Source organism: Streptomyces sp. NBC_01257 (assembly GCF_035917255.1).
Classification (GTDB): domain Bacteria; phylum Actinomycetota; class Actinomycetes; order Streptomycetales; family Streptomycetaceae; genus Streptomyces.
Map to the genome: position 1 here is coordinate 2,166,960 of NZ_CP108472.1, position 113,172 is coordinate 2,280,131.

The following is a 113,172-nucleotide window of genomic DNA, read 5'->3' on the forward strand; positions in this document are numbered from 1 at the left end:
GCGAGCCGTACGGGAGTGGCGGACCGGCTGCCGCCGAGCAGATACACGGCGACCGAGACGATCGCGGCTCCGGCGAAGGCGAACCAGACGTATCCGGTCAGCGAGGTGACGCCGAAGAAGCTGATGGCGGTGACGACCGCCGCGGACGCGCCCGCGTTGACGCCGAGCAGTCCGGGCTCGGCCAGCGGGTTACGGGTCAGGGCCTGCATCACCGCGCCGGCGAGCCCGAGCGCCGCACCGACGATCAGTCCGAGCACGGTCCGGGGGATGCGCACCTGCCGTACGAGGACGTCGTCGCCGCTCCCCCCGTAGTGGAACAGCCCGTGCCAGACGTCCGCGAGCGGCAGCGCCTTGGCGCCGATCGCGATACTCGCCAGGCACACCAGCACCAGTAGGGCCAGCGCCACCAGGAGGCCTGCGGCACGTACCGCGTGACGTCTGCGGGGCGCGGCCTTGGCAGGGGCGGCTATCGGGCCTGCGCTCGGGTTCGGGGGACTCTCAACCAACACGAGGTTAGGCTAGCCTACCCTCCTGTGAGCTCGGTCCGGCCGCCCACCTCGTCGGCCGCGAGCCCCGCTCCCCCGCGGAAACCGGAAGCCGAAGGCCGGCATCCGGAGCCGGGAAGCGGAAGCTCAGGGCCGGATCCGCCCGTCGCCCTACAGCCCCAGCCGGGCCACGGCCTTCTCCGCTTCCAGCCCGCACGCCCCGTCCCCGGCGTGCGACCACGCCGCTCCGCACAGGGCCCGCAGACCGTCGAGCGCGTCCCCGTCACCCTCCAGCAGCAGTGCGTCGCCCCGGACTGAGGCCGTCCAGCCACCGCAGGTGTGGGCCTCGTCCGTACGCGTCACCTCGGGCTGACCCGTCAGCAGACCGCGCAGGTCCGCGTCGACGTACGTCGGCCGGTGCTCGGGCACCGCGGCCACCAGCTGCGCCGCGTCGGTCACTCCGGTGAGCACCAGCAGGGAGTCCACTCCCCCGTTGAACGCCCCCTCGATGTCCGTGTCGAGCCGGTCCCCGACCACCAGCGGCCGCTTCGCCCCGGTCCGCAGCACCGTCTCCCGGTGCATCGGCGGCAGCGGCTTCCCGGCCACCTGAGGCTCGGCGCCGGTCGCGATCCGTACGACCTCCACGGCGGCCCCGTTGCCCGGAGCGATCCCCCGGGCGCTCGGAATGGTCAGGTCGGTGTTGGAGGCGAACCACGGCAGCCCGCTGTTGACCGCGTAGGACGCCTCGGCGAACCGGCCCCACGTCATGTCGGGCCCGCCGTATCCCTGCGCCACCGCGACCGGGTCGTCGTCCGCCGACTCCACCGGCACCAGACCGCGTTCTCGCAGCGCCACCCGCAGTCCCTCGCCGCCGATCACCAGCACCCGCGCCCCCGCGGGCAGCTGATCGGCGATCAGCCGCGCCACGGCCTGCGCCGAAGTGATCACGTCGGCGGACTCGGCCGGCACCCCGAGCTCGGTCAGATGCTCCGCCACCGCCGCCGGGGTCCGCAGCGCGTTGTTGGTCACGTACGCCAGGTGCATCCCGCCGTCCCGCGCGGTGCCGAGCGCCTCGACCGCATGGCCGATCGCCTGCCCGCCCGCGTACACCACCCCGTCAAGATCGAGCAGAGCCGTGTCGTACGCCTCGTTCAACGCGGTGCTGCTGCCGCTCGGCCTGGTCCTGCTCGCCTGACTCATATATCCCGCGCTCCTCATTGCCTGCGTATCCCCCGATCATCGCGCATCCGCGGAGCGCACATACGATGCAGAAATGAACACACGAGGCCCGGTGGACGAGGGACTGCGTCTGATTCCGTTCCGTGGACTGCGGTACGTCCCCGAACGGGTCGGCAGTCTCGCCGCGGTGACCTCGCCCCCGTACGACGTGGTCGTACGGCCCGACGGCCTGCTCCACCTGGAATCGGCTGATCCGCACAACATCGTGCGGCTGATCCTGCCGCAGGCCGACACCGCGTCCGCCCGCCACCAGCAGGCCGCGGCGACCCTGAACCGCTGGCTGGCGGAGGGAGTCCTCGCCCCCGATCCCGAGCCCGCGCTCTATGTGTACGAGCAGCGCAACGACGAGATCCTGCAACGCGGCGTCGTCGGCGCGCTGGCGCTCTCGGGCCCGGCGGACGGCGTCGTCCTCCCGCACGAGGACGTGATGGCCGATGTCGTCGAGGACCGCGCCGACCTGATGCGGACCACCGAGGCCCATCTCGAACCCCTGCTGCTGACCTACCGCAGCGACGCCGACGACAGTGCCGATAGGGGCGCAAACGGCGTCATCGAGCGGACGGTCTCCCGCCCGCCGCTGCTCGCGACCACCACCGAGGACGGCTTCAGCCACCGGCTGTGGGCGGTCACCGACCCGGCCGACCGCACGGAGATCGAGACGGATCTGGCCGGCCACCAGGCCCTGATCGCCGACGGCCACCACCGCTGGGCCACCTACCTCCGGCTCCAGCAGGAGCACGCCGAGCCCGGCCCGTGGGACTTCGGCCTGGTCCTCCTCGTCGACACGGCGCGCTACCCGCTGCGGGTCCGCTCCATCCACCGGCTGCTGCGCGGACTGCCCGTCGCCGACGCGCTCGCCGCGCTCACCGGTCTGTTCCGGGTCCGCACCGTCGAGGGTCCGCTCCCCCGGGCCCTGGACGCCCTGGCCGGCGCGGCGGCCGAGGGCAACGCCTTCCTGCTGGCCGGCGACGGCGGCTTCCACCTGATCGACCGCCCCGACGAGGCCCTGCTCACCCGTACCGTTCCGGCGGACCGCCCGGCCGCCTGGCGCACCCTCGACGCGACGGTCCTGCATTCGGCACTGCTCGACCATGTCTGGCGCATCCCCGACGACCCGGCGCACATCGCCTACATCCACGACACCGCGGCAGCCGTCGAACAGGCCGAGCGCCACAACGCCACGGCGGTGCTGATGCATCCGGTACGCGAAGAAGTCGTACGGGACCTGGCCCGCCAGGGCGTGACCATGCCGCGCAAGTCGACCTCCTTCGGCCCCAAACCCGCCACCGGCCTGGTCCTGCGCAGCCTGCCCCTCGACTGACGGCCCTGCCCCGAACGCAGAAGAGGGCGGCACCCCCGCGGGGTGCCGCCCTCTTCCTACGCGCTACGCCTTGACGGGACCATCGTCCTCATCGGCGTCGTCCTCTTCGTCCTCGTCCTCATCGGCGTCGTCGATGTCGTCGATGTCGTCCACCTCGACGACAACGACCGGCGCCTCGGCGGCGGGGGCGGGGGCGGGGGCTTCGTCATCGTCGTCACCGAGAGCATCGACGAACTCGACCCCGTCCAGCTCGGCAAGCCGGTCCGACGCGTCCGTGGAACCGTCCTTGTCGGCCTCAAGAGCCTTGCCGAACCACTCGCGCGCCTCGTCCTCACGCCCTGCGGCCAGCAGCGCGTCCGCGTACGCATAGCGCAGGCGGGGCGTCCAGGGGTGCACGGCGCTGGACGCGAGCTCGGAGCTCTGCAGCGTCACGATGGCGGCGTCGATCTGCCCCATGTCCCTGCGGGCCCCGGCAGCCACCAGACGCATCTCGACCTGACCGGCCTTGTCCAGCTTCTGCACCTCGGGCTCGCCGGCCATGGCCATCGCCCGCTCGGGCCGGCCCAGTCCGCGCTCGCAGTCGGCCATCACGGGCCACAGCTCCACGGAACCGGTCATCCGCCGGGACGCCCGGAACTCCGCCAGCGCCTCCGCGTACTTCTGCGTCGCGTACGCGGCGAATCCGGCCGCCTCCCGCACCGCGGCCACACGCGAGGCCAGCCGCAGGGCGATGCGCGAGTACGCGTACGCCTGCTCGGGGTCCTCGTCGATCAGCCGGGCCACCATGACGAGGTTCCTGGCCACGTCCTCGGCCAGGGTCTTCGGGAGACTCATCAGCTCCTGGCGGACGTCCTTGTCGATCTCGTGACCGGTGACGTCGTCAGGGATCGGAAGCCGCTTGATCGGCTCGCGGTCCCGGTCGTCCCGGCGCTCGTAACCACCGCGGTCGTCACGCCCGCGGTAGCCGCCGCTGCTGCCCCGGTCGTCACGCTGCCCACGGTAGCCACCACCTGAGGAGCCACCACGGCTGTCGTCACGCCGGAAGCCGCCACCACCGGAACCACGGCTGTCATCGCGGCGGAAGCCGCCACCACTGGAACCACCGCGGTCGTCGCGGCGGAAGCCGCCGCTGCGGTTGTCGTCGTCGCGACGCGGCCCACGCGGCCGGTCATCGCGCCGCTCGAACCCACCACTGGGACGCCCACCCCGGTCATCATCACGACGCGGAGCCCGGTCATCACGACGGAACCCACCACCGGAGGAAGGACCACCACGGCTGTCATCGCGCCGGAAGCCACCACCGGAGGAGGCACCACCACGGCTGTCGTCACGCCGGAAACCGCCGCCGGAGGAGCCACCGCCGCGGTTGTCGTCTCGCCGGAAGCCACCACCGGAGGAGGCACCGCCGCGGTTGTCGTCACGGCGGGGCGCACGGTCCCGGTCACGGTCGTCGCGGCGGAAGCCGCCGCTGCGGTTGTCGTCGTCGCGACGCGGCCCACGCGGCCGGTCGTCGCGCCGCTCGAACCCACCACTGGGACGCCCACCACGGTCATCATCACGACGCGGAGCCCGGTCATCACGACGGAACCCACCACCGGAGGAAGGACCACCACGGCTGTCATCGCGCCGGAAACCGCCGCCGGAGGAGGCACCACCACGGCTGTCGTCACGACGGAAGCCACCACCGGAGGAGCCACCGCCGCGGTTGTCGTCTCGCCGGAAGCCACCGCCGCTGGAGCCGCCGCGGTTGTCGTCACGGCGGGGCGCACGGTCCCGGTCACGGTCGTCGCGGCGGAAGCCGCCGCTGCGGTTGTCGTCGTCGCGACGCGGCCCACGCGGCCGGTCGTCACGCCGCTCGAACCCACCACTGGGACGCCCACCACGGTCATCATCACGACGCGGAGCCCGGTCATCACGACGGAACCCACCACCGGAGGAAGGACCACCACGGCTGTCGTCACGACGGAACCCACCGCCGGAGGAGGATCCACCGCGGCTGTCGTCACGCCGGGGCGCACGGTCATCGCGGCGGAAGCCGCCACCACCGCTGGTCGGCCGACTGTCGTCACGCCGGAACCCACCGCCGGAGGAGCCACCACCGCGGTTGTCATCACGACGGGGCGCACGGTCCCGATCACGGTCGTCACGGCGGAAGCCGCCACCACCACTGGTCGGCCGGCTGTCATCGCGACGGAAACCGCCACCGCTGGTGGGCCGGCTGTCGTCACGACGGTTGCCGCCGCGGTCGTTGTCCCGACGCTGGCCGCCCGACCGGTCGTCACGACCGCCGCTGAAGCCGCCCCGGTCACCGCCGTCCCGGCGACGCGGCTCGCGCTCCGAACGATCGTCGGGAGAGTTGGTGGACATCGGTGGGGCTCCTGTCATCGGGTACTACAGACATTCTTGCGCAGCCGGTCAACCGACGCGCTTCGGCAAAACAAAAAGGACCCTTGGTCCCAGCGTTGAACGCTGGGACCAAGGGTCCTTCAAAGATTGTTCGGCGGCGTCCTACTCTCCCACAGGGTCCCCCCTGCAGTACCATCGGCGCTGAAAGGCTTAGCTTCCGGGTTCGGAATGTAACCGGGCGTTTCCCTAACGCAATGACCACCGAAACCCTATCGGGTTCTAGCGAACAAGCACACTTTTCAATTAAGTAGTGAAGCTGTTCAACCGGTGCGATAACTGTTCGCAACCCGGGAACAACACAGTGGACGCGAGCAACTGAGGACAAGCCCTCGGCCTATTAGTACCAGTCAGCTCCACCCGTTACCGGGCTTCCACATCTGGCCTATCAACCCAGTCGTCTACTGGGAGCCTTAACCAATCAAGTTGGTGGGAATACTCATCTCGAAGCAGGCTTCCCGCTTAGATGCTTTCAGCGGTTATCCTTTCCGAACGTAGCCAACCAGCCATGCCCTTGGCAGGACAACTGGCACACCAGAGGTTCGTCCGTCCCGGTCCTCTCGTACTAGGGACAGCCCTTCTCAATATTCCTACGCGCACAGCGGATAGGGACCGAACTGTCTCACGACGTTCTAAACCCAGCTCGCGTACCGCTTTAATGGGCGAACAGCCCAACCCTTGGGACCGACTCCAGCCCCAGGATGCGACGAGCCGACATCGAGGTGCCAAACCATCCCGTCGATATGGACTCTTGGGGAAGATCAGCCTGTTATCCCCGGGGTACCTTTTATCCGTTGAGCGACAGCGCTTCCACAAGCCACTGCCGGATCACTAGTCCCGACTTTCGTCCCTGCTCGACCCGTCGGTCTCACAGTCAAGCTCCCTTGTGCACTTACACTCAACACCTGATTGCCAACCAGGCTGAGGGAACCTTTGGGCGCCTCCGTTACTCTTTAGGAGGCAACCGCCCCAGTTAAACTACCCATCAGACACTGTCCCTGATCCGGATCACGGACCCAGGTTAGACATCCAGCACGACCAGAGTGGTATTTCAACGACGACTCCACAACCACTGGCGTGGCCGCTTCAAAGTCTCCCACCTATCCTACACAAGCCGAACCGAACACCAATATCAAACTATAGTAAAGGTCCCGGGGTCTTTCCGTCCTGCTGCGCGAAACGAGCATCTTTACTCGTAGTGCAATTTCACCGGGCCTATGGTTGAGACAGTCGAGAAGTCGTTACGCCATTCGTGCAGGTCGGAACTTACCCGACAAGGAATTTCGCTACCTTAGGATGGTTATAGTTACCACCGCCGTTTACTGGCGCTTAAGTTCTCAGCTTCGCCGACCCGAAAGTCAGCTAACCGGTCCCCTTAACGTTCCAGCACCGGGCAGGCGTCAGTCCGTATACATCGCCTTACGGCTTCGCACGGACCTGTGTTTTTAGTAAACAGTCGCTTCTCGCTGGTCTCTGCGGCCACCCCCAGCTCAGGAAGCAAGTTCCCTCACCAGTGATGGCCCCCCTTCTCCCGAAGTTACGGGGGCATTTTGCCGAGTTCCTTAACCATAGTTCACCCGAACGCCTCGGTATTCTCTACCTGACTACCTGAGTCGGTTTAGGGTACGGGCCGCCATGAAACTCGCTAGAGGCTTTTCTCGACAGCATAGGATCATCCACTTCACCACAATCGGCTCGGCATCAGGTCTCAGCCTTAATGTGTGACGGATTTACCTACCACACGGCCTACACCCTTACCCCGGGACTACCACCGCCCGGGCTGGACTACCTTCCTGCGTCACCCCATCGCTTACCTAGTACAAGTCTGGTTCGTCGGCTCCACCACTACCCTCAACTCCGAAGAGATCGGGCCGGCTTCACGGACTTAGCATCGCCTGATTCAGTATTGGGCGTTTCAAAGCGGGTACCGGAATATCAACCGGTTGTCCATCGACTACGCCTGTCGGCCTCGCCTTAGGTCCCGACTTACCCTGGGCAGATCAGCTTGACCCAGGAACCCTTAGTCAATCGGCGCACACGTTTCTCACGTGTGTATCGCTACTCATGCCTGCATTCTCACTCGTGAACCGTCCACAACTCGCTTCCGCGGCTGCTTCACCCGGCACACGACGCTCCCCTACCCATCCATACTCCCGTTGGGGATATGTGTATGAATGACACGACTTCGGCGGTACGCTTGAGCCCCGCTACATTGTCGGCGCGGAATCACTTGACCAGTGAGCTATTACGCACTCTTTCAAGGGTGGCTGCTTCTAAGCCAACCTCCTGGTTGTCTCTGCGACTCCACATCCTTTCCCACTTAGCGTACGCTTAGGGGCCTTAGTCGATGCTCTGGGCTGTTTCCCTCTCGACCATGGAGCTTATCCCCCACAGTCTCACTGCCGTGCTCTCACTTACCGGCATTCGGAGTTTGGCTAAGGTCAGTAACCCGGTAGGGCCCATCGCCTATCCAGTGCTCTACCTCCGGCAAGAAACACACGACGCTGCACCTAAATGCATTTCGGGGAGAACCAGCTATCACGGAGTTTGATTGGCCTTTCACCCCTAACCACAGGTCATCCCCCAGGTTTTCAACCCTGGTGGGTTCGGTCCTCCACGAAGTCTTACCTCCGCTTCAACCTGCCCATGGCTAGATCACTCCGCTTCGGGTCTTGAGCGCGCTACTAAATCGCCCTATTCGGACTCGCTTTCGCTACGGCTTCCCCACACGGGTTAACCTCGCAACACACCGCAAACTCGCAGGCTCATTCTTCAAAAGGCACGCAGTCACGACTGCATGTGCAAGCACATACAGCGACGCTCCCACGGCTTGTAGGCACACGGTTTCAGGTACTATTTCACTCCGCTCCCGCGGTACTTTTCACCATTCCCTCACGGTACTATCCGCTATCGGTCACCAGGGAATATTTAGGCTTAACGGGTGGTCCCGCCAGATTCACACGGGATTTCTCGGGCCCCGTGCTACTTGGGTGTCTCTTAAACGAGCCGTTAATGTTTCAGCTACGGGGGTCTTACCCTCTACGCCGGACCTTTCGCATGTCCTTCGCCTACATCAACGGTTTCTGACTCGTCTCACAGCCGGCAGACTATGAAAAAGAGATCCCACAACCCCGCATGCGCAACCCCTGCCGGGTATCACACGCATACGGTTTGGCCTGATCCAGTTTCGCTCGCCACTACTCCCGGAATCACGGTTGTTTTCTCTTCCTGAGGGTACTGAGATGTTTCACTTCCCCTCGTTCCCTCCACACTGCCTATGTGTTCAGCAGCGGGTGACAGCCCATGACGACTGCCGGGTTTCCCCATTCGGACACCCCCGGATCAAAGCTTGGTTGACAGCTCCCCGGGGCCTATCGTGGCCTCCCACGTCCTTCATCGGTTCCTGGTGCCAAGGCATCCACCGTGCGCCCTTAAAAACTTGGCCACAGATGCTCGCGTCCACTGTGCAGTTCTCAAGCAACGACCAGCCACCCATCACCCCGCCCTTACAGGCGAGTTCACTGGGGCCGGCGTTTGAAGGCAGCCTTACGGCCATACCTTCAGACACCCAACAGCGCGCCCAGTACCCGGAATTCAATCGGTTCGTTTTCCACGCTCCGAGGAGCAGTACTTACGACCCGGTTGAACCACCAGGTACTGAATAGTCAACGTTCCACCCATGAGCAACCAGCACCGAACATTCGCCGGTGTACTGGCCTCTGACCGAACCGAAGTCCGGTAAGAAGTGCTCCTTAGAAAGGAGGTGATCCAGCCGCACCTTCCGGTACGGCTACCTTGTTACGACTTCGTCCCAATCGCCAGTCCCACCTTCGACAGCTCCCTCCCACAAGGGGTTGGGCCACCGGCTTCGGGTGTTACCGACTTTCGTGACGTGACGGGCGGTGTGTACAAGGCCCGGGAACGTATTCACCGCAGCAATGCTGATCTGCGATTACTAGCAACTCCGACTTCATGGGGTCGAGTTGCAGACCCCAATCCGAACTGAGACCGGCTTTTTGAGATTCGCTCCGCCTCGCGGCATCGCAGCTCATTGTACCGGCCATTGTAGCACGTGTGCAGCCCAAGACATAAGGGGCATGATGACTTGACGTCGTCCCCACCTTCCTCCGAGTTGACCCCGGCAGTCTCCTGTGAGTCCCCATCACCCCGAAGGGCATGCTGGCAACACAGAACAAGGGTTGCGCTCGTTGCGGGACTTAACCCAACATCTCACGACACGAGCTGACGACAGCCATGCACCACCTGTCACCCGACCACAAGGGGGGCCGTATCTCTACGGCTTTCCGGGCGATGTCAAGCCTTGGTAAGGTTCTTCGCGTTGCGTCGAATTAAGCCACATGCTCCGCTGCTTGTGCGGGCCCCCGTCAATTCCTTTGAGTTTTAGCCTTGCGGCCGTACTCCCCAGGCGGGGAACTTAATGCGTTAGCTGCGGCACCGACGACGTGGAATGTCGCCAACACCTAGTTCCCAACGTTTACGGCGTGGACTACCAGGGTATCTAATCCTGTTCGCTCCCCACGCTTTCGCTCCTCAGCGTCAGTAATGGCCCAGAGATCCGCCTTCGCCACCGGTGTTCCTCCTGATATCTGCGCATTTCACCGCTACACCAGGAATTCCGATCTCCCCTACCACACTCTAGCCTGCCCGTATCGACTGCAGACCCGGGGTTAAGCCCCGGGCTTTCACAACCGACGCAACAAGCCGCCTACGAGCTCTTTACGCCCAATAATTCCGGACAACGCTTGCGCCCTACGTATTACCGCGGCTGCTGGCACGTAGTTAGCCGGCGCTTCTTCTGCAGGTACCGTCACTTTCGCTTCTTCCCTGCTGAAAGAGGTTTACAACCCGAAGGCCGTCATCCCTCACGCGGCGTCGCTGCATCAGGCTTTCGCCCATTGTGCAATATTCCCCACTGCTGCCTCCCGTAGGAGTCTGGGCCGTGTCTCAGTCCCAGTGTGGCCGGTCGCCCTCTCAGGCCGGCTACCCGTCGTCGCCTTGGTAGGCCATTACCCCACCAACTAGCTGATAGGCCGCGGGCTCATCCTTCACCGCCGGAGCTTTTAACCTTCCCCCATGAGAGAGAAAGTATTATCCGGTATTAGACCCCGTTTCCAGGGCTTGTCCCAGAGTGAAGGGCAGATTGCCCACGTGTTACTCACCCGTTCGCCACTAATCCACCCCGAAGGGCTTCATCGTTCGACTTGCATGTGTTAAGCACGCCGCCAGCGTTCGTCCTGAGCCAGGATCAAACTCTCCGTGAATGTTTTCCCGTAATCGGGTAGACACACACGAGAGCGGAACGGTCAGGTCGGAATAAGACCGACCGTTCACTGTGTCCTCGCTGTGTTCATTGCCTACCAGGCCGGTAAAGGCCTGTTAGGACTTTCAAAGGAACCTCGAACCTGCCGAAGCAGGTCGGGGTATCAACATATCTGGCGTTGACTTTTGGCACGCTGTTGAGTTCTCAAGGAACGGACGCTTCCTTTGTACTCACCCTCTCGGGCTTTCCTCCGGGCGCTTCCCTTCGGTCTTGCGTTTCCGACTCTATCAGACTCTTTCGTGTCCGATTCCCGGTCGAAGCGGGCCTCGCATTTACCGCTTTCCAGGAATTCGCTTTCGCGCTTTCCCTTTCGGCGTGTTCACTACTTTAGCCGATTCCCCCGGTGACTCATAATCGAGTCATCGGACCGGATTTCGGCATGCCGAAATCCGCACCCATGGGGTGAGTCGTAGGTAGTGGTTGGCCACTTCGAGTTGCTCGGCGTGCGATCCGATGGACCGAACCAGAAGCTGTACCCGTGTCAAGCGGCTCGGACTACATTAGGCGTCCCCCAAGGGCGAGTCAAGTTGACCGTCGGCGCGGCGCATGGGCCCGGTACGGGCTCACCGTGGGGTCTCCGTCGATCCAGAAACGCCAGGGATGTGTCGCCCCGTCACCGCCCACACCCGTGCGCGGACCGTTGCGTACCTGGTCGCGCGGTGGTGGGGTGCCCCGCAGTACGGAGAGGTCGGCACCCGGGTGGGCGATGGCGTCCGTGCCGTCGAGTGCCCGGTCGATGTCGAGCGCCGTCGCGAGACGGGCCGGCCCTTTGGCCAGTTCTCGGTCGTTGCGGGCCGAGAACCGACGTTTGCGGGTGAGGTCGGCGCCCGTACGGATGTCGCCGGCCCTGAGCAGGACACCGCTCGCCATACCCTCCGGGCCGCACACCAGGTTGAGGCAGTGCCACATGCCGTAGGTGAAGTAGACGTACGCATGGCCGGGGGGTCCGTACATGACGCCGTTGCGCCGCGTCCGGCCGCGGAAGGCGTGGGAGCCGGGGTCGATCTCCCCCGCGTACGCCTCCACCTCGGTGAGCCGCAGTTCGATCGGGCCGTCCGGCGTGCTGCGGACCAGGGTCCGGCCCAGGAGGTCCGGTGCCACCTCCAGGACGGGGCGGTCGAAGAAGTCCCGCGTCAGCGGCGTACGGTCCTGGCCATCGATCATGACGTCCGAGGTTACCGGGAACCGACTACGGTCATGGCGCGTATGTAGGGGTCAGGACCTAGGAGGAGAAAACATGGGCTTCAAGCGGCTGCTCGCGAGCATGGGTGCCGGTGGCGCCTCGGTGGAGACGGAGCTGACCGAGGTCAACGTCGTGCCGGGTGGAGTGGTGCAGGGCGAGGTGCGGATCCAGGGCGGGTCCGTCGACCAGCAGATCGAGGGGCTCTCCGTCGGCCTGCAGGCCCGGGTCGAGGTCGAGGGCCAGGACCAGGAGACCAAGCAGGACATCGAGTTCACCAAGCTGCGGATCGGCGGCGCGTTCGAGGCGCGGGCCGGGGCGGTGCACGTCGTGCCGTTCGGGCTCGAGATCCCGTGGGAGACGCCGATCACGATGTTCGCCGGCCAGCACCTGCACGGCATGAACATCGGGGTGACCACGGAGCTGGAGATCGCGCGGGCACTGGACTCGGGCGACCTGGACCCCATCAACGTGCACCCGCTGCCGGCCCAGCAGGCCATCCTGGACGCCTTCGGGCAGCTGGGCTTCGGTTTCCGCAGTGCGGACATGGAGCGCGGGCACATCCGCGGCACCCGTCAGCGGCTGCCGTTCTACCAGGAGATCGAGTTCTTCCCGCCGTCGCAGTACCGGGGGCTGAACCAGGTCGAGCTGACGTTCGTCGCGGACGACCGCGAGATGGACGTCGTCCTGGAGATGGACAAGAAGCCGGGGCTCTTCAGTGAGGGCAGCGACTCGTACCGCGCGTTCAAGGTCGGTCTGAACGACTTCCAGGGGACCGACTGGACGGCGTACCTGAACCAGTGGCTTGCGCAGGTCGGCGGGCAGCGCAACTGGCTCTAGGGTCGAATGGAAGTCGGAGGGAAGGAGAGGAGGACGGAGACCTTCGGGTCGTCCGGACTCCTTCCGGGACCGTATCGGTCCTTCGAGTCCTTCCGAGTCCTTCCGAGAGCAGAACCGATCAGGAGAGGTGCTGACGTGACCGAGCCGAAGAGGGCCCCGCTTCCGCACGACTTCCATCCCGAGGTCCCGTCCTTCACCGTGGTGAGCGAGGACCTGGCACCGGGGGCCGTGCTTGCGGACGCGCAGGTGTTCGCGGCGGGGAACACCTCGCCGCAGCTGCGGTGGGAGGGTTTCCCGCCGGAGACGAAGAGTTTCGCCGTGACGTGCTTCGACCCGGACGCCCCGACGGGCAGCGGGTTCTGGCACTGGGTGGTCTTCGACATCCCCGCGTCGGTCACCGAGCTGCCCGCGGGTGCGGGCAGCGGGAAGTTCGAGGGCCTGCCCGCCGGCGCCGTGCAGGTGCGCAACGACTACGGGTCGAAGGAGTTCGGCGGCGCCGCTCCGCCGGCCGGCGAGAACCACCGCTACGTGTTCACCGTCTACGCGGTGGACAGCGAGAAGCTCGGTCCCGACAGCGATGCCTCTCCCGCGGTGATCGGTTTCAACCTGCGGTTCCACACGCTGGGCCGGGCCCAGCTGATCGGTGAGTACGCGGAGCCCGCCGCCGGCGAGTGAAGCAAAGGGTTCCACCCCTGTTTGCCCTGCCCTGGTCTTGGAGAGATCAGGGCAGGGCATTTTTTATTGCGTTGTCCATCACGGCCTGCCCGGACAGAGTTGATCCGGGCCTGCCAGGGGGCGGGCGGCACACGGGAGGTGGGCGAGATGCGGGACACGCTGGTTCTGAACGCGAGCTTCGAGCCGCTGTCGACGGTGACACTGAACCGTGCGGTGGTGCTGATTCTGCAGGACAAGGCCGTCGTCGAGCAGTCGCATCCCGAGCTCCGTATGCGTGGTGCCGCGGTGGACATTCCGGTGCCCCGGGTGATCAGGCTCTGCCGGTACGTACGGGTGCCGTTCCGAAGACAGGCTCCGTGGTCCAGAAGGGGTGTGCTGATCCGCGACCAGCACCGGTGCGCGTACTGCGGGCGCCGGGCGAGCACCGTCGACCACGTGGTGCCGCGTGCCCAGGGCGGGCAGGACACCTGGCTGAACACGGTGGCCTCGTGCGCCGAGGACAACCACCGCAAGGCGGCGCGTACGCCTCAGGAGGCGGGGATGCCGCTGCTGCGGCAGCCGTTCGTGCCGTCTCCGGCGGACGCGATGCTGCTGGCGCTGGGGGCCGGTGACCGGTCGGCGCTGCCGGAGTGGCTGGCACAGTCCGCGGCGTAGCCGCCGTACGCCCGGTGACGTAGAGGAGCCCGCTTCCCGGGAGGGAGCGGGCTTCCGCGTGTCAGCGGAGCACGAGCTGGACGATGGCGACCGTACCGACCGTGACGATCAGGACGCGCAGGAACGTGGGGCTGAGCCGGCGGCCGATCTTGGCGCCGAGCTGGCCGCCGAGTGCGGAGCCGACGGCGATGAGGACGACGGCGGTCCAGTCGAAGTCCGCGACGAAGAGGAAGAAGAGCGCGGCGATGCTGTTGACGACGGCGGCCAGGACGTTCTTCACGGCGTTGAGGCGCTGCATGGTGTCGTCGAGCAGCATGCCCATCAGGGAGAGGTAGATGATCCCCTGGGCGGCGGTGAAGTAGCCGCCGTAGACGCTGGCGAGCATCAGTCCGTTGAACAGGAGCGGGCCGCCGTCGGGGCGGGCGGTCGTGCCCGTGTGGGCGCGCCGGCGCTGGACCGCTTTGCTGATGCGTGGTTGCAGGATGACGAGGACGAGGGCCAGGGCGACGAGGACCGGGACGATGGTCTCGAAGGCCGTGGAGGGCAGTGCCAGCAGCAGGGTGGCGCCGGTGAGGCCGCCGATCAGCGCGCCGACGGAGAGCTTGAGGACACGGCGGCGCTGTCCTTCGAGTTCCTTGCGGTAGCCGATCGCGCCGCTGATGGAGCCGGGGATCAGGCCGAGCGCGTTGGAGACCGTCGCGGTGACCGGGGGCAGGCCGGTGGCGAGCAGGACCGGGAAGGTGATCAGCGTTCCCGAGCCGACGATCGTGTTGATCGTGCCCGCGCTGATGCCCGCGACGAAGACGGCGAGCATCTCCCAGGTGGTCATGTCGGATCCCCCGTGGATGGTCGGTGCTTGGTGCACTGATCATGCACGAGGGGATGTACACGTCAGTCGACCGGGGGTTCCTCGCGGCGTTCCTTGTCGGAGTTGCCCGTGTTGAAGCCGGGCATCCCGGTGCCGAGGTTGCCGAAGGCGCCGCTGAGGCCCTTGAGGGCGTCGCCGATCTCGCTGGGCACGATCCAGAGCTTGTTGGCGTCACCCTCGGCGATCTTGGGGAGCATCTGGAGGTACTGGTACGAGAGGAGCTTCTGGTCCGGGTCGCCGGCGTGGATCGCCTCGAAGACCGTACGGACGGCCTGCGCCTCGCCCTCCGCGCGCAGGGCGGCCGCCTTCGCCTCGCCCTCGGCGCGCAGGATCGCGGACTGCTTCTCGCCCTCCGCGGTGAGGATCGCGGACTGCCGCGTTCCTTCGGCCTGGAGGATCGCGGCGCGCTTGTCACGGTCGGCGCGCATCTGCTTCTCCATCGAGTCCTGGATGGAGGTGGGCGGCTCGATCGCCTTCAGCTCGACGCGGTTGACGCGGATGCCCCACTTGCCGGTGGCCTCGTCGAGGACTCCGCGCAGGGCGGCGTTGATCTCCTCGCGGGAGGTCAGGGTCCGCTCCAGGTCCATGCCGCCGATGATGTTGCGGAGCGTGGTGACGGTGAGCTGCTCGATGGCCTGGATGTAGCTGGCGACCTCGTACGTCGCCGCCCTGGCGTCGGTCACCTGGTAGTAGATGACGGTGTCGATGTTGACGACCAGGTTGTCCTGGGTGATCACCGGCTGGGGCGGGAAGGGGACGACCTGTTCGCGGAGGTCGATCCGGTTGCGGATCGAGTCGATGAACGGGACGACGATGTTCAGGCCTGCGTTGAGGGTGCGGGTGTACCGGCCGAAACGCTCCACGATGGCGGCGCTGGCCTGTGGGATGACCTGGATCGTCTTGATCAGAGCGATGAAGACGAGCACCACCAGAATGATCAGGACGATGATGATCGGTTGCATCGTTTCCTCGTGCCCTTCGGTTGCCGACGGATCGCGATGATCGGGGTCGAGATCGCATGGGGGCCGTGGATCAGGTTGCGCGTCCTGCCGGTCCGGATTCCATGATGATCTACATCGAGTCTGGCAGAACGGGCGCCGCCGCGGGGGCTGTTCGGTTACATGACGACGGCCGTGGCACCGTCGATGTCGACGACATCGACCTGTTGGCCCGGTTCGAAGGTCAGTTCCGCGTCGAGGGCGCGGGCCGACCAGATCTCTCCGGCGAGCTTGATCCGGCCGCCGCTGCCGTCGACCCGTTCCAGGACGACGGCCTGACGGCCCTTCAACGCGTCTATTCCGGTGGCGAGATGGGGCCGGTCCGCGCGATGCCGGTTGGCGATCGGGCGGACCACGGCGATGAGTGCCACCGAGACGATGACGAAGACCAGGACCTGGGCCACGATTCCGCCGCCGAGAGCCGCGACGACCGCGGCGGCGATCGCTCCGACGGCGAACATGCCGAACTCGGGCATCGCGGTCAGGACCAGGGGGATGCCCAGTCCCACCGCGCCGATCAGCCACCACACCCACGCGTCGATGTCCACGTGGTCATCGTATGACCGCGAGCACCTCCGCGGACAGTGCGCGAGCCGGCGGACCGGCCAACGGCCGTCAGCCGAGCGGAAGTCCGCGAGCGGTGTAGCGGTCGCCCTGGTGCTCGACGACGAGCGGCAGGCCGAAGCAGAGGGAGAGGTTGCGGGAGCTGAGCTCGGTCTCCATGGGGCCGGCCGCGAGCACCTTGCCCTGACGGATCATCAGGACGTGGGTGAAGCCGGGCGCGATCTCCTCGACGTGGTGCGTGACCATGATCATGGAGGGCGCGTACGGGTCGCGGGCCAGCCGGCCGAGACGCCGGACCAGGTCCTCGCGGCCGCCGAGGTCGAGACCGGCGGCCGGCTCGTCGAGGAGCAGCAGCTCGGGGTCGGTCATCATCGCGCGGGCGATCAGGGTGCGCTTGCGCTCGCCCTCGGAGAGGGTGCCGAACTTCCGCTCCAGGTAGTCGGTCATGCCGAGCCGGTCGAGGAAGGCGCGGGCCCGGTCCTCGTCGACCTTGTCGTAGTTCTCGTTCCACGTGGCGGTCATGCCGTACGCGGCGGTGAGCACCGTCTGCAGGACCGTCTGGCGCTTGGGCAGCTTCTCCGCCATGGCGACGCCCGCGATGCCGATGCGGGGGCGCAGGTCGAAGACGTCGGTGCCGACGCCGCCGAGCTGCTCGCCGAGGATGGTGGCGCTGCCCTTGGTCGGGAAGAGGTAGCTGGACGCGATGTTGAGGAGGGTGGTCTTGCCGGCGCCGTTCGGGCCGAGGATGACCCAGCGCTCCCCCTCCTTGACCGACCAGGAGACATCGTCCACCAGAGCGCGTCCGTCGCGGACCACGGATACGTCCACCAGCTCCAGTACATCGCTCATGAGCGCGTTGTCTCCCCATGCAGTCTCGAGATCGTCGCGTGCCTGTGGGCACAGCTCCCAGGGAAAACCTACGCCACCGCGCGAACGCTTCCGGCGCTGGGCCCGTGGTCGGGCGGTCACCGTACCGCCGTCGCGCGGCCTTGGGGCGGGTCCTGGGAGGGTGGGGACAGGGCGTGGGTGCGTTCCCTAGGCTGGTGCCATGCTTTCGGAACCACGCTCAGGGCTGCTGGCCGCTTGGGGCAACGCGCTGCTGGCCGGACTCGTGTCGCCCGACGACGCGGCGCTGGCCATTGTCGGGGAGGACGCGGTGCACCGCGTCGAGGGACTGCCGGGTGAGGCGGGGCCGGTCGGGCTCACGCTCGCGCTGGGGCGGCTGCGGGCGCTGGGGGTGACGGGTTTCCGGGTCGCGCTGCCGGTTCCCGGGCATCCGCTGGGGCTCAGCGGCCCTGCGGAGTTCAACGCCCGGGCGCTGGAGGCCGAGGAGGCGGTGGTCACCTTCGGTGCGCCGTACGGGCTGGTGCCCGAGGTGCGTGAGGCGGGGCCCGCCGGGGATCTTCATGTCGACGTGGTGTGGCAGTGCCTCGCGGTGCGCGAGGCGCCGCCGGCCGATGTGCCGTCGCTGGGCGAGGCCGAGCGGGAGCTCGCGGAGGCGTTGCGGGATGCGACGGCGCTGCTGTCGCGGCTCGACGTGGCCGGTTCGGGGCCGGTGGCCGAGGCCGCGGTGGACGCGTACCGGGCGCGGGCGGAGCGGGGCCGCGAGGTGCTCGCCCCCGGGTATCCGCCGCGGGCGGTCCGGGTGCTGGAGCTGGCGCAGCGGGTCGGGCTGCTGGTCTCGGTGGCACAGGAGAACGGTCACGGCGGTGCGGTGAGCGCGTCGGAGATGGCGGCGCGGGGTGAGGCGCTGCGGCCGGTGGAGCGGGTGGCGCGGCGGGCGCAGGTCGCGGCGTACAACGCGTATGTGGAGGAGCGGGCGCGGTAGGTGGGGGCGGGGCGTGTACGGGGGCGGGCGCGCCTGCGCCTTGTCCTCAAGCGCCGGACGGGCTGGAAGGGATGCCCTCGATCGCCGGGCGGGCTTGATTGTGCGCTGATGGGCTGCCTTACGCGCGGGCGGGCGCCGGACGGGTCTGATTGTGCGCGGGCTGACCCCGCACGCCGCGCAGCGTTTGATCTCGGCGCCTGACAGGGCCGTTTACGCGCGATGCCGCCGCCCGGTCCCCGCAGGGGCCGGACGGCGGCATCGCCGTGTGTGTGTGGCGCGTCAGCCGTTCAGGCCGAAGTTGCCGAAGGCCGGGTTGAGCAGGCCGATCACGTTGACCGTGTTGCCGACCACGTTCACCGGGACGTGGACCGGGACCTGGACGAGGTTGCCGCTGGCCACACCCGGGGAGTGGGCCGCGACACCGTGGGCGCCCGCACCGCTGTGGCCGGTGGCGGAGGCCGCGCCGGCACCGGCGGCGATGATGCCACCGGCGATCATGGTGACGGCAGCAGCCTTCTTCAGGTTCTTCACTTCAGGATCCTCCTAGCGTCGCTGCGGCCAGCCGCCGCAGCACGCCATGAAGAACGCACCGGGCCGGAAGAAGATGCGCCGTTCGGGTGACGTACACCCGGGAGTGTGAATCATGGGCCGCAGGGTGACGCCTGTTCCGGTCTCCCGGGCCGGTTTCCGCTCAGCCCGCCGCCCCGTGCCGGACCGCCCAGAGCGCCGCCTGGGTGCGGTCGGACAGGTCCAGCTTCATGAGGATGTTCGAGACGTGGGTCTTGACCGTCTTCTCGGACAGGACCAGAGCCCGCGCGATCTCGCGGTTGGAACGGCCGTCGGCGATCAGGCCGAGCACCTCCCGCTCCCGTTCGGTGAGGGTGCTCCCCCGGCCGGTCCCGGAGCCCGGATCGTCCTGGGCGAGCAGTGCGCCCGCCACTTCCGGCTGGAGCAGCACGTGGCCCGCGTACACCGAGCGGATGGCGCCGGCCAGCGCGTCCGGGTCGACGTCCTTGTACACGTAGCCGGAGGCGCCGGCGCGCAGGGCGGGGACGACGGTGCGCTGTTCGGTGAAGCTGGTGACGATCAGCACCTTGGCGGGGTTCTCCAGTTCGCGGAGCCTGCGCAGCGCCTCGATGCCGTCGGTGCCGGGCATCTTGATGTCCATCAGCACCACGTCGGGACGGAGCTCCTCGGTCCTGGCCACTCCCTCCGCGCCGTCGGACGCCTCGCCGACGACCTCTATGTCGTCCTGGATCTCCAGGAACGTACGCAGACCGCGGCGGACCACCTGGTGGTCGTCGACCAGCAGCACCCTGATGATCCGGTCAGCCACCGGGTACCTCCATCTCGATCGTGGTGCCCTTGCCGGGCGCCGATTCAACGGTGAGCCGCCCGCCGACCCCGCTCGCGCGGTCCCGCATCGAGACCAGGCCCAGGTGCCGTCCCGCCCGGCGGGTGGCGGCGGGTTCGAAGCCGCGGCCGTCGTCCGTGATCCGCAGCACCGTGTCACTGCCGCGACGGGTGAGGGTGACGTCGACGTGTGCGGCCTCCGAGTGCCGCAGGGCGTTGTGGAGGGCCTCCTGGGAGACCCTGAGCAGTGCCTCCTCCTGGGAGGCGGGCAGGGCCCGGATGCCCACGCTCCGGAAGGTGACGCGGGCGGTGTGCGCGCGGTCCAGGACCTGGATCTGGGTGCGGAGGGTGGCGATGAGGCCGTCCTCGTCGAGCGCCGCGGGGCGCAGCTCGATGACGGCGGCCCGCAGTTCGTCGACGGCCTCCGCGGCCAGCGCGGCGACCTGCTGGAGCTCGCCCTTGGCCCGTGCCGGGTCGCGGTCGACCAGGGTGGCGGCGGCCTGGGCGGTGAGCCGCAGGGAGAAGAGCTTCTGGCTGACGGCGTCGTGCAGCTCGTGGGCGAGCCGGGAGCGCTCCTCGGCGATGGTGAGCTCACGGCTGCGTTCGTACAGCCGGGCGTTGGTGAGGGCGATCGCGGCGTGCTGGGCGAGGATCGACAGCAGTTCCTCGTCATCGGCGGTGAAGCCGCAGCTGCCCTCCGGCTTCGGGCAGCGCTTGTTGGCCAGGAAGAGGGCGCCGATGACGTCGTCGCCGTCCCTGATCGGCAGCCCGAGGAAGTCGGACATGTCGGGGTGGGCGGAGGGCCAGCCCTCGAAGCGCGGGTCCTTGCGGACGTCGGCCAGGCGCTCGGGCTTCGCCTCGTGGAGCATCGCGGCGAGGATGCCGTGCTGGCGCGGGAGCGGCCCGATGGCCTTCCACTGCTCGTCGCTGACGCCGTCGACGACGAACTGGGCGAAGCCGCCGTGGTCGTCGGGGACCCCCAGGGCCGCGTACTCGGCGTCCAGCAGTTCGCGGGCCGACGCGACGATCGTCTTCAGGACGTCCCGCATCTCGAGGTGCCGGCTCATGGCGAGCAGGGCGGCGCTGACGGCTGCGAGGCCCGACGGTGGGCTGTGGCTCATGGCCCTCACCGTACCGGCGGGCCGTACCCCCCCGTATCCGCCTGTGGACGGCCGCTGATTAGGGCGTGGGGACTAGGTCGAAGGGCCTTGCGGTTGCGGCCCGGGGACGAGGCGGCGCCGGGGCGGTCCTTTCTACGTTGGAGGGGTCCGGGGCCGGCCGGTGGCCGCCCACGGGGCTCATGACGGTTCGAAGGGGACGGTTGTCATGTCTGTCGCATTGATTACGGGTGGTTCCAGGGGGCTGGGCCGTGCGCTGGCCGAGGCGCTCGCGGAACGGGGCTGGGATCTGGTCCTGGACGCCAGGACCGCCGGGGCTCTCCAGGAGACGGCGGACGGGCTGCGGAGCCGGTACGGGACCCGGGTGGTGGCGCTCGCCGGTGATGTCACCGACGACGCGCACCGGGCGGAGCTCGCGGCGGCCGCGCGCGGGCTCGGCGGGCTCGATCTGCTGGTGAGCAATGCCAGCGCGCTGGGCGCCGAGCCGCTCGTACGCCTCGAGGCGCTGGCGCCGGAGGGGCTGCGGCAGGCGCTGGAGACCAATGTGGTGGCGGCGCTCGGCCTGCTGCGGGAGACCCTGCCGCTGCTGCGGGCCGCGGCGGCGGGCTCGGTCGTGGTGGTCAGCTCGGACGCGGCCGCGGAGCCGTATCCCGCCTGGGGCGGTTACGGGGCGTCGAAGGCTGCGCTCGACCAGCTGGCCGCGGTGCTGGGGGTGGAGGAGCCGGGGCTGCGGGTGTGGGCCGTCGATCCGGGTGACATGGGGACGGCGCTCTACGCGGCGGCGGTACCGGACGACGACGATCCGCGGCCGCGTCCGGAGAGCGTGGCGCCCGCGTTCCTGCGGCTGCTGGACCTGCGGCCGGTGAGCGGGCGCTATGCGGCGACGGCGCTGCTTCGGGCGGCGGGCGCCGGGGCCGGGGAGGAGCGGTGACCGCGCTCGACGCGCTGCGGGTGCCCGCCGAGCTGCTCGCGCGGGTGCCGGCCGAGCAGCGGGGTGCGGGACGGGACGACGTACGGCTGCTGGTGTCGCGGGGGCGGGAGGTCTCGCACCACGCGTTCCGGGAGCTGCCGGGGCAGCTGAGGGCCGGTGACGTGCTGGTGGTGAACACGTCCCCGACGCTGGCCGCCGCGGTGAACGGGCGGGTGGGCGGCGACCGGGTGGTGGTGCACTTCTCGACCCGGGGCGCGGACGGGCGCTGGGCGGTGGAGCTGCGGCGGCCGGACGGGGCCGGGGCGACGCTGCCGCGCCCCGGCGGGCCGGCCGGGGCGGCCGTCCGGCTGCCGGGCGGCTCGCAGCTGGTGCTCGCGGAGCCGGTGGGCGGCGCGGGCGACGGGGCGCGGCTGTGGTGGACGCGGGGAGGGATCGACGTGGCGGGGCTGCTGCGGCGGTACGGGCGGCCGATCCGGTACGGGTACACGGAGCGGGACCAGCCGCTGTCCGCGTATCAGACGGTGTTCGCGCTGCCGGCCGCCGACGGGAGCGGTTCGGCGGAGATGCCGAGCGCGGCCAGGCCCTTCACCGCCGGGCTCGTGGCGGCTCTGGTGAGCCGCGGGGTGCAGTTCGCACCACTGACGCTGCACACGGGGGTGGCTTCCGCGGAGGCGCACGAGCCGCCGTATCCGGAGCCCTTCGAGGTGCCGTCGACCACCGCGTGGCTGGTGAACGCGGCCCGGGCGGGCGGCGGGCGGGTGATCGCGGTGGGGACGACGGCGGTGCGCGCGCTGGAGTCGTCGGCCGGCCCCGACGGGGTGGTGCGGGCGGCCGCCGGCTGGACGGATCTGGTGGTGACGCCGCAGCGGGGCGTGCGGGTGGTCGACGGGCTGCTGACCGGTCTGCACGAGCCACGGGCCTCGCACCTGCTGATGCTGGAGGCGGTCGCGGGCAGGGAGGCGCTGGACCGCGGATACGGGGAGGCGCTGCGCCACCGGTACCTCTGGCACGAGTTCGGGGACGTCCATCTCCTGCTGCCCGCGGGGCCCGGGCGGGGGTTCCGGGAGCCGCGACCCGTTCCGGAGCATCACAGTCCGAATTGCTGAAGCAACATTCGGTGATTCTGTTACCTGCTCGATGTGAGGACGCGCATAGGACCCACGTCACTTACGAAGCCGCCTAGTGGACCAATAAGGGCGATTTGAGTGGGCATGAGTACCCAAATGTCCGATTGGGCGGACCCCGGCTCCACTACCTGGCTTCGTACGTCACACCTTTGCCACGACATTTTGCTGCCGCTAAGAATTGCTGTTGTCCCCGACGGAGATGCGAAGTCGCCTCCCGTCTTCGTCCTCCGTGAGGACTCCCGCGATTCGAAGAGGTACGCCTGTATGTCCGCGTCCAGCATTCCCGGCCGTCTCCGCCGCCTGAACAAGACCCAGAAGCTCTCCGCCGCCGGCATCTCCGCCGTCGCCGCCGCGGCACTCTCCTTGTCCCTGGTGCCCGGTCACGCCGCAGAGGCCGAGACCGAGCCCCAGGCACTCTCCGCCGCTCCGGTCGTCTTCGCGTCCGCCGCCGGCGCCCCGCAGGCGAAGACCATCCAGAACAGCATCATCGAGCAGCACTCCACCGCCGAGCAGCTGGTCAAGGCCGCCGACGCCGCGAAGGCCAAGAAGGCCGCCGCCGTGAAGGAGAAGGCCGAGGCCGTCGCCAAGGCGAAGAAGGCCAAGGCCAGGGCGCACGCCAAGGCGAAGGCCCACAAGGCCGCCGCCAAGCGCGGCCACCAGGCCGCCAGCCGCTCCGAGTCCCGTACCGCCGTCTACGGCAACAACCTGGACGGCTGGATCAAGGAGTCCCTGGCCATCATGAAGGCCAAGGGCATCCCGGGAACCTACGACGGCCTGCACCGCAACATCATCCGTGAGTCCAGCGGCAACCCGAGGGCCATCAACGACTGGGACGTCAACGCGGTCAACGGTGTCCCGTCGAAGGGTCTGCTCCAGATCATCAAGCCGACCTTCGACGCCTACCACGTCGGCGGTACCCCCCACGACCAGTACGACCCGGTCGCCAACATCACCGCGTCGGCCAACTACGCCGCCGACAAGTACGGCTCGATCGACAACGTCAACAGCGCGTACTGATCCGTACGGCACCTGACAGCGCCGAAGGGCGGCACCCCACGAGGGGTGCCGCCCTTCGGCGTCGTGCTGTCAGCGGTGGGAGCCGCGCTACTTGCGCATGACCTCGGGCTCGTGGCGGCGCAGCAGGCGCGCGACCGCGAAGCCGCAGATGATGCCGAGCACCAGCAGCACCGTGAGGTTGATCCCCCACTGGCTGACCGAGTGCTCCCAGAGCGGGTCCAGGTCCGTGGGGTTCTTCTGGTCCCACGGCGGCATGAGGTGGGCGAGGTCGAGCGTCGAGCCCGCTCCGGCGATCGCCCAGCGGGACGGCATCAGCCAGGCGAACTGCTCCAGGCCGGGCGATCCGTACACCTGGAAGAGGATGCCGGTGAAGACGACCTGGACGATGGCGAACATGACCAGCAGCGGCATGGTCTTCTCGGAGGTCTTCACCAGCGAGGAGATCACCAGGCCGAACATCATCGAGGTGAAGCCGAGCGCGATGATCGTCACGCAGAGCTCGATGGCCGGCGGCATGATCAGGCCCTCCGCGGGCAGATCGCGGGTGGCGAAGCCGATGCCGCAGATGATGACGCCCTGGATGGCCGTGATCACGCCGAGCACGATCACCTTGGACATCAGGTAGGCCGAGCGGGAGAGGCCGGTGGCCCGTTCCCGTTCGTAGATGACCCGTTCCTTGATCAGTTCTCGTACGGAGTTGGCCGCGGCCGAGAAGGTCATGCCGATCACCAGGATCAGCATGATCGTTCCGGCGTCGCCGTTGAACCGGGACGGCGGCTTCGGCGGGGCGAGGCCGAAGTCGGCGGGGATGACCACGCTGACGATGCCGAGCACCGCCGGCAGGATCACCATGAGACCCATGAAGCCCTTGTCGGACGCGATCACCGAGACGTAGCGGCGCATCAGCGTCCACAGCTGCGTCATCCAGCCCTGCGGCTTCGGCGGGCGCATCTGCTGGTGCGGCGGCATGTGCACGGGCTGCGCGGCGACGGCGTCGATGTCGGCGGCGTACATCTGGTAGTGCTGCGAACCGCGCCAGCGGCCCGCCCAGTCGTAGTCGCGGTAGTTCTCGAAGGCCGAGAAGACGTCGGCCCAGGTGCCGTAGCCGAAGAAGTTGAGCGCTTCCTCCGGCGGACCGAAGTAGGCGACGGCACCGCCCGGCGCCATCACCAGGAGCTTGTCGCAGATGGCCAGCTCGGCGACCGAGTGCGTGACGACCAGGACGGTACGGCCGTCGTCGGCCAGGCCGCGCAGCAGCTGCATGACATCGCGGTCCATGCCCGGGTCGAGGCCGGAGGTCGGCTCGTCCAGGAAGATCAGCGACGGCTTGGTCAGCAGCTCCAGGGCGACCGACACGCGCTTGCGCTGGCCGCCGGAGAGCGAGGTGACCTTCTTGTCCTTGTGGATGTCGAGCTTGAGCTCGGCCAGGACCTCCTGGATCCGGGCCTGGCGCTCGGCCTCCGTGGTGTCCGCGGGGAAGCGGAGCTTGGCGGCGTACTTGAGGGCGCGGGTGACGGTCAGTTCCTTGTGCAGGATGTCGTCCTGCGGGACCAGACCGATGCGCTGGCGCAGCTCGGCGAACTGCTTGTACAGGTTCCGGTTGTCGTAGAGGACGTCGCCCTGGTTGGCGGGCCGGTAGCCGGTGAGCGCCTTGAGCAGGGTGGACTTTCCGGAGCCGGACGGGCCGATGACGCCGATCAGCGACTTCTCCGGGACGCCGAAGGAGACGTCCTTGAGGATCTGCTTTCCGCCGTCGACCGTCACCGTGAGGTGGCGGGCGGCGAAGGAGACCTCACCGGTGTCGACGAACTCCTCGAGCCGGTCGCCGACCAGCCGGAAGGTCGAGTGGCCGACGCCGACGATGTCGTTCGGCCCGATGAGCGCGGTGCCGGACTTCGAGAGCGGCTGGCCGTTGACGTACGTACCGTTGTGGGATCCGAGGTCACGGATCTCGAAACGGCCGTCGGGCGTCGCGTGGAACTCGGCGTGGTGGCGCGAGACCTGCAGGTCGGAGACGACCAGCTCGTTCTCCAGCGCACGGCCGATGCGCATCACCCGGCCGAGGGCCAGCTGGTGGAACGTGGTCGGGCTCCGGTCGCCGTACACCGGTGGCGCCCCCGCCGCGCCGCCGGGGCCGCCGTGCGGTGCCGGTCCGTTGCCCTGCTGGTGCGGCACCTGGGGCCGCTGCTGCTGGGCCTGCGGCTGCTGCTGCCAGGCCTGCTGCTGCGCCGGCGGCTGGGCGGGCTGCTGCCAGCCCGGTCCGCCCTGCGGCTGCTGCTGCGGCGGGGTCTGCGGCTGCTGGACGGGGGCCTGGGCACCCGCTGCGGCCTGCCCGCTGTAGACGTCGGCACCGGCCGCGGCGCCGCTGAGACTCACCCGCGGCCCGTCGGTGGCGTTGCCGAGGTTCACCGTGGAGCCGGGCCCGATCTCCATCTGATGGATCCGCTGGCCCTGCACATAGGTGCCGTTGGTGCTGCCGTGGTCCTCGATGAACCAACTGTGGCCGCTCCAGCTGATCGTGGCATGCCGCCACGACACTCTGGCATCGTCGATCATCATGTCGCCCTGCGGATCACGTCCGAGGGTGTACGACCGGGACGGATCGAGCGTCCAGGTCCTGCCATTCAATTCCAGTACGAGTTCCGGCACTCCGCGCCCCACTAGTTGTCCCCCGAGTTACCCCCGTTGCAGGGAGTCTAGGGATGCTGAACATCGTGGGGAACTATTCCAGGAGCAGTCCCCGATACGAAAGCCGGGCGGCACGTTGACCGAACCGAGACCGCACCGTTGCGACCGTCCCGGCCCGAACCGCCACCTAACACCGCAGCTGGTCACAGGCCGGGTCAGACCGCAAGGATCGGGAGCATCGGGGACACCGGGCGGGCTGTCCGGTCCTCGGGACGGGCGGTCGGGGGCGCGCCGCGGACCGATACGGTGGGAACACCATGAGCGCATCGCAGCCCCCTCGGCCCTCCCTGTCTCCTGAGCCCCCTGAGGCACATCAGGGCATAGACACACCGACCCTTCTCGTGAAGATCTTCGGCAAGGACCGCCCCGGCATCACCGCCGGGCTCTTCGACACCCTCGCCGCCTACTCGGTCGACGTCGTCGACATCGAGCAGGTCGTCACCCGTGGCCGCATCGTCCTGTGCGCGCTGGTCACCTCCCCGACCGCGGGCGGCACCACGGAGGGCGACCTGCGGGCCACCGTGCACAGCTGGGCCGAGTCGCTGAGGCTGCAGGCCGAGATCATCTCCGGTACGGGCGACAACCGCCCGCGCGGCGACGGCCGTTCCCATGTGACGGTGCTCGGGCACCCGCTGACAGCGGAGTCGACCGCCGCCATAGCGGCCAGGATCACCTCGACCGGCGGGAACATCGACCGGATCTTCCGGCTGGCGAAGTACCCCGTCACGGCCGTCGAGTTCGCGGTGTCCGGCACCGGGACCGAGACGCTGCGCACCGCGCTGGCCATCGAGGCCGCCGGGATCGGGGTCGACGTGGCGGTCGTCTCGGCCGGGCTGAGCCGGCGGGCACAGCGCCTCGTCGTGATGGACGTCGACTCGACGCTCATCCAGGACGAGGTCATCGAGCTCTTCGCGGCCCACGCCGGCTGCGAGGCCGAGGTCGCCGCGGTGACCGAGCAGGCGATGCGCGGCGAACTCGACTTCGAGCAGTCGCTGCACGCCCGGGTGGCGCTGCTGGCCGGGCTCGACGTGTCGGTGGTGGAGAAGGTGCGCGCCGATGTGCGGCTGACGCCGGGGGCCCGCACCCTGATCCGTACGCTGAAGCGGCTCGGCTACCAAGTGGGCGTCGTCTCGGGCGGGTTCACCCAGGTGACGGACGATCTGAAGGAGCGGCTCGGGCTCGACTTCGCCTCTGCCAACACTCTGGAGGTCGTCGACGGGAAGCTCACCGGCCGGGTGACCGGGGACATCGTCGACCGGGCCGGCAAGGCCCGGCTGCTGCGCAGCTTCGCCGCGGAGGCCGGGGTGCCGCTGGCGCAGACGGTGGCGATCGGCGACGGGGCGAACGACCTGGACATGCTGAACACCGCGGGCCTCGGGGTCGCCTTCAACGCCAAGCCGGTGGTCCGCGAGGCCGCGCACACCGCGGTGAACGTGCCGTTCCTGGACACCGTGCTCTATCTGCTCGGCATCACCCGCGAGGAGGTCGAGGCCGCCGACGGTCTCGTCGAGTAGGGACGCGCGGCCCGCACGTGCACAGGGCCCGGGTGCGCACGCTTCGGCGTGCGCACCCGGGCCCTGTCGTGAGCCGGGGCGGGTCAGTCGTTCGGCGTCCAGTACTCGACGAGCTTGCCGACGCCGTGCTCCACGCTCTTCCAGGTGCCGGAGAACGCGACCACGGCGAACGCGGCGGTCGGGAAGCCGCCGCGGCTCATCCGGGCCAGGGCGTCGCCCTCGCCCGCGCCCGCGAGGGCGTCGGCGACGGCGTGCATGCCCGGGTTGTGGCCGATCACCAGCAGATCGCGGACCTCGTCGGGGGTCTCGTTGATCAGCGCGATCAGCTCGCCGAGCGAGGCGTCGTAGAGCCGCTCCTCGTACACGGTCCTGGGGCGCTCCGGCATCTCGTGCACGGCGAGCTTCCACGTCTCTCGCGTCCTGGCCGCGGTGGAACAGAGGGCCAGATCGAAGACGATCCCGGAATCGACGAGTTTGCGGCCTGCCACGGGGGCGTCCTTGCGGCCGCGCTCCGCGAGCGGCCGCTCATGGTCGGAGTCCTGCGACCATTCCGCCTTTGCATGCCTGAGAAGGACGATCCTGCGAGGTGTATCGACGCTCATACACCTCAGCTTCGCATGAAATGCGGCACCCGGCGCAGGGTGTTGGAGGGCTCCCCCGCACGGGTCACCGGACGTCAGCGGGTCAGCAGGTCCACGATTCGCTCGAGCAACCGGCCGACCGCGGGGTCGCCCGCGGCGGCGTGCGCCTGTCCCGGTCCGGCCATCAGCAGCAGGAGCGCGGCGAAGGCCACGGCGGGCAGTGCGACGGCCCACCAGGGCAGCCGGACCTCGACGGCGCCCGCGTCCGGGCGGGTGGACGGGGTGTGCGTACGGGCCGGCATGTCCGCCTCCGTGGGTGCTGGATTCCGATACCCAGAACCTACGGATCCCGGGGCGCCGGTCACATCCGGTGACCCACCCACTTCACCCTGACCCTGGCCCCCTAGGGGTTGGTGGGGCTAGCCCCACCCCCGCGCCGGGAGCCGTGCGTCACGGAGAGGCGATGGAGGCGATCACGCCGATGACGACCGTGATCAGCAACATGGCCCCGAAGACCATGAGCAGCTTCTTCTGACCGTTCTGGGGATTCGGATCGAGCACAGGAGACATGGCCACAGTCTCGCATCTCAGCATTCGTCCTCGATCGTCCGGTCCCGTCCGGCGAGGATGCCCGCCACCATCTGGGGCACCATCAGGGCCGCCATCAGGGCGATCGGCAGCCCCCAGCCGCCGCTGTGCTGGTAGAGCACGCCGACCAGGAGCGGGCCGGGGATCGAGATGAGGTATCCGGTGGACTGGGCGAACGCGGAGAGCCTGACCACGCCGGCGCCGCTGCGGGAGCGCATGCCGATCATGGTGAGGGCGAGCGGGAAGGCGCAGTTCGAGATGCCCAGGAGCAGCGCCCAGGCCCAGGCGCCGCCGGACGGGGCGAGGTAGAGGCCCGCGTAGCCGACGAGGCCGCAGGCGCCGAGGAAGACCACGATCGGGCCCTGGTTCTTCATCCGGGCGGCGACCCTGGGGATGACGAAGGCGAGCGGTACGCCCATGGCCATGGTGACGGCGAGCAGGACGCCCGCGGTGCCGGCCGAGACCCCGGCGTCGCGGAAGATCTGCGGCATCCATCCCATGGTGATGTAGGCGGCGGTGGCCTGGAGGCCGAAGAAGCAGGCGAGGCCCCAGGCGGTGCGGCTGCGGGTGATGCGGAGCGCGGGGGCCTCGGTCCGGTGGGCCGCGGGGTGGCCGGAGGCGCCGCCGCGCTCCCGTACCAGCGGGATCCAGGGCAGGATCGCGGCGGCGGCGAGCACGGCCCAGATGCCGAGGCCGGCCTTCCAGCTGCCGCCCATGGCGTTGGTCATGGGCACGGTCACGGCCGCGGCCAGCGAGGTGCCGAGCGCCAGGGCCATGGAGTAGAGGCCGGTCATGGAGCCGACGCGGTCCGGGAACCAGCGCTTGACGATCACCGGCATCAGGACGTTGCTGACGGCGATGCCCATCAGGGCCAGCGCGCTCGCGGCGAGGAAGCCGGCCGTCCCGCCGATGAGGGGCCTGATCACCAGCCCCGCGGTGATGGCGACCATGCCCGCGCAGACGACAGCGCCGGGTCCGAAGCGACGGGCCAGGCGTGGCGCCATGACGCCGAAGACCGCGAAGCAGAGCGGCGGTACGGAGGTGAGGACGCCGGCGACGCTGCCGCTCATGTGCAGCCCGTCGCGCACCTCTTCGAGGAGGGCGCCGAGGCTGGTGATGGCGGGGCGGAGGTTGAGCGCGGTGAGGACGAGCCCGACCACGACCAGGCGGAGCAGCCACGGGGCGGGGCCGGCTGCCGGGGCGGCGGTCTCCTGGGCGGAGAGGCCGGTGCGGGAGGCCGCCGGGGCGGCGGGGCTCAGCGTCCGGGTCGGGGCCGAGGGAGGGGTTTCGTCGTCACGCATGGGGCCATCATAGAATCATGGGATGATTGCTTGTCCAATTCTCTTGGTCCCCTGAGAAGATTCGGATACCTCCGCGAAACGGGGGGCGGCCGGCCGTCCTCCGTACACCCGAGCAAGGAGCACCATGGCGCTGACGTCCCCGCGGCGTTCGGCACTCGCCGACCAGGTGATTGCCCAGCTGAGGAACCAGATCACGTCGGGCGAGTGGCCCGTGGGCTCGCGCATCCCCACCGAGCCCGAGCTGGTCGAGCAGCTGGGGGTGGCCCGCAACACCGTCCGCGAGGCGGTGCGCGCCCTCGCGCACAACGGGCTGCTCGACATCCGGCAGGGCTCGGGCACCTATGTGGTGGCCACCAGTGAGCTGGCCGGGGTGATGCACCGCCGGTTCGCGTCCGCCGATCCGCGCCACATCGCCGAGCTGCGGTCGACCCTGGAGTCGTCGGCGGCCCGTCTGGCCGCCGCGCGGCGCACCGACCGCGACCTGAAGCAGCTGGACGCGCTCATGCGGCGCCGGGAGGAGACCTGGGCGGCCGGCGACGCCGAGGCTTTCGTCGCGGCGGACGCGACCCTGCATCTGGCCGTGGTCGCCGCCTCGCACAACGACGTGCTGACCGGCCTCTACGCCGACCTGGGTGATCTGCTGCGCGACTATCTGCGTGACGACGTCGGCCATGAGCTGCGGCCGGAGAACCACATGGACCACAGCCGGCTCGTCGAGGCGATCCGGGCCGGTGACGCGGAGACGGCGGCGGCCGAGGCGGCGAGCCACGCGCTGAGCTGCCTGGTGGACCGGGTCTAGCGGCGGTCCGGCCCCGGATCCAGGGCGCGTTCCGAAAGTAGCGCCGTCCGCCCGGAAGGCGGCGCCGCCGGGCGGACGGGACTTCCAGAGCACGCCCTAGGACTCCGCCTCGTCCTTCTTGCCCGTCTCCTCGTCGTGCGTCTCCCGCGCGTGGGTGACCCAGGCCGAGGAGACCTCTTTCCAGCAGCGGTCGTCCAGCCGCACGGTCCGCCCCGGGCCGACGGCGACCGGCTTGGAGTCCGCGTCGACGTCCCACCAGCGGGCGCATTCGGTGTGCAGCTGCACGCGGTCGGCGCTGGGGTACGGGTTGTGGCAGTAGGCGACGACCCGGGAGCCCTTCACCGCCGTACGGCATTCCGCGCCGGAGGGTTCCGGGTCGGACGCGGGAGGCGCGGCCGCGCCGACGGCTCCGACGTGCCCCGCCGCGTACAGACCGATGGGCACGAGCAGTCCGGCGACGGCGGTGGAGGCCGCCAGCAGGGAGCGGGTTCGGTGACGTGTGCCGCGCACAGCGATCTCCTCCCCTAGGGCCTGATCCGCCGGCCAGGCATCGGCCTGACCAGAAGTCCGGGTTCCTCCACATTCTGCGGTGGATCGACCAGCTTTTCGACCTGAGCGCCCGGAGCCCTGACGGGACAAGGAAAACGGCCGCGCACCGCCTCCGGAGAGGCGGTGCGCGGCCGGGGTGCGGGAGGGGGGTCAGGCCCCGATCATGTGCACGCCACCGTCGACGTGGATGATCTCGCCCGTCGTCTTCGGGAAGAAGTCCGAGAGCAGCGCGACGATGGCGCGGCCGGCCGGCTCCGGGTCGGCCATGTCCCACGCCAGCGGGGAGCGGGTGTCCCACACGCTGGCGAGCTCACCGAAGCCCGGGATGGACTTGGCGGCCATCGAGCCGAGCGGCCCGGCGGAGACCAGGTTGCAGCGCAGCCCGTCCTTGCCCAGGTCGCGGGCGAGGTAGCGGGAGGTGGCCTCCAGGGCGGCCTTGGTCGGGCCCATCCAGTCGTACTGCGGCCAGGCGAACTGCGCGTCGAAGGTGAGTCCGACGATCGAACCGCCCTCGCTCATCAGCGGCTTGCACGCCATGGCGAGCGACTTCAGCGAGAACGCCGAGACGTGCATCGCGGTGGCGACCGACTCGAAGGGGGTGTTGAGGAAGTTGCCGCCGAGCGCGTCCTGCGGCGCGAAGCCGATGGAGTGGACGACACCGTCGAGCGAACCCAGCTCCTCCTTCACCAGACCGGCGAGCCGGTCCAGGTGCTCGGCGTTGGTCACGTCCAGCTCGATGACCTTGGCCGGCTTGGGCAGCTTCCGGGCGATGCGCTCCGTCAGCGTGGGGCGCGGGAAGGCGGTCAGAATGATCTCCGCGCCCTGCTCCTGGGCCACCTTCGCGGCGTGGAACGCGATGGACGACTCCATCAGCACCCCGGTGATGAGGATGCGCTTGCCGTCGAGAATTCCGCTCATGGTGATCAGTGACCCATGCCCAATCCGCCGTCAACGGGGATGACGGCTCCAGTGATGTACGACGCGTCGTCGGAAGCGAGGAAGCGCACCGCGGCGGCGATCTCCTCGGGCTGCGCGTAACGCGCGAGCGGCACCTGGGCGACGATGCCCTTGCGCTGCTCCTCGGTGAGCACCTGCGTCATGTCGGTGTCGACGAAGCCGGGCGCGACGACGTTGAAAGTGATGTTCCGCGAGCCGAGCTCGCGCGCCAGGGACCTGGCGAAGCCGACCAGACCGGCCTTGGACGCGGCGTAGTTGGCCTGCCCCGCCGAGCCGAGGAGGCCGACGACGGAGGAGATGAGGACGACGCGGCCCTTCTTGGCGCGCAGCATGCCGCGATTGGCGCGCTTGACGACCCGGAAGGTGCCGGTGAGGTTGGTGTCGAGGACGGACGTGAAGTCCTCCTCGGACATCCGCATCAGCAACTGGTCCTTGGTGATACCGGCGTTGGCGACCAGCACCTCCACGTTGCCGTGCTTCTCCTCGATCTCCTTGTAGGCCTGCTCCACCTGCTCGGCATCGGTGATGTCGCAACGGACCGCGAGAACGCCGGCCTCGGTGAGCTCCGAGGGCGGCTCGCCGGAGCGGTAGGTGATCGCGACCTTGTCGCCGTTGGCGGCGAAGGCGCGGGCGATGGCGAGGCCGATGCCCCGGTTTCCTCCGGTGACGAGAACCGAGCGGCTCAACGGATCACCCTTTCGATAGCGGTCTGGTAACTCGAAAACCTATCGGTACCACCCGCTCCCCGAGGAATCGGCCCCTGACAGGGCCTTCCCCCGGGCACTGTGGGGTTCCTACAGTCACGCATCCGGCCGGGCCCGGCCGGGCGGGCCCCGCGGCGGCCCGGAATTGGGCCGCGACGCCGTTGCGGTCATGCTTCACTGCCTCGTAAACGATCCGAGGGTATGCGACGCAGAGGAGAGGCCGCCCGTGCCCCATGAGGTAGATCAGTCGTTCCTGGCACTCCCGTTGCGGCCCCTCGCCGACGCGGCGCTGGCCCGCGCGCGGGCGCTCGGGGCCGTGCACGCCGACTTCCGGTTCGAGCGGGTGCGCAGTGCCACCTGGCGGCTGCGGGACGCCCGGCCGGCCGGTTCGTCGGACACCACCGATCTCGGATACGCGGTGCGGGTGGTGCACGGCGGGGCGTGGGGGTTCGCCTCCGGGGTGGACCTGACGATGGACGCGGCGGCGAAGGTGGCCTCGCAGGCCGTCGCCATGGCGAAGCTGTCGGCGAAGGTGATCGCGGCGGCGGGGTCCGACGAGCGCGTGGAACTGGCGGACGAGCCGGTGCACGGGGAGCGGAGCTGGGTCTCTGCGTACGACATCGACCCCTTCGACGTACCGGCCGAGGAGAAGGCGGGGCTGCTCGCCGAGTGGAGCGGCCGGCTGCTGGGGGCTGAGGGCGTCGCGCATGTGGACGCCTCGCTGATGACCGTCCACGAGAACAAGTTCTACGCCGACACGGCGGGCACGGTCACCACGCAGCAGCGGGTGCGGCTGCATCCGCAGTTCACCGCGGTCGCCGTGGACGCGAAGTCCGGTGAGTTCGACTCGATGCGGACGATCGCACCGCCGGCCGGACGCGGCTGGGAGTACCTGACCGGGACCGGCTGGGACTGGGGCACGGAGCTGGACAGCATCCCCGGGCTGCTGGCCGAGAAGATGCGGGCGCCGAGCGTCGAGGCGGGGACGTACGACCTGGTCGTCGACCCGTCCAATCTCTGGCTGACCATCCACGAGTCGATCGGCCACGCCACCGAGCTCGACAGGGCGCTGGGGTACGAGGCGGCGTACGCCGGGACCTCGTTCGCCACCTTCGACCAGCTGGGCAAGCTGGCGTACGGCTCCCCGGTGATGAACGTGACGGGCGACCGCACCGCCGAGCACGGCCTCGCCACGATCGGGTACGACGACGAGGGTGTCGAGGCCCAGTCCTGGGACCTGGTCAAGGACGGGACGCTGGTGGGCTACCAGCTGGACCGGCGGATCGCGAAGCTGACGGGGCTCGGCCGCTCCAACGGCTGCGCCTACGCGGACTCCCCGGGCCATGTCCCCGTACAGCGCATGGCCAATGTGTCGTTGCAGCCGGATCCGGGCGGGCTCTCCACGGAGGATCTGATCGGCGGGGTGGAGCGCGGGATCTACGTGGTCGGCGACCGGTCCTGGTCCATTGATATGCAGCGGTACAACTTCCAGTTCACCGGGCAGCGGTTCTTCCGGATCGAGAACGGCCGGCTGGCCGGACAGCTGCGCGATGTCGCGTACCAGGCGACGACGACGGACTTCTGGGGCTCGATGGAGAAGGTGGGCGGCCCGCAGACGTACGTCCTGGGCGGCGCCTTCAACTGCGGCAAGGCCCAGCCGGGCCAGGTCGCGGCGGTCTCGCACGGCTGCCCCTCCGCCCTCTTCCGGGGCGTGAACATCCTCAACACGACGCAGGAGGCCGGACGATGAGCGGCGACCACGGAACCGGCCGGGGGTCCGGGGGGCGTCCCCCGGGCAGGCACAGTCTCAACACGACGCAGGAGGCCGGACGATGAGCCGCGTCAGCAAGCCGCACGAGATCGTCGAGCGGGCGCTCGAACTGTCCACCGCCGACGGCTGTGTGGTCATCGCCGACGAGGAGTCGTCGGCCAATCTGCGCTGGGCGGGCAACGCGCTGACCACGAACGGGGTGACCCGGGGCCGCACCCTGACCGTCATCGCCACGGTCGACGGTGCCGAGGGCGCCGCCTCCGGTGTGGTGTCCCGGTCCGCCGTGACCGCCGCCGATCTGGAGCCGCTGGTGCGGGCCGCAGAGGCCGCCGCGCGCGGAGCCGGTCCGGCCGAGGACGCGCAGCCGCTGGTCAGCGGGGTGCCGGACTCCCCCGACTTCACGGACGCGCCCGCGGAGACGGGTTCCGATGTCTACGCGGCGTTCGCGCCCGCGCTCGGCGACGCCTTCGCCCGGGCCCGGGCCGGCGGCCGTGAGCTGTACGGCTTCGCCAACCACGAGATGACGTCGACGTACCTGGGCACGTCGACGGGGCTGCGGCTGCGCCACGACCAGCCGAACGGCACCCTGGAGCTGAACGCCAAGTCGCCCGACCGGTCGCGCTCGGCGTGGGCGGGGCGTTCTACGCGTGACTTCAAGGACGTCGACCCGGCGGAGCTGGACGACGAACTCGCGCGGCGGCTGGTCTGGGCGGAGCGCCGGATCGAGCTGCCGGCCGGGCGGTACGAGACACTGCTGCCGCCGACCGCCGTCGCCGACCTGCTGATCTACCAGCTGTGGTCGGCGACCGCGCGGGACGCCGTCGAGGGCCGGACGGTGTTCTCCAAGCCGGGCGGCGGCACCCGGCTCGGCGACACGCTGTCCCCGCTTCCGCTGACACTGCGCAGCGACCCGCACGCTCCGGGCATCGAGTCCGCACCCTTCGTCATCGCGCACTCCTCCGGGGACGGCGGCTCGGTCTTCGACAACGGGCTGCCGCTCGGCCGGACCGACTGGATCAAGGACGGCCGTCTCGACCGGCTGACGACGACCCGGCACACCGCCGGCCTGACCGGGCTGCCGGTCGCCCCGGCGATCGACAACCTGGTGCTGGAGGGCGGTGGCGAGCGGTCCCTGGACGAGATGGTCGCGGCGACGACCGGCCGCGCACTGCTGCTGACCTGCATGTGGTACATCCGGGAGGTCGATCCGGCGACGCTGCTGCTGACCGGGCTGACCCGCGACGGGGTGTATCTCGTGGAGGACGGGGAGGTCGTCGGCGAGGTGAACAACTTCCGCTTCAACGAGTCCCCGGTGGACCTGCTGTCGCGGGCCACCGAGGCGGGGCGCACGGAGAAGACGCTGCCGCGCGAGTGGGGCGACTGGTTCACCCGGGCCGCGATGCCCGCGCTGCGCATCCCCGACTTCAACATGAGCTCGGTGAGCCCGGGCGTGTGACCGGCCTAGACTGACTGTTGCCTTTCGATCCACGTATCGGCACACCACGTATCGACACACATAGCTGCTGAGGAGACACGGAACCGTGACGGACATCGTCGACGAGCTGAAGTGGCGCGGGCTGTTCGCCCAGTCCACTGACGAGGACGCCCTGCGCAAGGCTCTCGCGGACGGTCCGGTCACGTTCTATTGCGGCTACGACCCGACCGCGGCGAGCCTGCACGTCGGCCATCTGGTGCAGGTGCTCACCATGCGCCGGCTCCAGCGGGCCGGTCTGCGGCCGCTCGCCCTGGTGGGCGGGGCCACCGGTCAGATCGGTGACCCGCGGCCGACCGCCGAGCGCACGCTGAACGACCCGGAGACCATCGCCGCCTGGGTGGCGCGGCTGCGCTCCCAGATCGAGCCGTTCCTGTCCTTCGAGGGCGAGAACGCGGCGGTCATGGTGAACAACCTGGACTGGACCGCGGGCATGTCCGCGATCGAGTTCCTGCGGGACATCGGCAAGCACTTCCGGGTCAACAAGATGCTCACCAAGGAGTCCATCGCCCGGCGGCTGGAGTCCGACGAGGGCATCAGCTACACCGAGTTCAGCTACCAGCTGCTCCAGAGCATGGACTTCCTGGAGCTGTACCGGCGGCACGGCTGCACCCTCCAGCAGGGCGGCAGCGACCAGTGGGGCAACCTCACCGCGGGCCTCGACCTGATCCACCGCCTGGAGCCGGGCGCCGAGGTGCACGCGCTGGCGACCCCGCTGATGACGAAGGCGGACGGCACCAAGTTCGGCAAGTCCGAGAGCGGCGCCGTCTGGCTCGACCCGGAGATGACCACGCCGTACGCGTTCTACCAGTTCTGGCTGAACGTGGACGACCGGGACATCTCGCGCTACATGCGCATCCTCAGCTTCCTGAGCATCGACGAGCTGACGGAGCTGGAGAAGGTCACCGAGGAGCGGCCGCAGGCGAGGGCCGCTCAGCGCGCGCTGGCCGAGGAGCTGACGACGCTGGTGCACGGCGCGGACCAGTGCGCCGCGGTCATCGCCGCGTCGAAGGCACTGTTCGGCCAGGGCGAGCTCGGCGAACTCGACGAGGCGACTCTGGGCGCCGCGCTGTCCGAGGTGCCGCACGCGCGGGTCGCCGAGCTCGGTCCGCTGGTCGACCTGCTGGTGGAGGTCGGTCTGGCGCCGAGCAAGTCGGGTGCCCGGCGCACGGTCAAGGAGGGCGGCGCCTACGTGAACAACGTGAAGGCCGTCGACGGCGAGGCGGCCCCGGCCCGTGAGGAGCTGCTGCACGGGCGCTGGCTGGTGCTGCGCCGGGGCAAGAAGAACCTCGCGGCGATCGAGGTCGCGGCCGGCTGAGCCGCACCCCGTAGGGGGCGTCACCACAGCACTGCGGCCGGACACGCGCGATGCGTGTCCGGCCGCGGTGCTGCGCCCGTTCGGCGGGCCCGGTGGTTCAGGTTTTCTGCCGACTGCCGCGGATGGAGGCCCACAGCATGTCGCCGACACCGACCACCACCACGGCTCCGATCAGCTGGAGCACATGACGTGTCCAGTCGATGCCCTTGGTGTCGTTGACACCGATCCAGGTGGCGACAGCATTGCCGAGGATGCTGCCGATGATGCCGAAAATGGTCGTCAGCCAGAGTGGGATCTCCTGTTTGCCCGGCAGGATCGCCTTCGCGATCAGACCGAGCACCAGGCCCACGATGATTGCCCACAACCAGCTCATGCCGCCTCCTCGTGCGACGCGGTGTCGCGCATGTCCGCCCAGTCTCGGTCCTGGTGCGGTACGCCGCATGTCGGACAGGTCCGTACGTGCGACGGGGTGGCGCGGTGTACGTACACCGCGCGCCCCGGTCTCGAACCCGGGGGTGGCCCGGCGTACCGTGGGATCCGGTGCTCGGGGAAGGAGGGTGGAGGCGTGTTGCGGAAGCAGGGCGGTGCGGAGGTCTTCCGGATCACGGGGGCCCGGCAGGGACTCGCGGACGATGTCCGCGGCAGGCAGCGACGCTATGTGATCTCGATGTCCGTGCGCACGGTTTCGGTCGTCGCGGCGGCATCGCTGTGGAACGTGGAGCGCCATGTGGCGATCGTGGCGCTGGCGCTGGGGGTTCTGCTCCCGTACGTCGCCGTCGTCATCGCCAACGCGGGCCGGGAGAACACCCCTTCGCTGCCCTCCACCTTCGTGCCGGCGCCGACGCGGCCGGCTCTGGCGGCCGCTCCGGCGGAGCCCGTTCCGGATGCCGAACCTGTCTTCCGGACTCCGGATCCGCAGGAGCACGGCTGAGCCCACGGCGGGCCCAAGCTCAAGAAAAGCTCAGATCAATCATGAAGTTCCAGTGCACTGCACCCCGGTCTGCGTGACATACTTCGTGAGCGCTCCGCATCCCCCGTCGGAGCGACGGACCGACGCCGGGCAGCTCCCCCCGTGGCTGCTCGGCGTCGCCTTTTCTCCGGCGGGGATGCCCGCAGCATGTGCCGGGCGGCACAGCCCTTAGGGTTGAGTGCGTGAGCTCCCCCGATGGCACACCCGCTCCCGGCCCCGCCGCCCCCGTCTGTTCGGCCAAGGGCTGCCGTGCCGACGCCGTGTGGGTGCTGGCCTGGAACAACCCGAAGCTGCACACCCCCGAGCGTCGCAAGACCTGGCTGGCCTGTGACGAGCACCGGGAGCATCTGTCGTCGTTCCTCGGGATGCGGGGCTTCCTGAAGGACGTGGTGACGCTGGCGGAGTGGGAGTCGCAGGACTCGCCGCCCGCGTAGCCGGAGGCTCTAGCCGCCGATCGCCGACATCGGGCGGTCGGGCTGGAGGAAGGACGGGTCGTCGAGACCGGATCCGGCCTTCTTGCCCCACATGGCGAGCTTCCAGATCCGGGCGATCTCCTCGTCCGGCGCCTCGGAGCGCAGTGCGCCGCGCAGGTCGGTCTCCTCGCGGGCGAACAGGCAGGTGCGCACCTGCCCGTCGGCGGTGAGACGGGTGCGGTCGCAGGCCCGGCAGAACGGTCGGGTGACCGAGGCGATGACGCCGACCCGGTGGGGGCCGCCGTCGACGAGCCAGCGCTCGGCGGGGGCGGAGCCGCGCTCGCCGTCCTCCTCGGCGGTGAGGGCGAAGCGGGTGCGCAGCGACTCCAGGATGTCGCCCGCGGTGATCATGCCGTCGCGCTTCCAGCCGTGCTGGGCGTCGAGCGGCATCTGCTCGATGAAGCGGAGCTCGTAGTCGTTCTCCACGGCCCAGGCGAGGAGGTCGGGGGCCTCGTCGTCATTGAGTCCCGGCATCAGGACCGTGTTGACCTTGACGGGGGTGAGCCCGGCGTCACGGGCGGCCTCCAGCCCGGCCAGGACGTCGTGGTGCCGGTCGCGGCGGGTGAGGGTCTTGAACGCCTCGGGGCGCAGGGTGTCCAGCGAGACGTTGACCCGGTCCAGGCCCGCGTCCTTGAGGGCGGCGGCGGTCCGCTTGAGTCCGATGCCGTTGGTCGTGAGCGACATCTTCGGGCGGGGCTCCAGCGCCGCGCACTGCTGGACGATGGAGACGAGTCCCGGGCGCAGCAGCGGCTCTCCGCCGGTGAAGCGGACTTCCGTGATGCCGAGCCGGGTGACGGCGATCCGGACAAGGCGGACGATCTCGTCGTCGCTCAGCAGGTCGGGCTTGGCCAGCCACTGCAGGCCTTCCTCGGGCATGCAGTAGGTGCAGCGAAGATTGCACCGGTCGGTGAGCGAGACGCGCAGGTCGGTGGCGACCCGGTCGAATGTGTCGATGAGCATGGTGGGCCCCCTCCCCCGGTGACTTCCCGGTTGCGGTATCTGACTCTTTCGAGACTACGCGAGACCAGTGACAACGGAGGGGCCCGTTTGGCACGAGGAGCGGCGCGGCCGCGTCGTAGGACTCTACGACGCGGCCGCGGGGAAAGAGTGTCGCGGGGACCGCTCTCCTGTGTGAATTCCTGCTCTCAGTGGGCTCCGATGCCGGTGAGGGACTTGACCTCCAGCTCGGCGTACTTGCCCTTGTCCGGTTCCTCCTTCGACAGGAGGGAGCCGATCCAGCCGAGCAGGAAGCCCAGCGGGATGGAGATCAGGCCGGGGTTCTCCAGCGGGAACCAGGCGAAGTCGACGCCCTTGAACATCGAGGTCTTCGCGTTGCCGGAGACGACCGGCGAGAACAGCACGAGGATGACCGAGCTGGCGAGGCCGCCGTAGATCGACCACAGCGCGCCCTGGGTGGTGAAGCGCTTCCAGAAGAGGCTGTAGAGGAGCGTGGGCAGGTTGGCCGAGGCGGCGACGGCGAAGGCCAGTGCCACCAGGCCGGCGACGTTCATGTCGCGGGCGAACGCGCCGAGCAGGATCGCGGCCGCGCCGATGAAGACGGTGGCCCAGCGCGCGGCCCGCATCTCCTCCTTCTCGCTCGCCTTTCCCTTGCGGATGACGTTGGCGTAGATGTCGTGCGCGAAGGACGACGAGGAGGCGAGGGTGAGGCCGGCGACGACGGCGAGGATGGTGGCGAAGGCGACGGCGGAGATGACGGCGAGCATGATCGCGCCGCCGGTGGTGCCGACCCCGCCGAGGTACTCGGCGAGCTGCGGGGCCGCCGCGTTGCCCGCCGGGTTCTTCGCGATGATCTCCTTCGGGCCGATGAGGGCCGCGGCGCCGAATCCGAGGGCGATGGTCATCAGGTAGAAGGCGCCGATGATGCCGATGGCCCAGTTGACCGACTTACGGGCGGCCTTGGCGGTCGGCACCGTGTAGAAGCGGATCAGGATGTGCGGCAGTCCGGCGGTGCCCAGCACCAGGGCGATGCCGAGGGAGAGGAAGTCCAGCTTCGAGGTGCCGGTGGCGCCGTACTTGAGCCCGGGCTCAAGGAAGGACGCGCCGTGGCCGCTCTTCTCCGCGGCGGTGCCCAGCAGGTCGGAGACGTTGAAGTCGAACTTCCACAGCACCATGAACGTCATCAGGATGGCGCCCGCGATGAGCAGCACGGCCTTGACCATCTGCACCCAGGTGGTGCCCTTCATGCCGCCGATGGTGACGTACACGATCATCAGTACGCCGACCAGCGCAACGATGAGGATCTTTCCCGCGTCGCTGGTGATGCCGAGGAGCAGCGAGACCAGAACTCCCGCTCCTGCCATCTGTGCCAGCAGGTAGAAGATGGACACGATGATCGTGGAAACACCCGCGGCCGTACGCACCGGGCGCTGGCGCATCCGGTAGGCGAGGACGTCGCCCATGGTGTAGCGGCCCGAGTTGCGCAGTGGTTCGGCGACGAGGAGCAGCGCCACCAGCCAGGCGACGAGGAAGCCGATCGAGTAGAGGAAGCCGTCGTAGCCGAACAGCGCGATGGCTCCGGCGATACCGAGGAACGACGCTGCGGACATGTAGTCGCCGGAGACCGCGAGTCCGTTCTGGAAAGCGGTGAACTGGCGGCCGCCGGCGTAGAAGTCGGAGGCGTTCTTCGTCTGCCGGCCGGCCCAGACGGTGATGCCGAGGGTCGCGGCGACGAAGACGGCGAAGAGCGAGATGATCAGCGGCCGGTGCTCGGTGGTGGACGAGGCGGCGAGCGTCACGACGGTCTGGGAGTGGTACGCGGCGCTCATACGTCGGCCTCCATACGGGACTTGATGGCCTCGGCCTTCGGGTCGAGCTTCGCGTTGGCGTGGCGCGAGTAGAACCAGGCGATGAGGAAGGTGGTGAGGAACTGGGCGAGGCCGAAGACGAAGGCCACGTTGAAGTTGCTGTACACCTTGGTGCCCATGAAGCCGCCGGCGTAGTTCGAGAGCAGCACGTACAGCAGGTACCAGAGGACGAAGGCGATGGTCAGCGGGAAGGCGAACGAGCGGTACGAGCGGCGTAGTTCACCGAATTCCGCGCTCTCCTGCTCCGCGACGAACGCCTCGGTGGTGGGCTGGGCGGGGCCGGTCTCCGAACTGCCCTCGGGCGGCGGTGCATCGGTAGCCACGGAATCTCCTCGCGACGCGGGTGCGGTGGTGGTGGGGACGGTGGATTTCACTGGGACCTCGATATCGGGGGGTGATGGTGCGCCTCCCCTGACAACGGCACGCGGCGCGCGGCGAAGCGGTTCACCGCGGTTTCCGTCTTCTCCGGCTCACCCCTTCGGGGGCTCGGGTGGCAACGGGTTCTCCCGAACGCATTGATGAGCCGGGATGATCAGCGATAGCTTCACTCGTCATGTACGCGACTGGACACAGCCCGTGTCCGGTCGGCTGACACGGATGAAGTGGAGACCCCATGGCTCATCTGGGATCCAGACGGACGCGCGCATTGACGCTCCCCGTCGGATTGGCCCTCACCGCATCGCTCGGCTTCCTGCCGACGGGTGCGGCCTCCGCCGCTCCGGTGGACGCCGCGCCCTCGGCGGCGGTTCCGACGGACGGTCCGAAGCTCTCGTACGTGATCAACACCCGGGGCGGTCACGGCACCGTCAAGCAGGTGCGCAAGGCGGTCGAGCGGGCCGGCGGCACGGTGGTGATCTCCTACGACCGGATCGGAGTCATCGTCGCCCACTCGCAGAACCCGCAGTTCGCGCAGACGGTCCGCCGGGTCAGGGGCGTCGATTCGGCGGGCGCCACCCGCACCAACCCGATCGTCCCGCAGGCCACCAAGGACATCGGGGTCGACCAGCCGCTGACGGCCCAGCAGGAGCGGACCGCGGCGGCACGGGCGAGGGCGGGCCAGGACCCGCTGGAGCCGTTGCAGTGGGACCTGCCCGCCATCAAGGCGGACAAGGCGCACGAGAAGTCGCTGGGCAGCTCGAAGGTCACGGTCGCGGTCATCGACACGGGTGTCGACGACACGCACCCGGACCTCGCCCCGAACTTCGACCGCCGCGGCTCGGCGAACTGTGTCTCCGGCGCACCGGACACCACGGACGGCTCGTGGCGTCCGAAGACCGGTGAGAGCGATCACGGTACGCATGTCGCGGGCACCATCGCGGCCGCGAAGAACGGCATCGGGGTGACGGGTGTCGCGCCGGGCGTGAAGGTCTCCGGCATCAAGGTGGGCAACCCGGACGGCTTCTTCTACACCGAGGCCGTCGTCTGCGGCTTCATGTGGGCGGCGGACCACGGCGCCGATGTGACGAACAACAGCTATTACACCGATCCCTGGATGTACAACTGCAAGAACGACCCGGACCAGGGCGCGCTGGTCGAGGCGGTCGCCCGGGCCACCCGGTACGCGGAGAGCAAGGGCACGGTCAACGTCGCCGCCGCGGGCAACTCGGCGGAGGACCTGGCGGGCGACACGATCGAGGACACGGGCAGCCCGAACGACACCGTGCCGGTCACCCGGACCATCGACCCGAAGGTGTGCCTCGACATCCCGACGATGCTGCCGGGGGTCGTGACGGTCTCGGCGACGGGCGCGAAGGGGCTGAAGGCCTCGTACTCGAACTACGGCGACGGCGTCATCGACGTGGCCGCGCCGGGCGGCGACTCGACGGTCTACCAGACGCCCGAGCCGCCCGCGACGAGCGGTCTGATCCTGTCCACGCTGCCGGGCGGCGCATACGGATACAAGGCCGGTACGTCGATGGCCTCCCCGCATGTCGCGGGCGTCGTGGCCCTGATCAAGTCGAGGCACCCGTATGCCTCGGCCGCCGCGGTCAAGGCCCTGCTGACGCTGGAGGCCGATGCGAAGGCGTGCGGTGAGCCGTACGACATCGACGGCGACGGCAAGATCGACGCGGTCTGCGAGGGCGGCAAGAACCGCAACGGCTTCTACGGGGCCGGAGTGGTGGACGCGCTGGACGCGGTGCGCTGGTGACGGACGGTCCGGGGCCCGCCTGCGGGCCGGCCCCGGACCGGTCGGAGTTCACGGCGTGATGAGGACCTTCAGCGCCGTGCGCTCGTCCATCGCCTTGTAGCCGGCCGGCACGTCGTCGAGGCCGATGGCCAGATCGAAGACGGGCGACGGGTCGAGGGTGCCGGACAGGATGTCGGGGAGCAGCTCGGGGATGTACGTGCGGACGGGGGCCACACCGCCGCGCAGGGCGATGTTCCGGTCGAACATGACGCCGAGGTCCAGTCCGGTGCCGCTGCCGTGCGGGACGCCGACGTAGCCGATCGAGCCGCCGTCGCGGGTGATCTCCACGGCGGTGCGCATGGACTGCTCGGTGCCGACGGCCTCGATCACCGCGTGGGCGCCCTCGCCGCCGAGCAGTTCCCGTACGGCGGCGACGGCCGCGTCACCGCGCTCGGCGACGACGTCGGTGGCGCCGAAGGTGCGGGCGATGTCCGTACGCGCCGTGTGCCGGCCCAGCGCGATGATGCGCTCGGCGCCGAGCCGCTTGGCGGCCATGACCCCGCACAGGCCGACGGCCCCGTCACCGACGACGGCGACCGTGGAGCCGGCCTTCACTCCGGCGCCGACGGCGGCGTGGTGGCCGGTGCCGAGGACGTCGGAGAGGGCCAGGAGCGCCGTGAGCAGATGGTCGTCGGAGGCCGCGGCGGCGGGGAGCTTGACCAGGGTGCCGTCGGCGAACGGGACGCGTACGGCCTCGCCCTGCCCGCCGTCGGAGCCGACCGAGCCCCAGAAGCCGCCCTGCGGGCAGGAGGTGGTGAGCCCCTCGGCGCAGTAGGCGCAGCTGCCGTCGGACCAGACGAAGGGCGCGACGACGAGGTCCCCGGCCGCGAAGCCGTTGACCTCGGAGCCCGCCTCCTCGACGATGCCCAGGAACTCGTGGCCGATGCGCTGGCCGGGCTGCCGGGCGGACTCGCCGCGGTAGGCCCACAGGTCGCTGCCGCAGATACAGGCCCGCAGGACCCGCAGCACCACATCGGTGGGCCGCTGGATCACCGGGTCCGGGACCTCCTGCACGCGGATGTCGTGGGGGGCGTGGATGACGGTGGCGCGCATGCGTGGGGGTCCTTGCTGATCTCAGATGCTGATACTCCGCTCACGGTACGCCCCAATCACCCCACCAGCCCCTTTCGCCCCCGGGGCGAGGGCGCCCAGGGTCAGCAGGAACTGCGCCGCGACGTAGGTGAGCATGACCCAGAAGTCGGGGGCGGGCAGCTGCGGCCAGTCGGCGATTCCGGTGGCGATCAGCGCGTCGGAGAGCAGGAAGAGCGCGCCCCCGGCGGCCGCGTACCGGCCGAGCACCCCGGACCGGTAGGCCATGGCGGTGAGCAGCAGGCTGTAGCCCGCCAGCGGGATCCGCAGTCCGGCCGGCAGCGAGCCCCAGAGCAGGACGAGGAAGACGGCCAGCACGGCCGCGTACAGGATTCCGGGCAGCAGGGCGCCGCGCGCCCGGCCGAAGAGCCGCAGGTAGCACAGGTGCCCCGCGGCGAAGCCGCCCATCCCGATGAGGAACGCGGTGTCGGAGTCGGCCAGCAGGAAGACGTCTCCCACCCATCCGCAGAGCAGCGCCGCGATCAGCAGCCGGGGCCCGCGCCGGGCGGCGGCGTACGCGGCGAGCAGCGGCATCAGCAGCGGTTTGGCGACCATGTGCGCGATCCCGCTGTCGGTGAGCACCCCGCCGAGGTCGACGGCGCAGGCGACGAGGAAGGCGATGAGCAGGGGTCGTACGAAACGCTCCCGCCGGTCCATGGGCCGGCCGGCGAGCGGGCCGGCGCTCATCCGGTGCGTTCCGCGGCGACGGCGGTGGCCGCCTCGGGGCGCACGGCGGCCCCTGCGGGCTGCCAGCCGGGCCCCCGGAACACCCGCCCGGCCCGCTCGCCCCAGCTGCCCGCCGCGCGCACGTCACGGGCGATGGCGGCGTACTCGTGGGTGGCGACCCGCAGCGGGTTGAACGTGCCGATGTTCTTGGTGAGCCCGAACACCGGCCGCTCCGTCTCCACGGTGAAGGACCCGAACCACCGGTCCCACACGATCAGGATGCCGCCGAAGTTCCGGTCGAGGTAGCCGCCCTGGGAGGCGTGGTGCACCCGGTGGTGGGAGGGCGTGTTCAGTACGTACTCGAACGGCCGGGGGAGCTTGTCGATGCGCTCGGTGTGCACCCAGAACTGGTAGACGAGATTGGCCGACGAGCAGAAGGCGAGCGCCGCCGGGTGGACGCCGAGGGCGATGAGCGGGAGGTAGAACGGCCAGACGGTCAGCGAGGTCCAGGGCTGGCGCAGCGCGGTGGAGAGGTTGAACTTCCGGCTGGAGTGGTGCACCACGTGGCAGGCCCAGAGGATCCGGATGACGTGGTGGCCGCGGTGGGACCAGTAGTAGAAGAAGTCCTGCGCCAGCAGCATCAGCGGCACGGTCCACCACAGGACGGGCACGCGGAGCGGGGTCAGCTCGTACACCGCGGTGTAGACGGCGACGATGGGCACTTTCCACAGCAGGTCGAAGGCGAGACTGCCCAGCCCCATGGTGATGCTGGTGGCGGCGTCCTTCGCCTCGTAACCGGCGGCGTCCTCGTCGGGGTGGAAGTGGTGGAGCGCCATTTCCAGGACGGTGAGCAGGACGAAGGCCGGTATGGACCAGAGCACTACATCGGGCAGGTTCGTCGGCATGCCTGCACCGTAGAGCGGCGGGGCGACCGGGGACTAGACGTTGTTACCAACAAGTATGCGAGACGCGTTGTCAGCAGCCTTTGGCACTTTCCGCCAATGACTCAGCCGCCCAACCGCCCACCCGGCACCCCTCACACCCCCGCCGCCCCCAGCAACGCCCCCGCCCCGTACGTCACCGCCATCGCCACCGCTCCCCCGCCCATGTTCCGCAGCACCGCCGGGCCCGCCTTCGCGTCGCCCAGCCGGGCGCTCCACCAGCCCGTCAGGGCCAGCGCCGCGAGGACCGACAGCACGGTCACCGGGAGCCGCGCCGACGAGGGCGGCAGCACGATCGCCAGCAGCGGCAGCAGTGCGCCCACCGTGAACGCCAGGAAGCTGGCGCCCGCCGCGTGCCAGGGGTTCGTCAGGTCGTCCGGGTCGATGCCCAGCTCGACCTCCGCGTGCGCGCGCAGCGCGTCGCGCTCGGTGAGCTGGACGGCGGCCTCGCGGGCCACCTCGCGGCTCAGGCCCTTGCCCTCCAGCAGTCCGGTGAGTTCCGCGAGTTCCGCCTCCGGGGCCTCCTGGAGCTCGCGCTTCTCCGTCGCCAGGGCGGCCTTCTCCGAATCGCGCTGGGTGGAGACCGACACGTACTCGCCCGCGGCCATCGACATGGACCCGGCCAGCAGCCCGGCCAGGCCCGCCGTGAGCAGGGCGCTGCGGGCCCCGGTGGCCCCGGCGACGCCGACGACGAGGCCCGCGGTGGAGACCACACCGTCGTTGGCCCCGAGGACCGCGGCGCGCAGCCAGTTCAGCCGTGCGCCAAGGCCGTTGGTGTGCGGTTCGTCGTGCGCCGGGGTATCCGTCATCCGGGGATGGTCTCACCTCCCGCCGTCACCAGACGCGAACCGACCCACCCGGTGCGAAGGCGGGGCTGGTGGCGTCCTGCGGTACCTCCTTCAGGGGTTCGGCTATCTCCTCGACCATCGGGCCGACCTTCGCCGCGATCCGGTCCAGGGCCGCCAGGTCGAATCCGTAGACGCGCGCCGCGTTCCCGCCGGTCATCGCCGCGATCTCGGCGCGCGGCAGTCCGGCGTAGGCGATCCGCAGGCCCTCGCGTGAGTAGGGGGCGGTGCCCTCGTCGTGCGGGTAGTCGCTGCCCCACATGATCTTGTCGAGGCCGATCCGGTCGCGCAGCGGCACCTCGTGCGGGCGCATGAAGCTGGCGCCGACGAAGCAGTTGTCGCGCCAGACCTCGCTGGGGCGGGCGCCCATCGAAGCCGACAGCCCCGCGCCGAACTTGGACTCGGCGGTGGCCGCCCGGGTCGCCGCCGCGACGAGCCGGCCGTGGTAGTAGTCGAGCATCTCCACGATGCCCGGGATCCAGCCGGAGCCCTGTTCGGTGAGGACCAGTTTCAGGGCGGGGTGGCGGCGGAACGCGCCGCCGAAGATCAGGTGCCACAGCGCCCGGTGCGAGAACCAGGTCGTCTCCACCATGAAGACGGCACGGGCCGCCGGTTCGTCGCCGAGCGGCGGGGAGGCCGAGCCGCCGTGGTGGTTGACGGGGACGTCCAGCTCCGCGCAGACCGCCCAGAGCGGGTCGTACACCGCGGAGTACAGCTCCGGGATGCCGGAGCCGGGCGGGGTGCCGGGCAGCAGGATGCCGCCGGTGAGGCCCGCGTCCTTGGCGCGGCGGACCTCGCGGACCGCCTCGGCCGGGTCGTTGAGGAGGATCTGGGCGACGCCGGCCCGCCGGCCGGGTGCGGCCGCGCAGAAGTCGGCGAGCCAGCGGTTGTGGGCGCGCAGCCCCGCCCAGCGCTGTTCGTACTCCTGCCGGGAGGGTGCGGGGGCCATCAGGGAGGCGGAGGGGAAAAAGGGCGGGATGGTGTTGGGGAAGACGACTTCCGCGACGATGCCGTCCGCCTCCAGTTCGGCGAGGCGGCGCTCCGAGTTCCAGTTGCGGTCGGCGGTGTCGGCCACCAGGTCCTCGTACGGGTTGACGTAGGTCGCCGCCCAGGCGTCGAAGTCGTCGTGGTGCTCCGACTCCAGGTACGGCCTGTAGTCGAGGAGGTCGGCTCCGGCGTGGCAGTCGGCGGAGATGACGGTGTAGCGGTCCGTCATGACGCCCCCAGGACCGGGAAGTCGTGGCCGGTCAGCCAGTGGCGGCCGGTCTCGCGCGAGCGGGCCCAGGAGGCCTCGACCGCCGCCTGGTCGGTGCTCTGGCCCAGGTCGGCGGGGGTGGGGCCGATGCGTGCGGCGAGCGGGGCGAGTTTGTCCGTGTCGAAGCCGAAGACCTCGGCGGCGGCCAGGCCCAGCATCCGGCGGGTCTCGGCGACGGGGATGTCGTGGAAGGTGTCGCGCAGCCAGGTCGCGGTGTTGGGCCAGGTGCCCTCGGGGTGCGGGAAGTCGCTGCCCCAGAGGATGTTGTCGACGCCGATCTCGTAGCGCTGGGCCAGTTCGCGGCGTTTGGTGTTGGTGGCGCAGATGAACACCTGGCGGTCGAGGTACTCGTGCGGCGGGCGCTTCAGCTCCGCGAACGGGGAGAGCTTCTTGCCGCCGTGGGCGCCGAGGTAGAGCCGATCCATGAACCACAGCAGGTTCGGCAGCCACCAGCAGCCGGACTCGGCGACGCCGAACCTCAGCCCGGGGTGGCGTTCGAACGCACCCGACCAGAGCAGGAACCACAGCGGGCGCGAGGGCCACCAGGTGACCTCGGAGACGTAGATGCCGAGGTGGTCGCCGTACTCGTGGCGCGGGGCCGCGCCGGAGTGGGTGACGACCGGCATCGCGGTCTCGGCGGCCGCCGCCCACACGGGGTCGTAACGCCGGTCGTGGTAGGGGGCCTTGTCCACCCACATGGAGGGGATCATCAGCGCGCCGAGGCCGGAGTCCTTCGCCCGGTGGATCTCGGCGACCACCCGGTCCACCTCGCCGGTGACGGGCAGCAGCGCGACCCCGCAGTGGCGTTCGGGGTGCTGCGAGACGAAGTCGGCGAGCCAGCGGTTGTGGGCCTGCGCGCCGGCCATGCCCAGCTCGGGGTCCTGGTCGCCGGAGAGGCCGAGGCCGACACCGAAAGGTGCGGCGGTGCGGCTGTCGACGGCGTCCGCGTCGGGGAAGACGACCTCGGCCGCGACCCCGTCGCCGTCCAGCTCCTTGAGTCGCTGGGTGGCGTCCCAGCCGCCCCTGAGCCCTTCCTCGTTGTCCTGGAACCACTTGTCCGCGAAGGCCTCGTTGCGGACCCCGAGGCGGGTCATCTCCTCGCGGCGGCGGTCGCGGCCGGCCAGGAACTCGTCGAACTCGCGGTGGTAGCGGCTGTCGAGGTAGGGCCGGTACTCCTCGGTGGGCAGTCCGGCGTGGCAGTCGGAGGAGATGATCAGGTACGGGTCGTCATCGGTCATGGCTCACTCCTCAGTCGAGTATGAAGTTCTCCAGGTACGACGGGTTGGACCGGTCGAGCATCGACTGCGACCTGGCCCGGATCTGGCCGTCGCTGCGTTCGCTGTCCGGCAGCATCCAGAAGCGGTCGGCGCGGATCCCGTCGACGACGGTGGCGGCGACGTCCTCCACGGGGGTGAACTCCACCTCCTGGCCCGCCGCCTTCATCGCGCTCTCCCACTGGTCGAGGCTGCGGTACGGGGTCCGGCGCGGGCGCTCCTTGGCGTACCGCTCGGGCCGGTTGCGGTGCGACTCCCACAGGCCGGTGCGCAGCATGTGGGGGCCGGGGAAGAGGACCGAGGCGCCGACCGGGGCGCCCTCCGCCCTCAGGTGCGCGTACAGGGACTCGGTCATGGTGACGACGGCGGACTTGGTGACCGCGTACACGGACGCGGTGGGCAGCGGGGCGATCCCGCCGTCGCCGGACGAGGTGTTGACGACATGGCCGGGGCCGCCGTCCGCGAGCATGCGCGGCACGAAGGCCTGGATGCCGTGGAAGACCCCCCAGACGTTGACGGCGAAGGCCCACTTCCAGTCGTTGGGTTCGTGCTCCCACATCCGGCCCTCCGCGCCGGAGCCGACCCCGGCGTTGTTGCAGAGGACGTGCACCGCCCCGAAGGCGTCGTACGCGGCGTCGGCCAGCGCCCGCACGGAGTCGCGCTCGCTGACGTCGACGGGCCGGGACAGCACCTGTGCGCCCTCGGCGCGCAGTTCGCCGGCCGCCTTGTCGAGCGCGCCCTCCTCGACGTCGGCGAGGACGACCTTCAGTCCCTCGGCCGCGAACCTCCTGGCCATCGCCAGACCGATACCGCTCGCCGCGCCGGTGACGACGGCGACCTGCCCCTCCTGAAGCCTCATCGGACACTCCCCTGCGGCGGGCCGTCGTGGATCTGCTGCGGGTCGTCGTAGCGCTGGTGGATGTACGGCAGCAGCGCCTCGGCGCTCACCCGCTCGACGGCCCGGCCCTGCTGGTCGCTGGTCTTCTCGCCGATGGTGAGGTCGAGGACGCGGAGCACGGGCAGGTCGGCGACCGGGTCGTACATGGACTCGCGCAGCACCACGTCGCCGGTGATCCGCTCCAGGCGGCGGACCTTCTCGTGGCGGGTGCAGTGGATCAGGACGGGGTCGGCGTCGAAGCCCTCGCCGTCCACCGCGGGCAGGAACTTGAAGTAGAAGTCGAGCTTGGTGGCCGGTTCGGGCAGCGGGAGCGGTTCGCCGACCGCGCCGCGGACCTCGACGAAGGCGATGCCGTGCCGGGCGAGGGAGGCGGTGACGAGCAGGCCGTCGCGCTCGACGCTCACCTCGCCGAGCTTCTTCGGCTCGCCGAACACCTCACGGCCGCCGGTCAGCGCCCGCTCGTGGGTCATCGGCATGACCAGCGGGTACCAGCCCTCGTGTCCGTCGTGGACGGCGGCGACGGCGACGGAGCCCGCGCCGAGGGGATATCCGGGCAGGTCGACCTTGCTGATGCTCGCCCGCACCAGCGGGCGCCCGGAGGGTTTCAGGGGCGGGGGGAGGACGGCCGCCACCGCGTCGGGATCGCTCTCCCAGACCGCGCTCACGCCGGTGGACCAGATGTCGGGGAGCCGGGAGCGGGCCTCACGGGATGCCGCGATCTCGGCCTCGGTGCGCGCGCCGTACCGTACACGTGCCATGCGGTGCCACCCTTCTCGGTTGTCCGTGCCGGGTTCTGTAACACAGTTACACCGGAGCTCGTGAAGGGTAAATAGCCGTGCGTGTAACGAAGTCCGGGACCTGGAGGAGCTGTGGCGCGATCGTCGCTGACCCGTGAGGAGGTCCTCGCGGCCGCCGCGGGACTCGTGCGGCAGCACGGTCCGCAGACCCTCACCATGCGCAAACTGGCCGCCGAGCTGGGCACCGCCGTCACCTCGATCTACTGGCACGTGGGCAACCGCGAGTCGCTGCTGGATGCCCTCGTCGAGCGCACCGTCCAGGAGATGGGCACCCTGCGCCCCGCCGGCCGGGCCCCGGCCGCCCGGATCGTCTCCGTGGCCCGGGGGCTGCGCCGCGAACTGCGCGCCCGCCCGCATCTGATCGCGATGGTCCACGAACGGGGGCTGACGGAACGGATGTTCCTGCCGGCCCAGCAGGCGCTCGTCCACGAGGTCCATGCGGCCGGGCTGCGCGGCGCCCGGGCGGCGGACGCGGTACGGGCGGTGCAGATGCACACCGTCGGTTTCCTGCTCGTCGAGCGCAACCGGGAGCGGTCCCCCGTCCAGTCACCGGCGGAGGGCGATCTGTGGTCCGTCTCCACCGCGGACGACGATCCGGCACTGGCCCGGGCGCTGGCCCGGCCCGCCGACCCGGACCGGCTGTTCACCGTGTCCGTACGGGCCCTGGTGGACGGACTGCTGGCGGGCGGCGGAGGCCGGGCCGGTGGCTCCGGGACGGTCCGGGGGTGACGGCCGAATAGGGGACTGTCGGTGTCGGCCCGTATTCTCTGTGACCATGCTCGACGACCGCCAGACCGCAGCACCGTGGCCGACCGCCTACCCGCAGGGGTACGCGGTCGTCGACGTGGAGACCACCGGACTCGCCCGGGACGACCGGATAATCTCCGCCGCCGTCTACCGCCTGGACGCGCAGGGCAACGTCGAGGACCACTGGTACACCCTGGTCAACCCGGAGCGGGACCCCGGCCCCGTGTGGATCCACGGGCTGACGAGCGACGTGCTCGAAGGCGCCCCGCTCTTCCCCGAGGTGGCCGCCGAGCTCTCCGAGCGGCTGGCCGACCGCGTCCTCGTCGCGCACAACGCCGCCTTCGACTGGTCGATGCTCGCCCGGGAGTACGCACGGGCGTCGGTGATCGCCCCCGTCCAGCAGCGGCTGTGCACCATCGCGCTCTCCAAGGAGCTGCGGCTGCCGCTGCCCAACCACAAGCTGGAGTCGCTGGCCGCGCACTTCGGCGTGGTGCAGCAGCAGGCGCACCACGCGCTGGACGACGCGCGGGTGCTGGCCGAGGCGTTCCGCCCGAGTCTGCACGCGGCGGCGCGGGGCGGGATGCGGCTGCCGCTGCTGGAGTGCCGGCCGCTGACCGAGTGGTCGGACTCCCCCGTCACCCCGCGGGTCGGCTACCAGCCCTCGTACGGAGCGCAGAACAGCTGGCGCCCCTCGCGCAAGCGCCCGGCCTGCCCGTATCCGAATCCGGGACGGTACGAGAAGGACAAACCTCTCATGCAGGGCATGCGGGTGGCGTTCTCCGGAGACACCTCGATCGACCGTGAACTGCTGGAGGACCGGGCGGTGGAGGCGGGGCTGCACGTGGCGACCAGCGTCTCGCGGCTGACGAGCCTGCTCGTCACCAACGACCCGGACGCGGCGACGTCGAAGACCGTGAAGGCGAAGTCGTTCGGCACCCCGATTTTGGAGGAGAGCGCCTTCACGCATCTCCTGCGGGACGTGGCAGCGGCGAAGAAGGTCCCGGCGCCGACGCCGTCATCGGAGTGAACCGGCGGCGACTCGCCCGCCCGCCGCTCGCCCGCCGCCGCCCTCGCGTCCCACCCTGTGGCGCATGGCACGTTGTGAGGTTTGCGGAAACGACTACGGGATGTCCTTCGAGGTGCACGCGCAGGGCGCGATTCATGTCTTCGACTGCTTCTCCTGCGCCATTCACCGCATGGCGCCCATCTGTGAGCACTGCCGGGTCCAGGTCATCGGCCAGGGCGTGGAGGTCGACGGGCACTGGTTCTGCGGCGGGCACTGCGCCCGCGCGGAGGGGAAGGCGGGCATCGTCGACAGAGTCTGAGCACCGGGCGCCGCGCCCCTTCCCCCACCCCCTGCGCGATGCACCCCATGACGCAGTTGTACCGTCATGGGGTGTACCGCTTCCTGTTGACCCGGCAGTGGCTGATTCTCGCCCTCATCGCCCTCGTACTCATTCCCACGATGGTCGAGCTGGGCTTCTGGCAGCTGCACCGGCATGAGCACAAGGTCGCGCAGAACGCCCTGATCTCGCGGAATCTCAAGGCGGACCCCGTTCCGGTCGCCACGCTCACCTCCCCCGGTCACACCGTTCCGCGCGCGGACTACTGGCGTGCGGTGAGCGCCACCGGGACGTACGACGAGAAGCACGAGGTCGTGGTGCGCCGCCGGACCGCCACCGACGGCTCCATCGGTGTCCATGTACTGATCCCGTTCGACCTCAAGGGCGGCGGCACGGTCATGATCAACCGCGGCTGGGTCCCCTCCGCCTCCGACCAGTACGCCTTCCCCGACGTCCCGGCCGTGCCCAGGGGCGAGGTGACCGTCACCGGGCGGCTCAAGGCCGACGAGACGACGGGTGCCAGCGGTATCAAGGACCTCTCGGACCTGCCGGACCGCCAGGTGATGCTGATCAACAGCTCCCAGCAGGCGAAGCTCCTGTCCCGGCCGGTGCTCGGCGGCTACATCGAGCAGACGGGTCCCGAGCCCAAGGGCGACAGGCCCGAGCTGATCGAGGCTCCCGAGGACGACTCCATCGGCCCGCACATGGCGTACGCCGTGCAGTGGTGGCTGTTCGCCGGGGGTGTGCCGGTCGGCTACGTGGTGCTGGCCCGCCGGGAGAAGCGCGACCGGGTGGCGGCGGCCGCCACGGCCGCCGAACAGGCCGCGGCGGCGGAGCCCGAACCGGCGAAGGCCTGACGGAGCGTCCGCGGGGGTGACTCCCGCCTCTCCTCACGTCGTGGCTGCTTAGCGGAGGTCAGGTTCGGGAACACGCCACAACGTGACCCCACGCATCGAGGACTACGCCCTCATCGGCGATCTGCAGACAGCCGCCCTGGTCGGCAGGAACGGTTCTGTCGACTGGCTCTGCCTGCCCCGCTTCGACTCGGGCGCCTGCTTCGCCGCGCTGCTCGGCGACGAGGACAACGGACACTGGCGCATCGCCCCCAAGGGCGCGGACAACTGCACCCGCCGCGCCTACGTGGGCGACTCCCTGGTCCTGGAGACCTTCTGGGAGACCCGCACCGGCACCGTCAAGGTCATCGACTTCATGCCGCAGCGCGACGAGGCACCCGATGTGATGCGGATCGTCGAGGGCGTCAGCGGCACCGTCGACATGGCCTCGGTGATCCGGCTGCGCTTCGACTTCGGCTCCGTCGTGCCGTGGATGCGCCGCTCGCAGGGCCACCGGGTGGCGGTCGCGGGACCGGACTCGGCGTGGCTGCGCAGCGACCCGCCGGTCAAGACCTGGGGCCAGCAGTTCTCCACGTGCTCCTCGTTCAGCGTCTCCGAGGGCGAACGGGTCGCCTTCGTCCTGACCTGGCACCCCTCGCACTCGCCCCGGCCCGATCTCATCGACCCGAACGAGGCGCTGGAGAACACCCTGGCCGACTGGGCCGAGTGGTCCGCGCGGTGCAAGTACCAGGGCCCCTACCGGGATGCCGTGATGCGGTCGCTGATCACCCTGAAGGCACTCACCTTCGGTCCGACCGGCGGGATCGTGGCGGCCCCCACCACCTCGCTGCCGGAGGAGATCGGCGGCGTACGGAACTGGGACTACCGCTTCTGCTGGCTGCGGGACTCCACCCTCACGCTCGGCGCGCTGGTCTCGGCCGGATATCTGGAGGAGGCGGCCGCGTGGCGGGACTGGCTGCTGCGCGCGGTCGCCGGGGACCCGGCCGATCTGCAGATCATGTACGGGCTCGCGGGCGAGCGCCGGCTGCCGGAGTCGGAGCTGCCGTGGCTGAGCGGCTACGAGCACTCGGCCCCGGTCCGGATCGGCAATGCCGCCGTCAGACAGCGTCAGCTCGATGTGTACGGAGAGGTCATCGACTCGCTGCGGCTGGCCCGGGACGCCGGCCTCGACGACAAGCCGCACGCCTGGAACCTCCAGCTGAGCCTGCTGGGCTTCCTGGAGTCCACCTGGCGCGAACCGGACGAGGGCCTGTGGGAGATCCGCGGCCAGCGCCGCCACTTCGTGCACTCCAAGGTGATGGCCTGGGTGGCGGCCGACCGTGCGGTGCGCAGTCTGGAGGAGGACCCGACGCTGACCGGCGACGCCGACCGCTGGCGGGCGATGCGGGACGCCGTGCACCGGGAGGTGTGCGAGAAGGGGTACGACCCGGTGCGCAACACGTTCACCCAGTCGTACGGGTCGCGGGACCTGGACGCCGCGACCCTGCTGATCGCCAGGACCGGGTTCCTGCCGCCGGACGACCCGCGCGTCATCGGGACGGTCGACGCGGTCCGGGACGAGCTGGGCAGCGACGGGCTGGTGCGCCGCTACAGCACCGACGGCACCTCGATCGACGGACTGCCGGGCGGTGAGGGCGCCTTCCTCGCCTGCTCGTTCTGGCTGGCGGACGCGTTGCGGATGACGGGGCGCGCCGAGGAGGCGACCGAACTCTTCGAACGGCTGCTGGCGCTCCGCAACGACGTGGGGCTGCTCGCCGAGGAGTACGACACCGCGGCCGGGCGTCAGCTCGGCAATTTCCCGCAGGCCTTCAGCCACATCGGTCTCGTCGGTACGGCGGTGGCGCTCGCCGAGGCACAGGCCGCCGAGGACACGGCCCGGGGTGACGCGGCAGGATAGGACCATGGATCTTGGACTGAAGGACCGTGTGTACATCGTCACCGGGGCGACCCGGGGGCTCGGCAACGCCACGGCGGCCGCGCTGGTGGCCGACGGCGCGAAGGTGATCATCACCGGGCGCGACGAGAAGAGCGTCCGGGAGGCGGCGGACGAGCTGGGCCCGGACGCCGTCGGACTCGCCGCCGACAACGCGGACCCGAGCGTGGCGCAGCGGCTCGTGGAGGCCGCTCAGGAGGGGTTCGGCCGGCTCGACGGCATCCTCATCAGCGTCGGCGGACCGGCGCCGGGCTTCCTCGCGGACAACACCGACGAGCAGTGGCAGTCCGCCTTCGATTCGGTGTTCCTGGGTGCGGTGCGCCTGGCCCGGGCGGCAGCGGCCGCGCTCGGCGAGGGCGGGGTCATCGGCTTCGTGCTCTCCGGCTCCGTCCACGAGCCGATCGCCGGACTGACGATCTCCAACGGGCTGCGCCCCGGCCTGGCCGGTTTCGCCAAGTCGCTGGCGGACGAGCTCGGTCCGCGGGGCATCCGGGTGGTGGGCGTGCTGCCGGCCCGCATCGACACGGACCGGGTGCGTGAACTGGACGCGCTGTCGGGCGACGCGGAGGCCTCACGCACGGCCAACGAGGCGCGCATCCCGCTGCGCCGCTACGGCACTCCGGAGGAGTTCGGCCGGACGGCGGCGTTCCTCCTCTCGCCGGCCGCCTCGTATCTGACGGGCATCATGGTGCCGGTCGACGGCGGCTCCCGGCACGGCTTCTGAGCCCCGCGCCCGGACGCGGCACGAGGGAGGGGCCGGACGGCGTGTGTGCCGTCCGGCCCCTCCCTCGTCGTGTACAGCCCCGTCAGCTCACCCGCTCGGCCCGGTGCTTGACCGCCTTCAGCCGCACCTCGGCCGGCAGCCGCTCCAGCCCGGCGGAGTCCCGGGCATGGGCCAGCGCCTCGTCGCTGAGCTTGCCCAGCGCCTCGTCGGGGGCCGCGTGCGGTTCCATCAGCAGCCGGATCCTGGCCTGCGGTTCGCTGCGCCGGCCGGTCAGGACGACCTGGGCACGGGCCACCCCGTCCAGGGCGCCCGCCTCCTGGGCGAGTACGCCCTCAAGGGCGCGGCCGCGCAGCAGCGCGCCCTCTCCGTCGCCGCTGTCCACGAGCACCTCGGCGAGGCGGGCCCGGCGCAACTGGGCCAGCAGCCACCACAGCGCGAGCACCACCAGCACCGCGAGAACCGCGATCACCACCGGCCACCACCAGCCCTCGGAGCGCCAGCGGTCCCGGTCGGCCTCACTGAGCAGCACGTCCTTCTTGCCGTACCAGGGCCACCAGGACGGCACGGAAAGGCCGAACCCCGCGGCCAGCACCCCGCCGCCCACGCAGACCAGCACCAGTCCGGCGAGGCCGAGCAGTACCCGGTTGACGGTCCCGATCACGCCGCTCACCCCTTCTTCGCCGGACGGCGGACATGGACGGACAGGCTCGGCGGCCGGGCCAGCCCGAGTTCCTTGATGCCGGTGGAGAGCACGGTGTCCAGATCGGACCGTACGTCGTCGAGTTCACGGAAGTGCGAAACGGCCCGCACCCCCACCTTGCTCCGGCCCATCCGGACCCGGACGGACTGCACACCGGCCACCTCCACGGCCCGGTCGCGCAGCACCATGGCCGCCGCGGTCCGGTCGAGGGCGGCCCGTACGCCCGGGCGGTCGCGGCGCATCGGCAGCAGATCGCGGAGTCCGGGTGTGAGGGCGAGGACGATCAGCCACAGGCCGACCGCCGCCGCGACCGCGGCGCCCGTCAGCACCCAGACGTCGTCCAGCCGCCGTTCGGCCAGTTCGTCGGCCAGCGAGCGGCGCCACCGCATCGCCGGATGGTCGGCGCGGACCGCCGCGACGTCGTAGAGGAGCAGCCCGGAGCCGCCGAGGACCACGAGGGCCGTGATGCCCGCCGGAATGCGCCGGGCGGACCAGAATCGGCCCGCTCCGCCCTCGCTCCGTTCCTTGGCCGGGACCGGGTCGTACGCCGCGGACGACGCCGACTGGTCGAGTGCGAGCACGTCGCCGTGTTCCACCGCCCCGGTGGTGGGCAGTCGCTGCGTACCGTGTTCCGGGTTCTGGGGTTCGGTCATCGGATCCTCCCCTGCGCCGCGAGGCTCGCTCCTGAGGGGTGCAGGCGCTCGACCTGTACGGCCACTTCGGGCACCTCCATCCCCGCCAACGCCTCTACCCGCATCGCGACCCTGCGACGCACGGCACCGCACTGGCGTCCGATGTCGCTGGGATATCCGAGCTCCAGACTCACCCGTACGCGTGCGGTGTCACGGTGCACCGTGACCGTGGCGCGCGGCGAAGCGGCGTCCGTCGGCGGCGCGTCGACCGCCTCCTTCGCCGCCTGCGCGGCGATCTTCGCGACGACCCGGTCGGCGATCCTGGTCTCCCCACGCTCCGCTGCGGCGACCCGGCCGCCCGCCCCCGGCACGCCCGTCACCGCCGTCGGTCGCCGCGCTCGCGACTCCGGAAGAAGTCGCCGGGCTCCAGGTCACCGTCGAGGAAGCGACCGGCGATGAAGCCGATCGCCCCCAGGGCGGCCACCAGCAGGAAGGCCCCGAATCCGCCGAAGTACCCGGCGAAACCGAGCGCCATGCCGGCCACCATGCCGACCACAGCCATGCTCATCTGCGCTCCTCAACTGCCTTTGACGGGAGACTTACTGGAGACGTGGCTCGGGCTGGTCCTCGTCGTCGTCCTCGTCGGGCAGCTTCACATCGCTCACCGCGATGTTGACCTCGACGACTTCGAGACCCGTCATGCGCTCGACCGCCGCGACAACGTTTTCCCGTACATCACGGGCAACATCCGCGATCGACACGCCGTAGTCGACGACGATCTCCAGGTCGAGGGCGGTCTGGGACTCGCCGACCTCGGCCTTGACGCCCCGGGTGACCGACTTGGAGCCGCCGGGGACCCGGTCGCGCACCGCGCCGAAGGTCCGCGAGAGTCCACTGCCCATCGCGTGCACGCCGACCACGTCGCGCGCCGCCATTCCGGCGATCTTCTCGACGACTCCGTCGGCGATCGTCGTACGACCGCGGGTGGCGGGGTCTCCCCCGCCGCGCTTCGTCAGCGGGTTGCTCCTGCTGTCGCCGCCCGTCGAGTCCTTGTCGGGGTACTCGGGCCGGTTCCGCTGTGGGGTCTCGGTCATCGCCGTTCTTCCCTTCGGGGCAGGTTGGACTTCATTGCCCACATTAAGTGTGCTTGCCCCGTCTCGCGCCATGGATGCGGCAGGCTGGGGAGATGACGACGGCTGACAGCCCGCACAGGGCCCAAGGATGGACGGCTGCGGTTCGGCAACGGCTCGGCCTGGGCCGACTGCTCCCTCTGGGCGGTCCGGCGGACGGGGCCTGGATCTCGGAACGGGCCGCGGTCGCCGTGCTGCGCCGGGCGGTGGGAGGTCCCGGGTCCGGCCCGGTGCTCGGGGAGCTGCGGATCGGCGTGGCCGACGCGCCGGAGGCCCCCGCCCCGCAGGTGCCGCCGCCGCCGAGCGCCCTGCCGCCGGGCCCGCTGCGGATCGAGGCCACGCTGGCCGCGACGGCGGACCAGCCGCTGCCCGTGGCCGCCGCGGCGCTGCGCTCGGCGCTGCTCGCCGCTGCCGCGCGGCGGCTCGGTCTGGTGGTCTCCGAGGTGGATCTGCAGGTGACGGAGTTGCTGGACACCGATCCGGAGCGGGCCGAACCGGAGCCCGACGCGGTGCTCGCGGCCCGGCCGGAGAACGCGGCGGGTCATGCCGCCGTGGGAGTGACGGGGGTCGCGACACTGACCCGGGTACTGGGCCCGGCCGTGCACACGGGCGCGGATCACGTACGGGTCGAGCTGGCGACGGACGGTGCGCACCGGGCGCTCGACGTGGCTCTCGCGGTGCGGGCGGCGGTCACGGAGGCGGTGGACGGGCATCCGCCGGTGTCGGTGCTGGTCACGGCGGTGACGGGCGATCCCGGGCCGGACGGTTCGGCCGCAGGCTGACGTGGCACCGGGCCCCGGGTGGCGTGTCCGGAGCCCGATGACGGCGGCTGTCAGTCGAGCGTGCCGGAGAGGTCGCGCAGCCGGCGGCCCTGGGCGGCCCGCTCGGCGGCGCGCTGCTCCTCGTACGGACGGGAGACGGCACCGCTCAGCAGGGCCTTGGTCTCGATGACGGCGTCGCGCGGGGCGGCGATCAGGGCGCCGGCCAGGTCGCGGGCGGCTCCTTCGAGCTCCTCGGCGGGCACCACGAGGTTGGCCAGGCCGGTGCGTTCGGCCTCGGCGGCGTGCACGAAGCGGCCCGTGGCGCAGATTTCGAGCGCGCGTGCGTACCCCACCAGGTGCACCAGGGGGTGCGTGCCGGTGAGGTCGGGCACCAGCCCGAGGCTGGTCTCGCGCATGGCGAACTGCACGTCCTCGGCGACGATCCGCAGATCGCAGGCGAGGGCCAGCTGGAAACCGGCGCCGATGGCGTGCCCCTGGACGGCCGCGATCGACACGATGTCGTTGCGGCGCCACCAGGTGAACGCCTCCTGGTACTCGGCGATGACCGCGTCGAGCTCGGCCTCCGGGCCGCGCCCCATGTCGAGGAACGACGGCTCACCGTCGAACCCCTCGGGGGTGAACGCCTGGCGGTCGAGTCCGGCGGAGAAGGACACACCTTCGGCGCGCAGCACGACGACCCGCACACTGCCGGGCAGGGCCCGACCGGCCTCTTTCAACGCCCGCCACAGAGCGGGGGACTGAGCGTTGCGCTTGGCCGGATTGGTGAGGGTCACCGTGGCAACCGCGTCGTCGACGGTGAGTCGTACGCCGTCCTTGTCGAGCACAGAGTCGAGCGAGGTCATGGAGCGCCTCCGGATCGGGTTCAGTCAGCACATCAAGCTAAGTGACTGAACAGTAACCACCCGGTCGACCGCACGATCGACCGGGTGGCCACCACCGAAACCGGTGAGCCCCGGGACAGGTCCAGATCCTGCGGCCTGCCCCGATCCGCGGACGGCTGTCAGGCCGTCGCGGCCTTCTTGCCTCGTGTCGCGCCGCCGCGTCCCCGCAGCGTCACTCCGGACTCGCTGAGCATCCGGTGAACGAATCCGTAGGAGCGGCCCGTTTCCTCGGCCAACGCCCGGATGCTCGCACCGGAGTCGTACTTCTTCTTCAGGTCTGCCGCGAGCTTGTCGCGCGCGGCGCCGGTTACCCGGCTGCCCTTCTTCAGAGTCTCGGCCACCCGTGCCTCCTCGTGGGAAGTGCGCTCTGGACTCTCATGATCACCCCTCGGGGCCGTCCTGGCCACCCATTCGGCAAGGTCCGTGCAACCGGATCGGGGCCCCGGGAAGGCGCCGGCATGACCGGAATCCCCTATTCCGCGGGGCTGCGGGGGCAGCGGGGGAACGGCTCCGAAGGAACGGCCAGGTCAGGGCCGCAAGGGGATCGCGGCCCCTTATGGGTGCACCCGGCAGCTATCTGCCGGGTGCCGCGCCGCGGTACGAGACGCACTCACACAGATGATGGATCACGCGTAGGCCGAATGATCCAGCGGAGTTGGATCAGCTCAGCGGGCAGCCGGAGCCGGGGTCCGGCCGCGGGCGGCCGGGGCGGGCCCCGGACCGCGTCCGGACGGGATCAGGCCAGCGCGACCAGGTCCCGGTAGTCCGCACCCCACAGGTCCTCGACACCGTCGGGCAGCAGGATGATGCGCTCGGGCTGGAGCGCCTCGACGGCTCCCTCGTCGTGCGTGACGAGGACGACCGCACCCTTGTACGTGCGCAGCGCGCCGAGGATCTCCTCGCGGCTGGCCGGGTCGAGGTTGTTGGTGGGCTCGTCGAGCAGGAGCACGTTGGCGGAGGAGACCACCAGCGTCGCGAGGGCGAGCCGGGTCTTCTCGCCACCGGAGAGCACCCCGGCGGGCTTGTCGACGTCGTCCCCGGAGAAGAGGAACGAACCCAGCGTCTTGCGGACCGCGACGAGGTCGAGGTCGGGCGCGGCCGAGCGCATGTTCTCCAGGACGGTGCGGTCCGGGTCGAGAGTCTCGTGCTCCTGGGCGTAGTAGCCGAGCTTGAGGCCGTGGCCCTCGATGACGTCGCCGGTGTCGGGCTTCTCCGCACCGCCCAGGAGGCGGAGCAGGGTGGTCTTGCCGGCACCGTTGAGGCCGAGGATGACGACCCGGGAGCCCTTGTCGATCGCGAGGTCGACGTCGGTGAAGATCTCCAGCGACCCGTAGGACTTGGAGAGGCCCTCCGCCATCAGCGGCGTCTTGCCGCACGGCGAGGGGTCGGGGAAGCGCAGCTTGGCGACCTTGTCGGAGACCCGCACGGCCTCCAGACCGGAGAGCAGCCGGTCGGCGCGCTTGGCCATGTTCTGCGCGGCGACGGTCTTGGTGGCCTTGGCGCGCATCTTGTCGGCCTGGGCGTTGAGGGTCGCGGCCTTCTTCTCGGCGTTCTGCCGCTCGCGCTTGCGGCGCCGCTCGTCGGCCTCGCGCTGCTGCTTGTAGAGCTTCCAGCCCATGTTGTAGACGTCGATCTGCGAGCGGTTGGCGTCGAGGTAGAAGACCTTGTTGACGACGGTCTCGACCAGCTCTTCATCGTGGGAGATCACGACGAAGCCGCCGCGGTAGCTCTTGAGGTAGTCGCGCAGCCAGACGATCGAGTCCGCATCGAGGTGGTTCGTCGGCTCGTCGAGGAGCAGGGTGTCGGCGTCCGAGAAGAGGATCCGGGCCAGCTCGACACGGCGGCGCTGACCACCGGAGAGCGTGTGGAGCGGCTGGCCCAGCACCCGGTCGGGCAGGCTGAGCGCCGCGGCGATGGTGGCCGCCTCGGCCTCGGCCGCGTATCCGCCCTTGGTGAGGAACTCCGTCTCCAGGCGCTCGTACTTCTTCATGGCCTTCTCGCGGGTGGCGCCCTTGCCGTTCGCCATCCGCTCCTCGTTCTCCCGCATCCTGCGCAGGATCTCGTCGAGGCCGCGGGCGGAGAGGATGCGGTCCCGGGCGAGCACGTCGAGGTCGCCGGTGCGCGGGTCCTGCGGGAGGTAGCCGACCTCGCCGGAGCGGCTGATGGTGCCGGCGGCGGGGGTGCCCTCGCCCGCGAGGCACTTGGTGAGGGTGGTCTTGCCCGCTCCGTTGCGGCCGACCAGGCCGATGCGGTCGCCCTTGGCGATACGGAAGGAAGCGGACTCGATGAGCATGCGGGCGCCGGCGCGCAGCTCGATGCCGGAAGCGGTGATCACGGAAAAACTCCAGGGCGGAATGGACAGCGGAGGAACGGCGGGCGGTTCACGACTCGACGCCGCTACTACTCACGCAGACGCACAAGGAGGGTTGACATGAGAACCAGTCTACTGGCGGTGTCCAACCGCTTTTCCGCGTGCACCCCACCGCAGTTGCCGAAAGCTCGCCCAGCGCGTCCGAGCCGCTCCACCGCGTCAGCAAAAACGGGCATTGCGGTGTGAACTATCCGATACTCGGCGCATGGCTGTGCGGCAGCCGCGAGCGGAGCAGAGGGTGGTGCCATGCAGTTCGACGACGACGCCGATCTGGACACGTCCGAGGTCAAGGACGTGCGCGGCAGCCGCATCCCCGGCGGCAGAGCCACTGTGGGCGGCGGCATCGCAGGGGTCATCGCACTGATCCTGGGCCTGCTCTTCGGGGTCGGCCCCGATCAGCTGGGCCTCTCCTCGGGCGACTCGGGCACGACCGCGACCGCCTCGTCGGCCGCACAGGTCCAGCAGGAGTGCCGGACCGGCGCGGATGCCAACACCAAGGCCGACTGCCGGATCGTCGCGGTGGTCAACAGCGTGCAGGACTACTGGAACCAGGAGTTCAAGCGGCGCGACGCCACGTACGGCGGCGCGCGGACGGTCCTGTTCACCGACCGGGTCTCCACGGCCTGCGGCGCGGCGACCTCGGCCGTGGGGCCGTTCTACTGCCCCGGGGACCGGCAGGTCTATCTGGACCTGGGCTTCTTCGACGAGCTGCGGACCAAGTTCGGATCGAGCGGCGGCCCGTTCGCCGAGGCGTACGTCGTCGCGCACGAGTACGGACACCACGTGCAGAACCAGATGGGGACGCTGGCCCGCTCGCAGGACGGGCGGACCGGCGAGAACAGCAACGCGGTGAAGGTGGAGCTCCAGGCCGACTGCTACGCAGGGGTCTGGGCGAACCACGCGACGACCACGCCCGACGAGTCGACCGGCCGCCCGCTGATCACCGAGCTCACCCGGGCGGACATCCGGGACGGGCTGGACGCGGCCGCCTCGGTCGGCGACGACCGCATCCAGGAGAAGTTCCAGGGCCGGGTCACCCCGGAGTCCTGGACGCACGGCTCGGCCGCGCAGCGCCAGCAGTGGTTCACCACCGGTTTCCGCAGCGGCGACATGGCCGACTGCAACACCTTCCGCTGACCCCCTCCGCGCGAACGGTGCGCACGGCGCCGGACAGGGCATTGTCAGTGGCCGGTGGAAGACTGAGACGCAGATCACAGACGGGCCGCGACAGGGCCCGGTGCGGCGCGAGAAGGGACTGAGCACGATGGCAGACGCGAAGGCGGGCGTTCCGACGCTCTATCCGACGATCCTGTACGACGACGCGAAGGCCGCGATCAAGACGCTCACGGAGGGCCTCGGCTTCACCGAGGAAGCGGTGTACGAGGGCGAGGACGGCACGGTGATGCACGCGGAGCTGTCCTGCGGGAACGGCAGGGTGATGCTGGGCTCCAAGGGCCGCGAGGGCGTCTTCGCCAAGGCGATGCAGGGGGCGGGCCCGGCCGGCGTCTACGTGGTGGTCGACGAGGTCGACGCCCACCATGCGCGGGCGGTGGAGCACGGGGTGGAGATCCTCATGCCGCCCACCGACCAGGACTACGGCTCGCGGGACTACATGGCGCGGGACGCGGAGGGCAACGTGTGGAGCTTCGGGACGTACACACCGGGATCGGGCTGAGTTCGGGACGTACGCACCCGGGTCGGGCTGAGGGGGCGCGCCGCCTGGGGCGGGCCCGCTCCCCTGCCCGCCCCTTCCCGTAGCCGGGGCGCCGCCCCGGTTCAGGCGCCGCCCGTGTGTACCTGGAACGCCGCCTTGCGGACCGCTTTGGCGAGCGCCGGGTCGGGGTGCGCGGCGGCCAGGGCCACCAGGACCTGGACGGTGCGCGGATGGCCGACGGCCCGGACCTCGTCCAGCAGCGCCGGGACGGTGCCCTGCACGGCCGAGTCGAGGTGGCGGACCAGCAGCCCCGTCTCGCCGTGGTCGGCGACGGCCGCCGCGGTGTCCACCCAGAGCCAGGTGGCCTCCTCGCGGCTGAGGACCTCCTGGGCGTCCTCGGGGTCGGCCCCGTCGTACTCCGCGAGCCAGAGCAGCGCGTAGGGGCGCAGCGACGGGTCGCTGACGACGGACCGGACCACGGGCTCGGCCGGTGCGCCGACGACACGGAGCGCCTCGAAGGCGAGCCCGCGCAGCAGCGCGTCCTCGCCGCGGGCCACGCCGAGGAGTTCGGCGACGGCGCTGCCGACGGGGCGGGCGGCGAGCCAGGCGCGGTATTCGGCGCGGGCCGGTCCGGGGGTGAGGCGGGCGCAGCCGAGGAGCATGTCGGCCGCGGACTGCTCGATGTTCCCGGCGGGGCTCTGGGCGGCGACGCAGATCTGTTCCAGCTTGACCCAGACCGCCCAGTTGCCGAGCGGGGTCAGCGTGGCGTGCCCGGTGCCGAGGGTGAGCGCCCCGACGGCGGCCAGCCCCTCGAGCGCCCAGTCCAGCAGGAGGGCGACCAGGGCCTCGGGGTGCGCGGTGGGCGCCGGCTCGGCGGGGCCGGGCAGCGGCTGCGGCCCGTACGGCACCTCGCAGCGCTCCTCGTGCAGTTCGGCGACGCGCTGGCCCAGCAGGTCCAGGAGGGCGGGCACGGTGACCGGGCCCGCGGAGAGCTGGAGCAGCGAGAGCACCTGGGGCACGGCCTCGACGGCCTCGGCGACCGCGGTGGACTCGATGTCCCGCGGTGCGGGGTGGACGAGCGACCAGGCGTCGAAGAGCGCCACCCAGCCGCGGAGCACGGCGGAGTCGTCGCGGTCCCAGGCGCGCAGCCGCCAGCCGGGCCGCGCGGTGTCGCCGTGCAGTTCCACGAGACCGGCGAGGCGGGCCCGGTCCCAGCCGGAGCGCACCTGGGCCGGGGACAACTCCAGCGCCGTCGCGGCCCGTTCGAGGGCCTGGGCGGCCAGCGGAGGCGTGCCGGGGCTCGCGCCGTCGGCCGCCCAGCGGGCGATCCGTACGGCGTCGGCGAGGGCGGTCCTGGCCTGGCGGGCCAGCTCCGACCGCGGCGGGGTGCCCTCGGGCGGGCGGGGCGCCGGCCTGGTGCGCCGGGTGGTCACGGCCTTGCGAGCGGTGGCGAGGGGTCGCGGGCGGACAAGTCGCAGCCTGGAGTCGCGCGGGGTACGGGACGTCACGGGGAGCAGTCTTGCCTCTGACAGCCCGAAAGCCCAAACGGAACCCGAACGACCGGCGTCCGGACGCGGCCGCACCGGCCGGGACCAACCGGCCGAAGCGGCACATCAGCTCACATCAGGGGCGTGAGGAAGCGTCTCAGCGTCTCTTCGTAGTGGACCGGATCGGCATTCCACATCGCCGCATGCGGAGCCTGGGGTACGGAGTGCAGGGCGACCAGGTCCGGCCGGCGGGCCGCGAGCTCCCGGGACGGCTGCCAGGGAGCCAGGGTGTCGTCGGGTCCGTGGAAGATCAGTGTCGGGACGTGCAGGGTCCGGGGCAGCGAGGTGTCCAGGAGCCGGGCGCCGCGCAGTCCGGTCTGGCCCTGGGCGGCGCGGACGGCGAGCGGCAGCAGGGCGGAGGGGACGCCGCGGGCGGCGGCCAGGGCGCGCAGGGTGGTGGCCCAGTCCAGCACCGGCGAGTCGAGTACGAGTCCGCAGATCCGGTCCCGCAGCGCGGAGTTGACGCAGGCGTGCAGCGCCATCGAGGCGCCGGTGGACCAGCCGTGCAGGACGACCTTCTCAGCGCCGTAGCGCACGGCGAAGCGGATGGCCGCGTCCAGGTCCCGCCACTCGGACTCGCCGAGGTGGTGGAGCCCGTCCGGGGAGCGGGGGGCTCCGGGGTCGCCGCGGTAGGCGAGGTCGAGCACCGGCAGCTGCTGCCCGTGCAGGAAGCCCATCACGTTGAGGGGGTGCTCGCGGGTGGTGCCGATGCCGTGCGCGGTGATGACCCAGGTGTCGCGGGGGCCCGGTACGAACCAGGCGGGCAGACCGCCGAGTTCGCCGGGGATCTCCACCTCGCGGAAGTCGAGGCCGAGGGCGGTGGCCGGGTCGCCGCTGTGGATCTCCGGCGTGATGCGGACCTTGGCCCTGGGGAGCAGGGTGCCGCGGTTGACGCGCTCCAGCCGGCGGACGACGGTGTCGGCGGCCTCGTGGGCCTGCTCGATCACCGGGCCCACGACGGCATGGACGTCGTCGCCCACCAGCCCGTAGGTACCGGGCCTGAGCGAGGTGAAGGACCGGGTCAGGGTGACCTGCCCGGCCGCCGTCGCATGCACGGTGAGTCTGCGGTCGGCGGGGAGGGGACGTCCGGACGGCGCCCCGAGGGCGGCGTCGCTGGCGTACCGGCCGGCCGCGACCGCTGCCGCACCGACGCCGAGGATGGAGGTGACGGCTGCTGCCGTCGCTGTAGCCGGGCGCACGGCTTCAGTCTCCCGGCCACCGCCGCACACGGCCAGTGGACGGGGGCCGTCCGGTGGGCGGGGCGTGCGGGAAGCGGGCCGGGCCGTGGGCGGTCGGGCGGCCGGTCGCACCCCGCGGTCAGCCCGGCTGGTGCTGTCCGTACCCCTTCAGTGCTTCCTTGACGTCGTCCAGCTGCTCCGGCGTGAGCAGGGCGGGCGTGCGGCCGGGCACCGAACTCGCGGTGAGCCAGAGGCGGCACAGCCATTCGAGCTGGGCGGTGCGGTCGTAGGCCTCGTCGAGGGTGGCGCCGTAGGTGACCGTGCCGTGGTTGCCCAGCAGGCAGCCGGTGCGGTCGCGCAGGGCCGTGAGCATGTTTCCGGCCAGCTCGTCGGTGCCGTAGCGGGCGTAGGCGGCGACCCGGACCGGACCGCCCAGCATCGCGGCGGCGTAGTGGACCGACGGCACCTCGGCGACCAGTGTGGAGACGGCCGTGGCGTGCACCGCGTGGGTGTGCACGACGGCGGCCGCGCCGGTGTTCCGGTAGACCGCGAGATGGAGCGGTAGTTCGCTGGTGGGGGCCAGCTCGCCGAGCGTCTGGTTGCCCTCCAGGTCGACGCCCGTCAGGTCCTCGGGGCGGAGCCGGTCGTACGGCATTCCGCTGGGGGTGACCAGCACGGTCCCGCCGACCCTCGCCGACACGTTGCCCGAGGTCCCGACGACCAGTCCCTCGGTGGCCGTCCTGCGGGCGGTGGCGACGACCGCCGCCCAGGCCCGCTCGATCGATTCCCGTGACTCATCGCTCATACGAAGATCCTTTCGACGAATGAGCGGCCCCTTGCCGCTCCTCCCGCGACGGCCCGGCCGAACCCAGGATTCCGGGCCCACACCGGCCCGTGCCCCGACCCCGCCGTCACCCGGTGGACGAACAGGGCTGCCGCACTCCGGTTGGGGTCACCGCAACGCCCTGCTCAGTTCATCTTCCGTTCACTCAGGTTGCCTACGGTCCACGTGCCACTGACGTCGAACGATTGCCTGGGTAAATGGAACACATCACGCTGCTGCTCGCGATTGTGATCGTGACAGCTCTAGTGTTCGATTTCACGAACGGTTTCCACGACACCGCCAACGCGATGGCCACCACCATCTCGACCGGCGCACTCAAACCCAAGACAGCGGTGGCCATGTCCGCCGTTCTCAACCTCGTAGGCGCGTTCCTGTCGGTGGAGGTCGCCAAGACGATCTCCGGCGGGATCATCAACGAAGACGGGCTCAGAACCGAGGTCATCTTCGCGGCGCTCGTCGGCGCCATCCTGTGGAATCTGCTGACCTGGCTGGTCGGACTGCCGTCCAGCTCCTCCCACGCACTGTTCGGCGGCCTCATCGGCGCCGCGGTGATGTCCGCGGGCTGGTCGTCGGTCGACGGCGGCACCGTCGTCACCAAGGTGCTGCTCCCCGCGGTCGCCGCACCGGTCGTCGCCGGTCTGGCCGCTCTGCTGGCCACCAAGCTGACGTACCGCATCGGCGGCAGGGTCACCGGCGGCGCCCAGGAGAAGGCCACCGCCAAGGGCTACCGCGCCGGCCAGATCGCCTCGGCCGGACTGGTCTCCCTGGCCCACGGCACCAACGACGCGCAGAAGACCATGGGCATCATCACCCTCGCCCTGGTCACCGGCGGCGTCCTCTCCCCCGGCTCCAACCCGCCGGTCTGGGTCATCGTGTGCGCCGGCCTCGCCATCGCGCTCGGCACCTACCTCGGCGGCTGGCGCATCATCCGCACCATGGGCAGCGGCCTCACCGAGCTGAAGCCGCCGCAGGGCTTCGCCGCCCAGACCAGCGCGGCCACCGTCATCCTGGCCTCCTCGCACCTCGGCTTCTCCCTCTCCACCACCCAGTCCTGCTCCGGCGCCGTGATGGGCGCGGGCCTCGGCCGCAAGGGGGGCGTGGTCCGCTGGTCCACCGCCACCCGGATGTTCGTGGCCTGGGGCCTGACCCTGCCGGCCGCCGGACTGGTCGGCGCGGGTGCGGAGTTCCTCACCAAGCAGGGCACCTGGGGCGTCGTGGTCGTCGCGGCGCTGCTGATCGCCGGCTCCGGCGCCATCTGGATGCTGTCGCGGCGCAGGCCCGTCGGCCACGACGACGTCGCCCCGGCCGGTGCGGACGCCGAGCCCGCGGGTGTCGTCACCACGGCCATCGCGGCCGTCAGCCCGCCGCCCACCGTGGCCGCCCAGCCCCACGAGCTCACGGCGACCATCCCGGCCCCCGCCGGGACGGTCGCCGACCCTGCCCGACCCGCCACGGTCTAGGACCCCAAGAGCCACCGGTAAGGACAGATCCGCATGAACATCGACTGGGCAGCCCTCGGCACCGTCTTCGGCGTCTCCCTCGTCGCCACGGTCGCTCTCGTGGGCCTCTTCACCCTCGGCATCGTCGGCCTCTCCAAGCAGCCCGAACCGGCCGCACAGGGCGGCTCGGCGGGCGGCTCGGCGGGCGGTTCGCTCATGCTGGCGCGCGCCGGCGCGTACGTGTGCTTCGGACTGTGCGCCGCGGCCGTGGCCTACGGCATCTATCTGATCGTCGCCTGAGCCCCACCACTCCCACCCGCATCGGGCCGGACGCACCTCGTGCGCGTCCGGCCCGATGTGTGTCTGCGCACACTGCACCGTCGCAGGTCAACGGCAAGTTGACGGGTGTTCGCGGAGCGTGGTGGACTGCCGGAGCCATTACGGCGACAGCAGAGGAAGCCGGTGCGAATCCGGCGCGGTCCCGCCACTGTCACCGGGGAGCAGTCCCCCAACCACTGGAAGTCACGGTCCACGCAAGCGGACTGGAAGGCCGGGGGAACTGCGGATCCGGAAGCCAGGAGACTCTCGTCGCCGGTCACGTCGAACCAGGGCGCGGACCCTGAGTGAGGACATATCGCCATGCCCGGCTGCCGTGCGTCCGTCCCTGTGCGACCCAGAACAGGTTCCAAGGTCCTTCGAGGCGCAACGGCCGGCTGAACCGTGCGTGCCGATCGCATCTTCGCGTACGGCGCCACGGCCGGTCTGATCGGCGATCTGCTGCTCGGTGACCCCCGCAGGGGGCACCCGGTCGCCGCCTTCGGGCGGGCCGCGGCAGGCGTCGAAGGCCGCCTGTGGCGCGACCACCGCGGGTGGGGCGCCCTGCACACCCTGGTCTGCGCCGGAGGCGCCGCCGGGGGCGCCGCACTGGCCTCCCGCGCCCTGCGCCGCCACCCCGCCGCGTCCGTCGCCCTGACCGCCGCCGCCACCTGGTCCGTCGTCGGCGGTACGTCGCTGGGGCGCGAGGCCAGGGCCATCGGTGCCGCGCTCGCCGCAGGGGACATCGGCCTGGCCCGTGAACGGCTGCCGCATCTGTGCGGCCGCGACCCGCAGTCGCTGGACGGGCCGCAGATCGCCCGTGCCGTCGTGGAGTCCGTCGCCGAGAACACCTCGGACGCCGTGGTCGGCGCCCTGGTGTGGGGGGCGTTGGCCGGGGTCCCGGGACTCGTCGGCTTCCGGGCCGCCAACACGCTCGACGCGATGGTCGGCCACAAGTCGCCCCGCTACCGCCGTTACGGCTGGGCCTCGGCCCGCCTCGACGACGTCGCGGGGTGGCCGGGCGCCCGGCTGACGGCCCTGCTCGCCGTGGCGGCGGGAGGAGACCCGCGGGGCGCGGTCCGGGCCTGGCGGGCGGACGCGGCGAAGCACCCGAGCCCCAACGCGGGCCCGGTGGAGGCCTCGTTCGCGGGCGCGCTCGGCGTACGGCTCGGCGGCACGCTCGCCTACGGCGGCCGGGTCGAGCACCGCCCCGTGCTCAACGGCGGCGCGGGCCGGGCGGTGGAGACCGCGGACATCGAACGCGCCGTGCGGCTGTCGCGCCGGGTCGGCGTGCTGGCCCTCGGCGTCAGCGTGGCGGCCCGGGCCGGCATGGGCCTCGCGGCCCGGCGGATCGCGGCAGGCAGGACCCCGGGAACCCGTACCGCGCCACCACGTACAGCAGCACCTCGACTCTCAGGACGGAGACCGACATGAGCGGCGGACTGCTGGTCGCCGGGACCACATCGGACGCGGGCAAGAGCGTCGTCACGGCGGGCATCTGCCGCTGGCTGGTGCGCCGGGGTGTGAAGGTGGCGCCGTTCAAGGCGCAGAACATGTCGCTCAACTCCTTCGTCACCCGTGAGGGTGCCGAGATCGGCCGCGCCCAGGCCATGCAGGCACAGGCCGCCCGCGTCGAGCCGACCGCGCTGATGAACCCGGTGCTGCTCAAGCCCGGCAGCGACCGCTCAAGCCAGGTCGTCCTGATGGGGCGCCCGGTCGGCGAGATGAGCGCCCGCGGCTACCACGGCGGCCGGCAGGAATCGCTTCTGTCCACCGTCGTGGACTGTCTGGAGCAGCTTCGGGGCACGTATGACGCGGTGATCTGCGAGGGGGCGGGCAGTCCGGCCGAGATCAATCTGCGGCGCACGGACATCGTGAACATGGGCATCGCCCGGGCTGCGCGCTTCCCGGTCGTGGTCGTCGGCGACATCGACCGCGGCGGGGTCTTCGCGTCGTTCTTCGGCACGACGGCGCTGCTCGCCCCCGAGGACCAGGAGCTGATCGCCGGGTATCTGGTGAACAAGTTCCGCGGCGACGTGTCGCTGCTGGAACCGGGACTGGACATGCTGCGCGATCTCACCGGGCGGCCGACGTACGGCGTGCTGCCGTTCGCCCACGGGCTCGGCATCGACGAGGAGGACGGTCTGCGGGTCTCGCTGCGCGGCGCCGTCCGGGAGTCGGTCGTCGCGCCGCCGCACGGCGAGGACATCCTGCGCGTCGCCGTGTGCGCGGTGCCCCTGATGTCGAACTTCACCGACGTGGACGCGCTGGCCGCCGAACCGGGCGTCGTGGTGCGGTTCGTGGACCGGGCCGAGGAACTGCACGACGCCGACCTCGTCATCGTGCCCGGCACCCGCGGCACCGTGAAGGCGCTGGCCTGGCTGCGTGAGCGCGGGCTCGCCGACGCCCTGCTGCGGCGCGCCGCCGAGGGCCGTCCGGTGCTCGGCATCTGCGGCGGCTACCAGATCCTCGGTGAGGAGATCGAGGACGACGTCGAGTCGCGCGCCGGGAAGGTCGACGGGCTCGGACTCCTTCCCGTACGCGTCCGGTTCGACCGTGAGAAGACCCTCGCCCGGCCGGCCGGCGAGGCGCTCGGCGCCCCCGTCGAGGGGTACGAGATCCACCACGGCGTCGCGGACGTGCGCGGCGGCGAACCGTTCCTCACCGACGGGCGGGGCGGGAGCCTCGACGGCTGCCGGTCCGGCTCCGTGTGGGGCACCCACTGGCACGGCTCGCTGGAGAGCGACGCGTTCCGCCGCCGCTTCCTGACGGAGACCGCGCGGGCCGCCGGCCGCCGCTTCGTCCCCGCACCCGACACCTGTTTCGCCGCGCTGCGCGAGGAACAGCTCGACCGCCTCGGCGACCTGATCGAAGAACACGCGGACACCGATGCGCTGTGGCGACTCATCGAGTCGGGCGCACCGGCAGGACTTCCCTTCATCGCCCCCGGAGCACCTGGAGCACGCGCATGAACGCCCCGTCGAACGCCCCGTCGAGCGCCCAGCTGAGCACGGTGCTGCTGCTGTCGACCGCCGATACGGACCTCCTGGCCGCCCGTGCCTCGGGCGCGCCCTTCCGGATCGGCAACCCGACCCGTATCGATGTCCACGAGGAACTCCCCGCGCTGATCGAGGGAGCCTCCGTCGCCGTCGTCCGGCTGCTGGGCGGCAAGCGCGCCTGGGAGGACGGACTCGCCGCCCTGAAGGCGGCCGGCATCCCGACCGTGCTGCTCGGCGGTGAGGCCGTGCCGGACGCGGAGCTGATGGCCGAGTCGTCCGTACCGGCGGGCGTCGTCGCCGAGGCGCTGCGCTATCTGGTGGAGGGCGGCCCGGGGAACCTCGTCGAGCTGGCCCGTTTCCTCTCCGACACGGTCCTGCTGACCGGGCACGGTTTCGCCGAGCCGCAGAAGATGCCCGAGTGGGGGGTGCACGGCGAGCGGGAGTTCGTCGAGGGCCGCCCGACCGTCGGGGTGCTCTTCTACCGGGCGCACCACCTCTCCGGGAACACCTCGTTCGTCGACGTGCTGTGCGACGCGGTCGAGGCACGCGGCGCCAACGCCCTTGCCGTGTACTGCGGTTCGCTGCGTGGCGCGGACGCCGCCCTGTACGAGCTGCTCGGCCGGACCGACGCCCTGGTCGCCACGGTGCTCGCGGCCGGCGGCACCCGCGCGTCCGACGCCTCCGCCGGGGGCGACGACGAGGCCTGGGACATCGGCGCGCTCGCCGATCTGAACGTGCCGGTGCTGCAGGGGCTGTGCCTGACGTCCTCGCGGGCGGCGTGGGACGCGTCGGACGCCGCGCTCTCCCCCATGGACGCGGCGATGCAGGTCGCCATCCCGGAGTTCGACGGCCGCCTCATCACCGTCCCGTTCTCCTTCAAGGAGCAGGGTCCGGACGAGGTGCCGGTGTACCGCGCGGACCCCGAGCGGGCCGCCCGCGTCGCCGGGATCGCGGTGCGCCACGCCGTCCTCGGGCACAAGACCAACGCCGAGAAGAAGCTCGCCCTGGTCTTCACCGCCTACCCCACCAAGCACTCCCGCGTGGGCAACGCGGTCGGCCTGGACACCCCCGCATCCGCCGTCCGCGTCCTGGACGCGCTGCGCGCTGCCGGCTACGGCGTCGAGGGCCACCCGGACAACGGTGACGAGCTGATCCACCGCCTCATCAACGCCGGTGGCCACGACGTGGAGTGGCTGACCGAGGAGCAGCTCGCGGCGGCTCCGGCGCGGGTGCCGCTGGCCGACTACCGGCAGTGGTTCGCGAAGCTGGAGCCGGAGCTGCGCGACTCGATGCTGGAGCACTGGGGCGAGCCGCCGGGCTCGCTGTACGTGGACGGGGACGACATCGTCCTCGCCTCGCTCCAGTTCGGGAACGTGGTGGTGCTGATCCAGCCCCCGCGCGGCTTCGGCGAGAACCCGATCGCGATCTACCACGACCCGGACATGCCGCCCTCGCACCACTACCTGGCCACCTACCGCTGGCTGGAGAACACCTTCGGCGCGGACGCCGTCGTCCACATGGGCAAGCACGGCACGATGGAGTGGCTGCCCGGCAAGGGCCTCGGCCTGTCGGCCGGCTGCGGCCCGGACGCGGTGCTCGGCGAACTGCCGCTGATCTACCCGTTCATCGTCAACGACCCGGGCGAGGGCACCCAGGCCAAGCGGCGCGGCCACGCCACGGTGGTGGACCACCTGGTGCCGCCGATGGCCCGCGCCGACACCTACGGCGACCTCGCGAAGCTGGAGCAGCTGCTCGACGAGTACGCGCTGGTCAGCGACCTGGACCCGACCAAGGCTCCGACGGTGAGGGCGCAGATCTGGACCCTGGTCAAGGCCGCCGAGCTGCACCACGACCTGCATGTCGACGAGCAGCCGGGCGACGACGACTTCGACTCGTTCGTCATGCACATCGACGGCTACCTGTGCGAGATCAAGGACGTCCAGATCCGCGACGGGCTGCACATCCTGGGCGGCGGCCCGGTCGACGAGGCCCGGGTCAACCTCGTCCTCGCGGTGCTGCGCGCCTCGCAGGTGTGGGGCGGCACGGCCAACGCGCTGCCCGGTCTGCGGGCGGCCATCGCCGAGCACTTCGGGCTCAGCGAGAAGGAGCTGCTGGGCGAGCCGGGCGCGGCCGTGAAGGTGCCGGACGGGCTGACCGGGCTGGTGGACGGGCCGGCGCGGACGGGCGCGGACGCGATCGACCTGCTGGAGCAGCTGTGCCGCCGGCTCGCGGAGGGCATGGAGGCGCGCGGCTGGGAGCTCCCGGCGGTGGCCGGCCTGGTCCGGGAGGTGCTGGGCATCGAACTCCCGGCCGCCGTCGCCGTCCTGGGCTTCGCCTGCGAGGAGGTCGTGCCCCGGCTGGCCCGGACGACCGACGAGATCGACCACATCCTGAAGGCGCTGGACGGCGGCTTCGTCCCGGCCGGTCCCTCGGGCTCGCCGACGCGCGGGCTCGTCAACGTGCTGCCGACGGGCCGCAACTTCTACTCCGTGGACCCGAAGGCGATTCCGTCCCGGCTGTCGTGGGAGGTCGGCCAGTCCCTCGCGGACTCGCTGATCGCCCGGTACCTCGCCGACACGGGCGACTACCCGAAGTCGGTCGGTCTGACGGTGTGGGGCACCTCCGCGATGCGCACCCAGGGTGACGACATCGCGGAGATCCTGGCGCTGCTCGGCTGCCGCCCGGTGTGGGACGACGCCTCGCGCCGGGTGACCGGCTTCGAGGTGGTGCCGGTCAGCGAGCTGGGACGGCCGCGCATCGATGTGACGGTCCGGATCTCGGGCTTCTTCCGGGACGCGTTCCCGCACGTGGTGGGCCTGATCGACGACGCGGTCCGCGCGGTGGCGGAGCTGGACGAGCCGGCCGACGCCAACTACGTACGGGCGCACGCCGACGAGGACACCGCCGAGCACGGCGACCGCCGACGGGCCACGGCCCGCATCTTCGGCTCGAAGCCGGGGGCTTACGGGGCGGGGCTGCTGCCGCTGATCGACGCGCGCAACTGGCGGTCGGACGCGGACCTGGCCGAGGTGTACGCGGTCTGGGGCGGTTACGCGTACGGGCGCGGGCTGGAGGGGCGGGCGGCGCGCGGGGACATGGAGACGGCGTTCCGGCGGATCGCGGTGGCGGCGAAGAACGTCGACACCCGGGAGCACGACCTCGTCGACGCCGACGACTACTTCCAGTACCACGGCGGCATGGTCGCCATGGTGCGGCATCTGACGGGCGAGTCGCCCGAGGCGTACGTCGGGGATTCGGCGACGCCGGATCAGGTGAAGACGCGGACGCTGGGTGAGGAGACGCATCGCGTCTTCCGCGCGCGGGTCGTGAACCCGCGCTGGATGGCGGCCATGCGGCGGCACGGGTACAAGGGCGCCTTCGAGATGGCGGCGACCGTGGACTACCTGTTCGGGTACGACGCGACCGCCGGGGTCGTCGACGACTGGATGTACGAGAAGTTGTCGGCGGAGTACGTGTTCGACGAGACCAACCGGGACTTCATGAAGAAGTCCAACCCGTGGGCGCTGCGCGGGATTTCGGAGCGGTTGCTGGAGGCGGCCGAGCGGGGGCTGTGGGCGGAGCCGGACGCGGAGACGCTGGAGCGGTTGCGGGCCACGTATCTGGAGCTCGAGGGCGATCTGGAGGGGGACGAGTGAGCGGGGTACGCATGGTGGGTGTGGCGCCTGCGGCGGACGTTCTCCCCTGTCCCGCCCCTTCCCGTAACCGAGGGCTCCGCCCCCGGACCCCCGCTCCTCAAACGCCGGAGGGGCTGGAATGTTCCCCCAAGGAGGTCTTGTGAGTACGCCTTATCCCTTCACCGCCATCGTCGGACAGGACGATCTCCGGCTCGGGCTGCTGCTCAACGCCGTGTCGCCCGCCGTGGGCGGTGTCCTCGTGCGTGGCGAGAAGGGGACCGCCAAGTCCACCGCCGTGCGCGCGCTCGCCGCGCTCATGCCGGAGGTGGCCGTCGTTCCCGGGTGCCGGTTCTCGTGTGCTCCGGCGGCACCCGATCCGGCGTGTCCCGACGGGCCCCACGAGACCGGTGCCGGCGTGTCACGGGCCGCGCGGACCGTGGAGCTGCCCGTCGGTGCCTCCGAGGACCGGCTCGTCGGGGCGCTCGACATCGAGCGGGCGCTCGCCGAGGGTGTGAAGGCCTTCGAGCCGGGACTCCTCGCCGACGCGCACCGCGGGATCCTGTACGTCGACGAGGTCAATCTCCTCCACGACCACCTGGTCGACCTGCTGCTGGACGCCGCCGCCATGGGTGCCTCCTACGTGGAGCGCGAGGGCGTCTCCGTACGGCATGCCGCGCGCTTCCTGCTCGTCGGGACGATGAACCCCGAGGAGGGGGAGCTTCGGCCCCAGCTCCTCGACCGGTTCGGGCTGACCGTCGAGGTCGCCGCCTCCCGTGAGACCGATCTGCGGGTGGAGGTGGTGCGGCGCCGGCTCGCGTACGACGACGACCCGGCCGCGTTCGCCGCCAGGTGGGCCGACGAGGAAGGCGCGTTGCGGGCCCGGATCGTGGCCGCCCGGGCGCTGCTCCCGCACGTCCGGCTGGGTGATGGCGCGTTGCGGCAGATCGCCGCGACCTGTGCGGCCTTCGAGGTCGACGGGATGCGGGCCGACATCGTGATGGCCCGGACCGCCACCGCGCTGGCCGCCTGGGCCGGGCGCAACGACGTGCTGGCCGAGGACGTACGGCAGGCCGCCCTGCTCGCGCTCCCCCACCGGCGCCGGCGCAATCCGTTCGACGCGCCGGGGCTCGACGAGGACAAGCTCGACGACACGCTGGAGCAGAACAGCGGCGAGGACGACGACCCGGACCCGGACGGGCCCGGTGGCGGCGGCCGGCCGCCGGAGGGTGACGGGCCCGACACGCCGCCGCAGGGTGAGGACGGGGCCGGCGACACGCCCGCGCAGTCCGTGCCCGAGCAGGGCGGGGAGAAGGAGCAGGAGCCGGCGCGGGGGCAGTCCTCCGGCGGCGGCGAGCAGCAGCCCGTGCGGGCCGGTGAGCCGTTCCGTACGAAGATGCTGAGCGTGCCCGGTCTGGGCGAGGGCGCGGCGGGGCGGCGGTCCCGGGCGCGTACCGAGCACGGGCGGACGACCGGTGCCCGGCGGCCGCAGGGCGCGCTGACCAAGCTGCATCTGGCCGCGACCGTGCAGGCCGCCGCCCCGCATCAGCGGGCGCGGGGCCGGTCCGGGCGGGGGCTGGTGGTGCGGCGGGACGATCTGCGGCAGGCGACGCGCGAAGGGCGCGAGGGGAACCTCGTCCTGTTCGTCGTGGACGCGTCCGGGTCGATGGCCGCCCGGCAGCGGATGACCGCCGTGAAGGGTGCGGTGCTGTCGCTGCTGATGGACGCCTACCAGCGGCGCGACAAGGTCGGGCTGATCACCTTCCGGGGCAAGGACGCCGAGGTGGCGCTGCCGCCGACCTCGTCCGTGGACGCCGCCGCCGCGCGGCTGGAGATGCTGCCGACCGGCGGGCGCACCCCGGTGGCCGCCGGGCTGTTGAAGGCGCACGACGTGCTGCGTGTGGAGCGGCTGCGCGATCCCTCGCGGCGGCCGTTGCTGGTCGTGGTGACCGACGGGCGGGCGACCGGGGGGCCTGAGCCGGTGGCGCTGGCCGCGCGGGCGGCCCGGCTGCACGAGGCCGAGGGCACGGCGTCCGTCGTCGTGGACTGCGAGTCGGGGCCCGTGCGGCTCGGGCTCGCGGCGAGTCTCGCGGGTGAGCTGGGCGGCACCGCCGTCACGCTCGACGAGCTGCGCGCCGACTCGATCGCCGGGCTGGTCAAGGACGTTCAGGGCTACAGCAGGAGGGCCGCGTAATGCCGCAGGGACAGCCGGTCAGCGTGCCGGACGACGGGCTGACCACCCGGCAGCGCCGCAACCGGCCGCTGCTGGTGGTGCACACCGGCATCGGCAAGGGCAAGTCGACGGCCGCCTTCGGGCTCGCGCTGCGGGCCTGGAATCAGGGGTGGCCGATCGGGGTCTTCCAGTTCGTGAAGTCGGCGAAGTGGAAGGTCGGCGAGGAGAACGCGCTGAAGGTCCTCGGCGCGAGCGGCGAGGGCGGGTCCGTCGCCTGGCACAAGATGGGCGAGGGCTGGTCCTGGGTCCAGCGCGATCAGCAGCTCGACAACGAGGCGGCGGCGCGGGAGGGCTGGGAGCAGGTCAAGCGCGACCTGGCGGCGGAGACGTACCGGCTGTACGTGCTCGACGAGTTCGCCTACCCGATGCACTGGGGGTGGGTCGACACCGATGAGGTCGTCGAGGTGCTGCGCCGGCGGCCGGGCAACCAGCACGTGGTGATCACCGGGCGCAACGCGCCCGCCGCGCTGGTGGACGCCGCCGATCTGGTGACCGACATGTCGAAGGTCAAGCACCCGATGGACGCCGGGCAGAAGGGCCAGAGGGGCATCGAGTGGTGAGTGTTCCGCGCCTGGTCATCGCCGCGCCGGCGTCCGGCAGCGGCAAGACCACCGTCGCGACGGGTCTGATGGCCGCCTTCGCCGGGCGGGGGCTCGCCGTGTCCGGGCACAAGGTGGGGCCCGACTACATCGATCCGGGTTACCACGCCCTCGCCACCGGGCGGCCGGGGCGCAATCTCGACGCGTACATGTGCGGGCCGGAGCTGATCGCCCCGCTGTTCGCGCACGGTGCGCAGGGGTGTGACCTGGCGGTCGTCGAGGGCGTGATGGGGCTGTACGACGGGGCGTCCGGGCACGGGGAGCTCGCCTCCACGGCGCAGGTCGCGACGTTGTTGCGGGCGCCTGTGGTGCTCGTCGTGGACGCGTCGTCGCAGTCGCGGTCCGTGGCGGCGCTGGTGCACGGATTCGCCTCGTGGGACACGCAGGTGCGGATCGGCGGCGTGATCCTGAACAAGGTGGGCTCCGACCGGCACGAGGCGTTGCTGCGGGAGGCCCTGGACGAGTCCGGGGTGCCGGTGCTGGGGGTGTTGCGGCGGGCCGGGCAGGTGGCGGTGCCGTCGCGGCATCTGGGGCTGGTGCCCGTGGCCGAGCGGCGGAGCGACGCGGTGGCCGCTGTCGCGGCGATGGGGGATCGGGTGCGGGCGGGGTGTGACCTGGAGGCGTTGCTTGCCTTGGCCCGGTCCGCGCCTCCCGTGCCGGGTGCGGGTGCGTGGAGCGCGGCTGAGGCTGTGGGCGCCTGCGGCGGGCCTGTTCCCCTCCCCGCCCGTTCCCGCAACCGGGGCTCCGTCCCGGACCCCGCTCCTCAAACGCCGGAGGGGCTGGGTGGGGCAGAAGGGCTGGAAAGTACGCCGGAGGGGCGGAAGGTCGCCGTCGCTTCCGGGCCTGCCTTCACCTTCTCCTACGCCGAGCACAGTGAGCTGCTCGCCGCCGCCGGGGCCACCGTCGTGCCGTTCGATCCGTTGCGTGACGAGGCACTGCCCGAGGGGACGGCGGGGCTCGTCGTCGGGGGTGGTTTTCCCGAGGTGTACGCGCCGGAGCTGTCGGCCAACGAGCCGTTGCGCAAGGCCGTCGCGGAGCTGGTGGCCTCCGGGGCGCCGGTCGCCGCCGAGTGTGCGGGGCTGCTGTATCTGGCCCGGTCGCTCGACGGGCTGCCGATGTGCGGGGTGCTGGACGCCGAGGCGCGGATGTCCGAGCGGCTGACGCTCGGGTACCGGGACGCCGTGGCGCTCTCGGACAGTGTGCTGGCCGTGGCCGGGACCCGGATGCGTGGGCACGAGTTCCACCGCACCGTGCTGGAGCCCGGGGCGGGGGACGCGCCTGCCTGGGGCGTGCACCAGCCGGAGCGGCGGGTCGAGGGGTTCGTGCAGCAGGGCGTGCACGCGAGTTATCTGCATGTTCATTGGGCTTCGGCGCCCGGTGCGGCCCGCCGATTCGTGGAGAGGTGCAAGGGATGAACACACTGGTCGGGGTCGGGGTCGGGCCCGGTGATCCGGAGCTGGTGACCGTCAAGGGCGTCAACGCGCTGCGGGATGCCGCCGTCGTCGTGGTGCCGGTGATGGACACCGGTGAGCGGGGGCGGGCCGAGGCGACCGTGCTGCACTACGTCGGGGCCGAGAAGGTCGTGCGGGTCGTGTTCGCGCTGAACGAGCGGACGGACCGGGCGCGCCGGGAGGCGGCGTGGGACGCGGCGGGGGCGCGGGTCGCGGAACTGCTGCGTACGCACGGTTCGGTGGCGTTCGCGACCATCGGGGACCCCAATGTGTACTCGACGTTCACCTATCTCGCGCACACCATCGGGGAGCTGCTGCCGGGGACGGCCGTGGTGACCGTGCCGGGGATCACCGCCATGCAGGACCTGGCGGCGCGCAGCGGTGCGGTGCTGACCGAGGGCACCGAGCCGTTGACGCTGGTGCCGGTGACGGCGGGGGCGGCCGTGCTGAAGGAGGCGCTGGAGGGGCCCGGGACGGTCGTCGCGTACAAGTTCGGCCGGCTGGCCGAGGAGGTCGCCACGGCCCTGCGCGAGACGGGGCGGACCGAGGACGCGGTGTGGGGTTCGGCGCTCGGGCTGCCGGAGGAGTCGATCCGGCCGGCGGCGGAGCTGGCCGACGGCCCGTTGCCGTATCTCTCCACGCTGATCGCGCCCGCGCCGCGCGACGGCGGGCGGGGCGGGAAGCTGTGAGGCGGTCAGTCCGCGAGGCCCACCACCAGCCAGATGAAGCCCACTCCGGCGACCGTGCAGAACAGCGTGGAGCGGGCCGGGTGGTCGTGGTGCGCCTCGGGCAGGATCTCGGCGGCGGCGAGGTAGAGCAGCGCACCGCCGAAGAACCCGAGATAGCAGCCGAGGAGTTCCTCCGGAAGGGTGAACACGAGCGTCGTCGCCGCGCCGACGACGGGCGCCGCCGCGTCCGCGTACAGCATCGTCAGGGCCTTGCGGCGGGCGTTCCCGTACAGGCTGGTGATCGTGTACGTGTTGAAGCCGTCGGCGAAGTCGTGGGTGATGACGGCGAGGGCGACGGCCGCTCCCATGCCGCCGCCGACCTGGAAGGCGGCGCCGAGCGCCACGCCGTCCATCAGGCTGTGGCCGACCATCGCGGCCGCCGCCGTCAGGCCGACCTGCGGCACCCGCTCCTCGCTCGCGCCGTGTGCCGCCTGGCGTACGGCGAGCAGGCGCTCCACCAGATGCGCGACGAGGAAGCCGCCCACGAACAGCAGCAGGGCGGCCGGTACGCCGAGGACGAGGCCGCCCGCGGCCTCGATGGCCTCCGGCAGCAGGTCGAGGCCGACCACGCCGAGCATCAGTCCGCCGGCGAATCCGAGCACCAGGTGGCGGCGGTCGGTGACGCGCTGGGCGACCCAGCCGCCGACCAGGGTCATCAGGAACGCGCCGAGCGCGACGAACACCGCCATGGGCTCTTGCTAGCCGATTGACCCCGGTGCGCGCATCCCCGAATCCCACGTTCCACGTTCTCGAAAGGACCCGTCCCATGTCCGAAGCAGTCGACGCAGCCGGCGCAGTCGCCGCGCCCACCCGCGGCACCGTGACGTTCGTCGGTGCCGGACCCGGCGCCGCCGATCTGCTGACCTTCCGGGCGGCGCGGGCCATCGCGGACGCCGACATCGTCATCTGGGCGGCCAGCCTCGTGCAGGAGGAGGTCCTCGAACACGCCCGGGAGGGTGCGGAGATCCTCGACTCGGCGCAGATGTCCCTCGAAGAGGTCGTCGCCGTCTACCGGCGGGCGGGCGACGAAGGGCTGAAGGTGGCGCGCATCCACTCCGGTGACCCGGCGCTGTGGGGCGGCACCCAGGAGCAGGTCGACCGGTGCGGCGAGCTGGGGGTCGCGGTCGAGATCGTGCCCGGGGTGTCGTCGTTCTCGGCGGTCGCGGCCATCGCGCAGCGCGAGCTGACGATCCCGGAGGTGGCGCAGTCGGTGATCCTGACCCGGCTCGGCGGCGGCAAGACGCCGATGCCGCCCGGTGAGGAGGTGCGGGAGTTCGCCCGGCACGGCACGACGATGGCGCTGTTCCTGTCGGCGGCCCGGTCGGGTCAGCTGACGCAGGAGCTGCTGGAGGGCGGTTACCCGACGTCCACGCCGGTCGTGATCGCGTACCAGGCGACCTGGCCGGAGGAGCTGATCCTGCACTGCACGATCGAGACGCTGGAGGCCACGGTCAAGGAGCACAAGCTCTGGAAGCACACGCTCTTCCTGGTCGGCCCTGCCCTGTCGGCGTCGGGGACCCGTTCGCACCTCTACCACCCGGGCCACTTCCACGGGTACCGCAAGGCCGACAAGGCGGCCCGGGCCGAGTTGCGCGCCCAGCGGTCCGGCTCGTGATCCGGGTCTTCGGTACGGGGACGGGGGCGCCGCTCTGCCCCGACGCCGTGCGGGAGCTGGCCGGGGCCACGCTGGTGGTCGGGGCCCGGCGCCATCTGGACGGCGCCGCGCTGCCCGCGGGCGCCGGGCGGCTGGTGCTGGGGCCGCTGGCCCCCGCGCTCGACCGGATCGGGAAGCACCTCGCCGATGACGGGGCGCGGGTGGTCGTGCTGGCCTCCGGCGATCCGGGGTTCTTCGGGATCGTGCGGGCGCTGGCCGAGCGGTTCGGTCCGGCGGCGCTCGATGTGCGTCCGGGTGCGCCGTCGATCGCGGTGGCGTTCGCCCGGCTGGGACTGCCGTGGGACGACGCGGTCGTCGTCAGCGCGCACGGGCGTGATCCGCGCACCGCGGTGAACGTGTGCTTCGCGCACCCCAAGGTCGCGGTGCTGACCGGTCCCGGTGCCGGGCCCGCGGAGCTGGCGGCGGGGCTGCTGTACCGGAGCGGGGAGCGGACCCTGGTCGTCGCGACGGCGCTCGGGGATCCGGAGCGCGAGCGCGTCGAGCGGCTGACGCTGCGGGAGGCGGCGGACCGGGAGTGGCCTGACCCGGTGAGCGTGGTGCTGTGCCTGGACGAGTCGAGGGCCCTGTCGCCGGTGCGGACGGTGGGCGGTCCGGCCGCCGGTCCGGCCGGGTGGGCGCTGGACGAGGCGGAGTTCGAGCACCGCGACTCGATGATCACCAAGTTCGAGGTGCGGGCGCTGGCGCTGGCCCGGCTCGGGCCGCGTACGGGAGATCTGGTGTGGGACATCGGTGCCGGTTCGGGATCGGTGGCGGTGGAGTGCGCGCGGCTCGGCGCTGCCGCCGTGGCCGTCGAGAAGACGGCGGACGGGGTCGAGCGGATCCGCGCGAACGCCGCCGCGCACGGTGTGTACGTACGGGCGGTGCACGGGGCCGCGCCGATAGTGCTGTCCGATCTGGCGGACCCCGACGCGGTGTTCGTCGGGGGCGGCGGGCACGACCTGCCCGCGATCGTGACGGCGTGCGCCCGGCGGGCGCGGCGGGCCGTGGTGGTCGCGGTGGCGGCCCTGGACCGGGTCGGGCCGGTGCGGTCGGCGCTGGCCGCTGCCGGGTTCGTGCCCGAGGGTGTGCTGCTGCAGTCGTCGCGGCTGGCGCCGCTGCCCGGTGACGTGACCCGGCTCGCGGCGGCCAATCCGGTCTTTCTGCTGTGGGGCGTCCGCTCCGCGGCCGGTGCAAGTGAAGGAGCAATCCAGTGATCGGCCTGATCTCCGCGACGGCGGCGGGTGCCGTCGCCCGTGACCGGCTGGCCTCGGCCTGGCCCGGCCGTGCCGTGGTCTACGACGGTCCGGTGGGCGAGGCCGTGCGGCGCGCGTTCGCCGAGTGCGAGCAGCTGGTGTGCTTCCTCGCGACGGGGGCCGTGGTGCGGCTGGTGGCACCGCTGCTCGTGGACAAGGCGGCGGACCCGGGCGTCGTCTGTGTCGACGAGGCGGGGCGCCATGCGGTGGCGCTGCTCGGCGGGCACGGCGGCGGGGCGAACGTCCTGGCGGTCGCGGTCGGCGAGGTGCTGGGCGCGGCGCCGGTGGTGACGACGGCGACGGACGCGGTGGGCGTGCCCGGTCTGGACACGCTGGGGCTCCCCGTGGAGGGGGATGTCGCGGGGGTGTCGCGGGCGATGCTCGACGGTGCTCCGGTGGCGCTGCGGGCCGACGTGGTGCGGCCGTTGCCCGCTCTGCCGCCGAACGTGAGCCCCGGCGCCGCCGGGTCCGCGGTGCTGCACATCACCGACCGCGTCGTCGGACTCGGTTCGCGGGAGGCCGTGTTGCGGCCGGCCTCGCTCGCCGTCGGGGTCGGGGCTTCCAAGGACGCGCCCGCCGACGAGGTGCTCGGGCTGGTCCGGGAGGCGCTGGAGGACGCCGGGCTCTCGCCGTTGAGCGTCGCGGAGCTGGTGACCGTGGACGCGAAGGCCGGGGAGCCCGGGATCGTGGCCGCCGCCGCCGGTCTCGGGGTGCCGCTGCGGACGTACCCGGCCGACGAGCTGGCCCGGATCGAGGTGCCGCATCCGTCCGAAGCGCCGCTCGCCGCCGTCGGCACGCCCTCGGTCGCGGAGGCCGCCGCGCTCGCCGGCGGCGGTGAACTGCTGGTGCCGAAGCGGAAGTCGCGGCCGGAGGGGCGGGCGGCGATGGCCACCTGCGCGGTGGTGCGCAGGGCCCCGCGCGGCCGGCTCGCCGTCGTCGGGCTCGGGCCCGGTGCCCGCGATCTGCTGACGCCGCGCGCCCGGGAGGAGCTGCGGCGGGCGTCGGTGCTGGTCGGGCTCGATCAGTACGTCGACCAGATCAGGGACCTGCTGCGGCCCGGCACCACGGTCCTGGAGTCGGGGCTCGGCGCCGAGGAGGAGCGGGCCCGCACGGCGGTCGCCGAGGCCCGCAAGGGGCATGCGGTGGCGCTGATCGGCAGTGGTGACGCGGGGGTGTACGCGATGGCATCGCCCGCGCTCGCCGAGGCGGGCGCCGACATCGACGTGGTGGGTGTGCCGGGGGTGACGGCCGCGCTGGCGGCCGCCGCGATCCTGGGCGCCCCGCTGGGCCACGACCACGTCTCGATCAGCCTGTCCGACCTGCACACGCCGTGGGAGGTCATCGAGCGCCGGGTCAGGGCCGCCGCCGAGGCCGACATCATCGTGACGTTCTACAACCCGCGCAGCCGGGGCCGTGACTGGCAGCTCCCGAAGGCGCTGTCGATCCTGGCCGGACACCGCGACCCGGCGACCCCGGTCGGAGTCGTACGCAATGCCTCGCGGCCCGACGAGAGCAGCCTGGTCACGTCGTTGGCTGCGCTGGACCCGGCGGTGGTCGACATGATGACCGTCGTCACCGTGGGCAACACGGCCACCCGTGAGATCGCGGGCCGCATGGTCACCCCGCGCGGCTACCGCTGGCAGTCCGCCACCGCCGCGCCCGCTCCGCGGCCGGCCCCGTGAACCGGCCCGCCGCACCGCACCGCACCACCCCCCATGAACACCGAGGAGAATCCGTGAACACCCCGTCCGCCCAGCCCGCACTGCTCATCGCCGGCCACGGCACCCGGGACGAGGGCGGGGCAGCCGCCTTCCGTGACTTCGTGGCCGAGCTCGGCGCCCGCAACCCGCGGCTGCCCGTCGCGGGCGGCTTCATCGAGCTGTCGCCGCCGCCGCTGGGCGACGCGGTGACCGAACTCGTCGAGCAGGGCGTCAAGCACTTCGCCGCCGTCCCGCTGATGCTGGTGTCGGCCGGTCACGCCAAGGGCGACATCCCGGCGGCGCTGACCCGTGAGAAGGAGCGCCACCCGGGCATCTCGTACACCTACGGGCGTCCGCTCGGCCCGCACCCGGGGCTGCTGAAGGTGCTGGAGCGGCGGGTCGACGAGGTGCTGGGCGACACCGACCGGTCCGAGGTGACGGTCCTGCTGGTGGGGCGTGGCTCCACCGATCCGGACGCCAACGCCGAGGTGTACAAGGCGGCGCGGCTGTTCTGGGAGGGGCGGGGCTACGCGGGTGTGGAGACGGCGTTCGTCTCGCTGGCCGCCCCCGACGTGCCGTCCGGTCTCGACCGTTGCGTGAAGCTGGGTGCGGGGCGCATAGTCGTTCTGCCGTACTTCCTCTTCACCGGCATCCTGCCGGACCGGGTGCGTCACCAGACCGAGGAGTGGGCCGCCGCCCATGCGGAGCTGGACGTCCGGTCGGCCGAGGTGATCGGTGCCGCTGAGGAACTGCTCGATCTGGTCATGGAGCGCTACCGGGAGGCAGTCAAGGGCGATCTGCGGATGAACTGCGACTCTTGCGTGTACCGGATCGCACTGCCGGGCTTCGAGGACAAGGTGGGACTGCCGCAGCAGCCGCACTTCCACCCTGACGACGACGGCCATCACCACCACCCCCACCATGGCGGTCATGCACACTCCCACTGAACGCCCCGGCGCCACAGGCGCGGGCGCGCACGATCTGCGGCACCACGGTGACGCGGAGGTACGGGGACGGGGCCGGGATCTGACCGATCTCGCCGTCAACGTACGGGCCGGGACCCCACCGGCCTGGCTGAAGGAGCGGATAGCCGCGTCCCTGGGCGCGCTCGCCGCGTATCCGGACGGGCGTCAGGCGCGTGCGGCGGTCGCCGCACGGCACGGGCTGCCTGCGGAGCGAGTGCTGCTGACGGCCGGTGCGGCGGAGGCGTTCGTGCTGATCGCCCGGGCCCTGCCGGCCCGCCGCCCGGTCGTGGTCCATCCTCAGTTCACCGAGCCCGAGTCGGCGCTGCGCGCTGCCGGGCACGAGGTGGAACGGGTGCTGTTGCGGGCCGGGGACGGCTTCCGGCTGGACCCGGCCGATGTGCCTGCGGACGCGGACCTGGTGGTCGTCGGCAATCCGACCAACCCGACGTCCGTACTGCATCCCGCGGCCGTGCTGGAGCGGCTGGCGCGCCCCGGGCGGACGCTGGTGGTCGACGAGGCGTTCATGGACGCGGTGCCGGGCGAGCGCGAGGCGCTGTGCGGCCGTACGGACGTCCCCGGGCTCGTGGTGCTGCGCAGCCTCACCAAGACGTGGGGGCTGGCCGGGCTGCGGATCGGGTACGTGGCGGCCGCGCCGGAGACCGTGCGGCTGCTGGAGGAGGCGCAGCCGCTGTGGCCCGTGTCGTCGCCGGCGCTGGCGGCGGCCGAGGCGTGCATGGAGCCGCGGGCACTGGCCGAGGCGGCGGCGGCCGCGGACCGGATCGCGGTGGACCGCTGCCATCTGGTCGCGGGTCTGCGGGAGTTCACCGAGATACGGGTGGTGGAGCCGGCCCAGGGGCCGTTCGTGCTGGTCCGGCTGGAGGGGGCCGCGGAGATACGCGAGCGGCTGCGGTTGCTGGGCTTCGCGGCCCGGCGCGGCGACACGTTCCCCGGGCTCGGCACCGAGTGGCTGCGGCTGGCCGTCCGGGACCGTACGACGACCAACCGTTTCCTCCAGGCGTTCGACCAGGCGCTCCAGGTGCTGTCCGCGGTCAGCCGCTGACGATGTCCGGCTTGAGCGGGGCGAGCTTGGCGGCGATCACGCCGATGGTGGCGGGATCGACGCCGCCGTCGGTCAGTGCGGCGGCGAGGTGGTCCACGACGCGGTCGAAGTGGGGCCCGGTGATGGCGAGTTCCTGGTGGGCGCGGCCCATGGCCCGGCCGGTGTAGGGGGTCGTGGCTCCGAGGGCGCTGCCGACGAAGAGCCGCTGGTGGGCCTTGAGCCGGGTGACGTCCTTGCCCGCGAAGTAGGCGGTCAGCTCGGGGTCGGCCAGAACGCGTGCGTAGAAGATGTCCACCACGGCGGCGACGGCTCCGGCGCCGCCGATCTGCTCGAAGAGGGACTCCGGCGCCGCTTCGTCCGGCGTGGCCGGGTCTGTGGTCTGGTCCATGGCAGCCGAACATAGCGCCGATCCCCGTCCTGCGGGGGCGGTCGTCGGCATCCGGTGGCGCGGCCGCACAAGTGGGGAGCGGCGTTCCGCCTGCGGAACGCCGCTCCCCTCCCCTCCGTCCCCCTACGGCCCCCCGGCCGCCCCCTCGGGCCTGCTCATGTGCGCCCGGGCGTCAGTCCTGCGCGCGCCGCCGGGCCACGACCATCGCACCGGCGCCGAGCGCCAGCAGGAAGGCGGCACCGCCGGCGACGTACGGCGTGGTGGAGCTGCTGCCCGTCTCGGCGAGGTCGGCGTCGACGGCGGACTGGGGCGCGTGACCGGTGCCGGTCTGGGGCTTCACGTCGCCGCCGCCCGAACCGCTGCTGCCGGAACCACCGTTGTCCGAGCCGCCGTTGTCCGAGCCACCGTTGTCCGAACCGCCGTTGTCCGAACCGCCGTTGTCCGAACCGCCGTCGGTGGAGCCGCCGTCGCTCGAACCGCCGTTGTCGTTGCCTCCGTTGCCGTTGCCGCCGTTGTCATTGCCTCCGTTGTCCCCGCCGCCCGTGCCGCCCGCCGCCTTCGGCGTCTCGCACGTGGCCTCGGCGAGGGTGACCTCGCCCTGCACGTCGGCGACGTTCAGATCGAGCGGGTTGACCGAGACCTTCAGCTGGAGCGCCACCGCGGCCGCGGTGCGCGAGGTGGTGCTGGTCTTCGACAGGTCGAGCGTCACCGCGCCGACGCCCGGCACCTTGACCTGCGTGGTGCCTCCGGCGGTGAGGGTGATCCGCTTGCCGAGGACCTTCACACGACCCAGGACGTTCGACTCGGCCACCGGCTTGTGGCCCACCTCGCAGACGGCCTTGGAGGTGACCTGCTCGACCTCGATCAGCGAGAGCAGCGGCAGACCGGGCAGGTGGAGCCGCGCCCTGGCCACATTGGTGTAACCCTCGGCGCGGTGCTTGCCGACGGTCGCCTTCGCCGTGGCCACGTCGGCCCGCAGCACGTCGACCGGCCTTCCGCTCTCCACCCCGTCGAGCTTCACGCTGAGCGCGGTCTTCTCGGCGCTCCTCGGCGCCTGCACCTCGTTGAGCGTGGCCTTGAGCGGCACATCGATCGTCTTGTTCAGGAGCGAGACGTCGAGTGCGGTACGGAGCACGACCGCGCTCGCCTTCCCGCCACCGGTGGTCGTGGTGGTGGTCGCGTCCGTGGCGTGCGCCGGGACGGCGACCAGCAGGGCGACGGGAGCGGCGGCGACCGCCAGGGCGGCGAGGCGGAAGGTGTTGCTGTTCAAGATGGTGGAACCCCCACAAGAGACATGGAGCCACCGGCGCCGTCCAATGGGGGACATCGCGGGCACCGGTGGCCTCGACTCCGTGAATCTTTACGCACAGAGGGTGAACTGGCAGATACCTGAGGTGAGTTCACCCCAAAGGGGGGTTTCCGTGTCTACATTCGAATATTCCGGCACGTACGTTCCTCGCGTTCACCCGTTTCACCGAGCGCGGGCGGCCCGGACGGCCCGTGCACGGGAGACGGTGAAGTGATTCAACGAGCGGGCCCGCTCCCGGTCACTGCCGGTCAACACGGTGTGTCCCGGGCCCGTCCGGGCACGGCCCGGACCCGGGACACCGGGATCAGCCGATCACGCGCCCGTTCAGCACGACCCGGCGCGGGGCCGCCAGCACCCGTACGTCCGCCCGCGGATCCTCGTCGTACACCACCAGGTCGGCCGGGGCGCCCTCCTCCAGGCCGGGCCTGCCGAGCCACGCCCTCGCTCCCCATGTCGTCGCGGACAGCGCCTCCAGGGGCGGGATGCCCGCCTTGACGAGCTCGGCGACCTCGTCGGCCACCAGTCCGTGGGCCAGCACCCCGCCTGCGTCCGTTCCGACGAACACCGGCACCCCGGCGTCGTACGCGGCCCGCACGGTGTCGTAGCGGCGCTCGTGCAGCCGGCGCATATGGGCGGACCACCGCGGGAACTTGGCCTCGCCGCCCTGCGCCAGTTCGGGGAAGGTGGCGATGTTGACCAGGGTGGGGACGATCGCGACCCCGCGCTCGGCGAAGAGCGGGATGGTCTCATCGGTCAGCCCGGTCGCGTGCTCGACGCAGTCGATGCCGGCCTCGACGAGATCGCGCAGGGAGTCCTCGGCGAAGCAGTGCGCGGTGACCCGGGCCCCCAGCCGGTGGGCCTCGGCGATGGCCGCGGCGACCTCCTCGCGGGGCCAGCAGGCGGTCAGGTCGCCCACCTCGCGGTCGATCCAGTCGCCGACCAGCTTCACCCAGCCGTCGCCGCGGCGCGCCTCCTGCGCCACGTACGCCACGAGTTCGTCGGGCTCGATCTCATGGGCGTAGTTACGGGTGTAGCGCCGGGGCCTGGCGATGTGCCGGCCCGCCCTGATGATCTTCGGCAGGTCCTCGCGGCCGTCGATCCACCGGGTGTCGGCGGGCGAGCCCGCGTCCCGCAGGAGGAGCGCGCCGGCCTCCCGGTCGTCGAGGGCCTGCTTCTCCGTGGTGGCGGTGTCGACGGCGCCGTGGTGGTCGAGCCCGACGTGGCAGTGGGCGTCGACGAGTCCCGGCAGCGCCCAGCCGGTGACGACGACCGCGTCGTCCGCACCGGCGGGCCGCTCGTACGTCACGCGTCCGTCGACCGCCCAGATCTCGTCCCTGACCTCCTCGGGTCCGACGAGCACCCGCCCCTTCACCTGCAGCACCCGCGCCTCGTGATCGCTCATGGGCAGCACTGTACGAGGCGCCGCACGGCGCCCCGGACCCGGCGCCGCGCCCCGCGCGGGCCGATCCGGCGGACGGGTCCGGGGCGTCCCCGCGGCGCTCGGTACCCTCGGAGCAAGCCAGGTCCGCAGGCCGGGCCGCACACCGATCCGATCGCGAAGAGAGCACCACCGTGACGCACCCCTTCCTCGACCTGACCCCGCTCACCGCCGCGCACTTCGCCGCGATCGAGCGGCGGGTGGCCGGTCTTCTCGACACCGAGCAGGACGTCGTCATCATGCAGGGCGAGGCGCTCCTCCCCCTCGAAGGCTGCATCAGGGGCGGTGCCCGGCCCGGTTCGACGGCGCTGAACGTGGTCACGGGGCCGTACGGGCAGACCTTCGGCAACTGGCTGCGCGACTGCGGCGCCGAGGTCATCGATCTCGCGGTGCCCTTCCACACGGCCGTGACGGCCGCCCAGGTCGCCGAGGCGCTGGCCGCGCACCCGGAGATCGACTTCGTCTCGCTGGTCCACGCGGAGGCCGCGACCGGCAACACCAACCCGGTCGCGGAGATCGGCGAGGTCGTCCGGGCGCACGGGGCGCTGTTCATGCTGGACGCCGTCGCCTCGGTGGGTGCCGAGCCGCTGCTGCCGGACGCGTGGGGTGTGGACCTGTGCGTGATCGGCGCGCAGAAGGCGATGGGCGGCCCTGCCGGGGTGTCCGCGGTGTCGGTGAGCGCCCGGGCCTGGGAGCGCATCGCCGCCAACCCGCAGGCCCCGCGCCGCTCCTACCTCTCCCTGCTGGACTGGAAGGAGCGCTGGATCGACGGCGGCCGCAAGGCGCTGCTGCACGCCCCGGCCCAGCTGGAGATGCTGGCGCTGGAGGCCTGCGTGGAGCGGATCGAGACGGAGGGCCTGGACGCGCTGATGGCCCGTCACGCCGTCGCGGCGGCGGCCACCCGGGCCGGTGCGGTGGCGCTCGGCGGGGGCCTGACGCCGTACGTGCACGAGGCGCGGGACGCGGCGCCGGTGGCGACGACGCTGCGCACGCCGGAGGGCGTGGACGCCGCGGAGCTGGTCGCGCGGGCGCTCGCGGCGGACCCGTCGCTGCCGCTGATCGCGGGAGGCGGGGCGCTGTCCAAGGAGATGATCCGGGTCAATCACTACGGGGTGGATGCGACGCGGGGCGCGGTGCTCTCCTCGCTCGCGGCTCTGGGGGCGGCGCTGGCCGATGCCGGCCGGCAGGTCGATCTGGAAGCTGCCCGCAAGGCCGTATCGGAAACCTGGCTCGGCGAATAGATTCCGACGTATTCCATAAATGCGGGGAGCTGCCTTGTCCAGAGCAGCTTCCCGCATTCTTCTGCCCGCTTTCCGGAGGGCTAAACACCCCAGTTTCCGGGGCTCCCGATCTACACAATTCGGTTGCGTCTCACGAGAGTTACTACCTTGTGACCGACTCCACACCGAGGGCATTATGCCGGATATATGCATACCAAATCGGAAGAAACCGTAGCCGATTCGCGCCGGGGCGCACACTCGCGTGATAACACAAGGAGTCGCGCCACCCAACCCCTTGCCTCGATGCAATTTCGATTTTTGCTGGGTAAATTCAATTCACATGACCGCCGCACCAGCAGATTTTGCACGTGCCCGAAGCGAATTCATCACTATCGACACCCCGCGAGTGGAGGACGGAGCCGCGATCTGGCGCATTGCCCGCGACTCCGAGGTCCTGGACCTCAACTCCTCGTACAGCTACCTGCTGTGGTGCCGTGACTTCGCGGCGACCTCCGTGGTCGCCCGCGACGAGACCGGCGGCCCGGTCGCCTTCGTGACCGGGTACATCAGGCCAGACCGCCCCGAGACGCTCGTCGTCTGGCAGGTGGCCGTCGACCACGGCCACCGGGGCACCGGACTGGCGGGGAAGCTGCTGGACGCCCTGACCGCACGCGTCGCCGCGGAGCAGGGGCTCGCCTCGGTCGAGACGACCATCACGCCGGACAACAAGGCGTCGGACCGCCTGTTCACCTCCTACGCGCAGCGCCACGACGTGGCCCTGGAGCACGAGGTGCTCTTCGACGGCGGCCTGTTCCCCGAGGCCACCCATCTGCCGGAAGTGCTCTACCGCATCGGCCCGTTCCACGCCTGAGCAGGCACTTCCGCCGACGGGCCGAGCCCGTCGCGGTCCCCCTTCACCGCCGCCCGTCACAACCCCCCTCACGCAGGAGACCCGCTGTGACCATCACCCCGCCCGCACTTAGCGTCTTCGAGACCCTCGAGTCCGAGGTACGCAGCTACTGCCGCGGCTGGCCCGCCGTCTTCGACCGCGCGCAGGGCGCCCGGCTGACCGACGAGGACGGCCACTCGTACCTCGACTTCTTCGCCGGCGCAGGTTCGCTCAACTACGGCCACAACAACCCGGTGCTGAAGCGCGCGCTGATCGACTACATCGAGCGCGACGGGATCACCCACGGCCTCGACATGGCGACCACCGCCAAACGGGCCTTCCTGGAGACCTTCCAGAACGTCATCCTGCGGCCGCGCGACCTGCCGTACAAGGTGATGTTCCCCGGCCCGACGGGCACCAACGCCGTCGAGTCGGCGCTGAAGCTGGCCCGCAAGGTCAAGGGCCGCGAGTCCGTGGTCTCCTTCACCAACGCCTTCCACGGCATGTCGCTCGGCTCGCTGGCCGTCACCGGCAACGCCTTCAAGCGGGCCGGCGCCGGCATCCCGCTGGTGCACGGCACGCCGATGCCGTTCGACAACTACTTCGACGGCCAGGTCCCCGACTTCCTCTGGTTCGAGCGGCTCCTGGAGGACCAGGGCTCCGGCCTCAACAAGCCCGCCGCGGTGATCGTGGAGACCGTGCAGGGCGAGGGCGGCATCAACGTCGCCCGTGCCGAGTGGCTGCGCGCGCTGCAGGAGCTGTGCGAGCGCCAGGACATGCTGCTGATCGTCGACGACATCCAGATGGGCTGCGGCCGTACCGGCGGCTTCTTCTCCTTCGAGGAGGCCGGCATCACGCCGGACATCGTGACGCTGTCGAAGTCCATCAGCGGCTACGGGCTGCCCATGTCGCTGTGCCTGTTCAAGCCCGAGCTGGACATCTGGGAGCCGGGCGAGCACAACGGCACCTTCCGCGGCAACAACCCGGCGTTCGTCACCGCCGCCGCCGCCCTCGACGCCTACTGGGCCGACGGCCAGATGGAGAAGCAGACGCTGGCCCGCGGCGAGCAGGTCGAGTCGGCGCTGCTGGCGATCTGCGGCGAGCACGACACCGCGCAGTTCCGCGGCCGCGGACTGGTGTGGGGCCTGGAGTTCAACGACCCGGCGCGCGCGTCGGCCGTCTGCGCCCGGGCCTTCGAGCTGGGCCTGCTGCTGGAGACCTCGGGCCCGCAGAGCGAGGTCGTGAAGCTGCTGCCGCCGCTGACCATCACCCCCGAGGAACTGGACGAGGGCCTGCGCACGCTGGCCCGCTGCGTCCGCGAGACCGCCTGACCCGGGCCCGCCCCGGGCGGGCCCGACGAGAAACACCGCTGCAGAGAGAAAGGCACTGACCCACCGTGATCGTCCGATCGTTCAGTGACATCGAGAACACCGACCGGCACATTAAGTCCGCCTCCGGCACCTGGGAGAGCAAGCGCATCGTGCTCGCCAAGGAGAAGGTCGGCTTCTCTCTCCACGAGACCGTGCTCTACGCGGGCACGGAGACGTCGATGTGGTACGCCAACCACATCGAGGCCGTGCTCTGCACCGAGGGCGAGGCCGAACTCACCAACGACGAGACCGGCGAGAAGCACTGGATCGCCCCCGGCACGATGTACCTGCTGAACGGGCACGAGCACCACACGCTGCGCCCCAAGACGGACTTCCGCTGCGTGTGCGTCTTCAACCCTCCCGTCACCGGACGGGAGGACCACGACGAGAACGGTGTATACCCGCTGTTGACCGAGGAGGCCTGAACCACCATGACCACTGATGTACGCGCCGACCTGTACCCGTCGCGCGGCGCCGCCGAGATGACCACTCCCCGCCAGGACCCGGTCATCTGGTCCGCGCCGGGCGCACCGGGTCCGATCGCCGCCCAGGAGCTGCAGGGCCTCGAACGCGACGGTTTCCTCACCGTCGACCAGCTGATCACCCCTGACGAGGTGGCCGGCTACCACGCCGAGCTGGAGCGGCTGATCGCCGATCCGGCGGTGCGGGCCGACGAGCGCTCGATCATCGAGCCGAAGTCGGACTCGGTGCGGTCGGTCTTCGAGGTCCACCGGCTCAGCGAGGTCTTCGCCCGGCTGGTCAGCGACGAGCGCGTGGTGGGCAGGGCCCGGCAGATCCTCGGCTCGGACGTGTACGTCCACCAGTCCCGGATCAACGTCAAGCCGGGGTTCGGTGCCTCGGGGTTCTACTGGCACTCGGACTTCGAGACCTGGCACGCCGAGGACGGGCTGCCGCACATGCGGGCCGTGTCCGTGTCGATCGCGCTGACCGAGAACCACGACACCAACGGCGGGCTGATGATCATGCCCGGTTCGCACAAGTCGTTCCTCGGCTGTGCGGGCGAGACGCCGAAGGACAACTACAAGAAGTCGCTGCAGATGCAGGACGCGGGCACCCCGTCCGACGAGGCGCTGACGAAGATGGCCGACCGGCACGGCATCAAGCTCTTCACGGGCGCGGCCGGTTCGGCGACCTGGTTCGACTGCAACTGCATGCACGGCTCGGGGGACAACATCACCCCGTATCCGCGCAGCAACGTCTTCATCGTGTTCAACAGCGTGGAGAACGCGGCCGAGGAGCCCTTCGCGGCACCGGTCCGCCGCCCGGAGTTCATCGGGGCGCGCGACTTCACGCCGGTGCGGTAGCGGAACCGCACGGCGGTCGTGGCGGGGGCGGGACGGGAACACCGTCCCGCCCCCGCGGCCGTAACCCGCTGGACCCCGGTTACGGCCGCGGGTGAGAGTGGGGGCCATGACCTCACACGTACATCACGTCACCGTCGACTGTGCCGACGCCCACAAGCTCGGCACGTTCTGGGCCGAGGTGCTGGGCTCCTCCCTCGCCGACGACGATTTCCCCGGCGACCCCGAGGCTCTCCTCGAAACCCCCGGTGCCGCCCTCCTGTTCGTCACCGTGCCCGAGCCGAAGAGCTCCAAGAACCGCGTCCACTTCGACATCCAGCCGGACGACCGCACCCGGGACGAGGAGGTCGAGCGGCTGCTCGCCCTCGGTGCCACCCTCGTCGGCGACCACCGCAGGCCGAACGGGCGGGGCTGGGTGACCCTGGCCGATCCGGAGGGCAACGAGTTCTGTGTGGAGTGCAGTGCGGGCGAGCGCGCCCGGCTGACCGGGACACGGCTGCCGGTCACGGCGGACGACGTGACGTCGGCGGTACGGCTGGCGGTGGCCGCGTTCAAGGAGTCGCCGGCGACCGACTGGCACGTTCCCGCGGGGACCCTCAGCTGGGACTGCTGGGAGACCGTGGAGCACCTGAGCGACGACCTGTTCGCGTACGCGGCCCAACTGGGCCCGCAGTCGCCGCCGTTGGAGAACGAGGTGCCGTTCCACTGGTCCCCGCGGCGCGAGGGCGGCCCGTTCAACGCGATCTTCGCGGACCCGGCGGCCGGCACGGCCGGGCTGTTGCAGACCCTGGAGACCAGCGGGGCGCTGCTGGCCGCGATGGTCCGGACGACGGCTCCGGACGTCCGCTCGTACCACGGGTTCGGGGTGTCGGACGCGGAGGGCTTCGCCGCCATGGGCGTCGTGGAGACCCTGGTGCACGCCCATGACATCGCCGGGGGCCTCGGCATCGGGTGGACCCCGCCGGACGACCTGTGCGACCGGGTGCTGGCCCGGCTCTTCCCCGACGCGCCGGACGACGAGGACCGGTGGACCGTCCTGCTCTGGTCCACCGGCCGCGCCGATCTGCCGGGCCGTGAGCGGGTCACCTCGTGGAAGTGGCGCGGGGCGCCGCTGGAGGAGACCCCGCAGCCGTAGCGTGCCTACCGGTGGGAGAACCAGCTCGCCGCCGGGAGCAGCTTCGTGTCGTAGTCGAACAGGGCCTGGTTCTCCCAGGCGTTGCCGGACGAGGGGTCGGCCGGGTCCCAGCCGCTGCCGCCGACGGCGGTCCAGGCCGGCTCCCAGTACACCGCGCCCAGCCCCCGGCCGCCCGGGACGGCCTCGACGACGTTCAGCACGTCGCGGAGGTTGGCCGCCTGCCCGGCCGGGGTGGCGGGGTAGCCGCTGACGAGCTGGTCCGCGGTGGCGATGTTGTTCTCCAGCCCGTCGGCGTCGGCCAGGGTGTGCGCGTAGGCCGTCTCGGCGACCAGCACCGGCTTTCCGTACCGGGCGGCGGCGTCGTCCAGGTTGGTCTGGAGGTCGTTGAGCGGGCCGTGCCAGTAGCCGTAGTACGAGAGCGCGATGACGTCGAAGGGCACGCCGTACGCGACGGCGTTGTCGAACCACCAGCGGGTGCCGGCGTTGTCGCCGCCCTTGGCGAGGTGCAGGGCCACCTTCGTACCGGACGAGACGGCCTTCGCCGCGTTGGCACCCGAGGTGAGGAGTCCGGCGAGCTGGGACCAGTGGTCGGTGGAGCCCTCGGGCCAGAGCATCCCGGCGTTGATCTCGTTGCCGATCTGGACCATGTCGGCGGTGGTGCCCTGTGCCTTGAGGGCGTTCAGCACGTCGTACGTGTGGTCGTAGACGTCCGTCCGCAGCTGCGCGTAGCCGTGCCCGGACCAGGCGGCGGGCTTGTTCTGCTTGCCGGGGTCGGCCCAGCCGTCGGAGTAGTGGAAGTCGACGAGCACCTTCATGCCGAGGGCCTTGGCGCGCTTGGCCATGGCCAGGACGTGGGCCTTGTCGTTGAAGCCGTCGGCCGGGTTCACCCACACCTTGAGGCGGACGTAGTTCATGCCCGCGGAGTCCAGGAGGCTCATCGCGTCGCCCGCGGTCCCGCTCGCACCGCGGTAGACGGCACCGTGCGCCTCGTTCTTCGGGAGGGTGGAGAGGTCGCCGCCCTTCACGGAGAGTCCGGTGGCGCCCGGGGTGAAGGCGATGTCGTCGAAGTTGGCCCACTCCCCCGCGTGGGCGTCCGAGTTCAGACTGATGGTGCAGGAGCCGCCGGTGACCCTGACCGAGGTGACGAGGCGGATCCAGCCGCCGTTCGCGGTGGGCGGCAGGTCGGTGCGCTGCTCGGCGCCGCCGCAGTCGCGCAGGGCGATGTACGCGGAGTTCTGGCCGCCGCCCGACCGCACCCAGGCACTCAGGGTGTACGTGCCGTCGGTGAGTCCGGTGAGGTACTGGTACGTCTCCACCTTGTAGGCGGACGCGGACCAGTGGCTGAGCCTGCTGCTGCCGCCGTGGCCGCCCGCCTCGGTGAAGGAGGCGGCGTTCCGCCCGGCGGCCGAGTACGTCGACCAGCCGGTGCTGCCGGACTCGAACCCGGTGTTGGCGGGAGCGGTGGCGGCCGTGGCCGCGTGTGCGGGGAGTGCGGCCAGCAGCAGGCCGGACAGCGAGGCCGCCAGCACCGCCGCTCTCTTCTTGCCGTGCGTCGTTCCGTACATCGTCGATGTCCCTTCGACCGTGCGCGGGAGTTGCGTGGAGGAGGAGCGGTCGTGCGCCCTCAGTCGTCGAGCCGGACCACGCGGACGGCGCCCGCCGGGACGGCGAGGTGGCCCGTGGCCGGTTCTCCGGTGAGGAGTTCGGTGCCGGGGGCGTCGAGCGGCACCTTCGCGTCGCCCCCGGTGTGGTTGATGACGAAGAGGTACGTGCCGCTGTCGCCGGTGCGGGTGACGGCCTCGACGTCGTGCGGGAGGCCGGTGCGGGGTGCGATGCGGGCGTCCTCGCAGGCCCGGTCGAGGACGGCGTCCAGGCCGGCGCCGGTGAGCCGGGTGGAGACGTACCAGGCGGTGCCCTCGCCGAGGCGGTGGCGGGTGACGGCGGGCCGTCCGGCCGGGACGCCGTCGGCGTAGGACCACATGGTCTCGGCGCCGCGCGGGATCACCACGTCCGACCAGAGGTCACCGGTCAGATCGGGTCCCTCGGGTGCGCCCTCGGGGGTGATCAGACGGACGGTGCCGCCCTCGGCGAGCGGGGAGAACTCCTCGACGGTCAGCCCCAGTACGTCCCGGAGCGCGCCCGGGTACGGCCCGGGGTGCACCGCGTCGTGGGCGTCGACGATTCCGGAGAAGTACGAGACGACGAGGGTGCCGCCGCCCTCCACGTACCGGCGCAGGTTGCGGCCCGTCTCCTCGGTGGCGAGGTAGAGGGCCGGGACGACGACCAGCGGGTAGCCGGACAGGTCGGCGTCGGGGTGGGCGAAGTCGACGGTGAGGTGGCGGTCGAAGAGGGCGGCGTAGAAGGCGTCGGCGCGCTCGCGGGCGTCGTGGTCCCGGCTCGGCCGCCACTCCAGCGACTGGGCCCACCAGGACTGCCAGTCCCAGACCATGGCGACGTCGGCGACGGTCCGGGTGGAGCGGATCTCGTCCAGCAGGCCGAGATCGGAGCCGAGCCGGGAGACCTCGCGCCAGATCCGGGAGTCCGTACCGGCGTGCGGGAGCATCGCCGAGTGGAACTTCTCCGCGCCGCGCAGGGACTGCCGCCACTGGAAGAACATCGCGCCGTCGGAGCCGCGGGCGACGTGGGCGAGGCTGTTGCGGGCCATCTCGCCGGGGCGCTTGGCGGGGTTGCGGGGCTGCCAGTTGACCCCGCTGGTGGAGTGTTCGAGGAGCAGCCAGGGGGCCCCGCCTGCGACCGAGCGGGTGAGGTCGGCGGCCATGGCGAGGTTGACGTGGGTGCGGCGGCCGTCGGTGATCAGGTAGTGGTCGTTGGTGACGAGGTCGACCTCGCGGCCCCAGGCCCAGTAGTCCACCGAGTCGCACTGGCTGAGCGCGGTCATGAAGTTGGTGGTGACGGGGATTCCGGGGGCGAGGCGGTGCAGGATGTCGCGTTCCGCGCAGAAGTTCTCGCGCATGGTGGCGTCGGCGAAGCGGGCGTAGTCCAGCTGCTGGGCCGGGTTGCCGACGGTCGGGGTGGTGCGGGGCGGGTCGATCTCGTCGAGGCTGCGGTAGCGCTGGCCCCAGAAGGCGGTGCCCCAGGCCTCGTTGACGGCCGCGGCGTCGCCGTGGCGGGCGGTGAGCCAGCGGCGGAAGTGGGCGGCGCAGTTGTCGCAGTAGCAGGCGCTGACCGGGACGCCGTACTCGTTGTGGACGTGCCACAGGGCGAGGGCCGGGTGGTTCGCGTACCGGCGGGCGAGCTGTTCGGTGATGTCCGCCGCGGCGGCGCGGTAGGCGGGGTTGCTGTGGCAGATCGCGCCGCGCGATCCGAAGGCGTACCGGACGCCGTCCCTGCTGACCGGCAGGGCATCGGGGTGGGCGCGGTAGAACCAGGCGGGCGGGGCGACGGTGGGGGTGCCGAGGTCGGCGCGGATGCCGTTGACGTGCAGCAGGTCCAGGAGCCGGTCGAGCCAGCCGAAGTCGTGGGTGCCCGGCTCGGGCTCCAGGAGCGCCCAGGAGAAGATCCCGACGCTGACCATGGTGACGCCGGCCTCCCGCATGAGGCGCATGTCCTCGTGCCAGACCTCCTCGGGCCACTGCTCGGGGTTGTAGTCGCCGCCGAAGGCCAGCTGGTGCAGACCCTGCGGGGCAGTCGCGCGAGGGGTGTGCGGCATGGGCGTCTCCTGGGCTCTTTGGAACAACTTCTGGGAACGTGCACACACACTCTCGGTGGCGCTGGCCCAACATAACCGCACAGCAACAACCATTGACAAGTGTCGGTTTCGTTTCTCTACTGTGAACGCTCACAGCGCTTGCCGGCGCTGCACCCTCGCTTCTCGTCAGGGGAGAAATCCATGAAGTACCGCATCGTCGCGGTGTCCGCGGCCGTCTCACTCGCCGCCACCGCCCTGCTCACGGGCTGCGGCTCGTCGGACGACGACGGCAGCGGGGACGGCCCGGCCGCCGCCGGCCCCGCGTCGCTCACCTACTGGGCCTGGGCCCCCGGTCTGGACAAGGTCGCGGACCTCTGGAACAAGGGCGAGGGCAAGAAGGCCGGCATCACGGTCACGGTGAAGAAGCAGGCGTCGGGCGACGACCTGGTCACCAAGATCATCACCGCGGCGAAGGCGCACAAGGCCCCCGACCTGGTGCAGGCCGAGTACCAGGCGCTGCCCACCCTCGTCTCCAACGACGTGCTCGCCGACATATCCGAGGAGGCCGGCGACGCGAAGGACCGGTTCGCCGACGGCGTCTGGCAGCAGGCGACGCTGGGGTCGGACGCCCTGTACGCGCTGCCCCAGGACTCCGGCCCGCTGATGTTCTACTACCGCCAGGACCTGTTCAAGCAGTACGGGCTGTCCGTGCCCACCACCTGGGACGAGTTCGCGCAGACCGCCCGGGCGCTGAAGAAGAAGGCGCCGGACAAGGACCTCACCACCTTCTCCTCCAACGACTCCGGCCTCTTCGCGGGCCTCGCCCAGCAGGCCGGCGCCCGGTGGTGGACCACCTCGGGCGACAAGTGGAAGGTCGCGATCGACGACCCGGCCACGCGGAAGGTCGCGGACTTCTGGGGCGGACTGGTCAAGGAGGGCGCCGTCGATAACCAGCCGATGTACACCCCGGCCTGGAACAAGGCGCTCAACACCGGCAAGCAGATCGCCTGGGTCAGCGCGGTCTGGGCGCCCGGCACCCTGACCACCGCCGCACCCGGCACCGCGGGCAAGTGGGCCATGGCCCCGCTCCCGCAGTGGAAGGCCGGCGAGAGCGTCACCGGCAGCTGGGGCGGCTCCTCGACCGCGGTCACCAACGACTCGAAGCACAAGGCGGCCGCGGCCGCCTTCGCGAAGTGGCTGAACACCGACCCCGCGGCGCTCGCCGCGCTGGTCAAGGAGAGCGGCGTCTACCCCGCAGCCACGGCCGCCCAGACCGGCGGCGCCCTCGCGAAGCCGCCGGCCTACTTCGCCAACCAGCCGGACTTCTACACCGAGGCCGCCAAGATCGCCAAGGGCACCGCACCCGCGGCCTGGGGCCCCAACGTGAACGTCGCGTACACGGCCTTCAAGGACAACTTCGCCGAGGCCGCCAAGCGCAGGTCCGATTTCGCACCGGCCCTCACCTCGATGCAGGACGCCACCGTCGCCGACCTGAAGAAGCAGGGCTTCGGAGTCTCCGAGTGACACGCGCGCGCCGCCGGAAGGCGTACGGGGTCAGGAGCGCCCCGTACGCCTTCCTGATCCCCGCCACCGTGCTGTTCCTGCTCTTCTTCGCCCTGCCCATCGGCTACGCGCTCCACCTCAGCCTCCGCCGCACCGAGGTCAGCGGACTGGGCCTGGGCAAGGGGGCCCGCGAGGAGGTCTGGGCCGGGTTCGCCAACTACCGGGACGCGCTCTCCGACTCCGAACTGCTCAACGGCGCGCTGCGCATCCTCGGCTACGGCGCGATCGTCGTCCCGGTGATGCTGGGCCTGGCCCTGCTCTTCGCACTGCTGCTGGACACCGAACGGCTCAGGCTGCGCGGGTTCACCCGGCTGGCGATCTTCCTCCCGTACGCGATCCCCGGTGTGGTCGCCGCCCTGATGTGGGGCTTCCTCTACCTGCCCGACGTCAGCCCGTTCTACTTCCTGCTGGACCGGGCGGGCCTGCCGCAGCCGGACCTGCTCGACGGCGGGCCGCTCTACCTCGCGCTGGCCAACATCGCGGTCTGGGGCGGCACCGGCTTCAACATGATCGTCATCTACACCTCGCTGCGGGCCATCCCCGCCGAGATCTTCGAGGCGGCCCGGCTGGACGGCTGCTCGCAGCTCCAGATCGCGCTCCGGATCAAGATCCCGATGGTGGCGCCCTCGCTGGTGCTGACGTTCTTCTTCTCGATCATCGCGACCCTCCAGGTGTTCAACGAGCCGACCACCCTGAAGCCGCTCACCAACTCCCTCTCCACCACCTGGAGTCCGCTGATGAAGGTCTACCAGGACGCCTTCGTCAACAACGACATCTACGCGGCGGCCGCCCAGGCGGTCATCATCGCGGTCGTGACCCTGGCCCTGTCCTTCGGCTTCCTCAGGGCGGCCAACTCCCGTACGAAGCAGGGGGACCCCCAGTGACCACGACGCATCCGCGGCCCCCGGCCGCGGCCCCCCGCCGGTTCGCCCTCGTGCCCACCGCGGTGCTGCTGCTCGGCGCCCTCTACTGCCTGCTGCCCGTCGCCTGGATCCTGACCGCCTCGACCAAGTCCGGCAGCGAGCTGTTCTCGACCTTCACCTTCCTGCCCGGCTCCGGCTTCGCGGACAACGTCGCCGACCTCTCGGCGTACCGGGACGGGGTGTACTGGAAGTGGATGGCCAACTCGGCCCTCTACGCCGGCGTGGGCGCTCTGCTGTCCACGGCCGTCTCCGCCCTCTCGGGGTACGCGCTGGCGGTGTACCGCTTCCGCGGCAGGGAGAGCATCTTCAACATCCTGCTGGCCGGGGTGCTGATGCCGCCGGTGATCCTCGCGGTGCCGCAGTACCTGCTGATGGCGAAGGCCGATCTGACCGACTCGTACCTGTCGGTGATGCTGCCGGTGATCCTCTCCCCGTACGGGGTGTACCTGGCCCGGATCTACGCGGCGGCCGCCGTGCCCGGCGATGTGATCGAGGCCGGGCGGATGGACGGGGGCGGCGAGTGGCGGATCTTCCGCACCATCGCGCTGCCGATGATGCTGCCGGGCCTGGTGACCGTCTTCCTCTTCCAGTTCGTCGCGATCTGGAACAACTTCCTGCTGCCCTACATCATGCTCGGCGACGACGAGAAGTTCCCGGTCACGCTGGGGCTCTTCACCCTGCTCCAGCAGGGTGCCACCACCCCGGCGCTCTATACGCTGGTGATCACGGGCGCGCTGCTGGCGATCGTCCCGCTGATCGCCCTGTTCCTGGTCATCCAGCGTTTCTGGAGCCTCGACCTGCTCTCCGGGGCCGTAAAGTCCTGACGGGCCCCGCCAGGACGTCACTTGACGAAAGATCACGCACCATGAGCCGCACAGAACAGACCGGTACGGGACGCCGACGGCCGCCGACGATCCATGACGTGGCCCGGGAGGCCGGGGTCTCCCGCGGCACGGTCTCCCGGGTGTTGAACGGCGGTCACAACGTCAGCCCGGCCGCGCTCGATGCGGTCAACTCCGCCATCCGCAAGACCGGATACACGGTCAACCGGCACGCCAGATCGCTGATCACGGGCCGCTCCGACTCGGTGGCCTTCCTGCTGACCGAGCCCCAGGAGCGGTTCTTCGAGGACCCGAACTTCAACGTGCTGCTGCGCGGCTGCACCAGCGCGCTCGCCGCGCACGACATCCCGCTGCTGCTGATGATCGCGGGCACGGAGGCGGAGCGCCGCAGGAACATGCGGTACATCGCCGGGCACGTGGACGGGGTCCTGCTGGTCTCCAGCCACTCGGGCGACCCGGTCGCGGCCCAGCTGCACGAGGCGGGGGTGCCCCTGGTCGCCTGCGGGAAGCCGCTCGGGCAGGGCTCGAAGGTCAGCTACGTGGCCGCCGACGACCGGGACGGCGCCCGGGACATGGTGCGTTTCCTGTACGAGTCGGGGCGCCGCAGGATCGGTACGGTCAGCGGCCCCCTGGACACCCCGGGCGGCGTGGAGCGGCTGGCCGGCTACCGCGAGATGCTGGCCGACCGCGGACTGCCCGTCGACGACGCGCTGATCGTGCCCGGCGACTACAGCCGGGCGGGCGGCGAGGCGGCGGCCGCGCTGCTGCTGGAGCGGGCGCCGGACCTGGACGCGGTGTTCGTCGCATCGGACCTGATGGCGCAGGGGGTGCTCGCGGCGCTGGAGAAGGCGGGGCGCAGCGTGCCGCACGATGTCGCGGTGGGCGGTTTCGACGACTCCCCCGCCGCGCTCGCCTCCCGGCCCGCGCTGACGACGATCCGTCAGCCGTGGGACCGGATCAGCGCCGAGATGGTGCGGGTGCTGCTGGCGCAGATCGGCGGGGAGGACCCGGCCGCGGTGATACTGCCCACCGAACTGGTCCGCCGCGACTCGGCATGAGCGCGGCGGACGCCGCAGGTGCGGACGGTCACGCCCCGAGCACCGGGTAGTCCGTGTAGCCGCGGTGGTCGCCCCCGTAGAAGGTGGCGCGGTCCGGGTCGTTGTAGGGGCCGCCCGCGCGCAGCCGCTCGGGCAGGTCCGGGTTGGCCAGGAACAGCGCCCCGTAGGAGACGATGTCCGCCACGCCCTCCTCGACCAGGGTGAGCGCGTCGGGCCCGGTCGGGCCGTCGCTCGCCGGGTTGAGGACGAGGGTGCCGTTGAACTGCTTGCGCAGGGAGTCGGTCAGCGCCCGGTCTCCGGGCGCGCCCTCGACGAGGTGCAGATAGGCGAGCCCGAGCGGTTCGATGGCCTGGACGAGCGCGCTGTACGTGGCTTCCGGCGCGGGCTCGTCGATGTCGTTGAACGGGCCGCCGGGCGAGAGGCGGATCGCGGTGCGTGCGGCACCGATCTCGGCGACGACGGCGCGCACGGTCTCCACGGCGAACCGTATCCGGCCCTCCACGGAACCGCCCCACGCGTCGGTGCGCAGGTTGGAGTTGGGCGCCAGGAACTGGTGGATCAGGTATCCGTTGGCGCCGTGCAGCTCCACACCGTCGAAGCCGGCGTCCACCGCGCCCCGTGCGGCGGCGGCGAAGTCGGCGACCGTCTCCCTGATCTCCGCGTCGGTCAGCTCGCGCGGGGTGACGAAGTCCTTCGCGCCCTCCTGGGTGAAGACCTGTCCGGCGGCCGCGACCGGGGAGGCGCCGACCGGGGTGAGCCCGTCGGGCAGCAGCACCGGGTGGCCGATCCGGCCGGCGTGCATGACCTGCGCGAAGATCCTGCCGCCCTTGTCGTGCACGGCGTCGGTGACCTTGCGCCAGGCGGCGATCTGCTCGTCGCTGTGCAGTCCCGGGGTGCTGGGGTATCCCTGGCCGACGGCCGACGGCTGGATGCCCTCGGTGATGACGAGTCCGGCCGATGCGCGCTGGGCGTAGTACTCGGCGGTGAGCTCGGTCGGCACGCCGCCCTCCCCCGCCCGGCTCCGGGTCATCGGCGCCAGGGCTATGCGGTTGGCGAGCCGGGTGCCGGCCAGGTCGAGTGAGTCGAACGCGGTGGTCATGGGAGCCCCCAGATATGTGGCCGAAAGGAAGACACGGGATCGGCCGGCCAGAACTATGTGGTCGGCCAACCTTTCGCACGTGGGCCACTGTAACGCATTACTTGGCCGACCAAGGTAAAGTCGGTGACAAAGCGCTTCCGGTAGCCGCGGAGCCGCCGTGCACCGACCCGAGGAGTCACCGATGACCTCCGATCCCGCCTGTTCCGAGCTGCCCAGCGCCGCCCGCGGCGGCCCGTTCAGCCACGCCGTGTCACGGGTCTCGCGGCTCCACCGGATCGCGGCGGGCAAGCTGCTCAAGGGCGCGGGCCTCTACCCCGGCCAGGAGTTCCTGATGATGTACCTGTGGGACGCGGGCGCGGTCCGCCAGTCCGAGGTGATCAAGGCGGTCGACCTGGACCCGTCCACGGTCACCAAGATGCTCCAGCGCCTGGAGCAGTCCGGGCACGTCCGCCGCAGCCCCGACCCGGCCGACCGCAGGGCCGTCCTGGTCGAGGCCACCGACAACAGCTGTGCGCTGCTCTCCGACGTGGAGCAGGCCTGGACGAGCCTGGAGGAGCACACCCTCGCGGGCCTGGACGCGGGGGAACGCAAGGAGCTGGCCAGACTGCTGGCCAAGGTCGAGGAGAACCTCTGCCGCGAGGCGGCGGACTGCCCGGAGAACGGCTGACGCCCGCGCGGCCGGACCTCAGCCGGAGAGGACGTCGAGCGCCCGGTCCACATCGGCCTCGGTGTTGTACAGGTGGAAGGCCGCCCGCAGATTACCGGCCCGGTTCGAGACCATCACACCCGCCCGCCCCAGGTCCGGCGCCCGGTCACCGAGTCCCGGCACCCCGACGACGGCCGTCTCGGCCGGCACGGCCCGATGCCCCAGCCCGGCCAGCCCGGCCCTGAACCGGGCGGCGAGCCCGGTGGCGTGGTCATGGACGGTGTCGATGCCGATCTCGTTCAGCAGCGCGAGGGACTGCTCGGCTCCGTGGTACGAGAGGAACGCGGGCGGTTCGTCGTAGCGCCGGGCGTCGGGGGCGAGCTTGGCGACCGGCCCGTAGGTGCTGTTCCACGGGTCCTCGGCCGCGACCCAGCCGGCGAAGACCGGCGGGAGGGACTGCTGGGCCTCCTCGGTGACGGTGAGGAACGACGTACCGCGCGGGGAGAGCAGGAACTTGTAGCCGCCCGCGACCGTGTAGTCGTACGCCCCGGCGTCGAGCGGCAGCCAGCCCGCGGACTGGGTGGCGTCCAGCAGCGTACGGGCGCCGTGCGCGGCCGCCGCGGCGCGCACCGCGTCCAGGTCGGCGAGCCGGCCGTCGGCGGACTGCACCGAGGAGAAGGCGACGAGCGCCGTATCGGGGCGCACCGCGCCGGCCAGCTCCGCCAGCGGGACGTACCGCATCCGGAGGTCTCCGCGCACCGCGAAGGGGGTGACGACCGAGCTGAACTCACCCTCGGGCACCAGCACTTCGGCACCGGCGGGCAGCGAGCAGGCGATCAGCCCCACATGAACGGTGACCGAGCTGCCGACCGCGACCCGGCCGGCGTCGACCCCGGCGATCCGCGCGAATCCCTCCCTGGCCCCGTCCACCGCCTCGAAGTCGCCCGCCCCGTCCCTGCGGCCCGTGGTGTTGCCCTCGGCGAGGGCTCTCACCGCGTCGACGGTACGGCGGGGCAGCAGCCCGCAGGTGGAGGTGTTGAGGTAGGCGGTCTCCGGCGCGAACTCGGCGGCCACCGCACGGCTGAGCGAAGGGGTCATCATGCGCCCAGCCTGAACTCCCCTCAACCCATAGTCAATCACCAAGAGTTAAGGGGTGTACCCAAGCATTACTTATGGATGCAGGGAGCGCGGGCGGTTCCGGGCGGTTCCGGAGCGGGCCTCAGGCGTTGCTTCCGGTCTGCGGAACCTCGCAGGCCCCGTCGGCGTCGCAGGCCGCCGCGTCCCCGCCGATCGCGGTCAGCGGACGGTCCTTCCACGCCTGGTCCAGCGCCTGGGCGAAGACCTCGGCGGGCTGGCCGCCGGAGATGCCGTACCGCCGGTCGAGCACGAAGAACGGCACCCCGTTGGCGCCGAGTTCGGACGCCTCCCGCTCATCGGCCCGCACCTCGGCCGCGTACGCCTGCGGATCGGCGAGCACCGCGCGCGCCTCGTCGCCGTCCAGACCTGCCTCGACGGCCAGCTCGACCAGCACCTCGTCGTCGTAGACGGAACGCTCCTCGGCGAAGTTCGCCCGGTAGGCCAGGCTCAGCAGCTCGTCCTGGCGGCCGCGCGCCTTGGCCAGGTGCAGCAGCCGGTGGATGTCGAAGGTGCTGCCGTGGTCACGGCCCTCGGTGCGGTAGCCGAGCCCCTCGGCCCGCGCGTTGGCGGCGACGTTCGCCTCCATCGACAGGGCCTCCTCGCGGGTGCGCCCGTACTTCTGCGCCAGCATGTCGATGACCTGTCCGGTGTCGCCCTTGGCGCGCCCGGGGTCGAGCTCGAAGGACCGGTGGACCACCTCGACCTCGTCGCGGTGCGCGAACCCTGCCAGGCCCTTCTCGAACCGGGCCTTGCCGATGTAGCACCACGGGCAGGCGATGTCGCTCCAGATCTCGACGCGCATGACTCTTCTGCTCTCCAGGCTCTCGTGCGGCTGCTTCCACAGCGCGGAGGGACCCTCCGCTCACCGGGAAACACCCATCGGGGTGCCGGTCATTCCCCGGGCCGCTCCCCTGTGCCGGGGAGCGGCCCGGACCGGCGTACGAGCTGTACGGCCTAGAGGTACGTGCGGTTCATCGGGCGGGGCAGGGGCTCCAGCGCGCCGGCGTCGCGCAGGCGCACATAGGCGTCCACCACGGCCCCGGTGTCCCCGGGGAGTGCGATGTCCAGGAGCAGACCCGCGCCGACCGGCTCCTTGCCGACCGCTCCCACTCCGTCGGGGACGAGCGCCGCCCGGCCCGGGGAGAGGTAGCCGAGCCGGCCCACGCACAGTTCGGAGCGGGTGTAGTCGTAGCCGGCGTCGTCCTCCAGGGCGTCCAGCAGGTCGTCGTCGGTGACATCGCCGATGTCCGGCTGCCAGGTGTCCGCGATCAGCGCGAGGAGGGCGGCTTCGCCGACCTCGGCCCCGTCCGGGGAGACGACCGTGAGCACGACCGCCTGGGTCACGTACTCCGATTCCCCGCCGCCGCGCCCGGAGACCGCGACCTCCCAGCCCGGCTCACCCGTGACCGCCAGGCTGAGACCGGCCCCGTCCGAGGTCTGCGGGGAGTCGTGGTCGGCCTGGAGCGCGGCGGCCAGCGCGGCCTCGTCGGGCCGGAGCTCCGTGGGGCTGCCGGACGCGTGGTGGTGCGTCCAGGTCCACGGCTCCCCGGCGGTGGCGGGGCCGGCTGCCGGAAGCAGTGCGGGAAGGGCGTCCAGCATCGTCTTCCAGCGTCCCGCGAGCTCCAGGGGCGATTCCTTCCGGGGACCCCAGAAGCCTCGCACCACACGTCGCATGTCCTGCCTCCACCGTTGTGATCCGTCGTCGGTCCCGCCCCGGGCCGCACACCGGGCCCGGGGCGCCCCAGGCTAGTCGAAGGCCCCGGCCTTCCTCGTGCTCTTCTCCGGGTTCTGCTTGCTGTAGACGACCTTGATCGGAAGCCCCTCCTCACGGAAGGCCTTCCGGGCGGCCTTGGCCACGTCCGGGTCGGAGAAGTGCCATTCGATCGCACGGCCGCCGGAGGCGCTGACCTGCTCCGTCGCCTCCTTGACGAACTTCTCCCGGCCGGACTTGGTGAGCGTCCCCTTGTCGCCCTTCGTCAGGTAGCTCTTGTAGCCGTTCTTCGCCTCCAGGAACGTCTGCCGTCCGGAGTCCCACCCGTCGTACTCCACCGGAGGCTTGCCCTCCTTGGGGTTGGCGACGATGTACTCCTTGCCGCGGTTGGTGCCGGTGATCTGCTCCTGGTAGCGGAGCCAGGACTCGTTCTTCCAGTTGGGCTTGGGGTTGCGGTCACGGCTCCCCCAGAACCCGTCGCCCGCGTCGGCCGAGCCGAGCTCCGGGTCCTTCAGATCGTCCGCCCACTTCGGCGGGTTGTAGTTCCGCGGGTCGGAGCTGTCGTTGCGCTTGGCGTCCGGCCACGGCTTCTTCTTCTCCAGGGCCTTGGCGGCGCGGTCCTTCTCCTCGGCGCGCTTCTTGTCGGTCCAGGCGGCGCGCTCCTGGTCGCGGGCCTCCTTCGCCTTGGCCTCGGCGGCCTTGTCGCAGCCGTCGTCGGCGAGGATCACATGGTCCGGCGGTCCGGCGGCGAGCACTCCGGTCCCCGCACCCGCGACACCGGTGCCGCCGTAGCGGGTCCTGGGCCCGAGGGGTCCGGAGGCGATGGAGCAGCCGGTCTTACGGGCCGAGTCCTCGGCCTTGTCGGCGGCGTCGTCGGCCTCCTTGGCCGCCTTGCGGGCTCCGTCGACGTCCCCGGCCTCGGCGGCCTTGCGGGCCCGGCGCGAGGCGGCGCCCGCGTCCTCGGCGGCCTCCGCCACGTCGGCGGCGATCTTCCCGATCTTTCCGAGCCTGCTGGTCTTGCCGATGACCTTCGCGACGTCGTACCCGGGGATGAAGAGGGAGCCGACGTTCCACACGACGTCGGTGACGGCGCGGGTCTTCTCCCCGTTGTTCCACCGCTCGCGCACGTCGTCGCCGACGAACATGTCGTCGCCGACCTTGACGACGGTGTTGAACGAGGCCTTGCCCCAGTCGCCGAACGCTCCCAGGTAGTCGCCCTTGTCCCACTTGCTGCCGGCGTCCTTGGCGTCGTCCGCCCACTGGCTGCCGAGCTGCTTGCCGTAGTCGACGATGCCGGACCAGGTCGAGGGCTTGAAGAGGTCGATGACCCCGGTCACGTCGCCCCAGATGCCGTCCACGAAGACGCCCTTGACGACCTGCGTGCCACGGTCCCAGGCGCAGCCGAAGAAGCCCCAGCCGCCGCAGTCCTCCTTGTCCTCACCGTCGTCGGAGTCGCCGGAGTCCCCCGAGTCGTCCTCGCCGGACGCGGGGATGTCGTCGTAGTCGGCCTCGGGCTCGTCCGCGGTCTCGGGGTAGGTGTCGCTGCCGGGCCCGTCGGGGCCGCCCGTACCGCCGGTCGCGTCGGCGCCCCCGGCGGTGTCGGAGCCGCCCGCGGTGTCCGATCCCCCGGTGGTGTCCGCCCCGGCCGGTCCGCCGGCGCCTCCGGTGGAGTCGCCCCCGGTGGTCCCGCCGGCCGCACC

The 113,172-nt window shown here is 71.1% G+C and carries 104 protein-coding genes, 3 rRNA genes and 1 riboswitch (2 of these 108 running past the window's edge); of the genes, 50 read left to right on the forward strand and 57 right to left on the reverse strand.

Annotated elements, in window-relative coordinates; translation table 11 throughout:
* A protein-coding gene (locus OG408_RS08990) for a FecCD family ABC transporter permease (protein ID WP_266786052.1) crosses the window boundary here: on the reverse strand, positions 1–407 show its beginning. The gene continues 553 nt to the left of window position 1, outside the view; the window shows 407 of its 960 coding nt (coding positions 1–407); the start codon lies at positions 405–407; the stop codon falls past the left edge of the window.
* A gap of 249 nt (positions 408–656) precedes the next feature.
* Positions 657–1,685, reverse strand: a complete 1,029-nt coding sequence (locus tag OG408_RS08995) for an HAD-IIA family hydrolase (RefSeq protein WP_285568392.1) — start codon at positions 1,683–1,685, stop codon at positions 657–659.
* Positions 1,686–1,758: 73 nt separating this feature from the next.
* Here OG408_RS08995 and OG408_RS09000 point away from each other — a divergent pair, with 73 nt between their 5' ends.
* On the forward strand, positions 1,759–3,045 hold the full coding sequence (locus OG408_RS09000; protein ID WP_326669264.1) for a DUF1015 domain-containing protein: 1,287 nt from the start codon (positions 1,759–1,761) through the stop codon (positions 3,043–3,045).
* Positions 3,046–3,108: 63 nt separating this feature from the next.
* On the opposite strand, the gene OG408_RS09005 is transcribed toward OG408_RS09000, so the two are convergent.
* From OG408_RS09005 to OG408_RS09030, 6 genes are all read right to left on the reverse strand, one after another.
* Positions 3,109–3,879, reverse strand: coding sequence for a tetratricopeptide repeat protein (locus OG408_RS09005; protein WP_266786053.1), 771 nt, complete (start codon positions 3,877–3,879; stop codon positions 3,109–3,111).
* The gene (locus tag OG408_RS09010; RefSeq protein WP_326669266.1) at positions 3,879–5,192 is read right to left on the reverse strand and encodes a hypothetical protein; all 1,314 of its coding nucleotides are present in this window, start codon (positions 5,190–5,192) and stop codon (positions 3,879–3,881) included. Before OG408_RS09010 ends, OG408_RS09005 begins: the two co-directional genes overlap by 1 nt.
* A gap of 348 nt (positions 5,193–5,540) precedes the next feature.
* Positions 5,541–5,657: ribosomal RNA gene (gene rrf / locus OG408_RS09015) — 5S ribosomal RNA — on the reverse strand.
* 111 nt (positions 5,658–5,768) lie between these two features.
* A 23S ribosomal RNA gene (locus OG408_RS09020) occupies positions 5,769–8,893 on the reverse strand.
* Between the two features lie 311 nt (positions 8,894–9,204).
* Positions 9,205–10,730, reverse strand: a 16S ribosomal RNA gene (locus OG408_RS09025).
* Together the 16S, 23S and 5S rRNA genes form the textbook arrangement of a ribosomal RNA operon.
* Before the next feature lie 581 nt (positions 10,731–11,311).
* Complete coding sequence (locus tag OG408_RS09030) at positions 11,312–11,953, reverse strand: DNA-3-methyladenine glycosylase (protein ID WP_266777112.1); 642 nt, start codon at positions 11,951–11,953, stop codon at positions 11,312–11,314.
* Between the two features lie 73 nt (positions 11,954–12,026).
* Between OG408_RS09030 and OG408_RS09035 the strand changes: the two genes are divergently transcribed.
* The 3 genes from OG408_RS09035 (at position 12,027) to OG408_RS09045 (ending at position 14,138) form a co-directional block, all read left to right on the forward strand.
* A complete protein-coding gene (locus OG408_RS09035) occupies positions 12,027–12,809 on the forward strand; it encodes a sporulation protein (RefSeq protein ID WP_326669269.1) in 783 nt (260 codons plus the stop codon).
* A 135-nt stretch (positions 12,810–12,944) separates the two neighbouring features.
* Positions 12,945–13,484 carry a YbhB/YbcL family Raf kinase inhibitor-like protein gene (locus OG408_RS09040; RefSeq protein WP_266777114.1) on the forward strand — a complete coding sequence of 180 codons (540 nt, stop codon included), beginning with the start codon at positions 12,945–12,947 and terminating at the stop codon, positions 13,482–13,484.
* Positions 13,485–13,631: 147 nt separating this feature from the next.
* A complete protein-coding gene (locus tag OG408_RS09045) occupies positions 13,632–14,138 on the forward strand; it encodes an HNH endonuclease (protein ID WP_266777115.1) in 507 nt (168 codons plus the stop codon).
* A 61-nt stretch (positions 14,139–14,199) separates the two neighbouring features.
* On the opposite strand, the gene OG408_RS09050 is transcribed toward OG408_RS09045, so the two are convergent.
* The 4 genes from OG408_RS09050 to OG408_RS09065 all read right to left on the reverse strand — a co-directional run bounded on the left by OG408_RS09050 (position 14,200) and on the right by OG408_RS09065 (position 17,417).
* Complete coding sequence (locus OG408_RS09050; protein ID WP_326669272.1) at positions 14,200–14,967, reverse strand: sulfite exporter TauE/SafE family protein; 768 nt, start codon at positions 14,965–14,967, stop codon at positions 14,200–14,202.
* A 62-nt stretch (positions 14,968–15,029) separates the two neighbouring features.
* A complete protein-coding gene (locus OG408_RS09055) occupies positions 15,030–15,968 on the reverse strand; it encodes an SPFH domain-containing protein (protein WP_266777117.1) in 939 nt (312 codons plus the stop codon).
* A gap of 155 nt (positions 15,969–16,123) precedes the next feature.
* On the reverse strand, positions 16,124–16,552 hold the full coding sequence (locus tag OG408_RS09060) for an NfeD family protein (RefSeq protein ID WP_285568712.1): 429 nt from the start codon (positions 16,550–16,552) through the stop codon (positions 16,124–16,126).
* Between the two features lie 67 nt (positions 16,553–16,619).
* Positions 16,620–17,417 (reverse strand): ABC transporter ATP-binding protein, encoded by a 798-nt coding sequence (locus tag OG408_RS09065; protein WP_266777119.1) that lies wholly within the window; start codon positions 17,415–17,417, stop codon positions 16,620–16,622.
* Between the two features lie 199 nt (positions 17,418–17,616).
* Between OG408_RS09065 and OG408_RS09070 the strand changes: the two genes are divergently transcribed.
* Positions 17,617–18,396 carry a hypothetical protein gene (locus OG408_RS09070; protein ID WP_266777120.1) on the forward strand — a complete coding sequence of 260 codons (780 nt, stop codon included), beginning with the start codon at positions 17,617–17,619 and terminating at the stop codon, positions 18,394–18,396.
* A gap of 279 nt (positions 18,397–18,675) precedes the next feature.
* On the opposite strand, the gene OG408_RS09075 is transcribed toward OG408_RS09070, so the two are convergent.
* The 3 genes from OG408_RS09075 to OG408_RS09085 all read right to left on the reverse strand — a co-directional run bounded on the left by OG408_RS09075 (position 18,676) and on the right by OG408_RS09085 (position 20,870).
* Positions 18,676–18,927: a chaplin family protein gene (locus tag OG408_RS09075; protein ID WP_219572718.1), complete on the reverse strand. Its 252-nt coding sequence runs from the start codon at positions 18,925–18,927 to the stop codon at positions 18,676–18,678.
* A gap of 160 nt (positions 18,928–19,087) precedes the next feature.
* Entirely contained in the window at positions 19,088–19,732 is a 645-nt protein-coding gene (locus OG408_RS09080) for a response regulator (RefSeq protein ID WP_123469011.1), read from the reverse strand.
* A complete protein-coding gene (locus tag OG408_RS09085; RefSeq protein ID WP_285568699.1) occupies positions 19,725–20,870 on the reverse strand; it encodes a GAF domain-containing sensor histidine kinase in 1,146 nt (381 codons plus the stop codon). Before OG408_RS09085 ends, OG408_RS09080 begins: the two co-directional genes overlap by 8 nt.
* A gap of 205 nt (positions 20,871–21,075) precedes the next feature.
* Here OG408_RS09085 and OG408_RS09090 point away from each other — a divergent pair, with 205 nt between their 5' ends.
* The 3 genes from OG408_RS09090 to OG408_RS09100 all read left to right on the forward strand — a co-directional run bounded on the left by OG408_RS09090 (position 21,076) and on the right by OG408_RS09100 (position 23,942).
* Positions 21,076–21,798: an SDR family NAD(P)-dependent oxidoreductase gene (locus OG408_RS09090; RefSeq protein ID WP_266777122.1), complete on the forward strand. Its 723-nt coding sequence runs from the start codon at positions 21,076–21,078 to the stop codon at positions 21,796–21,798.
* Positions 21,795–22,904: an S-adenosylmethionine:tRNA ribosyltransferase-isomerase gene (locus OG408_RS09095; RefSeq protein ID WP_326669278.1), complete on the forward strand. Its 1,110-nt coding sequence runs from the start codon at positions 21,795–21,797 to the stop codon at positions 22,902–22,904. The genes OG408_RS09090 and OG408_RS09095 overlap by 4 nt, the downstream gene beginning before the upstream one ends.
* 285 nt (positions 22,905–23,189) lie before the next feature.
* Positions 23,190–23,942: a transglycosylase SLT domain-containing protein gene (locus tag OG408_RS09100; RefSeq protein WP_266777124.1), complete on the forward strand. Its 753-nt coding sequence runs from the start codon at positions 23,190–23,192 to the stop codon at positions 23,940–23,942.
* Between the two features lie 87 nt (positions 23,943–24,029).
* On the opposite strand, the gene OG408_RS09105 is transcribed toward OG408_RS09100, so the two are convergent.
* The gene (locus OG408_RS09105) at positions 24,030–26,603 is read right to left on the reverse strand and encodes an ABC transporter ATP-binding protein/permease (protein ID WP_266777125.1); all 2,574 of its coding nucleotides are present in this window, start codon (positions 26,601–26,603) and stop codon (positions 24,030–24,032) included.
* Between the two features lie 284 nt (positions 26,604–26,887).
* Here OG408_RS09105 and serB point away from each other — a divergent pair, with 284 nt between their 5' ends.
* Positions 26,888–28,144, forward strand: a complete 1,257-nt coding sequence (serB, locus tag OG408_RS09110; protein ID WP_266777126.1) for a phosphoserine phosphatase SerB — start codon at positions 26,888–26,890, stop codon at positions 28,142–28,144.
* A gap of 83 nt (positions 28,145–28,227) precedes the next feature.
* On the opposite strand, the gene OG408_RS09115 is transcribed toward serB, so the two are convergent.
* The 4 genes from OG408_RS09115 to OG408_RS09130 form a co-directional block, all read right to left on the reverse strand.
* Positions 28,228–28,746: a SixA phosphatase family protein gene (locus tag OG408_RS09115; RefSeq protein ID WP_266777127.1), complete on the reverse strand. Its 519-nt coding sequence runs from the start codon at positions 28,744–28,746 to the stop codon at positions 28,228–28,230.
* Between the two features lie 74 nt (positions 28,747–28,820).
* Complete coding sequence (locus OG408_RS09120) at positions 28,821–29,027, reverse strand: hypothetical protein (protein WP_266777128.1); 207 nt, start codon at positions 29,025–29,027, stop codon at positions 28,821–28,823.
* A gap of 148 nt (positions 29,028–29,175) precedes the next feature.
* On the reverse strand, positions 29,176–29,286 hold the full coding sequence (locus OG408_RS09125) for an SGM_5486 family transporter-associated protein (RefSeq protein ID WP_266786054.1): 111 nt from the start codon (positions 29,284–29,286) through the stop codon (positions 29,176–29,178).
* Positions 29,287–29,312: 26 nt separating this feature from the next.
* Positions 29,313–30,614: a CynX/NimT family MFS transporter gene (locus OG408_RS09130; protein WP_266777129.1), complete on the reverse strand. Its 1,302-nt coding sequence runs from the start codon at positions 30,612–30,614 to the stop codon at positions 29,313–29,315.
* A gap of 124 nt (positions 30,615–30,738) precedes the next feature.
* On the opposite strand from OG408_RS09130, the gene OG408_RS09135 reads away from it, so the two are divergent.
* Positions 30,739–31,413 (forward strand): FadR/GntR family transcriptional regulator, encoded by a 675-nt coding sequence (locus OG408_RS09135; RefSeq protein ID WP_285568682.1) that lies wholly within the window; start codon positions 30,739–30,741, stop codon positions 31,411–31,413.
* A gap of 96 nt (positions 31,414–31,509) precedes the next feature.
* Here the strand turns inward: OG408_RS09135 and OG408_RS09140 are convergent, their stop codons facing one another.
* The 3 genes from OG408_RS09140 to fabG all read right to left on the reverse strand — a co-directional run bounded on the left by OG408_RS09140 (position 31,510) and on the right by fabG (position 33,605).
* Positions 31,510–31,923: a hypothetical protein gene (locus OG408_RS09140; RefSeq protein ID WP_326669284.1), complete on the reverse strand. Its 414-nt coding sequence runs from the start codon at positions 31,921–31,923 to the stop codon at positions 31,510–31,512.
* A gap of 189 nt (positions 31,924–32,112) precedes the next feature.
* Positions 32,113–32,880, reverse strand: coding sequence for an enoyl-ACP reductase FabI (gene fabI, locus OG408_RS09145; RefSeq protein ID WP_266777132.1), 768 nt, complete (start codon positions 32,878–32,880; stop codon positions 32,113–32,115).
* Between the two features lie 5 nt (positions 32,881–32,885).
* A complete protein-coding gene (gene fabG / locus OG408_RS09150; protein WP_266777133.1) occupies positions 32,886–33,605 on the reverse strand; it encodes a 3-oxoacyl-[acyl-carrier-protein] reductase in 720 nt (239 codons plus the stop codon).
* Positions 33,606–33,849: 244 nt separating this feature from the next.
* On the opposite strand from fabG, the gene OG408_RS09155 reads away from it, so the two are divergent.
* From OG408_RS09155 to tyrS, 3 genes are all read left to right on the forward strand, one after another.
* Positions 33,850–35,373: a TldD/PmbA family protein gene (locus OG408_RS09155; protein WP_266777134.1), complete on the forward strand. Its 1,524-nt coding sequence runs from the start codon at positions 33,850–33,852 to the stop codon at positions 35,371–35,373.
* An 82-nt stretch (positions 35,374–35,455) separates the two neighbouring features.
* Entirely contained in the window at positions 35,456–36,850 is a 1,395-nt protein-coding gene (locus OG408_RS09160) for a metallopeptidase TldD-related protein (RefSeq protein ID WP_266777135.1), read from the forward strand.
* A gap of 85 nt (positions 36,851–36,935) precedes the next feature.
* A complete protein-coding gene (tyrS, locus tag OG408_RS09165) occupies positions 36,936–38,204 on the forward strand; it encodes a tyrosine--tRNA ligase (RefSeq protein WP_326669288.1) in 1,269 nt (422 codons plus the stop codon).
* Between the two features lie 97 nt (positions 38,205–38,301).
* Here tyrS and OG408_RS09170 read toward each other — a convergent pair whose 3' ends face one another.
* Positions 38,302–38,577, reverse strand: a complete 276-nt coding sequence (locus OG408_RS09170; RefSeq protein WP_266777138.1) for a GlsB/YeaQ/YmgE family stress response membrane protein — start codon at positions 38,575–38,577, stop codon at positions 38,302–38,304.
* Between the two features lie 192 nt (positions 38,578–38,769).
* On the opposite strand from OG408_RS09170, the gene OG408_RS09175 reads away from it, so the two are divergent.
* A complete protein-coding gene (locus OG408_RS09175; RefSeq protein ID WP_266777140.1) occupies positions 38,770–39,135 on the forward strand; it encodes a DUF3099 domain-containing protein in 366 nt (121 codons plus the stop codon).
* 221 nt (positions 39,136–39,356) lie between these two features.
* On the forward strand, positions 39,357–39,608 hold the full coding sequence (locus OG408_RS09180) for a hypothetical protein (RefSeq protein ID WP_326669290.1): 252 nt from the start codon (positions 39,357–39,359) through the stop codon (positions 39,606–39,608).
* 9 nt (positions 39,609–39,617) lie between these two features.
* On the opposite strand, the gene moaA is transcribed toward OG408_RS09180, so the two are convergent.
* From moaA to OG408_RS09195, 3 genes are all read right to left on the reverse strand, one after another.
* Positions 39,618–40,607: a GTP 3',8-cyclase MoaA gene (gene moaA, locus OG408_RS09185; RefSeq protein WP_266777144.1), complete on the reverse strand. Its 990-nt coding sequence runs from the start codon at positions 40,605–40,607 to the stop codon at positions 39,618–39,620.
* A gap of 185 nt (positions 40,608–40,792) precedes the next feature.
* Complete coding sequence (locus OG408_RS09190; RefSeq protein WP_326669293.1) at positions 40,793–42,433, reverse strand: solute symporter family protein; 1,641 nt, start codon at positions 42,431–42,433, stop codon at positions 40,793–40,795.
* Positions 42,430–42,795 carry a DUF485 domain-containing protein gene (locus OG408_RS09195; RefSeq protein ID WP_266777148.1) on the reverse strand — a complete coding sequence of 122 codons (366 nt, stop codon included), beginning with the start codon at positions 42,793–42,795 and terminating at the stop codon, positions 42,430–42,432. The genes OG408_RS09190 and OG408_RS09195 overlap by 4 nt, the downstream gene beginning before the upstream one ends.
* Positions 42,796–43,085: 290 nt before the next feature.
* Between OG408_RS09195 and OG408_RS09200 the strand changes: the two genes are divergently transcribed.
* Entirely contained in the window at positions 43,086–44,621 is a 1,536-nt protein-coding gene (locus OG408_RS09200) for a S8 family peptidase (RefSeq protein ID WP_326669295.1), read from the forward strand.
* Between the two features lie 48 nt (positions 44,622–44,669).
* Here the strand turns inward: OG408_RS09200 and OG408_RS09205 are convergent, their stop codons facing one another.
* The 8 genes from OG408_RS09205 to OG408_RS09240 form a co-directional block, all read right to left on the reverse strand.
* On the reverse strand, positions 44,670–45,713 hold the full coding sequence (locus OG408_RS09205; protein ID WP_266777152.1) for a zinc-dependent alcohol dehydrogenase family protein: 1,044 nt from the start codon (positions 45,711–45,713) through the stop codon (positions 44,670–44,672).
* 21 nt (positions 45,714–45,734) lie between these two features.
* On the reverse strand, positions 45,735–46,436 hold the full coding sequence (locus OG408_RS09210; RefSeq protein WP_326669298.1) for a lysoplasmalogenase: 702 nt from the start codon (positions 46,434–46,436) through the stop codon (positions 45,735–45,737).
* Positions 46,433–47,320 (reverse strand): sterol desaturase family protein, encoded by an 888-nt coding sequence (locus tag OG408_RS09215; protein WP_266777156.1) that lies wholly within the window; start codon positions 47,318–47,320, stop codon positions 46,433–46,435. Before OG408_RS09215 ends, OG408_RS09210 begins: the two co-directional genes overlap by 4 nt.
* Before the next feature lie 131 nt (positions 47,321–47,451).
* Positions 47,452–48,165 (reverse strand): VIT1/CCC1 transporter family protein, encoded by a 714-nt coding sequence (locus OG408_RS09220; protein ID WP_266777158.1) that lies wholly within the window; start codon positions 48,163–48,165, stop codon positions 47,452–47,454.
* Between the two features lie 25 nt (positions 48,166–48,190).
* Positions 48,191–49,417, reverse strand: coding sequence for an amidohydrolase family protein (locus OG408_RS09225; protein ID WP_326669301.1), 1,227 nt, complete (start codon positions 49,415–49,417; stop codon positions 48,191–48,193).
* On the reverse strand, positions 49,414–50,694 hold the full coding sequence (locus OG408_RS09230) for an amidohydrolase family protein (RefSeq protein ID WP_326669303.1): 1,281 nt from the start codon (positions 50,692–50,694) through the stop codon (positions 49,414–49,416). The genes OG408_RS09225 and OG408_RS09230 overlap by 4 nt, the downstream gene beginning before the upstream one ends.
* A gap of 10 nt (positions 50,695–50,704) precedes the next feature.
* A complete protein-coding gene (locus OG408_RS09235) occupies positions 50,705–51,589 on the reverse strand; it encodes an SDR family NAD(P)-dependent oxidoreductase (protein ID WP_326669304.1) in 885 nt (294 codons plus the stop codon).
* Complete coding sequence (locus tag OG408_RS09240) at positions 51,586–52,386, reverse strand: acetoacetate decarboxylase family protein (RefSeq protein ID WP_266777166.1); 801 nt, start codon at positions 52,384–52,386, stop codon at positions 51,586–51,588. The genes OG408_RS09235 and OG408_RS09240 overlap by 4 nt, the downstream gene beginning before the upstream one ends.
* Before the next feature lie 111 nt (positions 52,387–52,497).
* On the opposite strand from OG408_RS09240, the gene OG408_RS09245 reads away from it, so the two are divergent.
* From OG408_RS09245 to OG408_RS09270, 6 genes are all read left to right on the forward strand, one after another.
* A complete protein-coding gene (locus tag OG408_RS09245; RefSeq protein ID WP_266777168.1) occupies positions 52,498–53,154 on the forward strand; it encodes a TetR/AcrR family transcriptional regulator in 657 nt (218 codons plus the stop codon).
* 40 nt (positions 53,155–53,194) lie between these two features.
* The gene (locus tag OG408_RS09250; RefSeq protein WP_266777170.1) at positions 53,195–54,199 is read left to right on the forward strand and encodes a DEDDh family exonuclease; all 1,005 of its coding nucleotides are present in this window, start codon (positions 53,195–53,197) and stop codon (positions 54,197–54,199) included.
* A 64-nt stretch (positions 54,200–54,263) separates the two neighbouring features.
* The gene (locus tag OG408_RS09255; RefSeq protein WP_326669305.1) at positions 54,264–54,497 is read left to right on the forward strand and encodes a hypothetical protein; all 234 of its coding nucleotides are present in this window, start codon (positions 54,264–54,266) and stop codon (positions 54,495–54,497) included.
* Between the two features lie 71 nt (positions 54,498–54,568).
* Positions 54,569–55,372: an SURF1 family cytochrome oxidase biogenesis protein gene (locus OG408_RS09260; protein ID WP_326674500.1), complete on the forward strand. Its 804-nt coding sequence runs from the start codon at positions 54,569–54,571 to the stop codon at positions 55,370–55,372.
* 82 nt (positions 55,373–55,454) lie between these two features.
* A complete protein-coding gene (locus tag OG408_RS09265) occupies positions 55,455–57,266 on the forward strand; it encodes a glycoside hydrolase family 15 protein (protein WP_266777174.1) in 1,812 nt (603 codons plus the stop codon).
* Between the two features lie 4 nt (positions 57,267–57,270).
* The gene (locus OG408_RS09270; RefSeq protein WP_266777176.1) at positions 57,271–58,026 is read left to right on the forward strand and encodes an SDR family oxidoreductase; all 756 of its coding nucleotides are present in this window, start codon (positions 57,271–57,273) and stop codon (positions 58,024–58,026) included.
* An 82-nt stretch (positions 58,027–58,108) separates the two neighbouring features.
* Here the strand turns inward: OG408_RS09270 and amaP are convergent, their stop codons facing one another.
* The 5 genes from amaP to OG408_RS09295 are packed head-to-tail and all read right to left on the reverse strand — an operon-like array spanning position 58,109 to position 60,452.
* On the reverse strand, positions 58,109–58,696 hold the full coding sequence (amaP, locus tag OG408_RS09275) for an alkaline shock response membrane anchor protein AmaP (protein WP_266777178.1): 588 nt from the start codon (positions 58,694–58,696) through the stop codon (positions 58,109–58,111).
* Positions 58,693–59,379: a DUF6286 domain-containing protein gene (locus tag OG408_RS09280; protein WP_266777180.1), complete on the reverse strand. Its 687-nt coding sequence runs from the start codon at positions 59,377–59,379 to the stop codon at positions 58,693–58,695. The genes amaP and OG408_RS09280 overlap by 4 nt, the downstream gene beginning before the upstream one ends.
* The gene (locus OG408_RS09285) at positions 59,376–59,738 is read right to left on the reverse strand and encodes a hypothetical protein (protein ID WP_266777182.1); all 363 of its coding nucleotides are present in this window, start codon (positions 59,736–59,738) and stop codon (positions 59,376–59,378) included. The genes OG408_RS09280 and OG408_RS09285 overlap by 4 nt, the downstream gene beginning before the upstream one ends.
* Positions 59,735–59,926 (reverse strand): hypothetical protein, encoded by a 192-nt coding sequence (locus tag OG408_RS09290; protein WP_123526843.1) that lies wholly within the window; start codon positions 59,924–59,926, stop codon positions 59,735–59,737. Before OG408_RS09290 ends, OG408_RS09285 begins: the two co-directional genes overlap by 4 nt.
* Before the next feature lie 31 nt (positions 59,927–59,957).
* Positions 59,958–60,452 (reverse strand): Asp23/Gls24 family envelope stress response protein, encoded by a 495-nt coding sequence (locus OG408_RS09295; RefSeq protein ID WP_266777188.1) that lies wholly within the window; start codon positions 60,450–60,452, stop codon positions 59,958–59,960.
* A 92-nt stretch (positions 60,453–60,544) separates the two neighbouring features.
* Between OG408_RS09295 and OG408_RS09300 the strand changes: the two genes are divergently transcribed.
* Positions 60,545–61,270, forward strand: coding sequence for a hypothetical protein (locus OG408_RS09300; protein ID WP_266777190.1), 726 nt, complete (start codon positions 60,545–60,547; stop codon positions 61,268–61,270).
* 50 nt (positions 61,271–61,320) lie between these two features.
* On the opposite strand, the gene OG408_RS09305 is transcribed toward OG408_RS09300, so the two are convergent.
* The 3 genes from OG408_RS09305 to OG408_RS09315 all read right to left on the reverse strand — a co-directional run bounded on the left by OG408_RS09305 (position 61,321) and on the right by OG408_RS09315 (position 64,486).
* On the reverse strand, positions 61,321–62,112 hold the full coding sequence (locus tag OG408_RS09305) for an enoyl-CoA hydratase/isomerase family protein (protein WP_326669311.1): 792 nt from the start codon (positions 62,110–62,112) through the stop codon (positions 61,321–61,323).
* Positions 62,113–62,270: 158 nt separating this feature from the next.
* Entirely contained in the window at positions 62,271–62,492 is a 222-nt protein-coding gene (locus tag OG408_RS09310) for a helix-turn-helix domain-containing protein (RefSeq protein ID WP_018518904.1), read from the reverse strand.
* A gap of 395 nt (positions 62,493–62,887) precedes the next feature.
* On the reverse strand, positions 62,888–64,486 hold the full coding sequence (locus tag OG408_RS09315; protein ID WP_266777194.1) for an ABC-F family ATP-binding cassette domain-containing protein: 1,599 nt from the start codon (positions 64,484–64,486) through the stop codon (positions 62,888–62,890).
* A 282-nt stretch (positions 64,487–64,768) separates the two neighbouring features.
* On the opposite strand from OG408_RS09315, the gene ypfJ reads away from it, so the two are divergent.
* Together ypfJ and OG408_RS09325 are read left to right on the forward strand one after the other, a co-directional pair.
* The gene (gene ypfJ, locus OG408_RS09320) at positions 64,769–65,659 is read left to right on the forward strand and encodes a KPN_02809 family neutral zinc metallopeptidase (RefSeq protein WP_266777196.1); all 891 of its coding nucleotides are present in this window, start codon (positions 64,769–64,771) and stop codon (positions 65,657–65,659) included.
* Between the two features lie 127 nt (positions 65,660–65,786).
* Positions 65,787–66,197 carry a VOC family protein gene (locus OG408_RS09325; RefSeq protein WP_266777198.1) on the forward strand — a complete coding sequence of 137 codons (411 nt, stop codon included), beginning with the start codon at positions 65,787–65,789 and terminating at the stop codon, positions 66,195–66,197.
* A 101-nt stretch (positions 66,198–66,298) separates the two neighbouring features.
* On the opposite strand, the gene OG408_RS09330 is transcribed toward OG408_RS09325, so the two are convergent.
* From OG408_RS09330 to OG408_RS09340, 3 genes are all read right to left on the reverse strand, one after another.
* Positions 66,299–67,609, reverse strand: coding sequence for a hypothetical protein (locus OG408_RS09330; protein WP_266786058.1), 1,311 nt, complete (start codon positions 67,607–67,609; stop codon positions 66,299–66,301).
* 185 nt (positions 67,610–67,794) lie between these two features.
* Complete coding sequence (locus tag OG408_RS09335; RefSeq protein ID WP_266777200.1) at positions 67,795–68,922, reverse strand: alpha/beta hydrolase; 1,128 nt, start codon at positions 68,920–68,922, stop codon at positions 67,795–67,797.
* Between the two features lie 118 nt (positions 68,923–69,040).
* On the reverse strand, positions 69,041–69,706 hold the full coding sequence (locus OG408_RS09340; RefSeq protein WP_285568622.1) for a class II aldolase/adducin family protein: 666 nt from the start codon (positions 69,704–69,706) through the stop codon (positions 69,041–69,043).
* A 236-nt stretch (positions 69,707–69,942) separates the two neighbouring features.
* Here OG408_RS09340 and OG408_RS09345 point away from each other — a divergent pair, with 236 nt between their 5' ends.
* The 9 genes from OG408_RS09345 (at position 69,943) to cobI (ending at position 83,102) form a co-directional block, all read left to right on the forward strand.
* Positions 69,943–71,205 carry an inorganic phosphate transporter gene (locus OG408_RS09345; protein ID WP_266777204.1) on the forward strand — a complete coding sequence of 421 codons (1,263 nt, stop codon included), beginning with the start codon at positions 69,943–69,945 and terminating at the stop codon, positions 71,203–71,205.
* 33 nt (positions 71,206–71,238) lie between these two features.
* Positions 71,239–71,484: a hypothetical protein gene (locus OG408_RS09350; RefSeq protein ID WP_266777206.1), complete on the forward strand. Its 246-nt coding sequence runs from the start codon at positions 71,239–71,241 to the stop codon at positions 71,482–71,484.
* A 152-nt stretch (positions 71,485–71,636) separates the two neighbouring features.
* Positions 71,637–71,769, forward strand: a riboswitch (cobalamin riboswitch).
* Between the two features lie 135 nt (positions 71,770–71,904).
* Positions 71,905–72,933 carry a cobalamin biosynthesis protein gene (locus OG408_RS09355; protein ID WP_266777208.1) on the forward strand — a complete coding sequence of 343 codons (1,029 nt, stop codon included), beginning with the start codon at positions 71,905–71,907 and terminating at the stop codon, positions 72,931–72,933.
* A complete protein-coding gene (locus OG408_RS09360; RefSeq protein WP_266777210.1) occupies positions 72,930–74,471 on the forward strand; it encodes a cobyric acid synthase in 1,542 nt (513 codons plus the stop codon). Before OG408_RS09355 ends, OG408_RS09360 begins: the two co-directional genes overlap by 4 nt.
* A gap of 32 nt (positions 74,472–74,503) precedes the next feature.
* On the forward strand, positions 74,504–78,154 hold the full coding sequence (gene cobN / locus OG408_RS09365; protein ID WP_285568724.1) for a cobaltochelatase subunit CobN: 3,651 nt from the start codon (positions 74,504–74,506) through the stop codon (positions 78,152–78,154).
* Between the two features lie 139 nt (positions 78,155–78,293).
* A complete protein-coding gene (locus OG408_RS09370; protein WP_285568615.1) occupies positions 78,294–80,324 on the forward strand; it encodes a putative cobaltochelatase in 2,031 nt (676 codons plus the stop codon).
* Positions 80,324–80,923: a cob(I)yrinic acid a,c-diamide adenosyltransferase gene (cobO, locus tag OG408_RS09375; RefSeq protein WP_266777214.1), complete on the forward strand. Its 600-nt coding sequence runs from the start codon at positions 80,324–80,326 to the stop codon at positions 80,921–80,923. Before OG408_RS09370 ends, cobO begins: the two co-directional genes overlap by 1 nt.
* Positions 80,917–82,377 carry a cobyrinate a,c-diamide synthase gene (locus OG408_RS09380; protein WP_285568612.1) on the forward strand — a complete coding sequence of 487 codons (1,461 nt, stop codon included), beginning with the start codon at positions 80,917–80,919 and terminating at the stop codon, positions 82,375–82,377. The genes cobO and OG408_RS09380 overlap by 7 nt, the downstream gene beginning before the upstream one ends.
* Positions 82,374–83,102, forward strand: coding sequence for a precorrin-2 C(20)-methyltransferase (gene cobI, locus OG408_RS09385; RefSeq protein ID WP_285568610.1), 729 nt, complete (start codon positions 82,374–82,376; stop codon positions 83,100–83,102). The genes OG408_RS09380 and cobI overlap by 4 nt, the downstream gene beginning before the upstream one ends.
* A 5-nt stretch (positions 83,103–83,107) precedes the next feature.
* Here cobI and OG408_RS09390 read toward each other — a convergent pair whose 3' ends face one another.
* Positions 83,108–83,830, reverse strand: coding sequence for a ZIP family metal transporter (locus OG408_RS09390; RefSeq protein WP_266777220.1), 723 nt, complete (start codon positions 83,828–83,830; stop codon positions 83,108–83,110).
* Between the two features lie 77 nt (positions 83,831–83,907).
* Between OG408_RS09390 and cobM the strand changes: the two genes are divergently transcribed.
* From cobM to cobC, 5 genes are read left to right on the forward strand one after another with little or no spacing between them, the layout of a single operon-like run.
* Complete coding sequence (gene cobM, locus OG408_RS09395; protein WP_266777222.1) at positions 83,908–84,756, forward strand: precorrin-4 C(11)-methyltransferase; 849 nt, start codon at positions 83,908–83,910, stop codon at positions 84,754–84,756.
* Positions 84,753–86,009: a precorrin-6y C5,15-methyltransferase (decarboxylating) subunit CbiE gene (gene cbiE, locus OG408_RS09400; RefSeq protein ID WP_266777224.1), complete on the forward strand. Its 1,257-nt coding sequence runs from the start codon at positions 84,753–84,755 to the stop codon at positions 86,007–86,009. The genes cobM and cbiE overlap by 4 nt, the downstream gene beginning before the upstream one ends.
* Positions 86,006–87,730 carry a precorrin-3B C(17)-methyltransferase gene (gene cobJ, locus OG408_RS09405; protein WP_326669320.1) on the forward strand — a complete coding sequence of 575 codons (1,725 nt, stop codon included), beginning with the start codon at positions 86,006–86,008 and terminating at the stop codon, positions 87,728–87,730. Before cbiE ends, cobJ begins: the two co-directional genes overlap by 4 nt.
* 53 nt (positions 87,731–87,783) lie before the next feature.
* Positions 87,784–88,695, forward strand: coding sequence for a sirohydrochlorin chelatase (locus OG408_RS09410; protein WP_266777228.1), 912 nt, complete (start codon positions 87,784–87,786; stop codon positions 88,693–88,695).
* On the forward strand, positions 88,679–89,773 hold the full coding sequence (gene cobC / locus OG408_RS09415; RefSeq protein WP_442806019.1) for an Rv2231c family pyridoxal phosphate-dependent protein CobC: 1,095 nt from the start codon (positions 88,679–88,681) through the stop codon (positions 89,771–89,773). The genes OG408_RS09410 and cobC overlap by 17 nt, the downstream gene beginning before the upstream one ends.
* Here cobC and OG408_RS09420 read toward each other — a convergent pair.
* The 3 genes from OG408_RS09420 to OG408_RS09430 all read right to left on the reverse strand — a co-directional run bounded on the left by OG408_RS09420 (position 89,763) and on the right by OG408_RS09430 (position 92,872).
* Positions 89,763–90,161, reverse strand: a complete 399-nt coding sequence (locus tag OG408_RS09420; RefSeq protein WP_266777230.1) for a group I truncated hemoglobin — start codon at positions 90,159–90,161, stop codon at positions 89,763–89,765. The genes cobC and OG408_RS09420 overlap by 11 nt on opposite strands.
* 172 nt (positions 90,162–90,333) lie before the next feature.
* Positions 90,334–91,431: an SCO1860 family LAETG-anchored protein gene (locus OG408_RS09425; RefSeq protein WP_326669323.1), complete on the reverse strand. Its 1,098-nt coding sequence runs from the start codon at positions 91,429–91,431 to the stop codon at positions 90,334–90,336.
* A 343-nt stretch (positions 91,432–91,774) separates the two neighbouring features.
* Positions 91,775–92,872 (reverse strand): amidohydrolase family protein, encoded by a 1,098-nt coding sequence (locus tag OG408_RS09430; protein WP_266777234.1) that lies wholly within the window; start codon positions 92,870–92,872, stop codon positions 91,775–91,777.
* A 170-nt stretch (positions 92,873–93,042) separates the two neighbouring features.
* On the opposite strand from OG408_RS09430, the gene OG408_RS09435 reads away from it, so the two are divergent.
* From OG408_RS09435 to OG408_RS09460, 6 genes are all read left to right on the forward strand, one after another.
* Positions 93,043–94,149 (forward strand): pyridoxal-phosphate-dependent aminotransferase family protein, encoded by a 1,107-nt coding sequence (locus tag OG408_RS09435; protein ID WP_285568597.1) that lies wholly within the window; start codon positions 93,043–93,045, stop codon positions 94,147–94,149.
* A 385-nt stretch (positions 94,150–94,534) separates the two neighbouring features.
* Complete coding sequence (gene ectA, locus OG408_RS09440; protein WP_266777238.1) at positions 94,535–94,999, forward strand: diaminobutyrate acetyltransferase; 465 nt, start codon at positions 94,535–94,537, stop codon at positions 94,997–94,999.
* Between the two features lie 86 nt (positions 95,000–95,085).
* Positions 95,086–96,348, forward strand: a complete 1,263-nt coding sequence (gene ectB, locus OG408_RS09445; RefSeq protein WP_266777240.1) for a diaminobutyrate--2-oxoglutarate transaminase — start codon at positions 95,086–95,088, stop codon at positions 96,346–96,348.
* A 65-nt stretch (positions 96,349–96,413) separates the two neighbouring features.
* Positions 96,414–96,812, forward strand: a complete 399-nt coding sequence (locus OG408_RS09450; RefSeq protein WP_266777241.1) for an ectoine synthase — start codon at positions 96,414–96,416, stop codon at positions 96,810–96,812.
* 6 nt (positions 96,813–96,818) lie between these two features.
* A complete protein-coding gene (thpD, locus tag OG408_RS09455; RefSeq protein WP_266777243.1) occupies positions 96,819–97,712 on the forward strand; it encodes an ectoine hydroxylase in 894 nt (297 codons plus the stop codon).
* Between the two features lie 106 nt (positions 97,713–97,818).
* A complete protein-coding gene (locus OG408_RS09460; RefSeq protein ID WP_326669327.1) occupies positions 97,819–98,844 on the forward strand; it encodes a VOC family protein in 1,026 nt (341 codons plus the stop codon).
* Positions 98,845–98,849: 5 nt separating this feature from the next.
* Here the strand turns inward: OG408_RS09460 and OG408_RS09465 are convergent, their stop codons facing one another.
* On the reverse strand, positions 98,850–100,409 hold the full coding sequence (locus OG408_RS09465; RefSeq protein WP_326669329.1) for a glycoside hydrolase family 53 protein: 1,560 nt from the start codon (positions 100,407–100,409) through the stop codon (positions 98,850–98,852).
* Positions 100,410–100,468: 59 nt separating this feature from the next.
* Positions 100,469–102,514: a beta-galactosidase gene (locus tag OG408_RS09470; protein WP_326669331.1), complete on the reverse strand. Its 2,046-nt coding sequence runs from the start codon at positions 102,512–102,514 to the stop codon at positions 100,469–100,471.
* Positions 102,515–102,694: 180 nt separating this feature from the next.
* Here OG408_RS09470 and OG408_RS09475 point away from each other — a divergent pair, with 180 nt between their 5' ends.
* From OG408_RS09475 to OG408_RS09490, 4 genes are read left to right on the forward strand one after another with little or no spacing between them, the layout of a single operon-like run.
* Positions 102,695–104,017, forward strand: a complete 1,323-nt coding sequence (locus OG408_RS09475) for an extracellular solute-binding protein (RefSeq protein ID WP_326669332.1) — start codon at positions 102,695–102,697, stop codon at positions 104,015–104,017.
* Positions 104,014–104,940, forward strand: a complete 927-nt coding sequence (locus OG408_RS09480; protein WP_266777253.1) for a carbohydrate ABC transporter permease — start codon at positions 104,014–104,016, stop codon at positions 104,938–104,940. Before OG408_RS09475 ends, OG408_RS09480 begins: the two co-directional genes overlap by 4 nt.
* Positions 104,937–105,803 carry a carbohydrate ABC transporter permease gene (locus OG408_RS09485; protein WP_266777255.1) on the forward strand — a complete coding sequence of 289 codons (867 nt, stop codon included), beginning with the start codon at positions 104,937–104,939 and terminating at the stop codon, positions 105,801–105,803. Before OG408_RS09480 ends, OG408_RS09485 begins: the two co-directional genes overlap by 4 nt.
* Before the next feature lie 41 nt (positions 105,804–105,844).
* Complete coding sequence (locus OG408_RS09490) at positions 105,845–106,879, forward strand: LacI family DNA-binding transcriptional regulator (RefSeq protein WP_266777257.1); 1,035 nt, start codon at positions 105,845–105,847, stop codon at positions 106,877–106,879.
* Positions 106,880–106,907: 28 nt separating this feature from the next.
* On the opposite strand, the gene OG408_RS09495 is transcribed toward OG408_RS09490, so the two are convergent.
* Positions 106,908–107,978, reverse strand: a complete 1,071-nt coding sequence (locus OG408_RS09495; RefSeq protein WP_266777259.1) for an alkene reductase — start codon at positions 107,976–107,978, stop codon at positions 106,908–106,910.
* Positions 107,979–108,159: 181 nt separating this feature from the next.
* On the opposite strand from OG408_RS09495, the gene OG408_RS09500 reads away from it, so the two are divergent.
* Positions 108,160–108,645 carry a MarR family winged helix-turn-helix transcriptional regulator gene (locus tag OG408_RS09500; protein ID WP_266777261.1) on the forward strand — a complete coding sequence of 162 codons (486 nt, stop codon included), beginning with the start codon at positions 108,160–108,162 and terminating at the stop codon, positions 108,643–108,645.
* Positions 108,646–108,663: 18 nt separating this feature from the next.
* On the opposite strand, the gene OG408_RS09505 is transcribed toward OG408_RS09500, so the two are convergent.
* The 4 genes from OG408_RS09505 to OG408_RS09520 form a co-directional block, all read right to left on the reverse strand.
* Entirely contained in the window at positions 108,664–109,725 is a 1,062-nt protein-coding gene (locus tag OG408_RS09505) for an aminotransferase class V-fold PLP-dependent enzyme (RefSeq protein WP_326669337.1), read from the reverse strand.
* A gap of 118 nt (positions 109,726–109,843) precedes the next feature.
* Complete coding sequence (locus OG408_RS09510; protein ID WP_266777265.1) at positions 109,844–110,563, reverse strand: DsbA family oxidoreductase; 720 nt, start codon at positions 110,561–110,563, stop codon at positions 109,844–109,846.
* Between the two features lie 152 nt (positions 110,564–110,715).
* Entirely contained in the window at positions 110,716–111,435 is a 720-nt protein-coding gene (locus OG408_RS09515) for a hypothetical protein (protein WP_326669341.1), read from the reverse strand.
* A gap of 72 nt (positions 111,436–111,507) precedes the next feature.
* Positions 111,508–113,172 carry the 3' portion of a Tox-REase-5 domain-containing protein gene (locus OG408_RS09520; protein ID WP_266777269.1) on the reverse strand. It continues 900 nt past the right edge of the window, so only the last 1,665 of its 2,565 coding nucleotides appear in the window; the start codon falls outside the window, past its right edge; the stop codon is at positions 111,508–111,510.

What these genes read in the sequence shown, in the direction of transcription:
- OG408_RS08995 (WP_285568392.1), bottom strand. Translation starts at nt 1,685, where the DNA reads ATGAGTCAGGCGAGCAGGACCAGGCCGAGCGGCAGCAGCACCGCGTTG.
- OG408_RS09000 (WP_326669264.1), top strand. Translation starts at nt 1,759, where the DNA reads ATGAACACACGAGGCCCGGTGGACGAGGGACTGCGTCTGATTCCGTTC.
- OG408_RS09005 (WP_266786053.1), bottom strand. Translation starts at nt 3,879, where the DNA reads ATGAGTCTCCCGAAGACCCTGGCCGAGGACGTGGCCAGGAACCTCGTC.
- OG408_RS09030 (WP_266777112.1), bottom strand. Translation starts at nt 11,953, where the DNA reads ATGATCGATGGCCAGGACCGTACGCCGCTGACGCGGGACTTCTTCGAC.
- OG408_RS09035 (WP_326669269.1), top strand. Translation starts at nt 12,027, where the DNA reads ATGGGCTTCAAGCGGCTGCTCGCGAGCATGGGTGCCGGTGGCGCCTCG.
- OG408_RS09045 (WP_266777115.1), top strand. Translation starts at nt 13,632, where the DNA reads ATGCGGGACACGCTGGTTCTGAACGCGAGCTTCGAGCCGCTGTCGACG.
- OG408_RS09050 (WP_326669272.1), bottom strand. Translation starts at nt 14,967, where the DNA reads ATGACCACCTGGGAGATGCTCGCCGTCTTCGTCGCGGGCATCAGCGCG.
- OG408_RS09055 (WP_266777117.1), bottom strand. Translation starts at nt 15,968, where the DNA reads ATGCAACCGATCATCATCGTCCTGATCATTCTGGTGGTGCTCGTCTTC.
- OG408_RS09065 (WP_266777119.1), bottom strand. Translation starts at nt 17,417, where the DNA reads ATGAGCGATGTACTGGAGCTGGTGGACGTATCCGTGGTCCGCGACGGA.
- OG408_RS09070 (WP_266777120.1), top strand. Translation starts at nt 17,617, where the DNA reads ATGCTTTCGGAACCACGCTCAGGGCTGCTGGCCGCTTGGGGCAACGCG.
- OG408_RS09085 (WP_285568699.1), bottom strand. Translation starts at nt 20,870, where the DNA reads ATGAGCCACAGCCCACCGTCGGGCCTCGCAGCCGTCAGCGCCGCCCTG.
- OG408_RS09090 (WP_266777122.1), top strand. Translation starts at nt 21,076, where the DNA reads ATGTCTGTCGCATTGATTACGGGTGGTTCCAGGGGGCTGGGCCGTGCG.
- OG408_RS09100 (WP_266777124.1), top strand. Translation starts at nt 23,190, where the DNA reads ATGTCCGCGTCCAGCATTCCCGGCCGTCTCCGCCGCCTGAACAAGACC.
- serB (WP_266777126.1), top strand. Translation starts at nt 26,888, where the DNA reads ATGAGCGCATCGCAGCCCCCTCGGCCCTCCCTGTCTCCTGAGCCCCCT.
- OG408_RS09115 (WP_266777127.1), bottom strand. Translation starts at nt 28,746, where the DNA reads ATGAGCGTCGATACACCTCGCAGGATCGTCCTTCTCAGGCATGCAAAG.
- OG408_RS09120 (WP_266777128.1), bottom strand. Translation starts at nt 29,027, where the DNA reads ATGCCGGCCCGTACGCACACCCCGTCCACCCGCCCGGACGCGGGCGCC.
- OG408_RS09130 (WP_266777129.1), bottom strand. Translation starts at nt 30,614, where the DNA reads ATGCGTGACGACGAAACCCCTCCCTCGGCCCCGACCCGGACGCTGAGC.
- OG408_RS09135 (WP_285568682.1), top strand. Translation starts at nt 30,739, where the DNA reads ATGGCGCTGACGTCCCCGCGGCGTTCGGCACTCGCCGACCAGGTGATT.
- fabI (WP_266777132.1), bottom strand. Translation starts at nt 32,880, where the DNA reads ATGAGCGGAATTCTCGACGGCAAGCGCATCCTCATCACCGGGGTGCTG.
- OG408_RS09160 (WP_266777135.1), top strand. Translation starts at nt 35,456, where the DNA reads ATGAGCCGCGTCAGCAAGCCGCACGAGATCGTCGAGCGGGCGCTCGAA.
- OG408_RS09170 (WP_266777138.1), bottom strand. Translation starts at nt 38,577, where the DNA reads ATGAGCTGGTTGTGGGCAATCATCGTGGGCCTGGTGCTCGGTCTGATC.
- moaA (WP_266777144.1), bottom strand. Translation starts at nt 40,607, where the DNA reads ATGCTCATCGACACATTCGACCGGGTCGCCACCGACCTGCGCGTCTCG.
- OG408_RS09190 (WP_326669293.1), bottom strand. Translation starts at nt 42,433, where the DNA reads ATGAGCGCCGCGTACCACTCCCAGACCGTCGTGACGCTCGCCGCCTCG.
- OG408_RS09200 (WP_326669295.1), top strand. Translation starts at nt 43,086, where the DNA reads ATGGCTCATCTGGGATCCAGACGGACGCGCGCATTGACGCTCCCCGTC.
- OG408_RS09205 (WP_266777152.1), bottom strand. Translation starts at nt 45,713, where the DNA reads ATGCGCGCCACCGTCATCCACGCCCCCCACGACATCCGCGTGCAGGAG.
- OG408_RS09210 (WP_326669298.1), bottom strand. Translation starts at nt 46,436, where the DNA reads ATGAGCGCCGGCCCGCTCGCCGGCCGGCCCATGGACCGGCGGGAGCGT.
- OG408_RS09215 (WP_266777156.1), bottom strand. Translation starts at nt 47,320, where the DNA reads ATGCCGACGAACCTGCCCGATGTAGTGCTCTGGTCCATACCGGCCTTC.
- OG408_RS09220 (WP_266777158.1), bottom strand. Translation starts at nt 48,165, where the DNA reads ATGACGGATACCCCGGCGCACGACGAACCGCACACCAACGGCCTTGGC.
- OG408_RS09225 (WP_326669301.1), bottom strand. Translation starts at nt 49,417, where the DNA reads ATGACGGACCGCTACACCGTCATCTCCGCCGACTGCCACGCCGGAGCC.
- OG408_RS09230 (WP_326669303.1), bottom strand. Translation starts at nt 50,694, where the DNA reads ATGACCGATGACGACCCGTACCTGATCATCTCCTCCGACTGCCACGCC.
- OG408_RS09235 (WP_326669304.1), bottom strand. Translation starts at nt 51,589, where the DNA reads ATGAGGCTTCAGGAGGGGCAGGTCGCCGTCGTCACCGGCGCGGCGAGC.
- OG408_RS09240 (WP_266777166.1), bottom strand. Translation starts at nt 52,386, where the DNA reads ATGGCACGTGTACGGTACGGCGCGCGCACCGAGGCCGAGATCGCGGCA.
- OG408_RS09255 (WP_326669305.1), top strand. Translation starts at nt 54,264, where the DNA reads ATGGCACGTTGTGAGGTTTGCGGAAACGACTACGGGATGTCCTTCGAG.
- OG408_RS09270 (WP_266777176.1), top strand. Translation starts at nt 57,271, where the DNA reads ATGGATCTTGGACTGAAGGACCGTGTGTACATCGTCACCGGGGCGACC.
- OG408_RS09280 (WP_266777180.1), bottom strand. Translation starts at nt 59,379, where the DNA reads ATGACCGAACCCCAGAACCCGGAACACGGTACGCAGCGACTGCCCACC.
- OG408_RS09290 (WP_123526843.1), bottom strand. Translation starts at nt 59,926, where the DNA reads ATGAGCATGGCTGTGGTCGGCATGGTGGCCGGCATGGCGCTCGGTTTC.
- OG408_RS09295 (WP_266777188.1), bottom strand. Translation starts at nt 60,452, where the DNA reads ATGACCGAGACCCCACAGCGGAACCGGCCCGAGTACCCCGACAAGGAC.
- OG408_RS09300 (WP_266777190.1), top strand. Translation starts at nt 60,545, where the DNA reads ATGACGACGGCTGACAGCCCGCACAGGGCCCAAGGATGGACGGCTGCG.
- OG408_RS09305 (WP_326669311.1), bottom strand. Translation starts at nt 62,112, where the DNA reads ATGACCTCGCTCGACTCTGTGCTCGACAAGGACGGCGTACGACTCACC.
- ypfJ (WP_266777196.1), top strand. Translation starts at nt 64,769, where the DNA reads ATGCAGTTCGACGACGACGCCGATCTGGACACGTCCGAGGTCAAGGAC.
- OG408_RS09325 (WP_266777198.1), top strand. Translation starts at nt 65,787, where the DNA reads ATGGCAGACGCGAAGGCGGGCGTTCCGACGCTCTATCCGACGATCCTG.
- OG408_RS09340 (WP_285568622.1), bottom strand. Translation starts at nt 69,706, where the DNA reads ATGAGCGATGAGTCACGGGAATCGATCGAGCGGGCCTGGGCGGCGGTC.
- OG408_RS09345 (WP_266777204.1), top strand. Translation starts at nt 69,943, where the DNA reads ATGGAACACATCACGCTGCTGCTCGCGATTGTGATCGTGACAGCTCTA.
- OG408_RS09350 (WP_266777206.1), top strand. Translation starts at nt 71,239, where the DNA reads ATGAACATCGACTGGGCAGCCCTCGGCACCGTCTTCGGCGTCTCCCTC.
- OG408_RS09360 (WP_266777210.1), top strand. Translation starts at nt 72,930, where the DNA reads ATGAGCGGCGGACTGCTGGTCGCCGGGACCACATCGGACGCGGGCAAG.
- cobO (WP_266777214.1), top strand. Translation starts at nt 80,324, where the DNA reads ATGCCGCAGGGACAGCCGGTCAGCGTGCCGGACGACGGGCTGACCACC.
- cobI (WP_285568610.1), top strand. Translation starts at nt 82,374, where the DNA reads ATGAACACACTGGTCGGGGTCGGGGTCGGGCCCGGTGATCCGGAGCTG.
- OG408_RS09390 (WP_266777220.1), bottom strand. Translation starts at nt 83,830, where the DNA reads ATGGCGGTGTTCGTCGCGCTCGGCGCGTTCCTGATGACCCTGGTCGGC.
- cobM (WP_266777222.1), top strand. Translation starts at nt 83,908, where the DNA reads ATGTCCGAAGCAGTCGACGCAGCCGGCGCAGTCGCCGCGCCCACCCGC.
- cobC (WP_442806019.1), top strand. Translation starts at nt 88,679, where the DNA reads ATGCACACTCCCACTGAACGCCCCGGCGCCACAGGCGCGGGCGCGCAC.
- OG408_RS09420 (WP_266777230.1), bottom strand. Translation starts at nt 90,161, where the DNA reads ATGGACCAGACCACAGACCCGGCCACGCCGGACGAAGCGGCGCCGGAG.
- OG408_RS09430 (WP_266777234.1), bottom strand. Translation starts at nt 92,872, where the DNA reads ATGAGCGATCACGAGGCGCGGGTGCTGCAGGTGAAGGGGCGGGTGCTC.
- thpD (WP_266777243.1), top strand. Translation starts at nt 96,819, where the DNA reads ATGACCACTGATGTACGCGCCGACCTGTACCCGTCGCGCGGCGCCGCC.
- OG408_RS09460 (WP_326669327.1), top strand. Translation starts at nt 97,819, where the DNA reads ATGACCTCACACGTACATCACGTCACCGTCGACTGTGCCGACGCCCAC.
- OG408_RS09465 (WP_326669329.1), bottom strand. Translation starts at nt 100,409, where the DNA reads ATGTACGGAACGACGCACGGCAAGAAGAGAGCGGCGGTGCTGGCGGCC.
- OG408_RS09470 (WP_326669331.1), bottom strand. Translation starts at nt 102,514, where the DNA reads ATGCCGCACACCCCTCGCGCGACTGCCCCGCAGGGTCTGCACCAGCTG.
- OG408_RS09475 (WP_326669332.1), top strand. Translation starts at nt 102,695, where the DNA reads ATGAAGTACCGCATCGTCGCGGTGTCCGCGGCCGTCTCACTCGCCGCC.
- OG408_RS09490 (WP_266777257.1), top strand. Translation starts at nt 105,845, where the DNA reads ATGAGCCGCACAGAACAGACCGGTACGGGACGCCGACGGCCGCCGACG.
- OG408_RS09495 (WP_266777259.1), bottom strand. Translation starts at nt 107,978, where the DNA reads ATGACCACCGCGTTCGACTCACTCGACCTGGCCGGCACCCGGCTCGCC.
- OG408_RS09500 (WP_266777261.1), top strand. Translation starts at nt 108,160, where the DNA reads ATGACCTCCGATCCCGCCTGTTCCGAGCTGCCCAGCGCCGCCCGCGGC.
- OG408_RS09505 (WP_326669337.1), bottom strand. Translation starts at nt 109,725, where the DNA reads ATGATGACCCCTTCGCTCAGCCGTGCGGTGGCCGCCGAGTTCGCGCCG.
- OG408_RS09510 (WP_266777265.1), bottom strand. Translation starts at nt 110,563, where the DNA reads ATGCGCGTCGAGATCTGGAGCGACATCGCCTGCCCGTGGTGCTACATC.
- OG408_RS09515 (WP_326669341.1), bottom strand. Translation starts at nt 111,435, where the DNA reads ATGCGACGTGTGGTGCGAGGCTTCTGGGGTCCCCGGAAGGAATCGCCC.